General features: G+C 63.3%; 68 protein-coding genes (1 of these 68 running past the window's edge). 30 read left to right on the top strand and 38 right to left on the bottom strand.

What is annotated here, in order from left to right:
• The first annotated feature begins 448 nt into the window (after positions 1 to 448).
• Complete coding sequence (gene rhtA, locus HU748_RS08625; RefSeq protein WP_186720070.1) at positions 449 to 1,336, top strand: threonine/homoserine exporter RhtA; 888 nt, start codon at positions 449 to 451, stop codon at positions 1,334 to 1,336.
• Between the two features lie 184 nt (positions 1,337 to 1,520).
• Entirely contained in the window at positions 1,521 to 1,802 is a 282-nt protein-coding gene (locus tag HU748_RS08620) for a hypothetical protein (protein ID WP_054894309.1), read from the top strand.
• A 46-nt stretch (positions 1,803 to 1,848) separates the two neighbouring features.
• Here HU748_RS08620 and HU748_RS08615 read toward each other — a convergent pair whose 3' ends face one another.
• Both HU748_RS08615 and HU748_RS08610 read right to left on the bottom strand, forming a co-directional pair.
• On the bottom strand, positions 1,849 to 3,657 hold the full coding sequence (locus HU748_RS08615) for an aminopeptidase P family protein (RefSeq protein WP_186666135.1): 1,809 nt from the start codon (positions 3,655 to 3,657) through the stop codon (positions 1,849 to 1,851).
• 159 nt (positions 3,658 to 3,816) lie between these two features.
• Positions 3,817 to 4,197: an antibiotic biosynthesis monooxygenase gene (locus HU748_RS08610; RefSeq protein WP_186666137.1), complete on the bottom strand. Its 381-nt coding sequence runs from the start codon at positions 4,195 to 4,197 to the stop codon at positions 3,817 to 3,819.
• An 87-nt stretch (positions 4,198 to 4,284) separates the two neighbouring features.
• Between HU748_RS08610 and soxR the strand changes: the two genes are divergently transcribed.
• Positions 4,285 to 4,776: a redox-sensitive transcriptional activator SoxR gene (gene soxR, locus HU748_RS08605; protein WP_186720068.1), complete on the top strand. Its 492-nt coding sequence runs from the start codon at positions 4,285 to 4,287 to the stop codon at positions 4,774 to 4,776.
• Here soxR and HU748_RS08600 read toward each other — a convergent pair.
• Positions 4,746 to 5,729 carry a helix-turn-helix domain-containing protein gene (locus HU748_RS08600; RefSeq protein WP_186720066.1) on the bottom strand — a complete coding sequence of 328 codons (984 nt, stop codon included), beginning with the start codon at positions 5,727 to 5,729 and terminating at the stop codon, positions 4,746 to 4,748. The genes soxR and HU748_RS08600 overlap by 31 nt on opposite strands.
• Positions 5,730 to 5,814: 85 nt before the next feature.
• Between HU748_RS08600 and HU748_RS08595 the strand changes: the two genes are divergently transcribed.
• Positions 5,815 to 6,363 carry a cysteine hydrolase family protein gene (locus HU748_RS08595; protein WP_186666141.1) on the top strand — a complete coding sequence of 183 codons (549 nt, stop codon included), beginning with the start codon at positions 5,815 to 5,817 and terminating at the stop codon, positions 6,361 to 6,363.
• A gap of 9 nt (positions 6,364 to 6,372) precedes the next feature.
• Here HU748_RS08595 and HU748_RS08590 read toward each other — a convergent pair whose 3' ends face one another.
• On the bottom strand, positions 6,373 to 6,936 hold the full coding sequence (locus HU748_RS08590) for a helix-turn-helix domain-containing protein (protein ID WP_186720064.1): 564 nt from the start codon (positions 6,934 to 6,936) through the stop codon (positions 6,373 to 6,375).
• Between the two features lie 83 nt (positions 6,937 to 7,019).
• Between HU748_RS08590 and HU748_RS08585 the strand changes: the two genes are divergently transcribed.
• From HU748_RS08585 to HU748_RS08555, 7 genes are all read left to right on the top strand, one after another.
• A complete protein-coding gene (locus tag HU748_RS08585; RefSeq protein WP_186666143.1) occupies positions 7,020 to 7,970 on the top strand; it encodes a DMT family transporter in 951 nt (316 codons plus the stop codon).
• A gap of 150 nt (positions 7,971 to 8,120) precedes the next feature.
• Complete coding sequence (locus HU748_RS08580; protein ID WP_186666144.1) at positions 8,121 to 11,033, top strand: monovalent cation/H+ antiporter subunit A; 2,913 nt, start codon at positions 8,121 to 8,123, stop codon at positions 11,031 to 11,033.
• On the top strand, positions 11,033 to 11,377 hold the full coding sequence (locus HU748_RS08575; protein ID WP_186666145.1) for a Na+/H+ antiporter subunit C: 345 nt from the start codon (positions 11,033 to 11,035) through the stop codon (positions 11,375 to 11,377). Before HU748_RS08580 ends, HU748_RS08575 begins: the two co-directional genes overlap by 1 nt.
• On the top strand, positions 11,374 to 13,050 hold the full coding sequence (locus HU748_RS08570) for a monovalent cation/H+ antiporter subunit D (RefSeq protein ID WP_186666146.1): 1,677 nt from the start codon (positions 11,374 to 11,376) through the stop codon (positions 13,048 to 13,050). Before HU748_RS08575 ends, HU748_RS08570 begins: the two co-directional genes overlap by 4 nt.
• Positions 13,047 to 13,535 carry a Na+/H+ antiporter subunit E gene (locus HU748_RS08565; protein ID WP_186708040.1) on the top strand — a complete coding sequence of 163 codons (489 nt, stop codon included), beginning with the start codon at positions 13,047 to 13,049 and terminating at the stop codon, positions 13,533 to 13,535. The genes HU748_RS08570 and HU748_RS08565 overlap by 4 nt, the downstream gene beginning before the upstream one ends.
• The gene (locus HU748_RS08560) at positions 13,532 to 13,810 is read left to right on the top strand and encodes a K+/H+ antiporter subunit F (protein WP_054894322.1); all 279 of its coding nucleotides are present in this window, start codon (positions 13,532 to 13,534) and stop codon (positions 13,808 to 13,810) included. The genes HU748_RS08565 and HU748_RS08560 overlap by 4 nt, the downstream gene beginning before the upstream one ends.
• The gene (locus HU748_RS08555) at positions 13,807 to 14,172 is read left to right on the top strand and encodes a Na+/H+ antiporter subunit G (RefSeq protein WP_186720062.1); all 366 of its coding nucleotides are present in this window, start codon (positions 13,807 to 13,809) and stop codon (positions 14,170 to 14,172) included. Before HU748_RS08560 ends, HU748_RS08555 begins: the two co-directional genes overlap by 4 nt.
• A gap of 30 nt (positions 14,173 to 14,202) precedes the next feature.
• Here HU748_RS08555 and HU748_RS08550 read toward each other — a convergent pair whose 3' ends face one another.
• Together HU748_RS08550 and HU748_RS08545 are read right to left on the bottom strand one after the other, a co-directional pair.
• Positions 14,203 to 14,415: a hypothetical protein gene (locus tag HU748_RS08550; RefSeq protein ID WP_186666149.1), complete on the bottom strand. Its 213-nt coding sequence runs from the start codon at positions 14,413 to 14,415 to the stop codon at positions 14,203 to 14,205.
• Positions 14,412 to 14,882, bottom strand: coding sequence for a hypothetical protein (locus HU748_RS08545; protein ID WP_186666150.1), 471 nt, complete (start codon positions 14,880 to 14,882; stop codon positions 14,412 to 14,414). Before HU748_RS08545 ends, HU748_RS08550 begins: the two co-directional genes overlap by 4 nt.
• A 314-nt stretch (positions 14,883 to 15,196) precedes the next feature.
• On the opposite strand from HU748_RS08545, the gene HU748_RS08540 reads away from it, so the two are divergent.
• Positions 15,197 to 15,394: a hypothetical protein gene (locus tag HU748_RS08540; RefSeq protein WP_186666683.1), complete on the top strand. Its 198-nt coding sequence runs from the start codon at positions 15,197 to 15,199 to the stop codon at positions 15,392 to 15,394.
• Here HU748_RS08540 and HU748_RS08535 read toward each other — a convergent pair.
• On the bottom strand, positions 15,391 to 15,585 hold the full coding sequence (locus tag HU748_RS08535; protein ID WP_186666663.1) for a hypothetical protein: 195 nt from the start codon (positions 15,583 to 15,585) through the stop codon (positions 15,391 to 15,393). The two genes, HU748_RS08540 and HU748_RS08535, sit on opposite strands and share 4 nt — an antisense overlap.
• 187 nt (positions 15,586 to 15,772) lie before the next feature.
• Complete coding sequence (locus HU748_RS08530) at positions 15,773 to 16,177, bottom strand: TraR/DksA C4-type zinc finger protein (RefSeq protein WP_186666151.1); 405 nt, start codon at positions 16,175 to 16,177, stop codon at positions 15,773 to 15,775.
• Positions 16,178 to 16,548: 371 nt separating this feature from the next.
• On the opposite strand from HU748_RS08530, the gene HU748_RS08525 reads away from it, so the two are divergent.
• On the top strand, positions 16,549 to 21,078 hold the full coding sequence (locus HU748_RS08525; protein WP_186720060.1) for a DUF6543 domain-containing protein: 4,530 nt from the start codon (positions 16,549 to 16,551) through the stop codon (positions 21,076 to 21,078).
• A 36-nt stretch (positions 21,079 to 21,114) separates the two neighbouring features.
• Here HU748_RS08525 and HU748_RS08520 read toward each other — a convergent pair whose 3' ends face one another.
• The 10 genes from HU748_RS08520 to HU748_RS08475 form a co-directional block, all read right to left on the bottom strand.
• Complete coding sequence (locus tag HU748_RS08520) at positions 21,115 to 21,888, bottom strand: enoyl-CoA hydratase (RefSeq protein ID WP_186666154.1); 774 nt, start codon at positions 21,886 to 21,888, stop codon at positions 21,115 to 21,117.
• A 13-nt stretch (positions 21,889 to 21,901) separates the two neighbouring features.
• A complete protein-coding gene (locus HU748_RS08515; protein WP_186666155.1) occupies positions 21,902 to 23,029 on the bottom strand; it encodes an acyl-CoA dehydrogenase in 1,128 nt (375 codons plus the stop codon).
• An 8-nt stretch (positions 23,030 to 23,037) separates the two neighbouring features.
• On the bottom strand, positions 23,038 to 24,231 hold the full coding sequence (locus HU748_RS08510) for an acetyl-CoA C-acyltransferase (protein WP_186666156.1): 1,194 nt from the start codon (positions 24,229 to 24,231) through the stop codon (positions 23,038 to 23,040).
• A gap of 12 nt (positions 24,232 to 24,243) precedes the next feature.
• A complete protein-coding gene (locus tag HU748_RS08505; protein WP_186708030.1) occupies positions 24,244 to 25,011 on the bottom strand; it encodes an SDR family NAD(P)-dependent oxidoreductase in 768 nt (255 codons plus the stop codon).
• 12 nt (positions 25,012 to 25,023) lie between these two features.
• A complete protein-coding gene (locus HU748_RS08500) occupies positions 25,024 to 26,670 on the bottom strand; it encodes an AMP-binding protein (protein WP_186720058.1) in 1,647 nt (548 codons plus the stop codon).
• Between the two features lie 139 nt (positions 26,671 to 26,809).
• Positions 26,810 to 31,264: an NEL-type E3 ubiquitin ligase domain-containing protein gene (locus HU748_RS08495; protein WP_186720056.1), complete on the bottom strand. Its 4,455-nt coding sequence runs from the start codon at positions 31,262 to 31,264 to the stop codon at positions 26,810 to 26,812.
• Positions 31,265 to 31,364: 100 nt separating this feature from the next.
• The gene (locus HU748_RS08490) at positions 31,365 to 35,819 is read right to left on the bottom strand and encodes an NEL-type E3 ubiquitin ligase domain-containing protein (protein WP_186720055.1); all 4,455 of its coding nucleotides are present in this window, start codon (positions 35,817 to 35,819) and stop codon (positions 31,365 to 31,367) included.
• 54 nt (positions 35,820 to 35,873) lie between these two features.
• Positions 35,874 to 36,911 carry an AraC family transcriptional regulator gene (locus tag HU748_RS08485; RefSeq protein ID WP_186720054.1) on the bottom strand — a complete coding sequence of 346 codons (1,038 nt, stop codon included), beginning with the start codon at positions 36,909 to 36,911 and terminating at the stop codon, positions 35,874 to 35,876.
• 69 nt (positions 36,912 to 36,980) lie between these two features.
• Positions 36,981 to 41,453, bottom strand: a complete 4,473-nt coding sequence (locus HU748_RS08480) for an NEL-type E3 ubiquitin ligase domain-containing protein (protein WP_186720053.1) — start codon at positions 41,451 to 41,453, stop codon at positions 36,981 to 36,983.
• An 85-nt stretch (positions 41,454 to 41,538) separates the two neighbouring features.
• Positions 41,539 to 42,402, bottom strand: coding sequence for a LysR substrate-binding domain-containing protein (locus HU748_RS08475; protein ID WP_186708018.1), 864 nt, complete (start codon positions 42,400 to 42,402; stop codon positions 41,539 to 41,541).
• Positions 42,403 to 42,512: 110 nt separating this feature from the next.
• Between HU748_RS08475 and HU748_RS08470 the strand changes: the two genes are divergently transcribed.
• Together HU748_RS08470 and phnX are read left to right on the top strand one after the other, a co-directional pair.
• Positions 42,513 to 43,619, top strand: a complete 1,107-nt coding sequence (locus HU748_RS08470) for a 2-aminoethylphosphonate--pyruvate transaminase (protein WP_186666168.1) — start codon at positions 42,513 to 42,515, stop codon at positions 43,617 to 43,619.
• A gap of 35 nt (positions 43,620 to 43,654) precedes the next feature.
• Positions 43,655 to 44,482 (top strand): phosphonoacetaldehyde hydrolase, encoded by an 828-nt coding sequence (gene phnX / locus HU748_RS08465; protein WP_186720052.1) that lies wholly within the window; start codon positions 43,655 to 43,657, stop codon positions 44,480 to 44,482.
• An 84-nt stretch (positions 44,483 to 44,566) separates the two neighbouring features.
• Here phnX and HU748_RS08460 read toward each other — a convergent pair whose 3' ends face one another.
• Positions 44,567 to 45,127, bottom strand: a complete 561-nt coding sequence (locus HU748_RS08460) for an NADPH-dependent FMN reductase (RefSeq protein WP_186720051.1) — start codon at positions 45,125 to 45,127, stop codon at positions 44,567 to 44,569.
• A gap of 156 nt (positions 45,128 to 45,283) precedes the next feature.
• Between HU748_RS08460 and HU748_RS08455 the strand changes: the two genes are divergently transcribed.
• Positions 45,284 to 45,502, top strand: coding sequence for a hypothetical protein (locus tag HU748_RS08455; RefSeq protein WP_054894341.1), 219 nt, complete (start codon positions 45,284 to 45,286; stop codon positions 45,500 to 45,502).
• Here HU748_RS08455 and HU748_RS08450 read toward each other — a convergent pair.
• The 4 genes from HU748_RS08450 to HU748_RS08435 form a co-directional block, all read right to left on the bottom strand.
• Entirely contained in the window at positions 45,486 to 47,738 is a 2,253-nt protein-coding gene (locus tag HU748_RS08450) for an Orn/Lys/Arg decarboxylase N-terminal domain-containing protein (RefSeq protein ID WP_186720050.1), read from the bottom strand. The genes HU748_RS08455 and HU748_RS08450 overlap by 17 nt on opposite strands.
• A 72-nt stretch (positions 47,739 to 47,810) precedes the next feature.
• On the bottom strand, positions 47,811 to 48,563 hold the full coding sequence (gene dnaQ, locus HU748_RS08445; protein ID WP_346655280.1) for a DNA polymerase III subunit epsilon: 753 nt from the start codon (positions 48,561 to 48,563) through the stop codon (positions 47,811 to 47,813).
• 97 nt (positions 48,564 to 48,660) lie between these two features.
• On the bottom strand, positions 48,661 to 49,107 hold the full coding sequence (gene rnhA / locus HU748_RS08440) for a ribonuclease HI (RefSeq protein ID WP_186666174.1): 447 nt from the start codon (positions 49,105 to 49,107) through the stop codon (positions 48,661 to 48,663).
• A gap of 46 nt (positions 49,108 to 49,153) precedes the next feature.
• The gene (locus HU748_RS08435; protein WP_186666175.1) at positions 49,154 to 49,912 is read right to left on the bottom strand and encodes an SAM-dependent methyltransferase; all 759 of its coding nucleotides are present in this window, start codon (positions 49,910 to 49,912) and stop codon (positions 49,154 to 49,156) included.
• A gap of 86 nt (positions 49,913 to 49,998) precedes the next feature.
• Here HU748_RS08435 and gloB point away from each other — a divergent pair, with 86 nt between their 5' ends.
• The 7 genes from gloB (at position 49,999) to HU748_RS08400 (ending at position 59,877) form a co-directional block, all read left to right on the top strand.
• The gene (gene gloB / locus HU748_RS08430; protein WP_186708010.1) at positions 49,999 to 50,778 is read left to right on the top strand and encodes a hydroxyacylglutathione hydrolase; all 780 of its coding nucleotides are present in this window, start codon (positions 49,999 to 50,001) and stop codon (positions 50,776 to 50,778) included.
• Between the two features lie 100 nt (positions 50,779 to 50,878).
• Positions 50,879 to 52,312: a lytic transglycosylase domain-containing protein gene (locus HU748_RS08425; protein ID WP_186708008.1), complete on the top strand. Its 1,434-nt coding sequence runs from the start codon at positions 50,879 to 50,881 to the stop codon at positions 52,310 to 52,312.
• A gap of 192 nt (positions 52,313 to 52,504) precedes the next feature.
• Positions 52,505 to 54,334 (top strand): extracellular solute-binding protein, encoded by a 1,830-nt coding sequence (locus tag HU748_RS08420; protein WP_186708006.1) that lies wholly within the window; start codon positions 52,505 to 52,507, stop codon positions 54,332 to 54,334.
• A complete protein-coding gene (locus HU748_RS08415) occupies positions 54,331 to 56,172 on the top strand; it encodes an extracellular solute-binding protein (protein ID WP_186708004.1) in 1,842 nt (613 codons plus the stop codon). Before HU748_RS08420 ends, HU748_RS08415 begins: the two co-directional genes overlap by 4 nt.
• Before the next feature lies 1 nt (position 56,173).
• A complete protein-coding gene (locus HU748_RS08410) occupies positions 56,174 to 57,247 on the top strand; it encodes a microcin C ABC transporter permease YejB (RefSeq protein ID WP_186666183.1) in 1,074 nt (357 codons plus the stop codon).
• A gap of 1 nt (position 57,248) precedes the next feature.
• Positions 57,249 to 58,268 carry an ABC transporter permease gene (locus HU748_RS08405; RefSeq protein ID WP_186666185.1) on the top strand — a complete coding sequence of 340 codons (1,020 nt, stop codon included), beginning with the start codon at positions 57,249 to 57,251 and terminating at the stop codon, positions 58,266 to 58,268.
• A 1-nt stretch (position 58,269) separates the two neighbouring features.
• Positions 58,270 to 59,877: an ABC transporter ATP-binding protein gene (locus tag HU748_RS08400; protein ID WP_186720049.1), complete on the top strand. Its 1,608-nt coding sequence runs from the start codon at positions 58,270 to 58,272 to the stop codon at positions 59,875 to 59,877.
• A gap of 95 nt (positions 59,878 to 59,972) precedes the next feature.
• On the opposite strand, the gene HU748_RS08395 is transcribed toward HU748_RS08400, so the two are convergent.
• From HU748_RS08395 to HU748_RS08345, 11 genes are all read right to left on the bottom strand, one after another.
• Positions 59,973 to 61,325 (bottom strand): MFS transporter, encoded by a 1,353-nt coding sequence (locus tag HU748_RS08395; RefSeq protein ID WP_186720047.1) that lies wholly within the window; start codon positions 61,323 to 61,325, stop codon positions 59,973 to 59,975.
• Positions 61,326 to 61,464: 139 nt separating this feature from the next.
• A complete protein-coding gene (locus HU748_RS08390) occupies positions 61,465 to 62,166 on the bottom strand; it encodes a response regulator (RefSeq protein WP_186666194.1) in 702 nt (233 codons plus the stop codon).
• Positions 62,163 to 64,817 (bottom strand): sensor histidine kinase KdpD, encoded by a 2,655-nt coding sequence (locus tag HU748_RS08385; protein WP_186720046.1) that lies wholly within the window; start codon positions 64,815 to 64,817, stop codon positions 62,163 to 62,165. Before HU748_RS08385 ends, HU748_RS08390 begins: the two co-directional genes overlap by 4 nt.
• 147 nt (positions 64,818 to 64,964) lie before the next feature.
• The gene (gene kdpC, locus HU748_RS08380) at positions 64,965 to 65,528 is read right to left on the bottom strand and encodes a potassium-transporting ATPase subunit KdpC (protein ID WP_186720043.1); all 564 of its coding nucleotides are present in this window, start codon (positions 65,526 to 65,528) and stop codon (positions 64,965 to 64,967) included.
• Positions 65,529 to 65,541: 13 nt separating this feature from the next.
• Positions 65,542 to 67,593, bottom strand: coding sequence for a potassium-transporting ATPase subunit KdpB (kdpB, locus tag HU748_RS08375; protein ID WP_186720042.1), 2,052 nt, complete (start codon positions 67,591 to 67,593; stop codon positions 65,542 to 65,544).
• 10 nt (positions 67,594 to 67,603) lie between these two features.
• Complete coding sequence (kdpA, locus tag HU748_RS08370) at positions 67,604 to 69,298, bottom strand: potassium-transporting ATPase subunit KdpA (protein WP_186720041.1); 1,695 nt, start codon at positions 69,296 to 69,298, stop codon at positions 67,604 to 67,606.
• A 9-nt stretch (positions 69,299 to 69,307) separates the two neighbouring features.
• Positions 69,308 to 69,397 (bottom strand): K(+)-transporting ATPase subunit F, encoded by a 90-nt coding sequence (gene kdpF / locus HU748_RS08365; RefSeq protein WP_082421007.1) that lies wholly within the window; start codon positions 69,395 to 69,397, stop codon positions 69,308 to 69,310.
• 182 nt (positions 69,398 to 69,579) lie between these two features.
• Positions 69,580 to 70,626: an AI-2E family transporter gene (locus HU748_RS08360; protein ID WP_186666204.1), complete on the bottom strand. Its 1,047-nt coding sequence runs from the start codon at positions 70,624 to 70,626 to the stop codon at positions 69,580 to 69,582.
• A 12-nt stretch (positions 70,627 to 70,638) separates the two neighbouring features.
• Positions 70,639 to 71,433 carry a DUF4892 domain-containing protein gene (locus HU748_RS08355; RefSeq protein WP_186666206.1) on the bottom strand — a complete coding sequence of 265 codons (795 nt, stop codon included), beginning with the start codon at positions 71,431 to 71,433 and terminating at the stop codon, positions 70,639 to 70,641.
• A 107-nt stretch (positions 71,434 to 71,540) separates the two neighbouring features.
• The gene (locus HU748_RS08350; RefSeq protein WP_186720040.1) at positions 71,541 to 72,395 is read right to left on the bottom strand and encodes an alpha/beta hydrolase; all 855 of its coding nucleotides are present in this window, start codon (positions 72,393 to 72,395) and stop codon (positions 71,541 to 71,543) included.
• Positions 72,392 to 73,180, bottom strand: a complete 789-nt coding sequence (locus HU748_RS08345; RefSeq protein ID WP_186666210.1) for an alpha/beta hydrolase — start codon at positions 73,178 to 73,180, stop codon at positions 72,392 to 72,394. The genes HU748_RS08350 and HU748_RS08345 overlap by 4 nt, the downstream gene beginning before the upstream one ends.
• A 212-nt stretch (positions 73,181 to 73,392) precedes the next feature.
• Between HU748_RS08345 and HU748_RS08340 the strand changes: the two genes are divergently transcribed.
• Positions 73,393 to 75,345, top strand: coding sequence for a hypothetical protein (locus tag HU748_RS08340; RefSeq protein ID WP_186720039.1), 1,953 nt, complete (start codon positions 73,393 to 73,395; stop codon positions 75,343 to 75,345).
• Positions 75,346 to 75,436: 91 nt separating this feature from the next.
• Here the strand turns inward: HU748_RS08340 and sixA are convergent, their stop codons facing one another.
• From sixA to HU748_RS08325, 3 genes are read right to left on the bottom strand one after another with little or no spacing between them, the layout of a single operon-like run.
• Positions 75,437 to 75,895 (bottom strand): phosphohistidine phosphatase SixA, encoded by a 459-nt coding sequence (gene sixA, locus HU748_RS08335; protein WP_186720038.1) that lies wholly within the window; start codon positions 75,893 to 75,895, stop codon positions 75,437 to 75,439.
• On the bottom strand, positions 75,892 to 76,239 hold the full coding sequence (locus tag HU748_RS08330; RefSeq protein ID WP_186720036.1) for a DUF4389 domain-containing protein: 348 nt from the start codon (positions 76,237 to 76,239) through the stop codon (positions 75,892 to 75,894). Before HU748_RS08330 ends, sixA begins: the two co-directional genes overlap by 4 nt.
• A 37-nt stretch (positions 76,240 to 76,276) precedes the next feature.
• The gene (locus HU748_RS08325; protein ID WP_186720034.1) at positions 76,277 to 77,302 is read right to left on the bottom strand and encodes an NAD(P)H-dependent glycerol-3-phosphate dehydrogenase; all 1,026 of its coding nucleotides are present in this window, start codon (positions 77,300 to 77,302) and stop codon (positions 76,277 to 76,279) included.
• Between the two features lie 239 nt (positions 77,303 to 77,541).
• Between HU748_RS08325 and HU748_RS08320 the strand changes: the two genes are divergently transcribed.
• The 5 genes from HU748_RS08320 to fabB all read left to right on the top strand — a co-directional run bounded on the left by HU748_RS08320 (position 77,542) and on the right by fabB (position 84,418).
• Positions 77,542 to 79,653 (top strand): TonB-dependent receptor, encoded by a 2,112-nt coding sequence (locus HU748_RS08320; RefSeq protein ID WP_186666665.1) that lies wholly within the window; start codon positions 77,542 to 77,544, stop codon positions 79,651 to 79,653.
• Positions 79,653 to 80,543: an ABC transporter substrate-binding protein gene (locus tag HU748_RS08315; protein WP_186720032.1), complete on the top strand. Its 891-nt coding sequence runs from the start codon at positions 79,653 to 79,655 to the stop codon at positions 80,541 to 80,543. The genes HU748_RS08320 and HU748_RS08315 overlap by 1 nt, the downstream gene beginning before the upstream one ends.
• Positions 80,540 to 82,456, top strand: a complete 1,917-nt coding sequence (locus HU748_RS08310) for a response regulator (RefSeq protein WP_186666222.1) — start codon at positions 80,540 to 80,542, stop codon at positions 82,454 to 82,456. The genes HU748_RS08315 and HU748_RS08310 overlap by 4 nt, the downstream gene beginning before the upstream one ends.
• A 214-nt stretch (positions 82,457 to 82,670) precedes the next feature.
• Entirely contained in the window at positions 82,671 to 83,186 is a 516-nt protein-coding gene (gene fabA, locus HU748_RS08305) for a 3-hydroxyacyl-[acyl-carrier-protein] dehydratase FabA (protein WP_054894238.1), read from the top strand.
• Positions 83,187 to 83,197: 11 nt separating this feature from the next.
• Positions 83,198 to 84,418 (top strand): beta-ketoacyl-ACP synthase I, encoded by a 1,221-nt coding sequence (gene fabB, locus HU748_RS08300; RefSeq protein WP_028690472.1) that lies wholly within the window; start codon positions 83,198 to 83,200, stop codon positions 84,416 to 84,418.
• A gap of 78 nt (positions 84,419 to 84,496) precedes the next feature.
• Here fabB and HU748_RS08295 read toward each other — a convergent pair whose 3' ends face one another.
• Positions 84,497 to 85,501: an amidohydrolase family protein gene (locus HU748_RS08295; RefSeq protein ID WP_186666224.1), complete on the bottom strand. Its 1,005-nt coding sequence runs from the start codon at positions 85,499 to 85,501 to the stop codon at positions 84,497 to 84,499.
• A 118-nt stretch (positions 85,502 to 85,619) separates the two neighbouring features.
• On the opposite strand from HU748_RS08295, the gene HU748_RS08290 reads away from it, so the two are divergent.
• A protein-coding gene (locus tag HU748_RS08290; protein WP_186707985.1) for a pirin family protein crosses the window boundary here: on the top strand, positions 85,620 to 86,265 show its 5' portion. The gene runs 218 nt beyond the window's last position; the window shows 646 of its 864 coding nt (coding positions 1-646); its start codon is at positions 85,620 to 85,622; the stop codon falls past the right edge of the window.

Below are 86,265 nucleotides of genomic sequence, written 5' to 3'. Positions count from 1 at the left end.
AGAGCTTTTCGTCTCAACCGAGGCGCGCATTCTACGCTTTCCTCATTGCCTGTCAAGCGTTTATTTTGAAGTTTTTCGCGAGAAACTCGTTTAGCTTCAAACACTTGACTCGCTGCGATCTCTCGTAGCGGGAGGCGAATCATACAGCACTCGAAGATGCTGTCAACTGCCTTTTTCACCGCTGCCGATCAGATGATCGAAGCCCTTCACGCCGCATCGAACTCGCTTAACTCGTTGATTAACAAGGAGTTTTGCGTTCCGTTTGCTGCGGAAGTGGGGCGCATTATAAGGGGATCTGAGAGGCCGTCAACCTTTTATTTCACAAAATCTTAATCAGAATGAATGGCTTAGCCTGCGCATACCTCAAGAGCAGTTGCACCCGCCACCGGGATTTGCGCACTATATTGCGCAGATCACCCTTTCTTCTTATTAGGACAGTCTCCCCCAAATGAACACCCAGCCCCGCAGCCTGGCCGCTACGCTGTTCCCTATCGGCCTGCTGTTGATTGCCATGGCCTCCATCCAGTCCGGAGCATCACTGGCCAAGAGCATGTTTCCGGTTGTCGGCGCCCAGGGCACCACAACACTGCGCCTGATCTTTGCGAGCATCATCATGCTCGCGCTGCTGCGTCCGTGGCGCGCGAGGTTTAATGCCAGCACCCTGCGCAGCGTCATCATCTATGGGCTGGCCTTGGGCGGGATGAACTTCCTCTTCTATATGTCATTGCGCAGCGTTCCGCTAGGCATCGCCGTAGCACTGGAGTTTACCGGTCCGCTGGCAGTAGCGATCTTCGCTTCGCGCCGGGCCCTGGACTTTCTCTGGATCGCGCTCGCCATCATCGGCCTGCTACTGCTCATCCCGACAGGCCAGACGGGAGCATCCCTCGACCTGACCGGCGCGGCCTACGCCTTGGGTGCCGGCGTCTGCTGGGCGCTCTACATTCTATATGGCCAGCGAGCCGGCGCGGAAAACGGCATTCAGACTGCGGCCCTGGGCGTATTGATCGCGGCGCTGTTCGTTGCTCCCATCGGCATCGCCCATGCCGGCAGCGCCTTGCTCACCCCTGCGCTGATTCCGGTCGCACTTGCGGTGGCAATCCTTTCTACCGCCCTGCCCTACAGCCTGGAAATGGTCGCACTGACGCGGATGCCCGCGCGAACCTTCGGCACACTGATGAGTATCGAGCCCGCATTCGGCGCATTGTCGGGGCTTTTGTTCCTTGGTGAAGTTCTCAGCCTGACCCAGTGGCTGGCGATCCTGGCAATCATTACTGCCTCGGTAGGGGCCACACTCTCGATGCGCAAGGAAAGCAGCCCTCCCGTAGCGGCTGATTGATTTGAGAAATACTTTCATTTGGAACAGCTTCAGCCTTGTACCTGTCTGCCAGGCTGTTTAAGCTGTCACGGCATCATCATCTTCAGACGATCTACTGAACCGGGCACGGAAGCAGGGGAATTTCAGGAAGAACGAGTCATCACTAGAAGGGCGGACACTACTCACCGCCCAGATAAGGACAGGAATGAAACGTATTTTTCTCATCCTGGCCATCTTGGCCATTGCTGGGTGTGCCGCTACAGCCAAGACCGAGGTGAAGCGGGGGAAGAAAGGCCTGCACATCAACTGCTCCGGCCTTTCATCATCCTGGGACAAGTGCTACGCCAATGCACAGGCGTCCTGCGGCAGCAAGGGGTACAAGGTGATCGCTCGCTCCAGCGACAGCGACGAAGAACCGGGCGACTACGTGTTCGGGATCAACCCCGCCGGCTACACCAGCCGAAGCATGATCGTCATCTGCAAATAAACGAAAGGGCAGCCTCAGGCTGCCCTTTCTCGTTCGAGTCGGTCGATCAGACCGGTTGCGTACGCAGTCTCAACCAAGTCAGTGCGTCGCCTTGCAACAGGGGCGCTAATCGCTCACGCACGGTCTCGTGATAACGGTTGAGCCATAGGCGCTCCGAAACATCGAGCAGCTCGGGCAGCAAGCACCGTGTGTCGATCGGGCAAAGCGTCAGGGTTTCAAAGGCCAGGAAGTCGCCAAAAGCGCTCCTGCCCGCCTCCCGATTGACTACGAGATTCTCGATTCGCACGCCCCAGGCTCCAGGTCTGTATGTGCCCGGCTCGATCGAACTGATCATCCCGACCTGCATGGCCGTCTGCGGCGTAGTTGCCGCCTGATAAGCAATGACCTGCGGCCCCTCGTGCACATTCATGAAGTAGCCCACGCCATGCCCGGTGCCATGGCCGTAGTCGACCTGATCGGCCCAGATCGGTGCCCGGGCGATGGCATCGAGCAACGGCGAAAGAATGCCCCGCGGGAAACTCGCCCGCGACAGCGCTATCACTCCCTTGAGCACCCGCGTGCAGTCATGTCTCTGCTCCAGGCTGGGTGTACCGATGGGCACCATCCGGGTAATGTCGGTGGTCCCGCCCAGGTACTGGCCGCCCGAGTCGATCAGCAGCAGGCCATTACCCTCGATCACCGCATGCGATTGCTCGGTGGCGCGGTAATGGGGCATGGCACCATTGGCATTGAACGCCGCGATGGTCGAGAAGCTCAGCGAGACGAAGTCAGGACGCCGTGCACGTGCCGCGCTCAGTTGCTCATCGACCGTCAGTTCGGTGATGGTCTCGCGCCCAAGGTTCGCCTCGAACCAGGCGAAGAACTCGCACAAGGCTGCACCGTCCTGCTCCATCACCTGGCGAATATGAACCAGATCCGCCTCGCTCTTGCGCGACTTGCTCAGCGTGGTCGGATTGATGCCCTCGACCAGCACGACTCGCTCGTCGAGATTGTCCAGCAGGCCATGGGTGACACGCGCCGGATCGACCAGCAGGCGAGTGCCGCCAACGAGACCCGCAAGTGCCTGACCAACTTCCGCGTAGTCACGCACCTGGATACCGTCGGCAGCCAGTACTTGACGCAGATGGCTATTGATCTTGTCCTGACCGACGAAGAGCGTGGCTTGATCACGACTAATCAGGGCGAAGGAAACGAACACCGGGTTGTACGAAACATCACTGCCACGCAGATTGAACAGCCAGGCGATGTCGTCCAGAGTAGCGATGAAATGCCAGTCAGCGCCCTTGCTGTCGAGGGCCTGACGCAGCTCAACGAGCTTCTGCGCGCGACTGGCCGTAGCCTGGGGAGGCAGGTGCTGATAGACGGGGTTGCCGGGCAAGGCCGGACGATCACTCCAGACCTCACCAAGCAGGTCCCGATCGGTCAACAGCCTCACATTGCGCGCGCTCAGGCGCTCTGCCAATTGACGGGAAGAGGCCAGCGCCATGACCGCACCATCAACTGCCACAGCACCGCCGCTGGCAACCTGCTCACCCAGCCAGTCCAATGCACCTGGCTGGCCCGGTAGCAGCTTCATCAGCTCGATGCCACTGCCCGCCAACTCCTTCTCTGCCTGCTCCCAATAGCGGCTATCGACCCACAACCCGGCGAACCCCGCGGCCACCACCAGCGTGCCGACCGAGCCCTGGAAGCCAGACAGCCATTGGCGCCCTTGCCAATGGCCGGGCAGATACTCGGACAAGTGTGGGTCGGCTGAGGGCACCAACAGGGCATCGATACCCTCCCTGACCATGACCTCGCGCACACGCGCCAGGCGTGCCGGTATGGATTTTTGAAGGGGGTTCAGACTGTTCATGCGCTCTCCTGCGATCACATCTTGGACGGTTCCAGATCGGGATAATGGAACACGCCGTCAGCGCCCGCAATCGGATCGTCCGCAACAGCCTTGCGATTGCCCGGACTGCCCCCTGCCAATCCCGCGAACAACAGGATTGGCCGGTAATGGCATGCAGTACTACGCCCCTTGATGAACCTGGGCCTCACCAACCTCGCAGTGCAAGCCGCCATCGAGGCCCCGCACCAGGCTACGCAGGGTCTGGTAGGCCGTGAAGTTGACGCCGCGCGCCTGGTGACGCTGCAACAGGTCGAGGAACGGCTCTTCGACGAAACAGGACGCGGCAGCCGCCCACTCCTGGCGCGATTGCCATTGCAGGTACTGCAGCACTCGGCTGCCATCGACACTGGCCTGAATGCTGACACCCAGCAGACCATCGCAACGGCTGGCGATCTCCTCGGCCCGCAGGACCAAAGCCTCGGCCAGGGCCTGTTGCCGAATCGCCGGCACTTCGTACTCGATCATCTGGGTAAACCATAGGGAATGGGGGGTGGCCGCCATGAACAGTCTCCTTGCTCGGGGTACTTGCAGCGTGATGGCGAGCAGGGTAAAACCTCGAGTTAAGTCAAGGTCAAGGAATATTTCGACATGCCCAGCCAGATTGTGGCGGCACCGGAGCGCCTGCTCAGCGTAGGTCAGTTGGCGGCGCGCAGCGGCGTCGCGGTGACCGCGCTGCACTTTTATGAAAGCAAGGGACTGATCCACAGCACGCGCAACAACGGCAACCAGCGCCGCTTCGAACGGGCCATGCTGCGCCGGGTAGCGGTGATCAAGATGGCGCAGCGCCTCGGGGTGCCGCTGGCACACGTCGCCGAGGCGCTCAATACACTGCCCAAAGGGCACACACCGACCGCCGAAGACTGGCAGCGGTTCTCCGCGCAATGGCGAGAAGACCTGACCCACCGCATCGAAGAACTGATGATGCTGCGCGACCAGCTGGATGGTTGTATCGGCTGCGGCTGTATGTCTTTGAAGGAATGTCCGCTGCGCAACCACCACGACCGTCTCGCCCAGCAAGGTCCTGGGCCTCACCCGCTAGGCGCGGACGCTCAGGCAACCACAGCGAAACGTCGCCGGTAGTCACTGGGTGTAAGGCCAGTGATGCGCTGGAACACCTTACGGAAGGCACCGGGGTCCTGGTAGCCCACGCCCCAGGCAATCTGGTCGACGCTGCGCCGGGTGAACTCCAGCAGGCGGCAGGCACGCCCCACCCGGACCTGCTGGCAGTATTGCGTAGGACGCAGCCCAGTCGCCGCGCGAAAGCGTCGCAGAAATGTACGCTCTTCAAGCCCGGCACATCCGGCCATGCTTGCCAGATTGGCTTCTTGCGCGCCACTCCCCTGCAGCCAGTGCTGCACCTTCAGCACGGCTTCATCGCCGTGATCCAGCCTCGGCGCGAACAACGCACCGGGCAGCGGGGTCGGTACCGGATCGACCGCCAGGTAGCGGGCGGTCTCGCGCGCCAGAGTCGCACCAAGGAAACGCTCCAGCAGGCGCAGCCCAAGTTCGGTCCAGGCCATCAGGCCGGCCGACGTCATGATGTCACCGTCGTCCAGTACCGATACGCTGGCGTCGGCACGTACTTGGGGATAGCGCTCGACCAAGGTCTGGGCGTAGTTCCAGTGGGTGCTCGCCGAGCGCCCGTCCAGCAGGCCACTGGCCGCGATGAAGAACACGCCGATGCACACCGACGCGAGCACCGTGCCGCGTGCATGCCATTGGCACAAGTGCGCGCGGTGCCGCTCGAGCAGCGCAGGTGCAGGTGCCGGACCAAGACTGGGCGGCACTACCAATACCTTGAGATCATGGGGCACGCCCGGCAGGCTGTCGTAAACCTCGCAGAGTTCGCCGGCCTGATCCAGTTGCCAGTGGCTGACGCGGATCCGCAGCTGCTCCCCACCACCGAGTTCGCAGGCGACCCGACTGGCGACCGTGAACAGATCCGTCAATCCATGCACGGCGGCACGTTGCGCCTCGGGATAGACCAGCACGCCGATTTCCAGGCCTACGCCGATGTCAGTTTTTGCCGTCATTGTGTCGATCGCGCCAATCCTCATGTAGTTCGTTCAAGCCTATAACTATCGTCACACCACGACCACGCCCAAGGAGGCACGCGACATGAACAAACAGGCCCTGATTCTCATCGATATCCAGAACGATTACTTCCCCGGTGGCAAATGGACTCTCGATGGCGCCGACGCGGCGGCCGACAACGCTGCCCGCCTGCTCGCCGCTGCCCGCAAGCGCGGCGACCTGGTCGTGCATGTGCGTCACGAGTTCGAATCAGCCGATGCGCCGTTCTTCGCCCCCGGCTCGCCAGGCGCCGAGATCCACGCCAAGGTGCTGCCGGTCAGCAACGAGCCGGTGGTACTCAAGCATCAGGTCAACGCGTTTCGCGACACCGAGCTCAAATCGCTGCTCGACAAGCATGAGGTGAAAGCACTGACCATCGTCGGCGCCATGAGCCACATGTGCATCGATTCGGCCACCCGCGCCGCCTCTGACTTCGGCTACCAGGTCTCGGTGGCGCACGACGCCTGCGCTACGCTGGCCCTGGAGTTCAATGGACAGACGGTGCCCGCATCGCATGTGCACGACTCAGCCATGGCAGCGCTGGCCTTCGCCTTTGCCACTGTCGAAAGTACCGACACGCTGCTGGCCAGGTAGGCGGGGGATTCAGATCACCACATTACGCACGAAGCGCGTGGGCTGGTCGCCGTCGTTGCGGTAGGCATAGCGGCAGTCGCTGGGGAAGATGTGGAACTCCCCAGCGCGCAGGTGCAGTTCACCCCCTTCGATCAACAGCGTCAGGCAGCCCTCGGCCACATAGATCTGCTCGCTCCAACCCTCGGCGTCAGCCTCACTGGCATAGTGCTCGCCCGGTGCCAGGGTCCATTCCCAGAGCTCGACCTCGCGCCGCGCCGGGCTGCTACCCAGCAGCACTGCGCGGCTATCAGGCTGCTCGCCGGCCCAGGCCAGCTCGTTGATGCGTGTAGGATCGCGCTGCTCGGGCGCCTGGATCAGCGTACTGAACGCCACCCCCAGCGCTTCGGCGATCAGGTCGAGGGTGGTGAGGCTGACGTTCTTCTCGCCCGCCTCGATGGCGACCAGCATGCGCCGACTCACACCAGAGTGTTCGGCCAGAGCAGTCTGGCTAAGCCCTTTGTCGTTACGCAAGCGGCGAATGTTCTGACTGACGTGCTGCAGCACCGAAGCACGGTGCGAAGAATCTTTGTGCACTATATTGCTCACTGGTAGGGATTGCGCAGTATACTGCCCACTTTGCGGCGATTGTGCGCCGCCCCTTCCGAGTGCGCAAGACCATGACCCAAACCACCAGCAGCCAACGGCCGTCCGTATCCTTTCGCCTGAGCAAAGCCGAATGGGTGCTGGTGTTCATCACCATGCTCTGGGGCGGCACGTTCCTGATCGTGCACAACGTCATGGCCGTGAGCGGACCGATGTTCTTCGTCGGCCTGCGGTTTGCGGCAGCGGCATTTTTCGTCGGGTTGGTATCGGCGAGAGCGCTCTCGGGCCTGACGTTCACCGAGTTGAAAGCTGGCGTGGTGATCGGTGTATCGATCATGCTCGGCTATGGCTTGCAGACCATGGGCCTGCAAACCATCAGTAGCAGCCAATCGGCCTTCATCACGGCACTCTACGTGCCTTTTGTGCCGCTGCTGCAGTGGTTGGTGCTGGGGCGTCGGCCCGGCCTGATGCCAAGCATCGGTATTTGCCTGGCCTTCGTCGGACTGATGCTGCTGGCCGGCCCTGAGGGCGGTGCGCTGCATTTCAGCGAAGGCGAAATCGTGACCCTGGTCAGCGCCGTGGCCATCGCCGGCGAGATCATCCTGATCAGTCGTTATGCCGGCAAGGTCGACGTGCGCCGGGTCACCGTGGTGCAACTGGCAACTGCCTCGGCGCTATCATTCCTGATGATCGTTCCAACCCAGGAACGCATTCCGGACTTTTCCTGGCTGCTGTTGGCCAGTGCCCTTGGCCTGGGTGCCATGAGCGCGGTAATCCAGGTAGCGATGAACTGGGCGCAGAAATCCGTCTCGCCAACCCGCGCCACACTGATCTATGCCGGCGAACCCGTCTGGGCCGGCATCGTTGGCCGTATCGCAGGGGACCGCTTGCCAGGTGTGGCGCTTATTGGTGGCCTGCTGATCGTGATCGCCGTAGTCGTCAGCGAACTGAAGATTCGCCGCGATCGCGATTCCCTTCCAGAGCCGCAAGGCCTGACGCCAAGCGAAAGCGAGACAGGGCGTTGAACTCCTGATCAGCGGCTATGCTCTGAAAAAAACTGTTATAAAAAAACAGCTTGTCACAGCGCTTTTGTAGGATTCTGCCACAGCTTGCGTGTTGGTGATCACCAGCGTGGCACGTATGATCCATGGCAAACCTCTGTAGATTAGAACGCTATGTCTTTGATAGTGCTATTGCTTCTGCCCTTCATCGGCAGTTGCCTGGCAGCCGTGCTGCCGCACAATGCGCGTAACGCCGAGTCCATTCTCGCCGGGCTCGTGGCCTTGGTCGGCACTGTCCAGGTAGCGCTGCTGTACCCGCAGATCGCCCATGGCGGCGTGATCCGCGAAGAATTCCTCTGGCTGCCCAGCCTCGGGCTCAACCTCGTGCTGCGCATGGATGGCTTCGCCTGGCTGTTCTCGCTGCTAGTGCTGGGTATCGGTACGCTGGTGTCGCTGTATGCGCGCTACTATATGTCGCCCCAAGACCCCGTGCCCCGATTCTTCGCCTTCTTCCTGGCCTTCATGGGCGCAATGCTCGGGCTGGTGATTTCCGGCAACCTGATTCAGCTGGTGTTCTTCTGGGAGCTGACCAGCCTGTTCTCCTTCCTCCTCATCGGCTACTGGCACCACCGCAGCGATGCCCGCCGCGGTGCCTACATGGCGCTGATGGTCACGGGCGCAGGTGGCTTGTGCCTGCTGGTCGGCGCCTTGCTGCTCGGCCATGTGGTCGGCAGCTATGACCTGGACAAGGTCCTGGCCGCTGGCGAAACCGTCCGCCAGCACGCGCTCTATCCTGTGTTGCTACCGCTGATCCTGATCGGTGCCCTGAGCAAGAGTGCGCAATTTCCCTTCCAGTTCTGGCTACCGCATGCCATGGCTGCTCCCACGCCAGTCTCGGCCTATCTGCATTCGGCGACCATGGTCAAGGCCGGGGTATTCCTGCTGGCACGCCTATGGCCAACGCTGTCGGGCACCGAGGAGTGGTTCTGGATCGTCGGCGGGGCAGGCGCCTGTACCCTCCTGCTCGGTGCCTTCGCGGCGATGTTCCAGAATGACCTCAAGGGCTTGCTGGCCTATTCGACCATCAGCCACCTGGGCCTGATCACCCTGTTGCTTGGCCTGAACAGCCCTCTTGCAGCAGTTGCGGCGGTGTTCCACATTCTCAACCACGCCACGTTCAAGGCCTCGCTGTTCATGGCCGCCGGCATCATCGACCATGAAAGTGGCACCCGCGACATCCGCCGTCTCAGCGGACTGATACGCCTGGTGCCCTATACCGCCACCCTGGCCATGGTCGCCAGTGCCTCCATGGCCGGCGTGCCTCTGATGAACGGCTTCCTTTCCAAGGAAATGTTCTTCGCCGAAACCGTATTCATTACTTCCAGTGCCTGGGTCGAGGCCGCCTTGCCGGTGATCGCCACCCTCGCAGGCACGTTCAGTGTTGCCTACGCCCTACGCTTTACGGTCGACGTATTCTTCGGTCCGACCGCCCAGGACCTTCCGCATACACCGCACGAACCACCGCGCTGGATGCGCGCTCCGGTCGAGTTGCTGGTCCTGACCTGCCTTGTAGTTGGCATCTTCCCTGCCCAGTCGGTCGGCCCGCTGCTGGCTGCCGCAGCGTTGCCGGTGGTAGGCGGCACGCTGCCAGAATACAGCCTGGCCATCTGGCACGGCTGGAACGCGCCTTTGATCATGAGCCTGATCGCCATGTGCGGCGGCGTAGTGCTCTACCTGTTACTGCGCAAACAATTGCGCCTGGGCCGCTTCCCTTACCCGCCGCTGATCGAACGCTTCAATGGCAAGCGGCTGTTCGAGCATGGACTGGTACGCTTGATGCTGCTGGCCCGGCACCTAGAAGGGCTGTTGACCAGCCGCCGCCTGCAGACCCAGTTGTTCATGCTGGTCGTTGCCGCCTTCCTCGCCGGGCTGACGCCCATGCTGTACAGCGGCATCAGTTGGGGGGACCGCCCCAAGATCCCCGGGTCCGGTGTATTCGTCGCCATGTGGCTGATAGCAATTGCCTGTGCTATCGGCGCAGCCTGGCAGGCCAAGTACCACCGTCTGGCGGCGCTGATCATGGTCAGCGTCTGCGGCTTGATGACCTGCATCACCTTCGTCTGGTTCTCTGCTCCTGACCTTGCACTCACGCAGCTGGTGGTCGAAGTCGTCACCACGGTGCTGATCCTGCTGGGCCTGCGCTGGCTGCCGCGCCGAATCGAGGGTGTCTCGCCCCTGCCTGGTAGCCAGGAGCGTGCACGCCTGCGACGCCTGCGCGACCTGCTACTTGCAGTGCTGGTCGGCGGCGGTATGGCGCTGCTGTCGTACGCCATGCTGACGCGCCCCACGCCCAACGACATCTCATCGTTCTACCTGAGCCGCGCACTCCCCGAAGGCGGCGGCACCAACGTGGTCAATGTGATGTTGGTGGACTTCCGCGGCTTCGATACCTTGGGTGAAATCACTGTGCTGGTCGCAGTGGCGCTAACGGTCTTCGCCCTGCTGCGCCGCTTCCGCCCGCCGAAAGAAAGCATGCAGTTGCCGACACAGCAGCGCCAACTGGCGCCGGACGTGATCACCGACCTGGTCAACCCACGGCATGTGACCGACACCGCACTGGGTTTCATGATGGTGCCTGCAGTGCTGGTACGTCTGCTGCTGCCGATCGCCCTGCTGGTCTCGATGTACCTGTTCATGCGTGGCCACAACCAACCAGGCGGCGGCTTCGTCGCCGGGCTGGTGATGTCGGTGGCGTTCATCCTGCAGTACATGGTCGCGGGCACCCAGTGGGTCGAGGCTCAGATGAGCCTACGGCCGCTGCGCTGGATGGGCACCGGATTGCTGTGCGCCACGCTCACCGGCGCGGTCGCCATGTTGCTGGGTTATCCGTTCCTCACCACCCACACTGCGCACCTGCATCTGCCGTTGCTCGGTGACATCCATGTCGCCAGCGCCTTGTTCTTCGATATCGGCGTGTACACCGTGGTTGTCGGCTCCACGCTCTTGATCCTGACCGCCCTGGCACACCAATCGGTACGTGCCTATCGCCCAGGCCATCCTAAATCCAGCCAGACAGGAGCCGCCTGATGGAAGAAGTCATCGCAGTCGCCATCGGCGTACTGGCCGCCTCCGGAGTCTGGCTGGTACTGCGCCCACGGACCTACCAGGTCATCATGGGCCTGTGCCTGCTCTCCTACGGCGTCAATTTGTTCATCTTCAGCATGGGTAGCCTGTTCATCGGCAAGGAGCCGATCATCAAGGACGGCGTCCCACAGGACCTGCTGAACTACACCGACCCGCTACCGCAGGCACTGGTGTTGACTGCCATCGTCATCAGCTTCGCCATGACTGCCCTGTTCCTGGTGGTCCTGCTGGCCTCGCGTGGCCTGACCGGCACCGACCATGTCGATGGCCGGGAGCGTGAGGAATGAGCTGGATGAATCAACTGATTGTCGCCCCGATCCTGCTACCACTGGTAACCGCTGCGATCATGCTGCTGATCGGCGAAAAGCACCGCCAGTTCAAGGCGCGCCTGAACCTGCTGTCGAGCCTGATCGGTTTGGGTATCGCCGTGACGCTGCTGATGTGGGTACGCGGCCAGGGCCAGGCCGAGTCCATCGGCGTCTACCTGCCCGGCAACTGGCCGGCGCCGTTCGGTATCGTGCTGGTACTCGATCACCTGTCCGCACTGCTGCTTACCCTGACCGGAGTCATCGGCGTCAGCGCCCTGCTGTTCGCCCGTGCCCGCTGGGACGGTGCCGGCGCCAGCTTCCACGCACTGTTCCAGATTCAGCTGATGGGCCTTTACGGCGCGTTCCTGACCGCCGATCTCTTCAACCTGTTCGTGTTCTTCGAGGTACTGCTGGCGGCGTCCTACGGTCTGTTGCTGCACGGTTCGGGACGCGCGCGGGTCAGGGCCGGGCTGCACTACATCGCCATCAACCTGTTCGCCTCGTCGCTGTTTCTGGTCGGCGCGGCCATGCTCTATGGCGTGACGGGCACACTGAACATGGCCGACCTGGCACTTAAGATCCCGCTGGTTGCAGAGGCCGATCGCGGCTTGCTGCACGCCGGAGCGGCGATCCTGGCCATGGCATTCCTGGTCAAGGCCGGTGTCTGGCCGCTGAACTTCTGGCTGGTGCCTGCCTACTCTTCGGCCAGCGCACCGGTCGCTGCACTGTTCGCCATCATGACCAAGGTCGGCCTGTACGCAGTGCTGCGTCTGTGGACGTTACTGTTCTCGGGCCAGGCAGGCGCCTCGGCGAATTTCGGTGGGGAATGGCTGGTGTACGGCGGCCTCGTCACCCTCGCGGTGGCTGCCGTCTCGATCCTCGCCGCCCAGCGCCTGGAGCGTCTCGCCGCGCTGAGCATCCTGGTCTCGGCTGGCACGTTGCTGGCCTCGGTCGGTTTTGGTCAGGCGGCCCTCACCGGCGCGGCACTGTTCTACCTCACCAGTTCCACCCTGGCCTTGTGCGCCTTGTTCCTGCTGGCCGAATTGATCGAGCGCTCGCGCTCGGCCAACGAAGCGCCCCTGGACGACGAAGAGGACGCCATCCCGCCGCCGCTCGAGTCCCTGCACCCACCCAAGGGCATCAACCTCGACGACGAGCAGAAGGCAGTGATCGGTCAGATCATTCCCTGGACCATGGCCTTCCTAGGCTTGAGCTTCATCGCCTGCGCACTGCTGATCATTGGCATGCCGCCGCTGTCCGGCTTCATCGGCAAGCTCAACCTGATCAGCGCACTGTTCAACCCGCAAGGCCTGGGCATGCCACCCGAGCAGCCCCTGTCAGCGGCGGGTTGGTGCCTGGTAGCCCTGTTGCTGCTATCGGGCATGGCATCGCTGATCGCCTTCGGCCGCGTGGGCATCCAGCGCTTCTGGAAACCGGAGGAGCGGCCATCGCCATTGCTGCGCCGCTATGAATGCGTACCGATCGTGCTACTGCTGGGGCTGTGCATTGCCCTCAGCATCCAGGCCGAGCCGCTGCTGCGCTACACCCAGGACACCGCCGCTGGCCTGCAGGCACCCGACGCCTATATCCAAGCGGTGATGTCCACCCGCCCCGTGCCTGGGCCGACCACCATGACGCAGGTACAACCATGAACCGGCTGTTCCCCGCCCCGCTACTGTCACTGGCACTGTTCGTGCTGTGGCTGGTGCTGAACCTTTCCGTCAGCCCTGGCAATCTGCTGCTTGGCGCCGCCCTCGGCATCCTTGCACCCGTGCTGATGGCGCCATTGCGCCCGCAACACGCCCATATCCGCCGCCCGCTGGTGATTGCACGCTTGATCGGCCGTGTGGGCCTGGATGTGATCCTCTCCAACCTGCAGGTTGCCCGAGGCGTGCTGCGAGCCAGCAGCCATCCACCACGTTCTGCCTTCGTGCACATCCCCCTGTCGCTGCGCGACGCCCATGGCCTAGCCGCCCTGTCGATGATCACCACAGTGGTGCCCGGCACGGTCTGGTCAGAGCTGGCCCTGGATCGCAGCATCCTGTTGCTGCATGTGTTCGACCTGGACGACGAAGCCGCCTTCATCGAACACTTCAAGCACACCTACGAACGCCCGCTGATGGAGATCTTCGAATGACTGGCCTGCTCGCCAACGCCATTCTCGCCAGCCTGTTCATCTTCATCATCGCCATGGCCCTGGCGCTGGTCAGGGTGTTCCGCGGCCCTTCGGCGCAGGACCGGGTCCTGGCGCTGGACTACCTGTACATCCTGGCCATGCTGATGATGCTGGTACTGGGCATCCGCTATGCCAGTGATACCTACTTCGAAGGTGCGATGCTGATCGCCCTGTTCGGTTTCGTCGGCTCCTTTGCCCTGGCCAAGTTCCTGCTGCGCGGAGAGGTGATCGAATGATCCAGACTGTCGAACTACCGTTCTGGCTGGAGCTTGCCACGGCCGTACTGCTGCTTGCAGGCAGCCTGTTCGCTTTGGTCGGTGCAATCGGACTGGTGCGCCTGAAGGATTACTTCCAACGCATGCATCCCCCGGCACTGGCCTCGACCATCGGCGCCTGGTGCGTCAGCCTCGCCTCAATCCTGTACTTTTCCGGTCTCAAGCAGGGGCCGGTGCTGCATGCCTGGCTGATACCGATCCTGCTGTCGATTACCGTGCCGGTGACTACGCTGTTGCTCGCGCGGGCCGCCCTGTTCCGCAAACGCATGTCTGGAGAGCAGGTGCCGGATGAGGTCAGCAGCGGTGGCGACCGGGGCAACTGAGCGCCAGTCGGATCTGAATGGTCAACGCTGTCAGTGCTGGGTCAGGCGCTGCAGCTCGCGCCGCACCATGGCCACATAAGGAGGCGGGCCGAGCCGATAGAGCTCACCCGCTACCCAGGCCAGCCAGCCTTCTTTCAACTGTGCTCGATGGGCGATCAGGCGCTCGGCGTCCCGAATGGCTTGCGCCTTGTGACGCTGGTGAAACTCGGCGCGCCCCGCAGGCAACGCATCGTCGCCACTCATTCACTGGCCTTGAAAGTGGTCAGCTCGCCCTTGCGCCATTTGGCGACCTTGCCGGTCACCGCCTTGAGCAGTTTGCCCAGGCCTTCCGCCACCTGGGACTGGGCAGCGAACACAAGCATCACGCCCTGCCCGTCACGGAAGACAATGCCGTCGCCCTCGGGCACCGAGACGAACGCATAGTCACCCACCCCATATACATTGAACTTGATCTCGCGAAAACGCAGCTCGAGCTTGCCACCTTCGCGGCTGGGCAGGACGGCGGCACGGAAGTGATCCCCGACCTTCAGTTCCAGACGTTGCTTGTCGTCGACAACCATCGCGTTGTCGGTATCGATCTCGGCCATGTAAAGGCCATCGGGGTTCTGCTCGGTGACGTAGATGAAACGGCCCTGAAAGAGCTTGACCAACTTGGCCCGCAAGTCGCCCAAAGCGAACAGGGCGTGGGTATCCAGAGTACTGACTGCCAATGAAGTGATCCTCGAACCGGTTGTTTCCCGCCGCCACACGAAGTCGTGAAGGCGTGACGCGGCGGCCATTTCAAAGTGATGTCTGAAAGGTTAGTGACACAATGCTTGAAGCGTCTGCGGGGCTCATCGATACGGCAAGTAGGATTTTTTACACTCGCACGCCAACAAAACCCCTGGAGAACACTCGGCATAGATCCCGCATGGGGAACAGTTTTGTCTGACAACAATGCCGCCAGAAAAGATGCAATAGATAAAGCCAGGCCCCTCGGCAGAATGGGTCCGATATTCGTCCATGCATTTACAGGGGAAAGAATATGCACGAAAACACCGAAATCCGTCGAGAGGTCTCGAACATTTCTTACATCCGACCTCTACGCAACGTCGCACGTTTCGTGGTAATTCCCGCCGGCGTCGCGTTCTTCCACATCACCGAGCGTACCACTGGCCGGGTCATGGGGTTTCGCCGCAGCCACCTGGCAGCCTGCGAGCTGGCGCGAAGCCTGGACCGCTAAGCCGCATATCCCTTCGCCAGTTGCTGCAACCAGGCGGCCTGGCACTCCAACGCTTCAGCCCGGCTGGCGAAGGCAGTACCACGACGCTCGCCATCGACCAACACCACCCAGCACGCCCGTTGCCCTCGGGCCCGCAGCATCGCAGGTACGCCGGAACCTATCATCACTGCCACATTGACCCGGGATTGCATCATTTCTCTCCACTTAATTAGCAAGCTAACTACATGGGTAGAATACGATCCTCCAAAGCCGAGAAAAAGCACTCGCCCGTAGAGCTGTATTGCATCAATCGCAACAAATCGACATGTTTTCAGCCCCTACGGAAACGCGAAAGGCCCCGCGGATTGCTCCGCAGGGCCTTGCGCCGAGTGTGTCCGTTCAGATCTGCCGCTGGTGGCGGTCGAGCTGCTCGTGACGCTCCTGGGCTTCGATGCAGTATTTGGTGGTCGGGCTGATCAGCAAGCGTTGCAGCCCAATCGGCTCGCCGCTGTCATCGCACCAGCCAAAGCTCTCGTCAGCAATACGGCCCAGGGCCATCTCCAGCTGCGGCAGCAGGCGCTGATCGCGCTCGATGGCATTGACCAGCCAATGACGCTCTTCTTCGACCGAGGCCACGTCGGCCGGATCAGAAGGCGTGTCCAAGCTTTCGATGGTGGCGCGGCTCAGCTCGATGCGCTCATGGGTCTCGACTTTCATCGCTTGCAGCAGCGCGCTAAAGAACCCGAGCTGATCGGCATTCATGTAGTCATCGGCCGACATGGCCAGCAACTGTTCCTTGGTCATCGATTTCTCTATGAAAAAATGTGCATTTGGGCGATTCGGGTGCCACCGGCGATGGCTCGCAGGCAACGGAATTCTTCAAGCGCCAACCGGCACTCTTTTACAGGGGGCGGCAGTCTAAGGTGCGCGGCCCCGTGGGGCAACAGAAATGACAGAGGAATCTGCCGAATCGGACGGATTACCCCAGGATCATACCCGGGGGTGGGCACCAGCACGGATGGCAACGCACGCCCCGATAATATGCAACAACAGCGCCATGCTGTCAGCCTGCAGCTGCAACGCCGAACGCCCCGCTCCAGGTAGTGACAAGCTACCTCTACCCCACCTGTCGACGATGATCATCTGGGGTTCCCCTTCATAAAGGAACCTCGGCCATGAGCCTTTCTAGCCCCCACCCACAGGTCGGTGACCTGGATTGCGAGATTGCCAAGCACTTCCAGACAAGACCCTCGCTTCAGGATGTAGCCAGTCGTATGCTCAGGCAGCAATGGCTGGCCTGCAAACTGGATCCCTCACTCGATCCTGCGACCTTGTCCATTCGCAGCACAGGCAAGGCCGGTACAGCCCCCTACCAGCATTCCCTGACCAGCATGCTGATACAGCGCCACATCCTCAAGACGACCCTTAACCTCACACCACTGCAAGACACACTGGTCCAAACTCAGCCAGGCCTTGACGACAAGACACTGGAAACCCCACTGCACCCGATCGAGGCCCTGATCAACGAAACCGCACCGTTTCTACTAAAGGAATATCGCCAGGCGCTGACTGACTATTGGGTGGATGCAGACAAACATGACGGCAAGTCGCCCTGGCAATGGTGCAGCCAATACCTGCGTGAGCGCTACAAAAAAGCACTGGACGAGCACCGCAAGGAGCAGTGGATGGACGACAGGACGCTGGCGGTTGCCCAACAACTGCTGGACGGCACCTCGGATACTCAGGATCCCGTTCTGCACAACGTGCGCCTGGATATGCTGGACAATTGGCAACTCGACCCGGACCTTGCCAGTGCCTTGTTGATCGAAAGCCCGGCCTCTGAAGATAAAGAGGCGGTCACCTTGCTGTTCACCACCAGTGGTCGATTACTGCAGTATCAAAGCCGTAACGCGATGCTGGCCCGGGCCAGGCGGCGTCTACCCGCCGTATTACCGCCTGCACTGAAAATGATGCGCCTGATCGGAATCCCCGGTCGACCGTTCGACAACCAGGCCAGCGGCCTGTTACAGCAACAGTTGCATGGCTCACTCACTGTCACTTCGATACCCGACCGACTTCAACGCCCCAACGAACTCGCACTGGCGCTCGACCGCATCACCTCGATGCTGAGCCTATGCGGTATCGACGACACTGCAGCCCATGACCGCCTGGCCGCGGAGTTGCCGGTGTGGTTACGCAACGCACAACCGGAGCAACTGCAGCGCTATGCCCTGGTACTGACCGATATCGCACAGACCTACGAAGGCGCCGGCAGGAAGGGCTGGCTGGACGGTATTCTCGACGCACAGGCATTTGCCTATGCCAAGCTTTACCAATGCATCCTGAAAAACCATCCCGATTTCGACCTTGACCTCAAGCAACTGCGCGTCGCGAACCATCAGGTCACTGCCGTCGCAATACCCGGGGCAGGTTCCCTGGTAACCAGTGGCAGCATTCACGTCGAACGATTCGATCTCGCGCAATTGGCCATTGCCAACCTGGGCCTGCTGCAACCTGGCAAAGTGGTGGTCGAATCCATAGATGGCAGTGACGTGCCGGCATGGTTCGACGAATCCTACCTACGCGCACTGATCACCCAGGCGGACATCGCAAAGCACTACCCGCAAATGCTGCGCGCCAAGTTGCTCGAGGACCCGCAAGCCGCACAGCGTCGCACAGCGCTGCTGCGCAAACAGTTGCGCAGCCAGTTGCCGCTGCTGGTCATGGACCTGAACCTGCGCGGCCTGACGTCGGGCCCCGACCTCTCCAGAGAGATCGCCGAAGTGTTTGCCACCCCGCCGACCCAGTCGGCTCAGTGGTACCTTCGACCCTTCGCGTTGCTGTCGAGCCTCGATGCCAGCCCTGATCCTGTGAGCAATACCTGGCTGATCGAGCAGAATGCCTACAATGGTGGCCCATGCCTGCTCTATCGCCCGCTGCTGGCCACCCCCCTGTCGTACTTCCAGGACCGCATGGCGCTGTTCGAGGCGCTCGCCACACCTGGCGACCTGCAGGACGACATCCTGCAACGGCTCCCGGAACAGGCGCGCAAGGTATACGCGTACGGCGGTTTTCGCGAACCGCACCTGTTTCATCCAGGAGAGGACGATTGGGCGGTGCCGTTCGGCAAGCCCGCCCCTGCGTCGCTGTCAATCGAACCACCCTGCCCAGACCCCGCATCAGCGCTGTACAAGGCCTGCGTAGAGGAAACCATTGCGCAATTCAGCAGCCATGCGCAAAGCAGCGAACAGGCACGTTGGGCACGCTGGCAGACACTGGGTTGGCTGCTGCTCAATACGGTACTGCCTTTCGCGCCCGAATCCGTGGCTACTGCGGGCTGGATCGTGCAGATGGAAACCACTTTCCTCCAGGCAACCAGCGACCGGCCACAGGACACCAGTGACCGTGCCGCCAGCCTGGTGGAACTGTTGCTGAACCTCGCCACACTGCTGTTCGCCCATGCTCGTCGAAGGATCGACCTACAACGACCGCTGGAGCCCCCTATCGTCGACCCGCTGGCCACGCCCAACCGCGATCAGCTGCCGACGCTGGTAAACGGGAGCGCCGATCCTCTGGCCGATTTCTCCTGGAGCAATCCTTTGTTCAAGCTCGACAGTGCCCAGCGTCAGTCGCTGCTGGCGCTGCGGGCGCCCTATGAGATCGACGAACTGGGGCCTCCGATACCTCAGGGTGCATTGCAGGGCCTGTTCCTGCATGACGCACGCACCTGGGTCTCACTCGGCGGCAGTGTCTACGAGGTACAACTGGATCCTGTCGCACAGCGTCAGCGCATCATCGACACCGCCAACCCGGACAAGCTGGGCCCCTGGATTCGCCGCGAGGAGGATGGCCGCTGGGGATTGGACCTGCGTCTGCACCTCAAGGGTGGCATGCCCCTGGGCAAGCGAATCACACAGCTCAGGGCCGAAAACGCAAAGGCCCTGGCAACGCTGAACGCGACAATCATCGAGGAACGCGCGCAATCTCAAAGCCGTCAGCAGATGCTGGTCGATGCAGTGAAGGAAGTCGGGGGCAAGGAGGATGAAGCGTCGTTGCATAAGTACCTGGGGACCGCCAAGGAATGCTCGACTTTCTGGGGACAACACCTGGAGCACCTCAGACAACGCAACGAGCGCGCAGTACTGGAGAAGTACAAGATCCGCCGAGCGTTTGCCCTCAGCCAGCATGTGCGCTGCGAACAGGAGGTCTTCCGTGCACTGAATCGCTTGCATGAACCACTGCGCGCTCGAATGCTCGAAATGTACGGTCGGCAGAACAGCGGCCATGAGATAACCCCTGCAGAGGCCACCACCCTCACCGAATGCATCGAGAAGATACTGTTGCTGCTGGACCAGATGGTAGAGCACGGCTCCCTGCTCACCGAGCAAAGAGCACAACTCGAAAAGCTGCGCAGCGAACACCAGCCCGAGATCAGCAGCTACATCGAGGTGGTGGACCAAGGTGGCATCAAGCCTCCCTCGAACCTGGTGCTGCGCTGGATGCGCATCGAAGCCTGCACCAACCGCATGACCATGCTCCAGCAACTGGATGAGGACGGCTCCTTCTGGATGAAGCGCGCCTGGAACAACCTGCAGATGAGCATCACCCAGCACCTGCAACTGGCCAGGTTGAAGAGCCCGGGAGAGGAAGTTACCGCCCGGGTCCTGTACAGCATCAGCGGCCAGCTCAGAACGGCTCGACGACAACTGAACAATCTGATCAGCCATATGGACCCAGAGCGCAGCCATGATGAATTGAAGCGCATGGAACAGGATTTCGACGCGTTCACGAACGACGTGGCCAAGGAGGCCGACGAGCTCCCTGAGTTCATCCCGGTCAGCACGGTCCAGCAACTGCGAGCGCAACTGCCCGGGCTGATCGAGACACAGGAGCATGGCATCCTGCTAGGTACAGTACGTGAAGGCAATCCGAACATCGTCGACATCCCCACCCCCGCAAGTGAAACACCCTCTCGCAGCTACACACTCCAGGACGATCGCTGGGTCGAGCTGGAAGTAGCAGCGCCCGAGGCAGCACCTGTTCCGGCACAACCGCCCAACCTCAAGCGCCTGCTCAAGAGCGGCAAGTCCTGCATGGCTGCGGCACGCACGGAGCTGGTACGCCTAGGCAAGTCGTACTCGAATAACTACCTGCCGGTGGAGATAGAGGAAATTCTCACCGACCATCGCGCCAGCCTCGACAGCGCCCGCGAGGCCATAGAACGCCGTCTCACTGCGGACAATGCCACCGATGAGGCCAGCGCAGACAGCGACGCGGCGATCGTCATCAAGGAGATCGAGGACCTTGCGGCACAGCTCACGACCGAAAGCCTCAGGCTGCGTACCAAAGCGGCACTCAAGCAAAAACCGCGCATGGGTGAGCTGCAATTCCTGATCAAGCAGAACCAGGTGACGATCAGCCCTGTTGGCACGCGCAAAGCCCTGACCAAGGTCAAGGGCAGGCCTGCTGATTTCCTCGACGAATATGTCGTGCAGCACGACGAGCAGGCGATCTGGTACGCCCACTTTCACTATCGCTCGAAAACCGCCGCCAAAGTGGATTTCGTTGCCGGCCATCTGAAGCTGGCCAGTCAACGCTTTGCCCAGGGCAAGACGGTCACCAACCCGCAGACGCTGAATCAGGAAGAGGTGTACCGCAGCCCGATCTCGTTGGCCGACGCGAAACAATACTTCTTCACGGACTGAAACAGCAGGGCAGCGCCCTGGCGCTGCCCCTCGACCTCAACAGTCCTTGAACTGCGCCTCGCGCTTGGCGATGAACGCTGCCATACCTTCCTTCTGATCTTCCGTGGAAAACGCCGCGTGGAACACGCGACGTTCGAAACGCACACCCTCGCTCAGGCTCACCTCGAAAGCACGATTGACGCTTTCCTTGACCATCATGCTCACCGGGATCGACTTGCTGGCGATGGTCGCCGCCACCTTCAGCGCCTCTTCCAGCAGCTCGGCCTGGGGCACCACGCGCGCCACCAGCCCTGCCCGCTCGGCCTCCTCTGCGCCCATCAGACGGCCAGTCAGGCACAGCTCCATGGCCTTGGCCTTGCCCACGGCGCGGGTCAGGCGCTGGGTTCCGCCCATGCCCGGCAGCACGCCGAGGTTGATCTCCGGCTGGCCAAACTTGGCGTTGTCCCCGGCGAGAATGAAGTCGCACATCATCGCCAGTTCGCAGCCACCGCCCAGGGCAAAACCCGACACCGCGGCGATGATCGGTTTGCGCCGATTGGCGATGCGGTCGGCGTCGCTGAACAGGTCGTCGACATAGATCTGCGGGTACTTGAGCTCGGCCATCTCCTTGATGTCGGCGCCCGCGGCGAAGGCCTTGGCAGAACCGGTCAGGACCACGCAACCGATGTTCGGATCACGCTCGAGCTGATCCAGGGCCTGGTTGATCTCGGCCACGATCTGCGCGTTCAGGGCATTGAGCGCCTGGGGACGGTTGAGGGTGATCAGGCCGACCTTGCCGTGGATGTCCAGCAGGATTGTTTCGAATGCCATGCAAGCTGCTCCTTCAAAGATTGCGCGCAATGACCATGCGCTGAATGTCACTGGTGCCTTCGTAGATCTGGCAAACCCGCACATCGCGATAGATGCGCTCCAGCGGGAAGTCCTTCAGATAGCCATATCCGCCGAGCGTCTGCAAGGCATCCGAACAGACCTTTTCGGCCATTTCCGAGGCGAAAAGCTTGGCCATCGACGCTTCCACCAATGCCGGGCGCCCGGCATCGCGCAGGGCTGCCGCATGCAGCACCATTTGCCTGGCCACGGCGATGCGCGTGGCCATGTCGGCCAGACGGAAGGCCACGGCCTGGTGCTCGACCAGTACCTTGCCGAAGCTCTGGCGCTCCTTGGCGTAGTCACGCGCGACCTCGAACGCCGCACGGGCCATGCCGACGGCCTGCGAAGCGATGCCGATACGTCCGCCCTCGAGGTTGGCCAAAGCGATCTTGTAGCCCTGCCCCTCTTCACCCAGGCGATTGGCCACCGGCACCCGCACATCATCGAAGACGATCTGGCACGTGTCGGAGGCGTGCTGGCCGAGTTTTTCTTCAACCCGCACCACCTGATAGCCCGGCGTGTCGGTGGGCACGATGAACGCACTGATCCCGCGCTTGCCCGCCTCGGGATCGGTGACCGCGAAGACGATCACCACCCCGGCGTTCTGGCCGGAAGTGATGAACTGCTTGCTGCCATTGAGCACGTAGTGATCGCCCTCCAGGCGCGCACGCGTCTTCAGGCTGCTGGCATCGGAGCCCGCCTGGGGCTCGGTGAGGGCGAAGGCACCGAGCATCGCGCCGCTGGCCAACGGCACCAGGTAACGTTGCTTCTGCGCTTCGGTGCCGAACTTCAGGATCGGCACGCAACCCACCGAGTTGTGTACGCTCATGATGGTCGAGCAGGCCCCGTCGCCGGCGGCGATCTCTTCCAGGGCCATGGCGTAGGCGACATAGCCGGTGTCGCTGCCACCATACTGCTCCGGCACCAGCATCCCGAACAGGCCAAGCCCGGCCATCTCATCGATGGCCTCGCGCGGGAAGCGATGCGCCTTGTCCCATTGCTCGGCAAACGGCTTGAGGCGCTCCTGGGCGAAGTCCTTCACCGCATCGGCGATCTGTTGTTGCTCGTCAGTTACCAGCATGGCTCACCTCAGTACAGGCATTCGACCGCGATCGCCGTGGCTTCGCCGCCGCCGATGCAGATGGCCGCGATACCGCGGCGCAGGTTGTTCTGGCGCAGGGCCGACAGCAGCGTCACCAGGATGCGCGCGCCGGAAGCGCCGATCGGATGGCCCAGGGCACAGGCGCCGCCATGGATGTTGACCTTGTCGTGGGGCAGGTCAAAGTGCTTCATCGCGGCCAGGGTGACCACGGCAAAGGCTTCGTTGATCTCGAACAGATCCACATCCGCCAGACTCCAGCCAGTGCGTTTGACCAGCTTGTCGATGGCGCCGATCGGCGCGGTCGGGAACAGCGCAGGCGTATCGGCGAAGGCTGCGTGACCGTGGATCACCGCCAGCGGCTTGAGGCCACGCTTGTCGGCTTCACTGCGGCGCATGAGTACCAGGGCCGCGGCGCCGTCGGAGATGGAGCTGGAGTTGGCAGCGGTCACCGTGCCCCCCTCGCGGAAGGCCGGCTTGAGCTGGGGAATCTTGTCCAGACGGGCCTTGGGCGGCTGTTCGTCGTCCTTGATAACCCTTTTCTCCTTGCCCTCGGTGACCTCAACCGGCACGATCTCGGCGCTGAAGCGGCCATTCTTGATCGCGTCCTGGGCGCGGGTCAGCGAGGCAATGGCGAAGTTATCCTGGGCCTCGCGACTGAAGGCGCCGGCCTGGGCGCAATCTTCGGCGAAGGTGCCCATCAGGCGGCCTTTGTCGTAGGCATCCTCGAGGCCGTCCATGAACATGTGGTCGATGATCCTGCCATGGCCCATGCGATAGCCACCGCGAGCCTTGTCCAGCAGGTACGGGGCGTTGGTCATGCTTTCCATGCCACCTGCCACCACCACATCGGCACTGCCGGCCAGCAGCAGGTCATGGGCCATGATCGCCGCCTGCATGCCGGAACCGCACATCTTGTTCAGGGTGGTGCAGGTGGTGTGCTTGTCCAGGCCAGCACCCAGCGCCGCCTGACGCGCCGGTGCCTGGCCGAGTCCGGCGGGCAACACGCAACCGAACAGCACCTGCTCGACACTGCCGGCATCGAGGCCGGCCCGCTCGACTGCAGCACGGATCGCCACGCTGCCCAGTTGCGGTGCGGTGAGGCTTTTCAGGTCGCCCTGCAGGCCACCCATGGGCGTGCGCACGGCACTGACGATGACAATCGGATCGTTGGCGAGGGTCATGGGTATTTCTCCTTACTTGGCAGCCATGCGCAGTGCGCCGTCGAGGCGAATCACCTCGCCGTTGAGCATGCTGTTCTCGATGATGTGGCGGGCCAGCGCGGCGTACTCCTGCGGGCGCCCAAGGCGTGGTGGGAAGGGAACGCCTGCGGCGAGCGAGTCACGCACCTCCTGGGTCATGCCCGCCATCATCGGTGTTTCGAAGATGCCGGGGGCGATGGTCATCACGCGGATACCGAAGCGCGCCAGTTCACGGGCGGTCGGCAGTGTCAGGCTGGCAATCGCGCCCTTGGAGGCGGCATAGGCCGCCTGGCCGATCTGCCCGTCATAGGCGGCGATGGAGGCGGTATTGATGATCACGCCCCGCTCCCCCCCCTCGTCCGCAGGCCCTTCAGCCATGGCCGCAGCGGCCAGGCGCAGCATGTTGAAGCTGCCGACCAGGTTGACGTTGATCACCTTGGCAAAGCTTGCGAGGCCATGCGGTCCCTGTTTGCCCAAGACCTTTTCGGCGCCGACGATACCGGCGCAGTTGACCAGCCCGTGCAGGCCGCCGAAGGCGTTGACGGCAGCCTCGACCGCCGCTTGGGCGGCCTGCTCGTTGCTGATGTCGGCCACTGCGAAACGGGCGTTGTCACCCAGCTCCCGCGCCTTGGCTTCGACCGCCTCGGCGTTGAGGTCGACCAGCATCACACGGGCGCCGGCCTCGACCAGCATGTGTGCGGTAGCGGCGCCCAGCCCAGAGGCGGCGCCGGTGACGATGAAACTTTTGCGTTGAACGTTCATGGAGGTTTTCCTTCAGGCGCCAGCAGGGGTGGCCTGCGCAGCGCGTTGCTTGGCGATTTCCTGATTGCGCAGGATGAAGCGTTGCAGCTTGCCGCTCGGAGTCTTGGGCAGCTCGCCAACGAATTCGATTTCACGCGGGTAAGCGTGGGCATACAGGCGCTGGCGCACATGCTGGCGCAGGGCCTCTTCCAGCTCGGGACTGGCGCTATGGTCTGCAGCCAGCACCACGAAGGCCTTGATCAGCTCGGTACGCTGCGGGTCAGGCTTGCCCACCACCGCCGCCTCGATCACCGCCGGGTGTTCGATCAGCGCGCTCTCCACATCGAACGGGCCGACGCGATAGCCGGAGGTGGTGATCACATCGTCGCTGCGACCGACGAAGCTGATGCTGCCGTCGGTGTTGAGCTCGACGGTATCGCCGGAAAGGTAGTACTTGCCGATGAACGCCTTGGTGGGGACGCCGTGGTAACCGCCAAACCAGCACAGCGGCGATTGCTCGCGGTCGACTGCCAGTATCCCTGGCTGACCGGCCGGCAGCTCGTTGCCGGCTTCGTCCAGCACCACGATGCGATGCCCGGGGATGGCGAAACCAGCCGATCCCAAGTGCACCGGATGCACCAGGCCATGGTGGTTGCACAACACCATGCCCAACTCGGTCTGGCCATAGTGATCGTGGATGGTCACGTTCAAGGCCTCGGCGAACCAGCGGATCACCTCGGGATTGAGCGGCTCACCGGCACTGCTGACCACCCGCAGGCGCCCCTGGATCGGTGCCGAGAACGCCTCACCGGCTGCGATCAGCAGGCGATAGGCGGTAGGCGAGCCGGCCAGGTTGCTGATGCCCAGCTTGTCGATGATCCGTGCACAGCTCTCGACGCTGAACGGACCATCGTAGAAGGTGGTGGCATGTCCCAGCGCCAGTGGGCCGGTGACAGCGTAGTACAGGCCATAGGCCCAACCCGGATCGGCCAGGTTCCAGAAGGTATCGTCGGGGCGCAGGTCGATGGCATCGCGCATGTAGCCCTGAAAGGCGATAATCGCGCGCAGCGGGACCTCGAGCGGTTTGGCCGGCCCTGTGGTGCCGGACGTGAACATCAACAGGAAGGGGTCGTCGCCGCTGCGCATTACCGGCTCGCAGTGATCGCTCGCTGCCTCTAACGCCTGCTGGAAATCCAGCTCGTGCGCTGCGGCACCGACCGTGATGATCGTCGGGCATCCGCTGACATCGTCCAGCTTGGGGCGGTTGTTGCGATCAGTGACCACCACCCGGGCATGGGACTGCTCCAGGCGGTGCTCGATGGCCTTGGGGCCGAACGCGGTGAACAACGGCTGGTACACCGCCCCCAGGCGCCAGGTCGCCAGAATCGTCACCAGCAGTTCGACGGTACGTGGCATCAGGCCGGCGACCCGGTCCCCGGGCCCCACGCCCTGATCCTTCAGGACATTGCCCATGCGTGCCGCCATGGCCTGCAGTTGCTCGAAACTGTAGCGTGCGCCGTTACCCTCCTGGTCTTCACAGATCAGCGCAGGCAGGTTGCCTCCTACATGCCGGTCACAGCACTCGACACAGGCATTGAGTGCCTGCAGGTTGCCCTGCAAGGCGGCTGCGGCAACCCGGGCATATTCGAATGCTCGCGCGGCCTCGGCGTAATCACGCATCGTCGGACTCCTGGTTTCTTGTTGTTGGAGTTGAACCCTTGGTCCGACGATAGTCGCGCTGCCTGAGCTTGCGGACAATGGCAAAAGCGCTCATCAGGCATGATCGGTTTGGTCACTGTGGCGTCAGCGCCCAGAGCATTCAGCCAAGCCCTCGCTCCCTGCCCTTCAGCATTTGCCGGGTCATCTCACGGATCATCTCGAGTTCCTCGACGTCCCGCTGCCCCCCCAGCGCCTCGATCTCCAGGGCAAGGTCCTCGGCCGAAAGCTGGTCAGCCCTGGCCTGCAGCGCCACCAACCGCGCCTGATGGGCCGTTTCGACGCCGTCGAAGACCGCAGCATGGCGCTCGAGCATATAGCGTCGCCAGAACGCACGCTGGCTCAGGCTTTCACCCAAGGCTTCGATCGACTCCGCGGCCCTCACCGCCACCAACGCATCCTGAAGCTGGCTATCTGTCACCTCGGCCGCCGAGGCATAGGCCATGAACCGCGAAGTGAAAGGCAGGCTCAGGCGTTCCCGCAGGCTCACGCGGTAGTACAGGCGCACCGCAAGCTGGTCGACACTGTCACGGGCCTCGACCCGGCGACGGATGTCGGCACGGGCGAACAGGTCCAGCCGGTCCAGGCGAAACAGCCCCTGACCGAGCGTGATCAGCTCAATGCCCCGCTCATGCAAGGTGTTGGCATCGGCACGGGCAATCGCTACATAGCGCTGCAAGTCACTGAAACGGTCACTGACCGCATTCAGGCAGGTCAGGTTCTCATCGGCCAGCGCGTACAGCCGGTTGCGCAGGTCAGCGTCGGCGCTGATGGCATCGAGCACCGACCACACCCGCGTCGACAGCACCTCGGGCACCTGGGCGTAGTCCTGGGTGAGCGTCAGCCAACCCAGCAACTGGAAGAACCCGTCACTGTCGGGCATCGCCTGCAGCGTGTTCCACTGGAACAGCCGCGCGTTGTGCAACTCCGCATCGACCCTGTCCAACCACGCGGCGCGCACGGTGTCGACATTCTGCCGGGCCATTCGCTCGGGAAGGTGCAGGTGCTCCTGGATCGTGTCCAGGCCATAGAGCCCTTGCAGCTCACTGTTCGACAAAGGATTGCCGTCGACCATGAAGCCGCGGCGAAAAACATTCGGCATCTGCAGGACGGCCGCTGGCACAACACGAATCTGGTTGTCGCGCAGGTCGGCGCGCTCGAGAAACCCGCACTGCTCCAGACCGTCCGGCCAGGCGCCCAATCGACAATGGCGCACACTGACCTCGCGCAGTTGCGGCAAGTGATTGAAGCGCAGGACCAACGCCCCCAGCGGATTGTTGCTCAGGTCCAACTGGCTCAAATGTGGCAGGCCGGTCAACGCCTGGATACCCGCCTCATCGAGACGAATGGCGTTGCTTGCCAGGCGCAGGCGACGCAGCTCAACCAGACAGGCGATACCTCGCGGCACCGCCAGCAGATGATTGCCCCCCAGGTCCAGCTCGCGCAGGGCACTGAAGCAACGCAGGAAATCGGACGGTATATGGTTGAGCGAGGTGTCGCTGATCACCAGCGTGGTAACGTTGTCGAACGTAGTGGATTGGGCGAAAGCGGGCAAGGTCTGCAATTGTGCGCCACTGAGCACCAGGGTCTGCTGCCCTTCCTGAAGGCGCCAGGCCTGGCGCATGCGCTCGGCAGCCTGGGCGCGAGCGGCGTGGCTGCTGCCGCCAAGCCCGGCGCTGAGCCACCCCGTGAGTGCACTCTCCAGCCGTTCGTAATCATGCTCAAGCTCGGCCAGTCGCCGGTACACAGACCCGGACGCCTGCTGCATCTGGCTCAGCCGCGCCTCGAGTTGGGCGGGCAAGAGATCCGGGTAGATCGCTCGTAGACGATCCAGCAGCGCCTGCCAGGACGAGCCGGGCTGCCCACGCCCACTGAGCGGATACCCGACACGCCCATCGGCCATGCGCCGTGCGGGGTTGAACCACGGTTTCCCCAGGGTCCAGCCCAGCAGTTGCACACGCTCACTGCGTGTGCCCGGCAGTTGTGCACGCAACGCCGTGCGCAACAGCAAATCTGCATTTGCACCTGCCAGTCCCAGTTCGGTCCGCACCTCGACCGACAGCGCGTCGATCAGCGCCTGTCCCAGGGACATCGCAGGTTCACCCTGCTTCCGTACGTCATGGTCATAGCGTTGGAACTGGCAGTCCTTGTGCACCAATGTGACCTGGGAGGCAGCGTCGGCAACCGGTCCGATAGCCTTGACCACCCGCCCATCAAGGGCTCCTTCGCGCAGCACCAGGCGTAACGCCTGTGGCCACCCGGGTAGCCGTGCCGCCAGCGCCAGGATCAGCTCGGCGCCCTCGTCGCTGTATACATTGTCCAGGTACAGCGATTCGCAAGCGCGGTTCAGGCGGGCCAGCTGCAACAGGCCGCGGGCGTCGTTCGCCACATCCAACGGCACACGTGATTCAGCCAGGGCGATCTTGCGCAGATGGCTCGACACCCTGGCAGTTGCCTGCTGGGCATAGCGGGCAGGCAACCCGGGAAAGTCGCGCTGCAACAGCGTACACAGCGGGTCTGCAGGCAGGTTCTCGGCCACCAGATACCGGAACAGATCGTGGCGCAGCGCGGATGCCTGCGCCAGCAAGGTCGTGCGCAGCGTGGCCTTGTCCGCCTTGCGCGAACCTGGCAACGCCAGGCACCACGCCTCGATGCGCGCATCGTCCGCGGGTGCCTGATCCGCGGCCAGCGCCGTGAAGAATGCCGAGACCTGCCGGTCCGCGTCGAAGCGTCGCAACGTTTCACGCAGATTGGCCGGAAGCTCACGGTTGTCCACCAGCAAGCCACGCAGTTCTTCGACGCTCATGTCCGCCATGTCGAGAACGGCCATGGCCTCGGTGCGGGTCAACAGCGGCTCCTGGGGCCACAGGCTCTGCAGCATCCGTGCCTCGTCCGACCACTCCAGCGGTCGCTCCAGGTGCAGCCGCCAGCCACGCTCGCCAAGGGTTTCCAGTGCCGGCCCATAGGCAGCCACACGCAGCGGATGACGCACGCGCCAGCCACCTTCAGCCGAGGGTTGGTGCACTGCGAAGAAACGTTTGCCAACCCGCAGCCAGCGCGTGTCGGCACTGCTATACAGCCCATCATCCTGCAGGCGCGGCTGTTGCGGCTCGGCAACATAAGGGGCCAGCGAGTTTGACCACAGACGCATGCCGACGCCCGGCACAGCGACAGGTTCCAGGCCATCGACATGACTGGCGCGGGTGAACCCGCGCGCAACCACCGCTGCGCCTCCCGCCACCGCAGCCGTGACAGCAACGGTCTCGGCCACCCCGAACAGATGCTCAAGGGCTTCGTGTTGATGACCACGGGTCCAGTCCAACACCCCTTCGAACACCTGCGAAAGGGTCTGCACCACCAACTGGCCAAACAGCATCGCCCCGATCGCTGGAATGAACAGCCCCGCCAGATTGGCCAGGCCAAGCCCGACCGACTGCCACGCCTGCAGGCGTGACTGGGTCGCAGCATGATCAGCATCAGCAGTCGGCACCAACAGGTAACGCGCGTCGGACTTCACCCGTCGGACCTGCTGTGCCACCAGTTCCGCGAACAGCTCGCCCTGCGCTGTACTGCCTTCGATCTGCAAGTCCGGGCTGGCATCGGCCAAGCGTTTGCCCAGTGTCTGCAGGAACGCCGGGCGCTGCTCGAGCGCAATCAGGCCACTGAAGAACACCAGGTAGGTCTTGTCCCCAAGCGCAGTGATCAGGGCGGCACACAAGTCTTCCCACGAGTCGTAGCGACGCAGGGCATGCTGTGGGTCGCTGGGCAGGTACAGGATGATGCCCTTGCTCACACCGGCAGCGTCGCGCAGAGCGATAGTCAAGCCATCGACGATACGGTATCCCAACACCGTCAGCATGCCGGGATAGCCTCGCAGCAGCGTCTCGTGCTGCTCGGGTCGACCTTGGGCGATATCCTGCAGGGCGACCTGCTCAAGCGCCGATATCTCCCCCTTGAGCGCTGCAATCTCGATCACAAGGCTCAAGCTCGAGCGCTTGTCCTCGGCCAGCAGCGCGCAGTTCGACGCACTGAAAACCTTTTCCAACTGCGCCTGGTAAAGGCTGCCGACGTTTTTCTTGCGACAGTCGCGTGCCAGATCGCTTGCCGGGCCTGACAGCACAGCATCGGCCCCCGGATGCACAAGCCCGCTGCCCTCGAGTACGGCGTCATCGGCGTGGAAGTTCTGCATCAGTCGCAACAACCCTGGCTGGCGCTTGTAATCCGGTCGATAGAACGGCCAATGCACGCCCGGAACCAGGCCAAACTCGCGCCTGACATCCAGCCATTGCAACTGATCGAGCGTACTGCCCTTCGGCAACCGGCCGCCGAGCAAGGCCGTGAACTGCTCGAGTGCGAAGGTGTGCAGCGGGATCAGGTCGAGCGTTGCCGCACGTACCTTGTCCTGGCTGGCCCGGCTGCTCTTGAAGCGGTCCCGCAGGCGGTTGATCTGGGCCGGCGAGGCGCGCTTGAGCCAGTCGGGCAACCCGGTGCGGATAAAGTCATCGACTGCCTCGGCAACGCTGGGTTTGCCGACGGTCGGGGGAGAAACAGATGTCATGGGATAGGCTCCTTTCGCAAACTTCGCCATGCACTATCGCCGGCCCCCTCGAGCCACGGCAGGAGGAATGAACTCCAACCATGGCCTGCAACCGAGCGATCTAGCGACCCGCGCCCAAAGCATCGCGGGTCAAGCGCAACGCCAATGCCTGCAACTCGGCTTCACGCGACTGCTTCAACGATTTGGCCTCGGCCAGGTACTCCAGGTCGGTCAGCCCGTCCCTGCGGTCGTCGAGTGCCGACATCTGATCGTCCGAGGGTTCTTCGATGGCCGCGAACTGTGCAGGCTCGGTTGTTCGCAAGTAATCGAGCCAGAAGTCGCGTTCGCTGATGAATTGGGCCAGCTCGTCACTGGCCTCGGCTTCACGTACCCGTGCCGCCGCGGCATCGAGATTCGCGCGGGTCACGCCGGCAATCGTCTCGAACTGCAGGCTCCGAGCCTGACCGGGAAGGTCCAGGTCGCGGGCCAACCCCACCCGATAGGCCAGACTCACCTCGACCTCGTCGACCCCGGCCCCATCCGCGACTCGCTGCATCATGTCGGCACGGGCGTACTGCTCGACCCTGTCGAGACGAAACAGCCTGCGCCCCAGCATCAGTCGGGTACTTTGCGCTTGCGCTGCGGGCACATCGCGCAAACCGCTGGCAACGAACGCCCGGACCTGCAGGGCGCTGAAGCAGGAAGCCACGCTGTCGACGCAAGTGGTAGGGTTTGCTGCAAGGTTGAAGATGTCTTCACGCAGTTGCGTATCGCCCTGTATCGCGTCCAGCAGCGTCCAGACACGCTGTTCGAGGTTGGTTCGGGCCAAGCGGAAGTCGCTGCTCTGCACCAAACGCCCGAGCAACGCGAACAGTTCCTCACTGCCGTCCTCCTCGAGCAGCCGGTCCCACTGTGCCGCGCGACGCTCACGCTCGGTATCCTCGAAGTGTTCAAGCCAGAGCGTGCGAGCATCCAGAGCCGACGCCCCGGCCTGGCTCTGTGCTCCCAATAGAAGTTGGGAGTAATCGTCGGGCAAGGGGTTGCCTTCAAGCCGCAAAGCCTGGCGCAGCACAGTGGGCGCTTGCAGCACGCCATCGGGGAGTGCGCTGATTTCGTTGTCACGCAAATCGGCACTCTCCAGCAATTCGGCCTGCTCCAGCCCCGCCGGGAACACCGTCAGCTGGGTCGCACGCAGATCAAGCTCGTGAAGCCGCTGCAAGGAGCGCAGCGACAGGGCGAACGACCCTAGCGGATTACGGCTGAGGTCCAGGACGCGCAGATGCCGCAGCCCCCCCAGCGCCCCGTACGCCGACGCCCCCAACCGCAAGTTGTTGCGTGACAGGTTGAGAATGCGCAAGCTGCTCAAACGCTCCAACTCCCCCGGCAGACTGGAGAGTGAATTGTTAGCGAGGTTGAGGCTGCGCAGTCGGCCAAAATACCTGAGAAACCCTGCAGGCAATGAAGAGAGTCGCAGGTTGACCAGGTCCAACTCCTGGACATGCCGGAAATTGGTATTCACGGGTAAGGTCGGCAGCTCACCGACCGGTACTCCAACCAGACTCAAACGCATGCCTGCATCGCCCCCGTGGTGTACGACCGGGCCTTCTGTACGCCAGATCCGCAGCAGCTCATCGGCTACCACCTGTCGTGCCGCCCTCGCCGGGGCCAGCCCCGGAACTTGAATCCAGGTTCGCAAGGCTCGGTCCAAGCGTCGAAACTCCAGCTCCTCGCCAAGCAGGGTTGCGAATGCGGAACCCTGGCCCTCGAGCAGCTCGGCATAGGTTTCAACCTGCTGGTCGCTGAAGCCCGGATACAGTGCCCGTATACGGGTGCGCAAGGTTCGCGCCGCCGGCGAGCCAGCGCTGCCGCGACCACTGAGCGGATAACCAAAACGACCATCCGGCATACGTCTGCCAGGACGAAACCTGGGACGAATAGCCGTCATTCCCAACAGGGTCGCCACCTCGTCATGCGAGGCAGGCAACCAGCCGAGCAGATCGGTGCGCATGACTGTGGTCCCGGTCTCGCCAGACCACCCCAGGCGCTCGAGGTGCTCGCCGGGCAGGAAAGCCAGGAGGCTGGCAAACAGATCGCTGGGCGGCTCAGGTGCCCCGTCCGCGTCGATGCCATCCTGGTAGACACGCAGCGCCCCCTCTTTCCAGACCAGCGTCCCCAGTTCACCCGTCGCAGCGGAGGGAAACAGGCGACTGGTCAAGCGGCCGAAGGCGCTGCCCTCACGCACCTCGAAGTTGATCTGCATAGGCCACCCTGCATGGCGACGCAGCAGGCCAAACACCAGCTCAGGCAAATCATCGCTGTAGCTGTTGCCGAGCACCAGTGCCTCGATCGCCCGGGCAATACGTGCCGACTGCAAGGCTTCACGCGCCTGCTCGGCGAGAGCCAGCGGAATGCGCTTGCGGCTGTTCATCTGCTCGACGAGCGCGGCATTTTCCTGAGACAGCAGATCGAGCGCATAGGCCTCGGGCAATCCGGGAAAGTCACGTCGGATCAGGCTCAGGTCTGCACCGTCCGGCAACGCTGGCGTAGACAGGTGCGTCATCAGCGCCTGACGCAGCCGCGGCGCATCGTCGATCATCTGTCCAGCATGTTTCTCGACGTCCAGCGCCGGATCCGCCAATTGCTCCAGGCAGTAGTCGAACAACGACGCGTCCGCGCCGTGTGCGACATCTTGCTCGAGCGCATTGAAGAACGTATCGATGCGTGCACTGGCCGTGAAGCGCAGCAACGTATCGCGAAGCACAGCGGGCAGAGGGCGCCGCTCCACGGCGAACCCTCGCAAAGCGGCCTCGTCGATACCGCAGATCCGCAGAACCTGCGCGGTCTTCAGGTCATCGAGCTCCACTGCCCAAGGCCACAAGTGCGTCAGCAGGGTGCGCGCCCCCTGCCACTCTCTTGGTCGTTGCCAAGCGAGGTGCCAGGCGCCTTTGCCATTACCGAACAGCGAAGGTGCAAAACCCGCATGACCATCGATACGGCGCAGTTGCCACTCACCGAGCGTGTCGGGCTGATGCACTGAATGGAAGTATCCCTCCTGCTGCCACCAGTGATTCACCCCATCGCTGTACAGACCGTTCTCGCCCAGCACCGCCCCGGCGGGTAACGTCTGCACTCGAAAAGGAGACAGATCTTCATGCCACAGGCGGTGGGTGCCCGCCTGGGTAGACACCGGCACCAGCTCATCGACGAAAGCGCTGCGGCTGAAGGTCCGCGCGACGTAATGCCCCGCACCCGCCAGCGCGGCATTGACCGCCACGCTTTCGACCACCCCGAACAGGTGCTCCAGTGCCTCATGCTGGTGACCGCGTGTCCAGTCATCGACACCTTCGAACACCTCCTCGAGCACTTGCACCACCAGTGCGCCGATCAACACCGCATTGAGCGCCGGAACCAACAACCCCGCCAACTGCACAAAGGTTTCACCCACGCGCTCCAGGGCTCGGAGCTTGGCCCATTTGCGATCGTCATTGACGTGCTGGGTCGGAACCGCAAGATAGCGCGCATCGCTGCGCAGCCTGTTCACCTGCGCGTCGGCCAGGGCGACGAAGACATTGCCTGTCAGTAGCTCGCCCTTGGGCTCCAGGTCGGGTTTGGCATCTTTCAGACGGACACTCAGGCGTTGCTGACAACTCGCCCGATCCTTGAGGGCCATGCGTTCGATGAGCTTCGCCTGGGTCGTGGGGCTCTGCAGGCGCGTCACCAGTGCATCCTGCAATGCACGCCAAGAGTCGAATCGGCATAGCGGCTGGTCTGGCAGGTACAGCAACACAGCCTCGACGCGCAAGCTCGCCGGCACCACCCGTGGCGGCCAGACGTTGCCCAATTCGACGGTCAAGGCTCCCTCCAGCGGGTAGCCGAGCAATGCCAATTGCCGCACCTTGACGATGTCGTAGCTGACGTGAAAAACGGGCTTGCCGGCACTGACCAAGCGCAGTAGATCCAGGTCGGCTCGCACCAATGATTTTTTCAACGCGGCAATTTCGATGGCGAGGTCGAAGCGCTGGCGCTTGTCTTCGACCAACAGCGCAAGGGTGGACGGGTCGAACACCTCCGTCAGGTGGGCCTGATAGCGTTTGCCGATGTCCAAGCGGTTGCAAGCCTGAGCCACTCCCTTGGCGTCAGCGAACAACAGCGGGACATTGCGGTCGTCGGACTGCTTGGCGACGAACCCACTGCCCTCGCCAAACTCGGCATCGTCGGGAAAATTCTGCAACAAGTGGTAGAGGGCCGGGTGATGAGACTGGTAGGTATCGAACGCCTGGTTTACCGGCAACGAAAACTTGGTCCAACGCTCACGCCACAACACCGACAGCAGGTCGATCTTCAGGCCCAAATCGCGCTCCAGTGCCTGCTGCAGCAATGGCAGGGCAAACGCTTGCAGAGGCACCAGGCGCTGCAAGGCTGTTGCCAGGCCTTGCTCGGTTCGACGATGGGCGGCGAAACCCTCTCGCAGAGCCGTGATCCGCGCCGGCGGCGCCTTGCTTAGCCATTCGGGCAGGTTTTCGCCGATGAACTCATCGACAGGGTCTGCTTTGGGTGCCGCCAGAGGGGTGGTCATCGAAGGTGTCCTCATGTTGGGAACCTCCACCTTGGTGCAGGCGACACCCGGTATTCAGCCGGAATCCTTGCCTTGTACCTGCGTGCCCTCCAATACGAAGGCTCGATACCCGCCAGGATTGCAGCCAAACCATTTACGAAACGCGCGATAGAACGAACTGGCGTCGGCAAACCCCAGGCGTTCGGCAATATCGCTCATCGCCAGCAAGCCCTCGCTCAGCCAGTCGATCGCCAGCTGTCGGCGTACGCTATCCTTGAGCCCCTGATAAGTCTGCCCTTCCTCTGCCAAACGACGGCGTAAGGTCGATAACGACAGGCACAAGTCGCGGGCCATGCGTTCGGCGTCGGGCCACTGGCCGGGGTCGAGCTGGCCCAGGATGCGACGCACGCGCCGGGCGAGGCTTTCAGGGTCACGGTATTTGACCAGGATGTTGCCCGGAGCCTCGGCGAGAAACTTCTGCAATTCCTCGGGCGTGCGCCTGAGGGGCAGGTCAAGGCAATCGGCGGCAATGATCATGCGCGTGCGCGGGCGCTCGAACTGCAGGTTCTCGGAAAACATCACCCGATAGTCGTCGCAGAACGGCGGCTCGGCACAGCGCAGGTCGATGGCGAGGATGGGGATGCGGCGGCCCGCCAGCCAGCAGGCGACGCCATGGACGATCATCCAGAACGTGAAATAGGTGAAGGCACGCCGGGGCTCATCGCGCGGTTCGTTGATCGCGATCTCGGCCAGGCTCTGCTGGCGCACCAACCCCGGCTGCAGGTCTTCGAGCATCAACGAGAGAAACCCCAAGGCAGTCTCCAGCCCGGCGCCGAGCGTGGGCTGCGCCATGCTTGCCCGACAGAGGAAGGCCAGGCTGCCGCTGCGCAGGCCACGCGGGTCCATGGCGAAGAACTCATCGTTGCAGCGCCGCGCCAGCAGGCGCCACAGGCGCGCATAGGCGTCGGCACCGACCCGAGCATGAGGCTGGTCGAGTTGCTGCGGGTCGATGCCAGCACGCGCCAGCAACACAGGATCACCCCTGCCCTGCGGGCAGGTCTGCAAGAGTGCTTCGCGCACCAGTTGCATGGAGATGGTGTCTTTCTCGGTCATCAGTTGTCCCGGGCTCGCCCAGCGGCCATCTTAGGCCGCCAGGCGAAAAACGCCAGTCCCGCGCGCCACTCAGTTTGCCAGCCGGGCCAGAGCCTCGCGGGTCAGGCGCTTGGCCTCGCCGATCACGACCTGCTCACGCTCGCTCGCAAGCTTGCTGACATTCGTCAGGTACGTCTGGTCGTCCATGGTACTTCGCTGGGCATCCAGCGCTTCCATGCGCTCCCAGAACGGCGTCTCGAGCGCGTCGAAGCTATCGCTATGTTGCTGGCGCAGATAGCGGGACCAGAAGTCCCGTTCACTGATGTAGGTGATCAGCGCCTCGCCTGCCTCGGACTCCTGGACCGCCGCACGTGCAGCAGCCAGATCGCTCTCTGACACTCCAGCGACCGTTTCGAACTGCATACTGCTCGGCTGTCCCGGCAGATCCAACGCACTCGCCAGGCCAACCCGGTAGGCAAGGCTGACCTCCACCTCATCAACATCGCGCCCATCGTTGCGGCGGCGCTGCATATCTTCGCGGGCATAGGCCTCGACGCGGTCCAGACGAAACAGGCGGCGAGCCAGACTCAACAATTGCGCCTCGCCAACGTTGGTCATATCACTCACGGCCGTGGAGGACAGTGCAAGCACTTCCAAGGCCCCGAACGAGGAAATGACGCTGTCGACGCAGGAGCGCGGCAGGCTTGCCAATTCGAACAACTCCCTTCGTAGCGCTGTGTTCTGCTCCAGCGCATCGAACACCGACCAGACCCTCTCCTGCAGATTCGAGCGCGCCACGCGAAAATCACTGGTACGCGCCAAATCGTGCAGCAACTGGAAAAAATCGCCGCTGCCCGGCTCGTCGCTCAATCTGTCCCACTGTATGGCCCGAGACACACGCTCAGGCCCCAAGAGTCCATCCTGCCAGACCTGCATCGAGCCAGGCTCGCCCTCCAGGCTCGCATCGCTTTCAGAGGGGGTCTGGATTCCCAACCAACGCTGCTGGTAGTCCAGCGGCAATGGATTGCCATGCAAGGCAAGCCCACGACGCAACGAAATACGAGAGTCGCCCAGCCCTTGTGGCAAGGTATCGATCAAGTTGTCGCGTAGATCGACATAGTCTAACGAGACCCCCAGGCCCAGCGATTCGGGGATCTCAGTCAACGAGGTGTCGCGCAAGCCAAGCTGACGCAGGCGCGGCAGGCCTGCCAGGCCGAGAGAGAACGTCGACAACGGGTTGTTGCCAAGGTCCAGGACGCGCAACTGCTGCAGGCCGGCCAGCGTCGTGTAGTCATCCGCATTGAGTTGCAAGCGGTTGCCGGCCATGGTCAGTTCACGCAGTTGTCCCAGATGCGCAAGCCCGCTCGGCAAGGTCGTCAGGTTGTTGTTGTCCAGGTTCAAGGTCAATAGCTCGCCAAACGGTCGGAGGAACTCGGCAGGCACCGTCTGCAACTGCATGTTCACCAGCGTCATTTCGGTTATATGGAGAAAACCCGTCTGTGTCGCCAGCGCAGGGAGCTCCCGCACGCCGAGGCCGGTCAGCACCAGCGCCATACCTGGCTGGCCATCTGCACGGTTGCGAGCCACCACACCCTGCCTGCGCCAACAACGACGCAGTTCATCGGCAACGACGCGACGAATTGGCCTTTGCACCGCACTGCTCGCTGCCTCGGACCAGATATTCAGTGTCTGGTCGAGCTGGCGAAAGCTTTCCTCCTCACGCAGCAAAGCACTGAACGTCGAACCGGGCTGACGCTCCAGCGAGCTCAAGTGAGCCATGAGCTGTTGGGCATCGAAGCCTGGGTACAAGCTGCGCAAACGGTCCTGTAGCGTGCGCTCGACAAGACGGCTGGCATCGCCCCGGCCACTGAGCAGATAACCGAAGCGCCCCCCTGACACGCGCCGCGGCGCTGTGAAACGGGGCTTCGTGGTGCTGATACCCATCATCGCCAGCAGGTGGCCGCGGCCTTCTGGCAGGCGGGCCTGCAGATCGGCGCGCATCTTGGCGATGGCCTCGCTGCCGGTCCAGCCCAAGCGCTCGCATTCGGTTTTGGGAAGGAAGTGCAGCAAGGTCTCCAGCAGGCCGCCAGGCGCCGGCTGCCCGTCGGTGAACAGACGACGGCCACCCTCGTACACCTGCATCTGGCCAAGGTGGTGGACCAGAACCTTAGGCGGGTAGGCAGGGTCGAGGGTGTGCATGCGACTGAGCACATGCCCGCTCAGCGAGTCGCGGCGCACTTCGAAATTGGTCCGCGACGGCCATGTCGTGACACGTCGCAATAACGCGAACACCAGATCCGGCAAGTGGTCGGAATAGGCATTCTTCAGATACAGGCCCTGCAGCATTCGGCAAACACGCGACGTTACCAGCGCTTGTCGCGCCTGCTCGGACAATGCCAGCGGCAAGGCGAGCTTCAACGCCATGTGTTGCCGCTGGTCGACGCTTGCCTGCTGCACGATGTCGTGGGCATAGACATCGGGCAACCGCGGGAAATCCTTGGTCACGATCACCATCAAGGCGTCGCGCTGCAGATAATCGCCAGAAAGCTTGTCCATCACCCAGGCACGCAACTCGTGCTCCCGGTCCAGAATGGACTGCCGACGACGTGCAGCCACTCGGTCCTCGGCAGGCAGCTGATCGATACACGCCTGCATCAGCGCTTCGTCACCTGCCGGCTGATTCTTGTGCAGGGCCGCGAAGAAGGTGTCTATACGTTTATCCAGCACATAGCGCTCGAGGGTATCGCGTAGCGCCACCGGGAGCCGCTGCTGCTGCGCGACACGCTCGTACAAGCCGTCCTCGTCGATGTCGGCGATGGTCAGGACCTGTGAACACTGTTGTGCATCCAACTCCGAGGCTTGAGGCCACAGGTGCTCCAGCAGCACCCGCGCGCCCTGCCATTGCTGCGGCTTTTGCCAGGCAAGCCGCCAGCCACACTCGCCATTCCACTGCAGGCCAGGGTTGAACCTGCGGTTGCCGGCACGGTGCACCATATGCCACTGCGCGCGCTGAGGATCGTTGCGCACTTCATAATCGTGGTTCTGATACCGCCACCACGCACGGTCACCATGGCGATACAGACCGTCGTGACCGCACTTGGTGTTCGCCGGTTTGTCTGTACTGCGATAGGGCTCCAGATCCTGTACCCAAAGACGCCCACCGGCGCTGGTTTGAACAGGCACCATCGCTTCAACGAAGGCGCTGCGCTTGAAACCCTGTGCCACTGCCTTACCGCCAGCGACGAGGACGGCGTTGACCGCCACCGTCTCGGCGACCCCGAGCAAGTGCTCGAGCGCTTCGTGCTGATGCCCCCGATGCCAATCCGTGACGCCCTCATAGGTCTCCGTCAGGGTTTCGACCACCATCTGCGCCAGCAGCAATTCGTTGAGTCCAGGCACGAAGAAGCTGGCCATTTGCAGCAAGCTGCTACCCACCGACTCCAAGGTATCCAAGCGCGACCGCTTGTTGTTTTCATCTGCAGTAGCGTTCGATACCAGCAGGTACGCCGAATCGGCCCGTAACTGTGCGATATGCAATGAGGTCAGGTCGTTGAACAACCCATTGCTCAGGGCATGGCCTGTCACTTCGAGGTCGGGCTTGGGATCTTTCAGACGTTTGCGCAACAAGGTCAGGAAGGAGGCACGATCCTTCATCTGAAGGCTGTACAGTATCTGTGTCAGGCCCTGTGGGTCTGCCAGCAATTGTTGGCAGTAGGTATTGAGGTCGCCCCACGAGGCGAACCGCTGCAGGGGCCGATGGGCCAAGTACAGAATGATGCCAACGGTGCGCGTAGCATCGGCAGGCAAACTGCCCGGCGGGGTGCCTAGCAACTCGAACGTCACGCCCGTGGCCAAGCTGCAACCCAGTATCCGCAAGCGTTTCACACTTACTGAAGCGCTGTCGGGATGGGAAGGTGACACACCAGCCAGCACCTGGCGCAGCATGGCCACGTCTGCGGCGCTCAACTGTTTCTTGACGACGGCAAGCGCCACTGCAAGCGCCAACCGTTGGCGCTTTTCTTCGCGCAGTTCCAGGCTGAGCGCACCATCCACGACCTTGTCGAGGAGTGCCTGGTAGTGTTTGCCAACGTCTACGCTGCGGCAAATACCTGACAGGATCTTGCTGTCGATCAACAATGGCGCCGTGTCAAGGGGCTGACCCGGCGCGGCGTGGATCAGTCCGCTGTGGCCATCGAAGGATTGATTCTCGACGAAATTCTGCATCAGGTGATCAAGCGCCGGTTCGAAGCTGTGGTGAACGATCAGTTCCTCACCGCCCAGAAGGCTGTAGTTCTGCCAGCGCTCCCGCCACAGCGCATGGTCCAGATCTAGCGTCTTTCCGGTACTCTCCCTGATTGCATCCTGCAGCAACGTCTTGGCGAATGTATGGGGTGGCTGCACATCGGCAAAGGACTGGACCAGCAACTCTTCGCTGGCCCGGTGCTCTGCGTAGGCTGCGCGCAGCGCAGTGATCTCCTCCACAGACGCCTTGCTTAGCCAATCAGGAAGGTTTTCCGCGATGAATTCGTCGAGCATATCGACGCTCTGTTCAGCAGCAGGCATGGGCATGACTCCTTGGGTAAAGGCCATACCATCGACAAGACGCCACTCAAGGTTCAGCAGGAAAAGCTACCGCAAATGCTCGTCCTCAAATCGCTACGGCCAATCCTAGAAATGCCTGAATCAGGCGCAACTCACGGCGACGCTCCAGACAGCCGATCATGTGCCGGTTGAGCAGTCCCTCGCCAAGCATGGGCCGCGCCACCACCCGTGGATCGTGCGCCACTTCCACCGACGAAACGATACCGATGCCCAGTTCGGCCGCCACAGCCTCGGTCACAGCCTCTCGGCTGTCCAGCTCCAGCAGCACGCGCGGCTGCACCCCGGCCTGGGCACACGCCTGGTCGAAGGTTTGCCGCGTGATCGACGAAGGCTCACGCAGCACCATGATCTGCTTGTCCAGGGCACTCAGCGCCAGCTCCCCCGGCTCGGCGGCCCAGGGATGACCGACCGGCAGCAAGGCGCACAGACGCGACTCGCCCAGGCTCTGCAGATACAGGCCCTTGCGCGGCTCCACCTCGGTCAGCACCGCCACATCGGCATGCTCGGACAGCAACGCCGCCAGGGTTTCCTGGGCATTGCCCAGGCGCAGGTTGACGGTGATGCCAGGGTAGCGGTCGCGCAATAGCGCCAGCATCGGCATGACCCGGTGCGGCCCGTCTGCTGCGACCTCCAGACGCCCGGTCAGCAACTGACGATTCGCTTCGAGCATCGCCTGGGCCTCTTCGGCCAGGCCGAACATGGCCCGGGTAATGGCCGCCAGACGCGTACCCTCCTCGGTCAGCTCGACACGCCGTGCGGTGCGGCGCAGCAGGGTGATCTGGTAATGCTCCTCGAGCGCCTTGACGTGCCCGGTCACCGCCGGCTGGCTGATGAACAGGCGCGCCGCAGCACGGGTGAAGCTGCCCTCGCGGGCAACGGCATCGAAGGCACGGAGTTGGAACAGGTTCATTTATCGGCCTGACTTATGGCTGGCATAACAACAAACAATTTGATTGATGACTGAGCGAATTGCAACCTAGCCCCGTCGTTTCAGCCCACTGCCTGCGAGGAAGCCCCGCAATGACCAGCGCCCCGATTCTGCTGACCCCCGGCCCACTGACCACTTCGATCCGCACCCGCCAGGCCATGCTGGTGGACTGGGGCTCCTGGGACCGTGACTTCAACCAACTGACCGCCAGCGTCTGCGAGCAATTGCTGGCGATTCTGGACGCCAGCGCCAGCCACCACTGTGTGCCCCTGCAAGGCAGCGGCACCTTTGCCGTGGAAGCGGCCATCGGCACCCTCGTGCCGCGTGATGGCAAGGTCCTGGTACTGATCAACGGTGCGTATGGCCAGCGCCTGGCGAAGATCTGCAAGGTGCTGGGCCGCAACTACAGCACCTTCGAAACCGCCGAAGACCAACCGACCACCGCCGCCGACGTCGATCGCCTGCTCGCCGCCGACCCGGCCGTGACCCACGTGGCACTGATTCACTGTGAAACCAGCACCGGCATTCTCAATCCGCTCGACCAAATCGCCCAGGTCGTCAAGCACCACGGCAAACGCCTGATCATCGATGCCATGAGTTCCTTCGGCGCGCTACCCATCGATGCCCGTGAAGTGCCGTTCGAAGCACTGATCGCCGCCTCCGGCAAATGCCTGGAGGGTGTGCCCGGGATGGGCTTCGTCTTCGCCGAAAAAAATGCCCTGGCCGCTGCCGAAGGCAACGCCCACTCGCTGGCCATGGACCTTCACGACCAGCACACCTACATGGCCAAGACCGGCCAGTGGCGCTTCACCCCGCCGACCCACGTGGTCGCGGCACTGCACGAAGCATTGCAACAGTACGCTGAAGAAGGCGGCCTGCCAGCGCGCCATCAACGCTACGCCAACAACTGCCGGACCCTGCTCGACGGCATGGCCAGGATCGGCCTGCGCAGCTTCCTGCCCACCGACATCCAGGCACCGATCATCGTCACCTTCCACGCCCCCACGGACGCCCGTTACCAGTTCAAGGACTTCTACGAGCGGGTCAAGGCCAAGGGTTTCATTCTCTATCCCGGCAAGCTGACCCAGGTCGAGACCTTCCGCGTCGGCTGCATCGGTGTGGTCGGTGCGGCGGGCATGCAGGCCGCCGTCGATGCCGTGGCACAGGTGCTGCGGGAAATGGAAGTGCTGGATATCTGACCCCTTTGCCCACCTCATTGAAGGAAATCGCGCACATGAACTACAGCAACCCCACCCAGCTGCAAGCCGCCATCCTCGATTGGGCCGGCACCGTCGTCGACTTCGGCTCCTTCGCCCCGACCCAGATCTTCGTCGAAGCCTTTGCCGAATTCGATGTCGAGGTATCCATCGATGAGGCCCGCGGCCCGATGGGCATGGGCAAATGGGACCATATCCGCACCCTGTGCGATGTGCCGGAAATCGCCGAGCGTTACCGCAAGGCATTTGGCCGTACCCCGACCGATGATGACGTCACGGCCATCTACGAACGTTTCATGCCCCTGCAGATCGAGAAGATCGCCGTGCACTCGGCGCTGATTCCCGGTGCACTGGACACTCTCACCGGGCTGCGCAACGAGGGCCTGAAGATCGGCTCGTGTTCGGGCTACCCGAAAGTGGTGATGGACAAGGTGGTAGAGCTGGCAGCACGCAATGGCTATGTCGCCGATCACGTGGTGGCCACCGACGAAACGCCCAACGGTCGCCCATGGCCGGCCCAGGCCCTGGCCAACGTCATTGCCCTGGGCATCGACGATGTCGCCGCGTGCGTGAAGGTGGACGACACCGTACCGGGCATTCTGGAAGGCCGTCGTGCCGGGATGTGGACAGTGGCGCTGGTGTGCTCGGGCAATGCGCTGGGGCTGACTTGGGAGCAATACCAGGCGCTGAGTGCCGAGCAACTGGAGCAGGAGCGCAAGCGCATTCATACGCTGTTCGAGGGTTCGCGACCGCACTACCTGATCGACACCATCAACGAGCTGCCGGAGGTGGTTGCCGATATCAATCGGCGGCTGGCCAAGGGGGAAATGCCGCAAGGCGTGTGATGGATGGGCAATGACGCATTCGCGGGCACGTCGCAGCGGCTAACAGCCACTGCGACGTGCCCGCGAAAAGGATAACGAGCGCTATCAGACCGCCCGATTCAGCTTCACCCACGCGGCAAACCGGTCAATGAATGCCTGCAGGAACGGCCGAGTCTTGTCGCTGAGCTTGCCCGCCTCGTCGAACAGTGTCGCCGCGCTTCCGATGTAGGCTTCGGGCATCTGCATGCAGGGCATGTCGAGAAAGACCAGCGATTGGCGCAGCGCATGGTTGGCACCAAAGCCACCGATCGCCCCCGGCGACACACTGGCCACCGCCGTCGGCTTGCCGCCCCAGGCACTCTGCCCGTAAGGTCGCGAGCCAACATCGATGGCGTTCTTCAACGCCCCCGGCACCGAGCGGTTGTACTCCGGGGTGACGAACAGCACTGCATCGCTGCGGCGGATCTCGTCGCGAAAACGCTGCCAGGGTGCCGGCACGCCCGCGGCCTCGACATCCTCGTTGTACAACGGCAGATCACCGATCTCGATGATTTTCAACCTAAGGCTGGACGGCGCCAGCTCCGAAAGGGCGCGGGCCACCTTGCGGTTGTAGGAGTCCTTGCGCAAGCTGCCGACAACGACCGCTACCGAATAGACCTGGCTCATGGCGATTTGCATCCTCTGCTGGGAAAGGGGAACTGTGTAGTTATAGATGACCCTTCTTCACCCTCGAGGTTTTTTTCCGTAACAAGAAAACTTCCCGCCCCCTTCGCTGGTCTATGTCTGCAGATATTTCTCCATATTTCAGAGGTTTCAACCTACATGGCAGCAGTACTGGTCGGCCAATTCCACGCCCGCGACGCCGAAGGCCGCATCTACCCGGTGCATGAATTCCAGGAGTCGACCTTGCAGGCGGACGGCAGCACCCTTGGCGCGCCGATCACCACCTATCGCCTGGCCATCGGCGACCGGGTCAATTACCTGGGTGAAGACCGCTTCGAACTGGCCCAGAGCGGCGTCGAGATCATCCGCATTCCGTGAGGCAATCCACCGTGTAGGGCCCCTCGCCTTCATGCTGCAGGCCATGGACATCGGCAACGAAGCCGGGAAAGCCCCTGTCGAAGGCTCGGGCGAAGGCCAGGTAGTCGAGGATCGAACGGGTCGCCTCGGTGAAGCGTTCGCCCGGCATGATCAGCGGAATACCTGGCGGATAAGGCACCAGCATCACCGCCGAGATGCGCCCGAGCAATTGCTCGATCGGCACCGCTTCGACCTCCCCCTTGACCATCCGGTCGTACGCCTGCCCCGGGCTCATGGCCACTTCCGGCAAGCGGGTGAACAGGCGCTTGAGCTGCTTGGCCGTGGCATTGGCACGGTAGCAGTCGTGCAATTGCTCGCACAGGTCGCGCAGGCCCAGCCGCTGATATCGTAACGGTGCGACGGCCACGACGCTGGGCAGGCACAGCTGCAGGGCCGTATTGACGTCATAGTGGCGCTTGAATTCGAGCAATTCGGTCAGCAGCGTGCTCCACTTGCCCTTGGTGATCCCCATGGAGAACAGCACCAGGAAACTGTACAGCCCGGTCTTCTCTACCACCAACCCACGTTCCCAGAGGAACTTGCTCACCACCGCCGCTGGAATCCCATGCTCGCCGAGCACACCCTCGGCGGTCAGCCCTGGCATCACCAGGGTCACCTTGAGCGGATCGAGCAGCACATAGTCCTGTGCCACGTCGCCAAAGCCGTGCCACTGGGCGCCGGGCTCCAGCAACCAGTCCTGCGCGTCCAGGCGCTGGATACCTTCGGCCGCCGGCGGCTGCCAGATGCTGAACCACCAATCATCGGTCGCAATGTGCGCGCGCAGGTTGGCCAGCGCGCGACGGAAGCTCAGGGCCTCGTCGAACATCTCCTGCAACAGTGATCGCCCGGCCGGGCCTTCCATCATGGTCGAGGCAACATCCAGCGATGCCAGGATGCTGTACTGGGGCGAGGTCGATATATGCATCATGAACGCCTCGTTGAAGCGATCGCGGTCAAGCTGGCGAAGAGCGCCGTCCTGCACGTGGATCATCGACGCCTGGCTGAAGGCAGCCAGTAGCTTGTGGGTAGAGTGCGTGCTGAACAGCAGCGGGCTGTCGGCCTCGCGGGCGGTGCCCATGGCATAGCGCCCGCTGAAGAAATCGTGGAAAGCAGCGTAGGCGAACCAGGCCTCGTCGAAATGCAGTATTTCGACACTCGCACCCAGGGCCTGCTTGATCTGGCCGGCGTGGTAGCACAGACCGTCATAGGTGGAATTGGTCACCACCGCCAGGCGGATGCGCGGCGCACGACCACGGGTCAGGGGGTTGGCCTGAATCTTGGCCGCGATCGACTCGCGGCTGAACTCGCTGAGCGGGATCGGCCCGATGATGCCCAGTTCGTTGCGCTCCGGGCACAGGTACAACGGGATGGCATCGGTCATGATGATCGCATGCACCACCGATTTGTGGCAGTTGCGGTCCACCAGCACCAGGTCGTCACGCGCGACCATGGCGTGCCAGACGATCTTGTTGGCGGTCGAGGTGCCATTGATGACGAAGAACGTATGATCGGCACCAAAATTGCGCGCAGCCCTGGCCTCGGCTTCGGCCAGCGGCCCGGTGTGATCGAGCAACGACCCCAGCTCCGGCACCGAGACCGAGAGATCCGAACGCAGGGTGTTTTCGCCGAAGAACTGGTGAAAGGCCTGGCCCACCGGGCTTTTGCGATACGCCACGCCACCACCGTGGCCGGGCGTGTGCCAGGAATAGTTCGATTGCGCAGTGTGCTGCACCAGCGCCTTGAAGAAAGGGGGCAGCAGGCCGTCGAGGTAATTGTGCGCAGCCCGCGCCACCTGTCGGGCCAGGAACGGCACAGTGTCTTCGAACAGGTAGAGGATGCCACGCAACTGGTTCAGCTCGCTCATCGCCTCGGCAGGTGCATTTTCCAGGGTAACCTGCTCGCCCAGGGCAAAGATCGGCAGATCCGGTGCACGCAGCCGCGCCAGGTGGATCAGCTCGGCCATGTTCTGCAGCAGATGGATATTGTCACCGACGCCTTCGGCGGCGATCAGCATGCAGGCCAGGCCGTGGTGGGTGGCGGCGACCAGACGCGCTTCGGCATGGTCGGCGGCGGCGAGGATGGCGAAGCCATCCTGCTTGAGCTCCTCGGCGATACCCCGTATGCGCTCACCGGCGACACTGTCGGCCTTGATCGCACGGTGGACGATGAGGATGGGGAACTTGAGGTCCTTGTACATCAGGCTGCTACCTCCGAAGGACGCGTGTCCATTTCAGGGTAGTCGAGCCTCAGGGCAACTGTATGGGCAGTGTCAGCCTGCTGGCGTTTCGCTCAGTGCCTGCCACATGGCCGGCGCCCCCGCCGACTTGGCGATTGCTGCCAGACGCTCGGAATGTGCCTCGAGCTCCTCTTCGCTGGCCATGATCACCCGCCCCGGCTGACGCCCGACGATACGGCGGATCTCGCTACCATTGCCGCCCTGCCCTTCGTTGTCTTCAGCGCCCTGGCCGGCCAGCGACAGGCTGGTCTGGCCACCGGTCATCGCCAGGTAGACGTCGGCCAGCAGTTCCGAGTCGAGCAGCGCGCCGTGCAGGTCGCGGCCTGAGTTGTCGATGCCGTAGCGTTTGCACAGCGCATCGAGGCTGTTGCGCTGGCCCGGATGGCGCGAGCGCGCCATCATCAGGGTGTCGAGGATGGTGCAGTGCTGGGAGATGTCGGCGCGGTCTTGCCGGCCCATCAAGGCAAATTCGTTGTTGATGAAGCCAACGTCGAACGCCGCGTTGTGGATGACCAGTTGCGCGCCCTGGATGTACTCGAAGAATTCTTCGGCGACATCGGCGAAGCGCGGCTTGTCGAGCAGGAAGGCGTCGGTGATGCCGTGAACGCCAATGGCGCCCTCGTCGCTCTCGCGGTCCGGCTGCAGGTAGACGTGGAAGTTGCGCCCGGTCAGGCGCCGGCCGATGACCTCGACGCAACCGATCTCGATGATCCGGTGGCCTTCGCTGACCGGCATACCGGTGGTTTCGGTATCGAGGACGATCAGTCGGGTGTTCTGCTGCTCCACGCGGGGGCTCCAAGCGACTTCTGGGAAAGGGGACGAGTATACATCAAACGGGTTTCAGACTTTCCAGCGCGCGGGATGCGTTCAAGGTGAGGCTGCATCACCCCTGCGCGCGCAACTCATCGACCCCGCGGTTGGCCAGCTGATCGGCCCGCTCGTTACCCGGATGCCCGATATGCCCGCGCACCCACTTCCAGGTCACCTTGTGCCGGTTGACCTGTTCATCGAGCAACTTCCACAGGTCGGCATTCTTCACCGGTTCCTTCGCGGCGGTCTTCCAGCCACGTTTCTTCCAGTTGCCCATCCATTCGGTGATGCCTTTCATCACGTACTGCGAGTCGGTGGTCAACACCACGTCGCATTCGCGCTTGAGCGCCATCAGCGCGCAGATCGCGGCCATGAGCTCCATGCGATTGTTGGTGGTGTCGCGCTCGCCGCCCCACAGTTCCTTCTCGACGCCCTTATAGACGATCAGGGCGCCCCAGCCACCCAGGCCAGGATTGCCCTTGCAGGCACCATCGGTGTAGATCTCGACGCTATCGCTCATGTACCGCCTTCGTTCGCTTGCAGGTTATCGATCGCGGACGGCGCGGTCAGGGCTCGCTGTGACGACGATTGACCTTGGCCAGCGGCAGGGGCAACAGCTTGCCCATCGGCTCGCGACGCTCCATGGGCAGAGGTCGCAGGCCTACTACCATCTTGCGCGCCACCAGCAGGTAAACACCCCCGCCTGCGGTCTGCCATCCCCCGGCCATCCGCTCCCACCCCGCCAGGCGCTGTTGCCAGACAGGGGAGGAAAGCGGCGGACGATAGCACCCGAAGCGGCGTTTCTCCAGCGCGAACCCCAGCAGGTTGAGCCAGTCGCCAACCCGCGACGGCGAGATGCAGCGCGCCTTGCGCAGCGCTCCACGGCCGAAAAAGTGCCGCGCGCCCCAGGCGCTCCAAGGATTGATGCCAACGATCAACAGGTGCCCACCCGGGCGTACCGCGCTGGCAGCCTGGCGCAACAGACCGTGGGGCGAGAGGCTGAAATCCAGGCCATGCTGCAGCACCACCACATCGGCCGCATGCTCGGACAGCGGCCAGGCCTGTTCCTCGCAGACGATCTCCACTCCGGGCAATGGCGCGCCGAGGCGTACCGTGCGTTGCACCTGCGGGGCACTGGGCGGCGTCTCGGCGCTCGGCCCATAGTGCACGAGAAAACCACCGAAGAAGCGGCCCAGCTCCTCTTCGAGCAGTTTCTCTTCTTCCTTGAGCATCAGTTGCCCGATGGGCCCGGCGAACCAGTCGCGGGCCAGGCTGATCAGCTCCAACCACTCGGGGTCGGCCTGGGCAAAGGCTTGGTCGGTCATTGCATTCTCCCTCGAAGGTTTCTCCGGCCACGCCATCGCGGCTAAGATGCCTTCATGTCCCACGCCAGATGATTCGGATCCGCGCCATGATACAGATCGATGCCCTTCCCGCTTTCTCCGACAACTACATCTGGTTGTTACAGGATACTGCCAAACGCCAGTGCGCGGTGGTCGACCCCGGCGACGCCGGCCCGGTGCTGCAATGGCTCGAGGCCCATGCCGGCTGGACGCTCACCGATATCCTCATCACTCACCACCATAACGACCATGTCGGCGGCGTCGAGAAGCTCAAGCAGGCGACCGGCGCCAAAGTCTACGGGCCGGCCAACGAACGCATTCCGGCCCGTGACGTGGCGCTGGACGACGGCGACAGCGTGACGGCACTGGGCTTGACCTTCGAGGTGCTCGCCGTACCTGGCCACACCCTCGGCCACATCGCCTATTACAGCGCGCAGAATCCGACCCCGCTGCTGTTCAGCGGCGACACCCTGTTCGCCGCCGGCTGCGGGCGAATGTTCGAAGGCACACCCGAACAGATGCAACCTGCCCTGCAGCGCCTGGCCGAGCTGCCGGAGGCGACCGAGGTGTACTGCGCCCACGAATACACCCTGAGCAACCTGCGTTTTGCCAAGGCCGTAGAGCCGGAGAACCAGGATGTTCTCCAGCGTTTCAACGAGGTTACCCGCCTGCGTGCCGACAATCGCATCACCCTGCCCTCGACCATCGGCCTGGAGCGGCTGACCAATCCGTTTCTTCGCACAACTGAAACATCTGTTAAACAAAAAGCAGACGAATGGAAGGGACATTCAAACGAATCCCAACCCGCTGTTTTTGCTGCCTTGAGGTCTTGGAAAGACGGCTTCTGATAACCTCACGATATATCGCAGGAGGACATCCAAGGTTGACCCAACCGGATGCGGTTTCTAGAATCGCCGAAATTTTTTGCCCGGAAAACCGTGTCCGCCGATGTCTTCCCGTAGCCGCCGCACCGCTCATTCCGCCGCCCTGACGCGCCTGGCCCAGGTCAGCGCACTCGCTTTGGCTGCCACCCTCGTGGGCTGCCAGAGCACCCGTCAGGTCGACGAATCCGACAGCGTTCGCGCGCACAACTACCAGGCCCGGATCAAGCACAAACCGGCGCCGCTGATGATCAAGCCGGCCGAGCAGAAAGCCCCCGAGGATGTCTGGGAACGCATGCGCCAGGGCTTTGCCCTGCAAGATGGCATCGACGTCAATCCGCGCATCGAGCAACAGCGCCTGTGGTTCGCCAGCAACCCGAGCTTCCTCGAGAACGCCGGCGAGCGTGGCAGCCTCTACCTGCACTACATCGTCGAGCGCCTCGAAGAACGCGACATGCCGCTTGAGCTGGCCCTGCTGCCGGCCATTGAAAGCGCCTACAACCCGATGGCCTACTCCCGCGCCCACGCGGCGGGCATGTGGCAATTCATTCCGTCCACCGGGCGCCACTTCAACCTGCGCCAGACCAACTTCTACGACGGCCGTCGCGACATCACCGCCTCCACCAACGCCGCGCTGGACTATCTGACCCGCCTGCACGACATGTTCAATGGCGACTGGCTGCTTGCCCTGGCCGCCTACAACGCCGGTGAAGGGACCGTCAGCCGGGCGATCGAGCGCAACGAGCGCCTCGGCCTGCCGACCGACTACTGGAACCTGCCGCTGCCCCAGGAAACCCGCGACTATGTGCCCAAGCTGCTGGCGCTGTCGCAGGTGGTCCTGACGCCACAGGCCTATGGCGTCAACCTCAGCCCCATCGCCAACGAGCCCTACTTCGAAGCCGTCGCCATCAACGATCGCCTCGACCTGACCCGCGTCGCCGCCTTCGCCAACATCGACGAAGACGAACTCATCCAGCTCAACCCCGCGTTCAAGAAACGCATGACGGTCGATGGCCCGCAGCAACTGCTCGTCCCCACCGCCAAGGCGCAACTGCTGACCAGCAGCCTGTCCAATCTCAAGCCCGAGCAACTGGTCAGCCTGCAACCGAACAAGGCCGTGTTCCAGGCTGCCCTCGCCGAAGCCAAGGCACCGGCCGCGACCAGCAGTTACCGGGTCAAGCGCGGCGACAACCTGGGCGCCATCGCCAAGGCCAACCGTGTGTCGGTCAAAGACATCCAGCGCTGGAACCGTCTCTCGGGCAGCAGCCTGAAAGTCGGTCAGGTCCTGGCCCTGCGCGGTGGCAATGCCCCGAGCGCCGCGGCCAACCGTGTCGCGGCAGCCAAGCAGCGCTCTACCCAGTACAAGGTGCGCAAGGGCGACTCGTACTATCTGGTTGCCAAACGTTTCAACGTCGAGATGAAACACCTCAAGCGCTGGAACCCGCGCAGCGGCCAGGCACTCAAGCCCGGCCAGACCCTCACCGTCTACCTGACGCGCTGACTGTGTAGGCGCGGGCTTGGGAGGGCGGCGAACCGCCGCGAACACCGGCAGAGCAGGCGCCATGCATTGCGGTGTACTTTTCGCGGGCGAGCCCGCTCCCACAACCGCCCCCGCCGCACCCTTTTTCCATTCCAGACAAGCTGTTACTGTACGCCGGACCAAGCCCAACGCCGCCTTGACCGGATCCCAGACTTGATAAGACCCCTCCTCCTGTCACTGAGCCTGGCCTTGAGCTTCCCCGCAGCCGCCACCGTGACCGAAAGCCACGGTTATGCGCAGTTCGGCACGCTCAAGTACCCGGCCACGTTCACCCATTTCGACTGGGTCAATCCGCAGGCGCCCAAGGGCGGAACCTTGCGGGCCATGGCATTCGGCACCTTCGACACGCTCAACCCCTACACTTTCAAGGGCACCAGCCCTGTTTCGACGCCGAACTTCCAGCAGTACGGCGTCAACGAGCTGAACGAGACCCTGATGGTCGGCACCGGCCAGTACGATCCTTCAGGCGACGAACCGACCTCCAGCTACGGCCTGATCGCCCGCTCGGTGGAATACAGCGAAGACCGCAGTTGGGTGGTGTTCAACCTGCGTCCCGAGGCGCGTTTCCATGACGGACACCCCATCACCTCGGCCGACGTGGCCTTCTCCTACCGCACCCTGCTCAAGGAGGGTCACCCGCTGTACCGCACCAACCTGCAGGAAGTGCAGCGCGTCGACATTCTGGGGCCTCTGCGTATCCGCTTCGTCTTCAAGCGCGCCGGCAACCCGCTGCTGATCCTGCGCCTGGGCGAAATGCCAGTGCTGCCCAAGCACTACTGGCAAGACCGTGACTTCAAGGCCACCACCTTCGAGCCTCCGCTGGGCAGCGGCCCGTATCGCATCACCGAAGTGCAGCCCGGTCGGCGCCTGGTGTTCAGCCGGGTGAAGAACTACTGGGGCAAGGATTTGCCGGTCAACCGCGGCAAGTACAACTTCAACCGCGTGGAGTTCGAGTTCTACCGTGACGCTACCGTGGCCTTCGAGGCCTTCAAGGCTGGCGAGTTCGATATCTACATCGAACACCAGGCCAAGAACTGGGCCAATGGCTACAACTTCCCGGCAATCCGCCGTGGCGATGTGATCAAGGCGCAAATCCCGCACCGGATCCCGACACAGACCCAGGGTCTGTTCATGAACACCCGACGCGAGGCCTTCGCCGACCCGAAGGTGCGCCAGGCCCTGGGGCTGATGCTCGATTTCGAGTGGACCAACCGCGCCCTGTTCAGCAGCGCCTACCGTCGCTCGACCAGCTACTACCCCAACAGTGAATTCACCGCCAGCGGGCTGCCCACCGGCAAGGAATGGCTGCTGCTCTCACCGTTTCGCGAACAGTTGCCCGCCAAGCTCTTCACCGAGCCCTACCAGGTCAGCCAGACCGACGGGCGCGGCATCGACCGCCAGACCTTGCGCACAGCCCTGGGCCTGCTCGGCGAAGCCGGCTGGAAGCTCGACGGGCAGCGCCTGGTCGATGCAAAAGGCCGCCAGTTGCGCCTGGAGTTGCTGCTGGTAAACCCGAATCTGGAACGCATCCTGCAACCTTATGTCGAAAATCTGTCCAGCATCGGCATCGACGCGCGCTTGCGCACGGTAGACCGAGCCCAGTACAAACAACGGCTGGACCAATTCGACTTCGACATGATCCTGATGACCCTAAACCAGACCCTCAGCCCCGGACTCGAGCAGTGGCAGTACTTCCACTCAAGCCAGGCCACCGTCAAGGGCAGCAAGAACTACGCGGGCATCAAGGACCCTGTGGTCGATCACCTGCTCGACACGCTCATGGCCGCCCGCACCCGCGATGACCAGGTCGCCGCTGCGCGCGCGCTTGACCGGGTGCTGTCGTGGCACTACTACATGATTCCCAACTGGTACCTGGACAACCATCGCCTGGCCTACCGCAACCGGTTCGCCTTCGTCACCACGCCGCCCTACACCCTGGGCCTGAACAGCTGGTGGCTCAAGACTTCGGAGAAAGCCAAATGATGCCGACGCCTCGCCTGCGCCTGGCCTGCAGCCTGTTGCTCGCCTGCCTGAGCCTGCCCGCTCTGGCCGCCCCGCAACATGCCCTGACGCTCTACGACGAACCGCCCAAGTATCCCGCCGACTTCAAGCATTTCGACTACGTCAATCCAGATGCCCCCAAGGGCGGGACCTTCCGCCAGTCCAGCTTCGGCGGCTTCGACAGCCTCAACCCCTTCATCAACAAGGGTGTATCGGCCGACAACATCAGCATCATCTACGACACCCTGATGCGCCAGAGCCAGGACGAGCCCTTCACCGAGTACGGGCTGGTCGCCGGCAAGATCGAAAAGGCCCCCGACAACAGCTGGGTACGCTTCTACTTGCGACCTGAAGCACGCTTCCATGACGGCCATCCCATGCGCGCCGAAGATGTCGTGTTCAGCTTCAACGCCCTCACCCAGCAAGGTGCGCCGTTGTACCGCCAGTACTACGGTGATGTCTCGGAGGTGATCGTCGAGGACCCGCTGCGTGTCTTGTTCAAGTTCAAGCACAGCAACAACCGTGAGCTGCCGCTGATCCTGGGCCAATTGCCGGTGCTGCCCAAGCATTGGTACGAGACCCGCGACTTCACCCGCGGCAACCTCGAGATCCCCTTGGGCAGTGGCCCGTACAAGGTCGCCGAGGTCAAGGCCGGACGCTCGATCCGTTACGAGCGGGTCAAGGACTACTGGGCCAAGGACCTGCCGATCAACCGCGGCATGTTCAACTTCGACGCCATGACCTTCGACTCCTACCGCGACACCGCCGTCGCCCTCGAAGCACTCAAGGCCGGGCAGTTCGACTATGCCCTGGAAGTCAGCGCGAAGAACTGGGCCACCGCCTACAACGTCCCGGCGGTGCGCGACGGGCGCCTGATCAAGGAAGAGTTGCCCAACGGCAACCCGGTCGGCATGCAGGGCTTCATCTTCAACCTGCGCAAACCCGTGTTCCAGGACATCCGCGTGCGCCAGGCCCTGAGCCTGCTGCTCGATTACGAATGGACCAACAAGCAGCTGTTCAACGGCGCCTATACCCGCACCGGCAGCTACTTCGAAAACTCCGAGATGGCCGCTACGGGCCTGCCCTCCGCCGACGAGCTGAAGATCCTCGAACCGCTGCGCGGCAAGATTCCCGAGCAGGTCTTCACCGAGGTGTTCCACAACCCCGTCACCGACGGCAGTGGCATGATTCGCGAGCAGCAACGCAAGGCCTACCAGTTGCTGATGGACGCCGGCTGGAAGATCGAGAACGACAAGATGGTCGATGCCCAGGGCAAGCCGGTGTCGATCGAGTTTCTCCTGGCACAGACCGAGTTCGAGCGCATCCTGCTGCCGTTCAAGCGCAACCTGGCCGACCTGGGTATCGACCTGACCATCCGCCGCGTCGATGTCTCGCAATACATCACGCGCCTGCGCTCGCGCGACTTCGACATGATCGTCGGCGGCTTCCCGCAATCCAACTCGCCGGGCAACGAACAACGCGAATACTGGACCAGCGCCGCCGCCGACCGCTCGGGCAGCCGCAACACCATCGGCCTGCGTGACCCGGCCATCGACCAACTGGTCGAAGACCTGATCAACGCCGACTCGCGCCAGAGCCTGGTCGCCCACACGCGTGCGCTGGACCGTGTGCTGCTGTGGGGTTACTACGTCATCCCCAACTGGCACATCAAGACCTGGCGCGTCGCCTACTGGAACCATCTTGGCCATCCGAAGGTGTCACCCAAATACGATATCGGCATCGACACCTGGTGGATCAAGCCCGACGTGACCCCAGCCATCAGCGAAGCACGCGTGCCACTCGTGGACGAGGCAAACTGACATGCTTGCCTACATTCTGCGCCGCCTGCTGCTGATCATCCCGACCCTGTTCGGCATCCTCATCATCAACTTCATCATCGTCCAGGCCGCCCCCGGCGGCCCAGTCGAGCAGATGATCGCCAAGCTCGAGGGTTTCGATGGCGCCACCAGCCGCATCGCCGGTGGCGGCGCCGAAGTGTCGGTGGCCGGCTCCAACTACCGAGGGGCCCAAGGCCTGGACCCGGCGCTGGTCGCTGAAATCGAACGTATGTACGGTTTCGACAAATCAGCCCCCGAGCGGTTGTGGATCATGGTCAAGAACTACGCCCAGCTCGACTTCGGCGACAGCTTCTTCCGCGATGCCAAGGTCATCGACCTGATCGCCGAGAAGATGCCCGTGTCGATTTCGCTGGGGCTGTGGAGCACATTGATCATGTACCTGGTGTCGATCCCGCTGGGGATTGCCAAGGCAGTGCGCCACGGCAGCCACTTCGACGTCTGGACCAGCTCGGCGATCATCGTCGGCTACGCCATCCCCGCGTTCCTCTTCGCCATCCTGCTGATCGTGCTGTTCGCCGGTGGCAGCTATTTCGACTGGTTCCCGCTCCGGGGCCTGACCTCGAACAACTTCGACGAACTGTCCACCGCCGGTAAGGTGATGGACTACTTCTGGCACCTGGTGCTGCCGATCACCGCGCTGGTGATCGGAAACTTCGCCACCATGACCCTGCTGACCAAGAACAGCTTCCTCGACGAGATCAACAAGCAGTACGTGATCACCGCCAAGGCCAAGGGCCTGAGCCGTAACCGCGTGCTCTACGGCCATGTATTCCGCAACGCCATGCTGCTGGTGATTGCCGGCTTCCCCTCGGCGTTCATCGGCATCTTCTTCACCGGTTCCCTGCTGATCGAGGTCATTTTCTCCCTCGACGGCCTGGGCCTGATGAGTTTCGAAGCGGCCATCAACCGCGACTACCCGGTGGTGTTCGGCACCCTGTTCATCTTCACCCTGCTGGGGCTGGTGGTGAAACTGATCGGCGACCTCACCTACACCCTGGTCGATCCGCGCATCGACTTCGCCAGCCGGGAGCACTGACATGGCCCTCTCTCCCCTGAACCGCCGGCGCTTCGAGCGCTTCAAGGCCAACCGTCGCGGCTGGTGGTCGCTGTGGCTGTTCCTGATCCTGTTCGGCCTGAGCCTGGGTGCCGAGTTGATCGCCAACGACAAGCCCATCGCCGTGCGCTACGACGGCGAGTGGTATTTCCCGGCGTTCAAACGCTACCCGGAAACCACCTTCGGCGGCGAATTCCCGCTGGAAGCCAACTACAAGAGCCCCTATATCCGCGAACTGCTGGAAAAGAAGGACAGCTTCGTGCTGTGGGCGCCAATCCCGTTCAGCTACCAGAGCATCAACTACGACCTGAAGGTCCCTGCCCCCGCGCCGCCCTCGACCGACAACCTGCTCGGTACCGACGATCAGGGTCGCGACGTGCTCGCCCGGGTGATCTACGGATTCCGCATCTCGGTGCTGTTCGCCCTGACGCTGACCATCGCCAGCTCCATCGTCGGCGTCATCGCCGGGGCCCTGCAGGGCTTCTATGGCGGCTGGGTGGACCTGGCTGGCCAGCGTTTCCTGGAAATCTGGTCGGGCCTGCCGGTGCTCTACCTGTTGATCATCCTCGCAAGCTTCGTACAGCCAAACTTCTGGTGGTTGCTCGGCATCATGCTGCTGTTCTCGTGGATGAGCCTGGTGGACGTGGTGCGCGCCGAATTCCTGCGCGGGCGCAACCTCGAGTACGTGCGCGCCGCACGCGCACTGGGCATGCGCAACGGCCCGATCATGTTCCGGCACATCCTGCCCAATGCCATGATCTCGACCATGACCTTCATGCCATTCATCCTCACCGGCGCCATCGGCACCCTCACCGCCCTCGATTTCCTGGGCTTCGGTCTGCCTGCCGGCTCTCCGTCGCTGGGCGAACTGGTCGCCCAGGGCAAGTCCAACCTGCAGGCCCCATGGCTGGGTATCAGCGCCTTCGCCGTGCTTGCAGTGATGCTGAGCCTGCTGGTGTTCATCGGCGAGTCCGCCCGCGATGCCTTCGACCCAAGGAAATGACATGAGCCAAGACACCCTGATCGAAGTGCGCGACCTGGCGGTGGAGTTCGTCACCGGCGAACAGGTCAATCGTGTGGTTGATGGCATCAGTTTCGACATCCGCAAGGGCGAGACCCTGGCCCTGGTCGGCGAGAGCGGCTCGGGCAAATCGGTCACCGCTCACTCGATCCTGCGCCTGCTGCCCTACCCGCTCGCCCGCCACCCCGGCGGCACCATCCACTATGGCGGCAAGGATCTCCTGCACCTGGGCGAAAAGCCCATGCAGCGCATCCGCGGCAACCGCATCGCGATGATCTTCCAGGAACCGATGACCTCGCTGAACCCGCTGCATTGCATCGAGAAGCAGATCAACGAGATCCTCCTGCTGCACAAAGGCCTCACCGGCAAGCAGGCCACCGCCCGCACCCTGGAGCTGCTCGAACTGGTCGGCATTCCCGACCCGAAGAAGCGCCTCAAGGCCCTGCCCCACGAGCTCTCCGGCGGCCAGCGCCAGCGCGTGATGATCGCCATGGCCCTGGCCAACGAACCCGAACTGCTGATCGCCGACGAGCCCACCACCGCGCTCGACGTCACCGTGCAGCTCAAGATCCTCGATTTGCTCAAATCCCTGCAGGCACGCCTGGGCATGGCGCTGCTGCTGATCAGCCACGACCTCAACCTGGTGCGGCGTATCGCCCACCGCGTGTGCGTGATGCAGTGCGGCAAGATCGTCGAGCAGGCCGACTGCGAGACGCTGTTCAAGGCCCCGCAGCACCCCTATACGCAGATGCTGATCAATGCCGAGCCCAGCGGCGGCCCGGCGGCGAACGCGGTCGGCAAACCGCTGCTGGAGGTCAACGACCTGAAGGTGTGGTTCCCGATCAAGAAGGGCCTGCTGCGTCGCACTGTCGATCATGTGAAAGCCGTCGATGGGATCAATTTCAGCCTTCCGCAGGGGCAAACCCTGGGGATCGTCGGCGAGAGCGGATCCGGTAAATCAACGCTGGGGCTGGCGATCTTGCGCTTGATCGCAAGCCAGGGTGGGATTCGCTTCCACGGACAGTCGCTGGAAGGGCTGAACCAGCAGGAAGTGCGGCCGCTGCGGCGCGAGATGCAGGTGGTGTTCCAGGACCCGTTCGGCAGCCTGAGCCCGCGCATGTGCGTGGCCGATATCGTTGGCGAAGGGTTACGGATTCACAAGATCGGCACCCCCGCCGAGCAGGAAGCCGCAATCATTGCGGCGCTGGAGGAAGTGGGGCTGGATCCGCGTACACGGCACCGGTATCCACACGAGTTCTCTGGCGGGCAGCGCCAGCGGATCGCGATCGCCCGGGCGCTGGTGTTGAAGCCGGCCTTGATCCTGCTGGACGAGCCAACCTCGGCGCTGGACCGGACCGTACAGCGGCAGGTCGTGGAACTGCTGCGCAACCTGCAGTTGAAGTACAACCTGACGTACCTGTTCATCAGCCATGACCTCGCGGTGGTGAAGGCGTTGAGTCACCAGTTGATGGTGATCAAGCACGGGCACGTGGTGGAACAAGGCGATGCGCAGGAGATCTTCCATGCGCCGCAACATCCATATACCCGGCAGTTGCTGGAGGCAGCGTTTCTGGAGGCGACGAACAGTTAATGCCTTTGTGCAATGACAAAGAGCGACTAACTCGTTCAAAACCCAAGAGCCCGCTCAGCCCTGGTAGGAGTGAGCAGGCTCAAGTCGGCTAGAGCTCAGGCTTCGGCGGCGCGGGCAGTCACTGCCTCGCCTTCGAGCACCATCCCCTCGCGCATCTTCTGCGCGTCGCGCACAAAGCACCGCGACGCCGCCAGCAGAAACACCAAGGTCAACATCAGCGCCACCGGGATCAGGTACATCGCGTCATGCAGCCCCTGGGCCTTGAACGCCTCGCTCATCACCACCTGTCCCGCCGTCTCCATGGCCGACACGGCAAAATGATCCGATAGCCCGCCGACCACCACCGGGCCCAGGCCACCGCCGAGCAGGTAGAGCCCGGCGAAGTACAACGCCATGGCAGTCGCACGCAGGCGTGGTTGCACCACATCCTGGATCGCCGTGTACACGCAGGTGTAGAAGTTGTATGAGAACAGCCAGCCGACACCGAACACCGCGACGAACAGCCCCAGCTCGATACGCCCGGCGTACAGTGCCCAGGCGGTGGCAAGGGTGGCCACCAACATGCTCAGCGCGGCGAACAACAGGCGTCCATTGGCAAAGCGCTGATGCACCTTGTCGGCCACCCAGCCACCCAGCGTGAGGCCCACCAGGCCACTCAGACCGACAATCATCCCCGTTGCCACGGCCGCATCGTGCAAGGGCAAGGCGAAGTAGCGCTGCAGCATCGGCACCATGAACGAGTTGCAGGCGTACGAGGCGAAGTTGAAGGTCAACCCCGCCAGTACCAGCCAGGCGAACGTGGGTACGCTCAGCACCCGCCGCAGCGGACGATCAACCGGCGCCTGGGAGATGGCCACGGTTTCCGCAGCGCCGCGCGCAGGTTCGCGGATCATGAAGATGAACAGCGCCAGTAGCAGGCCGGGCACCGCCGCGATGAAGAACGGCGCGCGCCAGCTGTCGAACGCCTGGACCATGGCACCGATGGTGAAGAACGCCAGCAACAAGCCCAGCGGCAGGCCGAGCATGAAGATGCCCATCGCACGCGAGCGCCGCTCGGCCGGGAACAGGTCGCCGATCAGCGAGTTGGCGGCGGGTGCATAGCTGGCCTCGCCGATGCCCACGCCCATGCGCACCAGCAGAAAGCTCCAGAAGCTGCCGACCATGCCGTTGACTGCCGTCAACCCGCTCCAGGCCGCCAGGCCCCAGCCCATCAGCTTGGCGCGCGAACCGGTATCGGCCATCCGCGCCAGCGGCAAGCCGGCGATGGCGTACACCAAGGTGAAGGCCGTGCCGATCAGGCCGATCTGGAAGTCGCTCAGGTGCCACTCCAGACGGATCGGTTCGATGATGATCGCGGGGATGGTGCGGTCGAAGAAGTTGAACAGGTTGGCCAGGAACAGCAGGAACAAGATGCGCCAGGCGTTGGACGCTTGGGGAGCGGTGGTCATGGTCGGGTCCCTCGTTATCGTTATTCAGGGCTTCCAGCACGCCTGACGAAATCTAGAGGGTAAGGTGCGCGACGTCTGCCACCATTGACCGGGCTTATATCCCGCGATGGGCTGCGGCCTGACGGGTCGCCCGTAGCATTTACACCGATGGCGGCGCCACCAACCGATACCCCACCCCCGCCTCGGTGATGATGTACCGCGGGGCGGTCGGATCGTCACCCAGCTTGTGCCGCAGATGCCCCACCACGATACGCAGGTAGTGGGTGTCGTCGACATGGGTCGGGCCCCAGATATCCTTGAGCAACTGCTGCTGGGTGATCACCCGCCCCGGATGTCCGGCCAGTTGCGCCAGCAGCGCATACTCCTTGCGCGTCAATGCCACCTCGACGCCGTCGAGGGTGACCTTGCGATAGGCGAAATCGACCACCAGCGCACCGAAGCTGGCACTGGCCGCTTGCCCGGAGCCCGCCTGGGGCTTGTGCCGCAACAGCGCGCGCACCCGGGCAAGGAACTCCTGGATACCGAACGGCTTGGTCACGTAGTCGTTGGCGCCGCCATCCAATGCATCGACCTTCTGCACCTCGCTGGCACGCACCGAGAGCACCATCACCGGCACGCTGCTCCACTCGCGCAGGTCACGCAGCACCTGCTGGCCGTCCATGTCCGGCAAGCCGAGATCGAGCACCACAAGGTCAGGCTTGCTCAGTGCCGCCTGGGCCAGGCCTTCGCCACCGGTCGCAGCCTCGATCACCTTGTAGCCCTGGGACACGAGACTGATGCGCAGGAACTTGCGGATCTGCGGTTCGTCGTCGATGACCAGAAGGGTAGCGGCTTGGCTCATGGGGCTTCACTGTCGCTGTCGGGTTGAGGGGGCAATGGCAAGCATAGAGTGATGCAGGTGCCCTGGCCATCGATGCCCTCGCCGACCAGGATGCTGCCGCCATGGGCGCCGATCATGCCCTGGCAGATCGCAAGCCCCAGGCCCGTGCCCTGCCCGCCGCGGTCGCCACGGGCAGCGGTGTAGAACATGTCGAAGATCTTCTCGCGCTCGGCCACCGGGATGCCCGGGCCCTGGTCAGCAACCGAGAAGCACAGGCGCTCGTCCTGCACCGCCACCCGCAGCGCCAGGCGACCATTGGTCGGCGAGAAACGCGCCGCGTTCTCCAGGACGTTGACCAGCGCCTGCTCGATCAGCGCTGCATGCACGAACAGCAGTGGCAGCTCGGCGGGCACCTCGGTGACCACGCGCAGCGGTGCAAGCACCGCGCGCAGGCGGTTGAGGGCACTGCCGACGATATCGCCGGGCGACACCCAGTCACGCGCAAGCTTCAGGCCGCCATGGCCCAGTCGGGTCATGTCGAGCAGGTTCTGGATGTAACGATCCAGGCGCTCGGCTTCGTTGCGGGTGCCTTCGAGCAGCTCACGACGATCATCCGGCGGGATCGCATCGCCCAGCGCCAACAAGCTGTCGATGCTGCCGCGCATGGCGGTCAGCGGGGTGCGCAGGTCATGGGACACCGAGGCAAGCAAGGCGCTGCGCAACTGCTCGGTTTCGCCATGCAGGCGCGCAGCTTCGAGCTGCTCGGCCAGGCGTGCGCGGGCCAGGGCCTGGGCCAGCGGCTCGGCCAGCGCCGTCAGCAGGCGTCGACGCTGAGCGCTCAAGGGCTCGCCCGCGGCGGGCTGCACACCCAACAAGGCCATGGGAGACTCGTCGACCGCCAGCGGCCACCACCACCAGCGACCATGGGGCAAGGTATCGCTGCCATGCCCTGCCGCCTGGCCATGTTGCCAGGCCCATTCGGCAGCGGCGCGCTCGTTGTCGGTAAAAGCCTGCGGCCCGCCGCTGGCGACCTGCAACAAACCCTCGGTATCGCGTTCGAGCAGGCAGATCTGGATATCCTGCCAATCGTCCAGGTGCTGGCCAGCGGCACTGAACACCGCCTGGCGATCCGTGGCCACGGTCAGGCGGCGCGACAGGTCGAGCAGTTGCCGGGTCTCGCCCTGGGTTTCGCGCAGCGCCTGCAACTGACGGCGCTGGCGAGCGGCGAGGTTGCCGGTCAGGGCGGCCATGAGCAGGAAGAACACCAGGGTCAGCACATCCTCTTCACGCTGGATGCTGAACGAGAAGTTCGGCGGGATGAACAGGAAGTCATAGGTCAGGAACGACAGCGCCGCACAGGCCAGCGCAGGCCCCAGGCTGCTGCGCACCGCGACCAGCAGCACCGCCGCGAGGAACACCAGCGAGATGTTCGGCAATGCCAGCACGCTGGACACGGCCCAGGCCAGCCCCGCCGCCAGTACGGTCGCCAGCAGCGCCAGCCAATAGTGGCGCCAGACCCAGGCGCGCTTGACCACCGCCCGTGTCGCTGCGGGTTGAGCGTCGCGGTCGAGCACGTTGATCTCCAACCCCCGGCTGTCGCGCAGCAAGCGTGCGGCGACGCCCGCACCGAACAGGCGACGGCGCAGGCGATCGCGAGACTGGCCGACCAGCACCAGGCTCGCCCGCCGTTCCAGCGCATGCTGGATGAGCGTGCGCGCCACCTCCCCGGCCCTGAGTACCACGACTTCGCCACCCAGGCGCTCGGCCAACTGCTGCGCAGCCTGCAGGCGCTGACGCGCGCCCTCGTCACGCAGCTTGCCGTTGTCGACGTGCACCAGGCTCCACGGCAGATGCCGACGCTGGGCGACGCGGCTGGCATGGCGCACCAGGCGCTCGGCCTGCTCATCGCCATCGACCCCGACCAGCAGGCGCCCTCGCAAGGTCGGCGCCTGCTCGCCGCGCTGGCGGTAGCCATGGGCAAGGTCGGCATCGACCTGGGCCGCGGCGGTCTGCATGGCCAGCTCGCGCAAGGCAGTGAGGTTGGTCTGGGAGAAGAACGCATCGATCGCCGCCCGTGCCTGCTCAGGCACGTAGACCTTGCCTTCGCGCAAGCGCTCGAGCAGTTCACGGGGCGGCAGGTCGATCAGCACCAGCTCGAAGGCTTCCTGCAGCACCCAGTCGGGCAGGGTTTCGCGCACCTGCACGCCGGTGATGTCGCGGACCTTGTCGTTGAGGCTTTCCAGGTGCTGGACATTGACCGTGGTATACACATCGATACCGGCAGCGAGCAGTTCCTGAACATCCTGCCAGCGCTTGGCGTGGCGGCTACCTGGGGCGTTGGTATGCGCCAGCTCGTCGACCAGCGCCAGGGGCGGTGCAGCCTTGAGCAGGCCGTCGAGATCCATTTCTTCGAGGGTGACGCCACGGTACTCGCTGCGCAGCAGAGGCTGCTGCGCCAAGCCACCGAGCAGCGCCTCGGTTTCAGCACGACCATGGGTCTCCACCACCGCCGCCAGCACCTTCACCCCCTGGCGCTGCTGGGCATGGGCGGCCTGGAGCATGGCGAAGGTCTTGCCCACGCCGGGAGCGGCGCCCAGAAATACTTTAAGCCTGCCGCGACCGTTGCGGGGCAGGCTCGCCAACAGCGCATCGGCGCGGGCGGAATCACTCATGCTTGATCCTTTGGTAAGGGGCCGGGGCCTGCTTCGCAGGCCATCGCGGGACAAGCCCGCTCCCACAGGTACTGCGCCGTTCTCGTGAACACCGGTGAACCTGTAGGAGCGGGCTTGCCCCGCGATGGCCGCGACATGGTCTGGATGTCAGCGATCAGTCACAGGCGCCAACCGCTCCAGCGCCTGGTTCAAGGCCAGCACATTGACCACGGGCGGGCCGACCAATGGCCGCAGAGTGGCCTCATCCACCAGCGCTTGCAAGCGCTCGATAGGGATCTGCCGGGCCGCCGCCACACGCGGCAGCTGGTAGGCAATCGCCTCCGGCGGCAACTGCGGGTCGAGCCCGCTGCCGGAGGTGGTCAGCAGGGCCTGCGGCACCGGCCCCAGTTCAGGCTGGTACAGGGCGGCGGCATCACTCTTGACCCGCTCCGCCAGCGCCGGATTGCTCGGTGCCAGGTTGCTCGCGCTGCTGGACACCGTCGCGAAGGCGCCGGCCGAAGGGCGCGACTGGAACCAGCCGTCGCCCTTGAACTCCTGGGCGATCAACGCCGAGCCGCGCACCTGCCCCTGCTCATCGCGCACCAGGCTGCCATTGGCCTGATCGGGGAAGGCGACCTGGGCGATACCGGTCACCGCCAGCGGGTACAGCGCGCCGGTGACCAGGGTCATCAGCAGGACCAGGCTCACGGCCGGGCGTACGTAGGTGCTCATGTTCGTCTCTCCTTCAGACCAGGTGCAGGGCAGTGAGCAGCATGTCGATCAGCTTGATCCCGGCGAACGGCACCAGGATGCCACCCACGCCGTAGATCAGCAGGTTGCGTCGCAGCAGGTGCGCGGCACTTGCCGCCTGCACGCGCACGCCGCGCAAGGCCAGGGGGATCAGCACGATGATGATCAGCGCGTTGAAGACGATCGCCGAAAGGATCGCGCTTTGCGGGCTGGTCAGGCGCATCAGGTTGAGCACACCCAGTTGCGGGTAGATCGAGGCGAACAGGGCCGGCAGGATGGCGAAGTACTTGGCCACGTCGTTGGCGATGGAGAACGTGGTCAGTGCACCACGGGTCACCAGCAGTTCCTTGCCGACCTGGACCACATCCAGCAGCTTGGTCGGATCGCTGTCCAGGTCGACCATGTTGGCCGCCTCGCGCGCCGCCTGAGTACCGTCGTTCATGGCCATGCCGACATCCGCCTGGGCCAGGGCCGGAGCATCGTTGGCACCGTCGCCGCACATGGCGACCAGGCGGCCGTCATTCTGCTCCTGGCGAATGCGCGCCAGCTTCTTCTCGGGGGTGGCCTCGGCAAGCACGTCATCGACACCGGCCTCGGCGGCGATGGCTGCGGCGGTCAGTGGGTTGTCACCGGTCACCATCACGGTGCGGATACCCAGCTTGCGCAACTCGGCGAAACGCTCACGGATGCCGGGCTTGACCACGTCCTTGAGGTGGATCACCCCCAGTAGGTGGCGGTCGACACATACCAGCAAGGGCGTGCCGCCACTCTGGGCGATGCGCTCGACTTCACGGGCCAACGAAACCGGCATTTCCAGGCGTTGCAGGCCGACGAACGCCAGCACCGCGTCCACGGCACCCTTGCGGTAGTGACGCGGCCCGAAGTCGATACCCGAAAGACGCGTCTCGGCGCTGAAAGCGATGGCGCTGTACTGCGCGGCAGCGGGTTCGTCGAAATCGTGCAACTGGCGCAGGTAGTCGACGATGGACTTGCCCTCGGCCGTATCGTCGGCCAGCGAGGCAAGCAAGGCTCCCTCCCCCAGCTCCTTGGCGGTAACACCGGGCGCTGCATGCAGGGCGCTGCAGCGGCGGTTACCGAAGGTGATGGTGCCGGTCTTGTCGAGCATCAACGTGTGCACGTCGCCCGCAGCCTCCACCGCACGCCCGGAGCGGGCGATGACGTTAAGGCGCACCAGGCGATCCATACCCGCGATACCGATGGCCGACAGCAGGCCACCAATGGTCGTCGGAATCAGCGTCACCAGCAGCGCGGCGAGGAAGATCAGTGGCAGGCTGCCACCCACGAAATGGGCGAACGGCTGCAAGGTCACCACTACGATCAGGAAAATCAGGGTCAGGCCGATCAGCAGGATATCCAGGGCAATCTCGTTGGGGGTCTTCTGGCGCTTGGCGCCTTCGACCAGGGCGATCATGCGGTCCAGGGTCGACTCACCAGGGTTGCTGGTGATGCGGATCAGCAGCCAGTCGGAAACCAGCCGGGTATTGCCGGTCACGGCCGAACGGTCGCCACCGGACTCGCGGATCACCGGCGCCGACTCGCCGGTGATCGCCGCCTCGTTGACGGCGGCGATGCCTTCGAGCACCTCGCCATCACCCGGGATCAGCTCACCGGCCACCACCCGCACCACATCGTCCTTGCGCAATGCGGTGGCAGCGACGGTTTCGAAGCTGCCATTGGCCAGACGGCGCTGAGCAGTCAGGCCCTGGCTGCCGGCCTTGAGACTATCAGCACGGGCCTTGCCCCGGCCTTCCGCCAAGGCCTCGGCGAAGTTGGCGAAGAGCACGGTGAACCACAGCCACAGGGCGATCTGCACTGCCACGCCAGTGCTCACACCGCTGCCGGGCACCAGACACAGGACCGTGGTCAGCACAGCCGTCAGGGCGACCACCAGCATGACAGGCGAGCGCTTGAGCTGGCGCGGATCGAGCTTGACGAAGGCCTGCACCAGGGCCGGGCGCCAGAGCGCGGCGAAGCGGGTCTGGTCGGCGGCGCGGGTAGCTTTCACTTCAGAAATGGGCATGTTCATGTTCGGATCCTCAGAAACCCAGGCTCAACTGTTCGGCAATCGGCCCCAGGGCCAGGGTCGGCAGGAAGGTCAGCCCACCGACCAGCAGGATGGTCACCAACAGCAGGCCGGCGAACAGCGGGCCATGGGTGGGGAAGCTGTTCTGGCCCTGCGGCGCGCTTTTCTTGGCGGCCAGGCTGCCCGCCAGTGCCAGCACCGGCAGGATGTAGCCGAAGCGCCCGATCAGCATGGCCAGGCCGATCATCAGGTTGTGGAACACGGTGTTGGCACCGAAGCCGCCGAAGGCCGAACCGTTGTTGGCGGTGCCGGAGGTGTAGGCATACAGCAACTGGCTGAAACCATGCGGCCCCGGATTGCTCACCGCGCCTGCCGGCCCCTGCAGGCTGGCGGCGATGGCGCCGAGCACCAGCACGCCAACCGGCATCACCAGCAGTGTCGCGACCAACAATTGCACTTCACGGGCCTGCAACTTCTTGCCCAGGTATTCCGGTGTACGACCGATCATCAGCCCAGCCAGGAACACCGCGATCAGCACGAACAGCAGCATGCCGTAGAGGCCCGAGCCGACGCCGCCGAAGATCACCTCGCCAACCATCATGTTGACCATCGCCACCATGCTGGTCAGCGGATTGAGGCTGTCGTGCATGGCGTTGACCGAACCGTTGGAGGCGGAGGTCGTCGTCACGGTCCACAGCACGCTAGCGGTGGTACCAAAGCGGCTTTCCTTGCCTTCCATCGGCGCGCTTTGCTGCACCTGAGCGCTGTCCAGGGCCGGGTTGGGCTGGTATTCGGCCCACAGGCCGACCGCACCGCCGATCAGGAACAGGCCCAACATGCAGGCCAGGATCGCCCGGCTCTGACGCAGGTCCTTGACGTAGTGGCCGAAGGTGAACACCAGTGCCACCGGAATCAGAATGATCGAAGCCACCTCGAACAGGTTGCTCCAGGCCGTGGGGTTCTCGAACGGATGCGCCGAGTTGACGCCGAAGAAGCCGCCGCCGTTGGTGCCCAGTTGCTTGATCGCGATCTGGCTGGCGGCAGGGCCCAGCGGGATGCTCTGGTCGGCACCTTGCAGGGTGACGGCGTGGGCGTAGTCGGCGAAGGTCTGTGGCACACCCTGCCACACCAGCAGCAACGCCAGCACGATGCACAGTGGCAGCAGACCGTAGAGGGTGGCACGGGTCATGTCGACCCAGAAGTTGCCAAGGTTGTGGGTCGAGCGCCGGCCGATACCACGGCACAGGGCGACCAGCACGGCAAGGCCGGTGGCAGCGCTGACGAAGTTCTGCACGGTCAGGCCGATCATCTGGCTCAGGTAGCTGAGCGAAGCCTCACCGCTGTAGGCCTGCCAGTTGGTGTTGGTCATGAAGCTGACGGCGGTGTTGAATGCCAGCGACCATTCCTGGCCCGGCAGATGCTGCGGGTTGAGCGGCAACGAACCCTGCAGCAGGAGCACGGCGAACAGCACCAGGAAGCCCATCAGGTTGAAGGCCAGCAGCGCCAGGGTGTATTGCTTCCAGTTCTGCTCCTGTTCGGCGCGTACCCCGGACAACCGGTAACAACCCTGCTCTACCGGGCCGAGGATCGGCGACAGCCAGGTACGCTGGCCCTCCATGACCTTGTAGTAGAACCGCCCAAGCCAGGGTGCTGGCAGCAGCACCAGGGCCAGGAACGCCAGCAGCAATGCGAAGTCGTAGCTGTGCATGGCCGCTCCCTAGCTGCGATCGGCGCGCAGCAGCGCCACCAGCAGGTAAATGGACAACGCCACTGCCAGCAGCAGTGACACTCCGTCGAGCATGTTCATCTGTGAATCTCCCCGTCTTGCGGCGTCGGCCGCTTTGGAGGAATTGTCGGAGGGAGGGGCGTAAAGAGACGAGATCGGGGGGCGGGTCACAGCATAAAGAATGCGTAAAGATCAGGTTTCGGACTGCCTGTCGCGGCCTTTTCGCGGCGCCCCGGACTTGCCCGCGAAGAGACCGCAACAGCTTACGGTTTGACCTGCCCCGAATGCCGGCTCCAGTCCAGCAACAGGCTGTAACCGACGGCCAGCAAGGTCGGTCCGATGAACAAGCCGATGAAGCCAAACGCGATCAACCCGCCAAACACGCCGAGCAGCACGATCACCAGCGGCAGGTTCCCACCGCGGCTGATCAGGTACGGTTTGAGCACGTTGTCCACGCCACTGATGATGAAGGTGCCCCATATCCCGAGGAACACCGCCATCCCGTACTCGCCCTTCCACACCAGCCAGCCGGTGGCCGGAATCCAGGCCAGTGGCGGGCCCATCGGGATCAGGCTGAGCATGAAGGTCACAAGGCCCAGCACGATCGCCCCGGGCACGCCGGCGATGAGGAAGCCGATCAGAGCCAGCAGCCCTTGCGCCGCGGCGGTACCGATTACGCCGTTGACCACCCGCTGCACGGTGCCGGCCACCAGGTCGATGTAGTACTCGGCACGCTCGCCGACCAGGCGCTGCAGCAAGCGCTGCACGAACGCGGCCAGGCGTGGACCGTCGCGGTAGAAGAAGAACACGAAGACGATACTGAGCGTGAGTTCCAGCACGCCGCTGCCGATCTGCGCGCTACGCGCCAGGAACCAATTGCCAACCTGGCCGAAGTACGGTTTGGCCGACGCGATCAAGGCCGCGCCCTGCTGGTCGAGGGACTCCCACCAGTTGACCAGGCGCTCGCCGATGAAGGGAATGCCACGCACCCAGTCCGGCGCATCCGGCAAACCCTCCACCTGTACGTCACGCACGAAGTTGGTGGCGTCGCGCACATGGTCGGCCAGGTTGAAGCCCAGCCACACCAGCGGCAGCGCGACCACCAGGATCCACACCGTCGTGAGGATGCTGGCCGCGAGGGTTTCGCGCCCGCCCAGCCAACGCGTCAGCAAGCGCATCAGCGGCCAGCTGGCAAAGGCCAGGATCGCCCCCCAGAGTAACGCCGAGATGAACGGCGCCATGACCCACAGGGCGGCGCCCAACAGCGCCAGCAACAGAATCTGGATCAGCAGACGGTCATTGTTGGCCATGATGGCCCTCGTTCAACGAATCAGTTCCAGATGCAGACCATCGGTAGGCGCCGTACCCACTTCGAGACGGGCACTGCGTACACCGGCCTTGACCAGTTGCTCGCGCCAGGCTTCCGCCGCCTGGCCGCTGAGGCTGGCGCGCAGGGTGCTGTCCAGGTTCAGGCTGCGGGCCAACAGCGAAACCCAGGCAGGCTGTGGCGCGCTCAGGTCAGGGTAGTCGAGCTTGCCGGTATCGCGCATCTCGCGCAGCACCGTGGCGGCCGTCGGCAGTACTTCGCCCAGCGGGCTGTCAGCGACGAACTCTTCGACATGCAGGTAGGCGCGGCGGTTGCCGCGGGTGACGCTGTACAGGGCGACCAGCGTGTCGGCCTCTTCGGCCGAGCGGCGCAAAAGAATGAAGGCCTGCTGCTCGTCGCCGCCATTGAGGCGGGCGTTGTTGAACACATCGTTGGCCCAGATGCTGGCCTCGCCGCAGTCACGGCCCTGGCACCAGAACAGTGGATAACCACCGTCGCGCTGCAGCTCTTCACGGGCGCTGGTAAAGGCCTCGCGGGCAGTGCGCTCCACCGGCAGTTCATAGGTGACCGAACTGACCTGGCCACGGCTCTCGACCTTGCCCTCGACCCGCAGGCGGCCGCTGATCTTGCGCACCGGTCCCATCGGGTAGACCCGTTCCTGCTCAACGGCAGGGCGCTGGTCGACCACCTTGGCGTCAGCCGGCACCGGCAGGCTGCCGGCCCACAACAGCGGGCTGGCAAGTGTGAAGCAGGCGGCGATGGCGCTGCGGAGGAAAAACGGCGCGCTCATCGGCCATCCTTGCGGCGCCGGGCGCCGTGGCGAAGATCGTGAATGTCTGGCATGTATGGTTGTCTCCCTGTTCAACCCGCCAAGCCTCGACACTTGTCCGGTACAAGTCAAGCAAAGCCAAAGAAGCGATTGAAACAGTCTGCGACAAGGGCCGCGCCCTGCTCGTCATTCAAGTGCAGGTGGTGGCCACCGGGCAAGGTCACCTGCTCGAAGGGTAGCTGCTCCAGCAGGCTTGTGTGGCGCGCCAACATGCCGTCCCCCGCGACGACCAGGCAGACCGGGCAGCTCGCCCGCCGTACGAACGCCATGGCCTGGGCTTCGTTCAGGCGCACCGGCGACGGCAAGGTCAGACGGCTGTCGCTGCGCCAGCTGTAACCACCCGGCACTGGCATGAGACCACGCTGGGCCAGCAGTTCGGCAGCTTCGCGACTGACCGCAACCATGCCTTTCATTCGCGCCTGCACGCCCGCCTCCAGGGTCGGGTACACCGACTTGCGCTTGCCCTCCAGGCGCAACTGCGCCTGCAGCGCCATGCCCAGGCGCTCGGCGGCATCCTGCTCGGCGACCGTGGGCGGGATGACGCCATCGATCAACGCCAGATGGCTGATCCGTTCGGGCAGTGCGCCAGCCAACTGCACCGAGATGATCGCCCCCAGCGAATGCCCGAGCAGGCCAAAGCGCTCCCAGCCCAGTTGCTCGGCAACCCGCAGCACATCATGGGCATAATCGGCCAGGTTGTAGCTCGCCCCGGCCGGACGATGCTGTGAGTAGCCATGCCCGGCCAGGTCGAGCGCGACAATGCGCAGGCCTTTCAGGCGCGGGGCCAGGTGGGCGAAGCTGTTGGCATTGTCGAGCCAGCCGTGCAGAGCGATCACCGGCAGGCCGTCGGCAGGACCGAACAGGTGTGCGGCCAGTTCGATATGGCCCAGACTCAGACGAATCTCCTCGACCTGCGCGCTCATGCCTGGCTCCAGCGATCAAACAGGCCCTTGATCAGACTGGCAGTATCGGTGGGCCGCTCCAGTGGAAACATATGCCCGCCCGGGACGCTGTGATATTCCCCCCGTGGCATCGCCCGCACCGCCAGGGCGTGGTGCTTGCGGATCACCCGGCTGCGATCGCCACGCACCATGGCCAGCGGTACTTGCAACTGGCGCGCAGGGGCCGGACTGACATGGGGAATGCTGCGGTAGATGCGCATTTCGGTGCTGGGGTCGAAGCGCAAACGCACCCCCTCATCCACTGTTTGCAAACCGTGCTCGAGATAGGCTTCGAGGCAATCGGGATCGAACTGGCGGAACAGCGCCTTGCTGGCGAAGTAACTGCGCGCGCTGTCGCGATCAGGAAACGCCTCGCGCCGTCCTTCGGTTCGCCCGGCCGGCGTGATGCGGTCGATGAAACCGAAGCGTTTGGCAGTGCGGATCAGCCATTGGTCGGCGCGAGTGAGCACGGGCGAGTCGAGCATCACCACACCGCGGTAGAGCTCGGGTCGGCGCAGGGCGGCATGCAGGTGCAGCACACCACCGAGGGAATGACCGACACCCCAGACCGGGGCCGGCTGCTGCGCCAGATGATGCAGCAGCTCGTCGACCAGGTTCTGCCAGTTGTCATCCACCGGAAAGCGCGGGTCGTGGGCGTGCTGCTCCAGGTGGCAGACCTGGTAGTCCGGGGCCAGGGCCGCGAACAGCTTGCCGTAGGTGGCCGAAGGAAAACCGTTGGCATGGGCGAAGAAGATCTGCTGCGACATGACCGCCTGGTCCGACTGGAGAGTGATAGCCCATTGTCAGCAACCTGCCGGTTGGCGGCAACGTTCGGAAAGGTCATCGGCGAGGGCAATCAGGTCAAGGCGACGCAACACCCCGCTGAGCCAGCGCGATACCTGGTATTTCTGTCAGTTTCACTCGTTTCCTGCCTCGTTCACACTGCGCCATGAACCCCTGGAAACCTGAGGAGTCGACGATGTCAACCGCTGAGGACGAGCAGCAACTGCATGCACAAGGCCTGGTCTCGAAGCCTTTGACTTTCAAGGTCACACGCAGGGCTGAGACAGATTACCCCGCACCTTCCGTACTGCAGGCAACGGACGACAGGCTCGACCCCATCGACGCGCTCAACGGCGCTACCGTAAGAGCACAGTATCCGGCCATGCTGCCCAGCGACACTCTGGCGGCAGACTGGTCCGGGAGCACTGCTACGGACAGTTGGCAGAGCGACCAACAACCCGGAAGCCTCTTTGGTTATGTCGATTTCCAGGCGCCTGTCAGCGTGGTGGCTGCCAGCCAGGGCAAGACGGTCACCCTCCGCTACGCAGTAGCACGCAGTGGCCAGGCTGCAAGATTATCCTTGCCAATGCTGCTGGCGGTGGGAACCCTGGCGCAAAGCGATTTGCCTGCCCCTGTGATTCCCCAGGCCAACGCGACCACCAGGGTACTCGATCTCAACAATTTCACCGGCAATGCACAGGTCAAGGTTGAACCATGGCCATTGATAGCGGTGGGTCAACGGGTGTGGATCCGTGTGGACGGGACCCTCGAAAATGGCTCGACCCATACGGTCTACCTGGCCCGAGGCGCAGAGGTCGTCCCTGAACAGGTAACAGCAGGGCTGGACCTGGTCTTGCCGCGCACCGAGCTGGAGAAGCTCAGCAGCGGCTCCAGCCTCACGGCGACAGTTTCGGTAGCATTCGACGCCACCAGTAACGAGGGGCAGGCCCGAGTATTCCCGGACGCGCTCTACACGCTCGAGAAGATCATTGTGGTCAGGCCCACTATCGTTTCCGTAAAAGACGACAAGGGAACAGAGGTGCCAAACGGCAGTTCGACAACCTCGCCAAGCCTGGTGTTGAGCGGTCAGGCATCAGCCAACCAGCAGGTCGAGGTACTTGATGGCGCCAGCGTGATAAGTATCGAGCCTGTCGCAGCGAACGGCAGCTGGACGAGCACTCGGACAAACTTGAGCGTGAAAACCTACGATTTCAAAGTCCGAGGGCGCTACGCAGACAATCCTGAATCCGATGTATGGACTGTACACAGGGTCCAGGAGCTGGTCCTTGCAAAACCGGTGATTCCCCTGGCACCAGGCGATGTACTACCACCTGGAGATGTCCCGTCCACCGGCCTGCCCGTCCTGGTCGAGGTCTACGGCGGTATGGCCATCGGTGATGTGGTGTCGGTGACTTTTGCGGGAATCGCTGGCTCCCCACAGACTGTCGGCAGCGTAAGTCGGCTCACGTTTTCTGTTCCCAAGACTCAGGTAGACGCCAATGCTGGCAGAACGGTAACCGTGCAGTACCTGGTCACCCGAGGCTCGGGAGGGGCTGCGGTCCCCTCGCCTGTCGTGAACCTGCGGATCAACGCACTGACGCCGCCCCTGACCATCGATACCTCACCGGCAACACTCAATGGCGTGATCCTCCGCAACAGCAACCCGGTGACCCACCCCCCCGCCAACGCTTTCGTGCAGCGCACCGCCAGCGGCGGCCAACCGCCCTACACCTACTCGACGAGCAACGGCAACGTGATCGAGGTCAACCCTTCCACTGGGCGAGCGGTGTCTTATGGCAGCGGGACGGCCAATGTGATCGTGACCGATACCGCTGGTGCCAGTGCCAGCTATCCGGTGACCGTATCCAATGTCAGACGGATTGAAGGCATGGGCTCAGTCAATGTGTGGTATTGGTGCCGAGATCTGGCCACAGAGAGAGGCGGAGCATTACCTACGCTTGGAGAATGGGATGCAATGCGCGCTAGCTACAACAACAACCCAGGCATCGGTGATCGGGCGTGGAGTGCGGACTCGGCGGGAACAGGCAGACGCTATGCGATAGACGTTGCCAACGGCAACAGGGTTTCCTTGCGTGCAACGAATTTCGGTGGAGATACGGCTGTGGGCTGGGGAATATTCAATCGCTGAGGCTCACCAGGTCCATGCTGCATACGAAGATGGCCGAACGCATCATCGCGATCGGCCTCCCACCACGCAAGCGCAGGAACTGCAGATGAACTCAGGGGTTGAAGCTCGGGCTCAGCAATGTCATCACACCGAAAGGTGACAACTCCCCCTCGAGTTCTGCCAGGTCCGCAGTGCTCATCCGTGCCGGCTGCTGCAAATGCCCATGCTCCAGCATCCCCACCAGCGCGCCCACCAATGGCTGATGGCTGACCAGCAATACATGTTCCAGCGCCAGCCGCTCGATTTCGCCGATCACCTGCCGAACATTGCTCTCCGGGGTCAACCACGGCACGGTGCGCACCGGTTCGGCAAAGCCAAGGGTGTCGTGCACCAGGGCGGCGGTCTGCTGGGCGCGCACATAGGGGCTGGCGATGATCGCCTGCAGCGGCTGGCCCAGCAGATGTGCAGCACTGTGCAGCACTTGCTCGCGACCATGGGCCGTGAGACGACGCTCGGCATCGGTATTGGCCCGCGGCTCCGCTTCGCCGTGGCGCAGAATCCACAGCTTCACAGTTTCGGCTCCTCGTCACGCACCGGGTGCGGCGCCGCAGCCACTGTGTGGGGCACTTCGCCCTCAGGCGCGCGGGGCGTCGGCCAGTCGGCAAACGGCCAGGGCTTCTGGTCGGTGTGGAAGGTGCCGAAGCGGCCGATCTGCGCCAGGTACTGGCTGAGGCTGTCGCCGAAGCTCATCAGGCTGGCACTCGGCGCGCCATACACCAGGCGGTAGATCAGCTGCACCAGCACCAGCCCGCCAAGCAGCAGCTCGGCCAGTTGCCAGACCACCAGGAACACCAGCATCCACAGCACCCGCAGGATGATCGACTCGCGCTGGGCGCGCTCGGGCGTATCGTTCATGTGTCGCTCCTTGCTCTGATTAGAGGCCGCTTAAGGCTCAGTTGAAACCGCTGGTGGAAATGAAATCGACGTCGGTCTTGGGCTCGGCCCGCATCAGGTGCTCGATCACCTGGGCCAGGGTTCGCCCTTCGAACAGGATCGCGTGCAGCCCGGCCACCAACGGCATGTAGACCTGCACTTCCTGGGCCTTGGCCTTGAGTACTTTCAAGGTGTTCACCCCTTCGGCCACTTCGCCCAGGCGGCTGACCGCCTCTTCCAGGCTCAACCCCTGCCCCAGGGCGTGCCCGACCTGGTAGTTGCGGCTCTTGGGCGAGGAGCAGGTGACGATCAGGTCGCCCACCCCTGCCAGACCCAGGAAGGTCATGGGGTTGGCGCCCTGGCTCACGGCGAAACGGGTCATCTCGGCCAGCGCCCGGGTGATCAGCATGCTCTTGGTGTTCTCGCCCATCTCCAGCGCCACGGCCATGCCGGCGATGATCGCGTAGACGTTCTTCAGCGCGCCCCCAAGCTCCACACCGAATCGGTCGGCGCTGGCATAGACGCGGAAGGTACGCCCGTGCAAGACATCCTGCACGCGCTGGCACAGCGCCTCGTCCTCACTGGCAACCACAGTAGCGGTCAACGCATGCTCGGCGATCTCACGGGCCAGGTTCGGCCCGGACAGTACGCCGATACGCGCCTGGGGGGCGATCTCTTCGAGAATCTGGCTCATCAGCTTGAATGTCTGCGCCTCGATACCCTTGGTCAGGCTGACCAGGCACTTGCCGCGCAGCAACTCGGCATGCGGCGCCAGTACGCTGCGCAAGGCGCTCGACGGTAGCGCAACGAAGACCAGGTCGCTCGATTGCAGGGTCGCCAGCAGGTCATTGACCGGCTCGACAGCGTCATGCAGGCGAATGCCTTTGAGATAGCGAGGATTCTCGCGGTTGGTGCTCATGGCCTCGGCCTGCTCGGGATCGCGCATCCATTGACGTACTGGATTGCCGTTTTCCGCCAGCAGGTTCGCCACGGCGGTGCCGAAGCTCCCGCCTCCCAGAACTGCAACAGGTTGCTGTTCAGTCATATTCAATCCGTTAAAGCCATTAAGTTGAGTGGCGACGGGGGCATTATACGGCTCGTCTGCGACAGAACCAGTGTCAGCACCGGCCTCTTCACGGGTAAACCCGCCGGCATGGCGCACGAACGTATGCCCCGCAAGAGGGGATTCATCCGAGAAGAGGGCGGCAAATCCAGCGCAGATCACTGGAAAAACCCCCACGGTCGGTTACCATGCCTGGTTTATCCCGCAAACAAGGCCGTCACGTGTTCCCAGGCACGCCTCCTGCCCCTCGCCTGCTCTTGCTGACCGTCCTGCTCGGTGGTTCGGCCATGGCCGATGACCTGTTCATCGACAACCAGAACCTGCCGCAGGTTCTGACCGCCACACGCCTGAAACAATCCCCGGCGGCAGTGCCCGGCAGCATGACCGTGCTCGACAGCGAACTGATCCGCGCCAGCGGTGCACGAGACATCCCCGAGCTGCTGCGCCTGGTGCCCGGCATGATGATCGGCTACGGCGCCGGTAACCAGCCGACCGTCAACTACCACGGCAGTAACGTCAACGACGCCCGGCGCATGCAGGTGCTGATCGACGGCCGTTCGGTGTATCGAGCAGGCCTCGCCACCGTGGACTGGAGCGATATCCCGCTGGCGATCGAGGATATCGAACGCATCGAAGTGTTCCGCGGCCCCAATACCGTCAGCTATGGTGCCAACGCCCTGATGGCCGTGGTCAACATCCTCACCCGCAGCCCCGCCGACAGCCACGGCACGCGACTGAAGATCACCCAGGGCCAGGATGGCATCAATGATTTCTACGCCAGCCAGGGCCTCGGCTGGGAAGGCGGCGATCTGCGCCTGTCGATGTCCGGCATGCAGGACGATGGCTTCGACAAGAACCAATACGGCCAGGACTACCGCGACAGCCGTCGGCTGACGCGCTTCAACCTCAGCGCCAGCCACACCCTGGCGCCCGACCAGACCCTCGAATGGCAACTGGCGGCCAAGGAAGGCAGCAACCAACGCCCCTACACCTATACCCCGGTGTTCCCCTTCGTCACCGGGCGCGGCGACAACGCCGACCTCAACGCCAAGGATTACGCAGGCTCAGTGCGCTGGAACATCGATTTCAGCCCCGAACACAGCCTGTACGTACAGGGCTCGGCGCAACAGTTCGACCGCCAGCAAGTATGGCGTGCCTGCGATGCGACGCTGGCCTTCAGCCCCGAGCTGACCCGGCTGTGGCAGCTCAACCCGGACTACGCCGAACAGGTCGCGCGCAACGCCAACAATCCGCCCAACAACAGCGACCCAGTGCTGCAGGGCTTGCGCAACCAGATCAAGAGTCAATGGGACAGCGGCGGTAACCGTGAGGTCTGCGGTGATGTCGACCAGAGCACCCGCGAAACCCGCTACGACCTGGAAATCCAGGATACCCTCAGCCTCACCGACACCCTGCGCCTGCTCAGCGGCTTCAACTACCGCTATGACCGCGCCGACTCGCAGACCTACTTCAACGGCAGCCTCGACGACCGCACCTGGCGCCTGTTCGGGCAGCTCGAATGGCGCGCCGACGAACACTGGATCCTCCAGGGTGGGGCCATGTTCGAGGACAGCGAGCTGTCCGGCAGCTCGTTGACCCCGCGCGTGGCGGTCAACTACCTGATCACCCCGCGCCACGGCCTGCGCGCGGTGTACTCCGAGGCCGTACGTTCGCCTGACATGTTCGAGAACAACGTCAACTGGAGCTACACGGTCAAGAACCTCACGCCCAACGTGCTGGGTTTGCACAATGGTGAATACTTCGTCAAGACCCGTGGCCCGGGCAACCTCGACCAGGAGCGCATGCGTTCACGCGAGTTGGGCTACAACGGCTACTTCGCCGACCTCGACCTGAGCCTGGACGTCAAGCTGTTCTACGACGAAATCACCGGGATGATCAGCGAGCCACTGAAAAACAACCAGTACATCGCCAGCAACGCCAACAAGGCCCGCTTCAGCGGCACCGAGACGCAACTGGACTGGCGCCTGGGCATGCGCGACCGCCTGCGCCTGACCTATGCCTACGTCGACGCCTGGGCCAGCAACCCCGACGACCGCCGCCTCAGCGCTCGCAACAGTGGCTCGGCCGGGTGGATGCGCGACTGGGGCCAGGGATGGTCGAGTGCCCTCTTCTATTATGGCGACGACGCCCTCAACCAGTATCGCTACGAGCGTGTCGACCTGCGCGTGGCCAAGCGCCTGCGGGTGTATGGCAGCTCGCTGGAGCTGGCGGCGCTGTGGCAGCAACGCCTGGATGACCAGCCCACCACCGTCGAGCAGAACCGCTACGACAGCCGCCACCGCCTGAGTTTCAGCGCGGAGCTGGAGTTCTGATGTTGCGCCTGTTGCGCCTGCTGCTGCTGTGCCTGTGGCCGATGGGCGCGCTTTCGGCCAGCGAAATTCTGCTGGTGGGTGCCGAAGACCAGCCCGGTGTGCGCAGTTTCGTTGCCGCACTGGAGGCCCGTCGCCCTCACGACCATGTGCGCTTCCAGACCGTGGCGCAACTGCCCCGCCCTGCGCTGCTCAAACCCGAGACCCGACTGATCCTGCTGGACAACGCCGCACTCGACTGGCGCATGGGCGAAACCGCAGGTCCCACGGCGCTGGCCATGCGAGTCAGTCGCGTTCAGGCCGAGCAGCGCCTGGGAAAGTCGCGCCCCTCCTACCTGAGCCTGCTGTGGAGCGACCCGCCGCTACCACGGCAACTGCGCCTGACCCGCTACCTGCTGCCGCAAGCGCGACGCATTGGCGTACTGTACGGCCCCGGCAGCCGCTTTCTGATCGACGAATTGCGCCAGGCTGCGCGTGGCCTGGGCCTGGAGATCGTCGCTCAGGACTGGGCCGACCTGCGTGACAGTCGCCCGCTGCAGCACCTGCTGGGCAGCAGCGACGTCCTGTTGGGAATCGACGACCCCGACCTGTACAACTCCAAGACCGCCAAGAACGTCCTGCTCAGCAGCTATGGCCGACAGATGGCGCTGATTGGCCCCAACGCCGGCTTCGTTCGCGCTGGCGCCCTTGCCAGCACCTACAGCGATCAGGACGACTGGCTGGCGGTGCTCGACGACTTGCTCGACCAGCCGCCGACACACTGGCCCCGCAGCCTCTACCCCAAACACTACGGGGTCAGCGGCAACCAGCAGGTAGCCCGCGCCCTGGGCCTGGAACCCATCGATCCGAACGCCGCCGCCCTGGCCCTGGCCGAAGGAGAATCCACCCCATGACCAAGCGCCTGAGTTGGGATATCCACACACGCACCCAGATCATCAGCCTGGGCCCCGCGCTGCTGCTGACCCTGCTGCTGATCAGCTTCTTCACCTTCGTGCGTATCCAGGACTTGCGGCAGGAGCTCAACCACACCGGTCAACTGATCGCCAACCAACTGGCGCCAGCCTCCGAATACGGGGTGATCTCAGGCAACAACGAGGTGCTCGAAAGCTTGATGCGGGCGACCCTGAGCATCCCGCACGTGCGTTTCCTCGAGGTGCAGGACAGCCGCAACCACATCCTGGTCTACGTCGAGCAGTCGGGTGAAAGCATCAACCGCGCCCAGCGCGTCGAAGTGTTCCAGGCGCCCATTCGCCTGCAACAGATCCGCCTGGACAACGACTTCCTGCAGGAAGGCAAGACGCCACCCAGCATTGGCGACGATTACCTGGGGCGAGTGATCGTCGGCATGTCCGACGACGCCTTCAGCGAACGCCAGCAGGAGATCGTGATCAAGGCCGGCATTCTCGCCCTGTTCGCCTTGCTGTTTACCTTCCTCCTCGCCCGGCGCCTGGCCAGAAGCCTGTCCAAGCCGATCAGTGACATGGGCCATGCGGTCGAAGCCATCCAGCAGGGTGAATTCAACGCGCCATTGCCGGTGGTCGACGACAGCGAACTGGGTCACCTGGCACGGCACATCAACAACCTTGCCAGCGCCCTCGACCAGGCCAGCCACGAGCAGAAACAGGCCATCGCCCAGTTGACTCAGGCTCGTGAAGAGGCCGAGCAGGCCAACCGCGCCAAGTCGGACTTCCTGGCGATGATGAGCCACGAGCTGCGGACCCCGATGAACGGCGTACTCGGCATGCTGCAGCTGCTGGAAACCACTACACTGACCGACGAGCAGGCCGAATACACGGCGGTGGCCAGCGAGTCCACCGGCCACCTGCTCAAGGTGATCAACGACATCCTCGACTTCTCGCGCATCGAACGCACCAGCCTGGAGCTGGAGCACATCGATTTCAACCTTGGCGAGCTGATTGCCAGCAGCGTGCAGTCGTTCCAGCACAGCGCCCAACAGCGCAACCTGGCCCTGCGCCTGCACCTGCCGCCAGGCATGGACCGCCTGCAGGTGATCGGCGATCCGACACGCATTCGGCAGATCCTGTTGAACCTGGTGGGCAACGCGCTGAAGTTCACCGAGCGCGGCGAAGTGGAGATCGAGAGCCGCTGGCAAATGCTCGACCGCCAACTGCTCTGGCTGACCTGCGCGGTGCGCGATACCGGCATCGGAATCGACAGCGATCGCCTGGAAACGATGTTCGTCGCCTTCCAGCAAGCCGACAGTTCTATTTCAAGGCGTTACGGCGGCACCGGGTTGGGCTTGTCCATCGCCCGTACCCTGGCCGAGCGCATGGGCGGCAAGTTGCGCGGCGAAAGCCGCGAGGGCATGGGTTCGACCTTCACCCTGGAAGTCCCTCTGATGCTGTCGAGCAAGCCAGCAGCGCGCCTGCTCGGTCACGAGCATGACGCACTGCCGGGTGGCGAAGGCCAGCGGATCCTGCTGGTGGAAGACAACCCGGTCAATCAGAGCGTCATCGAAGCCATGCTGCGCAGTCTGGGCTTCGAGGTCAGCGTGGCACTGGACGGCGCGCAGGCGGTGGAAATGGCGGGCCAGCAAAGTTTTGCGGCAATCCTCATGGATTGTCGCCTGCCGCAGATGGACGGCTACGAAGCCACACGCCGCATCCGCCAGCACGGCGCACAACTGCCGATCATCGCCTTGACCGCCAATGCCCTGCAGGGCGATCGTGAACGCTGCCTGGCGGCAGGAATGAACGATTACCTGAGCAAACCGTTCAAACGCACCGATCTGCAACGTATTCTGCAGCGCTGGTTGCCCGGGCGGACAGCCGCGACTGGCGATTAATGATAAAGTGCGGCAGTCTTAAAGACTGGACAGGGCCGTCGTTGGCCTTGAGAATAAAACTTTCAGTGCACACCTGTACTTCTTTTGCCAGGTGCGCTGTGACTTTCACCACAACGCAATAGTCTACCTGTAGGCTGCTGCCCTGGAATCTGTAGGATTTCGGGTCGGCCGGGAAGATTCATCCCCTGCCACAGGGGGTTATTGAGGAGCTCGCATGACCAAACAACACGCCTTTACTCGGGAAGACCTGCTGCGCTGCAGTCGCGGTGAGCTGTTCGGCCCCGGTAATGCGCAACTGCCCGCCCCGAACATGCTGATGGTAGACCGCATCACCCACATCAGTGAGGAAGGCGGCAAGTTCGGCAAAGGTGAATTGGTCGCCGAGCTGGATATCACTCCAGACCTGTGGTTCTTCGCCTGCCACTTCGAAGGTGATCCGGTGATGCCGGGCTGCCTGGGCCTTGACGCCATGTGGCAGCTGGTTGGCTTTTTCCTCGGCTGGCAGGGCCTGCCGGGCCGCGGTCGCGCACTGGGTTCTGGCGAAGTGAAGTTCTTCGGCCAGGTGCTGCCTACCGCCAAGAAAGTCACCTATAACATCCACATCAAGCGCGTCCTGAAGGGCAAGCTGAACATGGCCATCGCCGATGGCTCGGTCAGCGTCGACGGTCGCGAGATCTACACCGCCGAAGGCCTGCGGGTCGGCGTGTTCACCTCCACTGACAATTTCTAAGGGTTATTCGCATGCGCCGCGTCGTTATCACTGGTCTGGGCATCGTTTCGTGCCTGGGCAATGACAAAGCTACCGTCACCGAAAACCTGCGCAACAGCCGTCCGGGTATCCGTTACAACCCGGAATACAAGGAAATGGGGCTGCGTAGCCAGGTTTCCGGCTCCATCGACCTGAACCTGGAAGAGCTGATCGACCGCAAGGTCTATCGCTTCGTCGGTCACGCCGCCGCCTACGCCTACCTGGCGATGCAGGACGCGATCAAGGACGCAGGCCTGACCGAAGAGCAGGTGTCCAACCCGCGCACCGGCCTGGTTGCAGGTTCCGGCGGCGCTTCGACCCTGAACCAGATGGAAGCACTGGACACCCTGCGCGAGAAAGGCGTCAAGCGTGTCGGCCCATACCGTGTCACCCGCACCATGGGCAGCACCGTATCGGCGTGCCTGGCCACCCCGTTCAAGATCAAGGGCATCAACTACTCGATCTCGTCGGCCTGCGCCACCTCCGCACACTGCATCGGCACCGCGCTGGAGCAGATTCAGTGGGGCAAGCAGGACATCGTCTTCGCCGGCGGCGGTGAAGAAGAGCACTGGAGCCAGTCGTTCCTGTTCGATGCCATGGGCGCCCTGTCGACCAAGCGCAACGAAACCCCTGAGCTGGCCTCGCGCGCCTACGACGCCGACCGTGATGGCTTCGTCATCGCCGGCGGTGGCGGCATGGTGGTGGTCGAGGAGCTGGAGCACGCTCTGGCCCGTGGCGCCAAGATCTACGCCGAAATCGTCGGCTACGGCGCGACTTCCGATGGTTACGACATGGTCGCTCCAAGCGGCGAAGGCGCGATCCGCTGCATGCAGCAGGCGCTGTCCACCGTCGACACCCCGATCGACTACCTGAACACCCACGGCACCTCGACGCCGGTCGGCGACGTCGCTGAAATGAAAGGCGTGCGCGAAGTGTTCGGCGACAAGGCACCCAAGATCAGCTCGACCAAGAGCCTGTCTGGCCACTCGCTGGGCGCCGCTGGCGTGCACGAAGCGATCTACTGCCTGCTGATGATGGAAAACAACTTCATCGCCGGATCCGCCAACATCGACGAACTGGACCCAGAGGTCGCTGACCTGCCGGTACTGCGTAAAACCGAAGAAAACGCCAAGATCGATACGGTCATGAGCAACAGCTTCGGCTTCGGCGGCACCAATGCCACCCTGGTGCTCAAGCGCTGGACTGGCAAGTAAGACGCTGCTGCGACAACGAAAACGCCCCGACTGGTTCGGGGCGTTTTCATTTGTGTTGCCCGCGAAAGAGCCGGTAGCTCAACGCTGCTTGGGCAGTACCGCAAGGAAATTATCCCGCGCCACCTTGCGCGCAACCGCCTCAGGCAACGCGTCCAGAAACGGCTCGAATCCGTGCATCTGCTCACCGACACTGCCGAACTTGCCGACCACATCCGAACCCAGCATGAACCGCTCCGGGAAGCGCTCGACCAACGCCAGCCACGCCTTGCGCGGGGCGCCTCGCTCATCCAGCAGGTAAGGCTGCAGCACACTCCACGAGAGGTCGATATACAGGTTCGGATAAGCTTCGAGCATGCGCTCCAGCGTTGGCAGGATGAAGTCCATCTGCGTCTGGTGACGATGAATCTCCATGCTGGTACCGGCATGGGCCCAGATGAAACGCGTATGCGGGTGATTGCGCAGCGGCTCTTCGATCTCCGCCAGGTACAGCGGGTTACGCTCGCGCTTGGAGGTGATGTTCGAATGCACCAGCACCGGCAAGTCTCGCTCGGCCGCCAGATGGTAAATGCGCGCCATTGCTTCGTTGTTGGCCCGCGGCGTGTCACCGCTGGTCAGCGCCGTGAGGTCATCATGCCGGGTGAACACCTCACCGATGCCCTGCCAGAACCCTGGGTGCAATTCGAGCATCCGCTCGATGTGGCTGACCGCGTTCTTGTCCACCGGGTTGAAACCCGACAGGAACGGATGAAAGCGTTTCTGCTGCTCGGCCGGCAACTTCTGCACCGCTGCCACTACATGGATATCGGTAGCACTGAACCAGTAGGCATCAGCGTCGTCACCCGCGTAATAGCGTGGGCGCTTGGGTTCATCCTCATGCCATTTCTTCGCCACCGGAATACCGGAAATCATCGTGTGCTCGACGCCGGCTTCATCCATGGCTTTCAGCAGTGCAGGCATGCCTTCGGTTTCCTGGAAGAAGTCGACGTAATGCAGATGGGCGTCACTGTAGCGATAGTCGCGCGCTTGCGCCGCCTGGCACAGGCACCCGGATAACACAATGCAGGCCAGCACTCTGGCAATCATGGAGCAGCTTCCTTGTTCCAGTCAGGAAGAGGGTAGACCCGCGCGCCTGCAAGACGGTTCAGCACGCCGCCGCGACCCGCTATGCTAGGCGCACCCCCTGCCCGTCCGGAGCCCGACCATGAGCAGCCCCCTGATCATCCGCCCACGCGCCGAATCGGTGGAGGGCCAACCGATCCTGCGCCCGCTACCCTCGGCTCAGTGCCGCAGCGTCGGCCCCTTCGTATTCTTCGACCACATGCTGGATACTGACTTTGCCCCCGGCAGCGGCATGGACATCCGCCAGCACCCGCATATCGGCTTGTCGACCCTGACCTACCTGTTCGAAGGCGAGATCCTGCACAAGGACAGCCTGGGCTCCGATCAGCGCGTGCTACCCGGTGACGTCAGCTGGATGACTGCTGGGCGCGGCGTGGCACATGTGGAACGTACGCCGGCACAAGCCTTCGCCAAAGGCTCGCGACTGCACGGCCTGCAGGTCTGGCTGGCATCACCCAAGACCCACGAACAGGGCGATCCCAGCTACAGCCACCACCCCGCAAGCAGCTTGCCGGTAAGTGACAACCTCGGGGTACGCATCCGCCTGATCGCCGGCACCGGATTCTGTCTGGAGTCGCCAGTACCGGTGCTCTCTCCTACCCTCTACGCCCAGGTGCAGATGCAGGCGGCAACCTCGTTGATCGTGCCGAACGAGCACGCACAACGGGCACTGTACCTGCTCGATGGCGAGCTGGTGCTCGATGGTAAGGAGGTGGAAGCGTGCAGCC

Origin of the sequence: Pseudomonas sp. RW3S2, from assembly GCF_014268955.1 — a bacterium.
In the GTDB taxonomy this organism is placed as follows: Bacteria; Pseudomonadota; Gammaproteobacteria; order Pseudomonadales; family Pseudomonadaceae; genus Aquipseudomonas; species Aquipseudomonas wayambapalatensis.
Note: the sequence above shows the minus strand (reverse complement) of the source record. Positions and strands in the feature narration are given on the sequence as shown.

Excerpts from the sequence above, each read along its gene's own strand:
- rhtA (WP_186720070.1), top strand. The coding sequence starts at position 449 with ATGAACACCCAGCCCCGCAGCCTGGCCGCTACGCTGTTCCCTATCGGC.
- HU748_RS08620 (WP_054894309.1), top strand. The coding sequence starts at position 1,521 with ATGAAACGTATTTTTCTCATCCTGGCCATCTTGGCCATTGCTGGGTGT.
- HU748_RS08615 (WP_186666135.1), bottom strand. The coding sequence starts at position 3,657 with ATGAACAGTCTGAACCCCCTTCAAAAATCCATACCGGCACGCCTGGCG.
- HU748_RS08610 (WP_186666137.1), bottom strand. The coding sequence starts at position 4,197 with ATGGCGGCCACCCCCCATTCCCTATGGTTTACCCAGATGATCGAGTAC.
- soxR (WP_186720068.1), top strand. The coding sequence starts at position 4,285 with ATGCCCAGCCAGATTGTGGCGGCACCGGAGCGCCTGCTCAGCGTAGGT.
- HU748_RS08600 (WP_186720066.1), bottom strand. The coding sequence starts at position 5,729 with ATGACGGCAAAAACTGACATCGGCGTAGGCCTGGAAATCGGCGTGCTG.
- HU748_RS08595 (WP_186666141.1), top strand. The coding sequence starts at position 5,815 with ATGAACAAACAGGCCCTGATTCTCATCGATATCCAGAACGATTACTTC.
- HU748_RS08585 (WP_186666143.1), top strand. The coding sequence starts at position 7,020 with ATGACCCAAACCACCAGCAGCCAACGGCCGTCCGTATCCTTTCGCCTG.
- HU748_RS08580 (WP_186666144.1), top strand. The coding sequence starts at position 8,121 with ATGTCTTTGATAGTGCTATTGCTTCTGCCCTTCATCGGCAGTTGCCTG.
- HU748_RS08575 (WP_186666145.1), top strand. The coding sequence starts at position 11,033 with ATGGAAGAAGTCATCGCAGTCGCCATCGGCGTACTGGCCGCCTCCGGA.
- HU748_RS08570 (WP_186666146.1), top strand. The coding sequence starts at position 11,374 with ATGAGCTGGATGAATCAACTGATTGTCGCCCCGATCCTGCTACCACTG.
- HU748_RS08565 (WP_186708040.1), top strand. The coding sequence starts at position 13,047 with ATGAACCGGCTGTTCCCCGCCCCGCTACTGTCACTGGCACTGTTCGTG.
- HU748_RS08560 (WP_054894322.1), top strand. The coding sequence starts at position 13,532 with ATGACTGGCCTGCTCGCCAACGCCATTCTCGCCAGCCTGTTCATCTTC.
- HU748_RS08555 (WP_186720062.1), top strand. The coding sequence starts at position 13,807 with ATGATCCAGACTGTCGAACTACCGTTCTGGCTGGAGCTTGCCACGGCC.
- HU748_RS08550 (WP_186666149.1), bottom strand. The coding sequence starts at position 14,415 with ATGAGTGGCGACGATGCGTTGCCTGCGGGGCGCGCCGAGTTTCACCAG.
- HU748_RS08540 (WP_186666683.1), top strand. The coding sequence starts at position 15,197 with ATGCACGAAAACACCGAAATCCGTCGAGAGGTCTCGAACATTTCTTAC.
- HU748_RS08535 (WP_186666663.1), bottom strand. The coding sequence starts at position 15,585 with ATGCAATCCCGGGTCAATGTGGCAGTGATGATAGGTTCCGGCGTACCT.
- HU748_RS08530 (WP_186666151.1), bottom strand. The coding sequence starts at position 16,177 with ATGACCAAGGAACAGTTGCTGGCCATGTCGGCCGATGACTACATGAAT.
- HU748_RS08525 (WP_186720060.1), top strand. The coding sequence starts at position 16,549 with ATGAGCCTTTCTAGCCCCCACCCACAGGTCGGTGACCTGGATTGCGAG.
- HU748_RS08520 (WP_186666154.1), bottom strand. The coding sequence starts at position 21,888 with ATGGCATTCGAAACAATCCTGCTGGACATCCACGGCAAGGTCGGCCTG.
- HU748_RS08515 (WP_186666155.1), bottom strand. The coding sequence starts at position 23,029 with ATGCTGGTAACTGACGAGCAACAACAGATCGCCGATGCGGTGAAGGAC.
- HU748_RS08510 (WP_186666156.1), bottom strand. The coding sequence starts at position 24,231 with ATGACCCTCGCCAACGATCCGATTGTCATCGTCAGTGCCGTGCGCACG.
- HU748_RS08505 (WP_186708030.1), bottom strand. The coding sequence starts at position 25,011 with ATGAACGTTCAACGCAAAAGTTTCATCGTCACCGGCGCCGCCTCTGGG.
- HU748_RS08500 (WP_186720058.1), bottom strand. The coding sequence starts at position 26,670 with ATGCGTGATTACGCCGAGGCCGCGCGAGCATTCGAATATGCCCGGGTT.
- HU748_RS08495 (WP_186720056.1), bottom strand. The coding sequence starts at position 31,264 with ATGACATCTGTTTCTCCCCCGACCGTCGGCAAACCCAGCGTTGCCGAG.
- HU748_RS08490 (WP_186720055.1), bottom strand. The coding sequence starts at position 35,819 with ATGACCACCCCTCTGGCGGCACCCAAAGCAGACCCTGTCGATGAGTTC.
- HU748_RS08485 (WP_186720054.1), bottom strand. The coding sequence starts at position 36,911 with ATGACCGAGAAAGACACCATCTCCATGCAACTGGTGCGCGAAGCACTC.
- HU748_RS08480 (WP_186720053.1), bottom strand. The coding sequence starts at position 41,453 with ATGCCTGCTGCTGAACAGAGCGTCGATATGCTCGACGAATTCATCGCG.
- HU748_RS08475 (WP_186708018.1), bottom strand. The coding sequence starts at position 42,402 with ATGAACCTGTTCCAACTCCGTGCCTTCGATGCCGTTGCCCGCGAGGGC.
- HU748_RS08470 (WP_186666168.1), top strand. The coding sequence starts at position 42,513 with ATGACCAGCGCCCCGATTCTGCTGACCCCCGGCCCACTGACCACTTCG.
- phnX (WP_186720052.1), top strand. The coding sequence starts at position 43,655 with ATGAACTACAGCAACCCCACCCAGCTGCAAGCCGCCATCCTCGATTGG.
- HU748_RS08460 (WP_186720051.1), bottom strand. The coding sequence starts at position 45,127 with ATGAGCCAGGTCTATTCGGTAGCGGTCGTTGTCGGCAGCTTGCGCAAG.
- HU748_RS08455 (WP_054894341.1), top strand. The coding sequence starts at position 45,284 with ATGGCAGCAGTACTGGTCGGCCAATTCCACGCCCGCGACGCCGAAGGC.
- HU748_RS08450 (WP_186720050.1), bottom strand. The coding sequence starts at position 47,738 with ATGTACAAGGACCTCAAGTTCCCCATCCTCATCGTCCACCGTGCGATC.
- rnhA (WP_186666174.1), bottom strand. The coding sequence starts at position 49,107 with ATGAGCGATAGCGTCGAGATCTACACCGATGGTGCCTGCAAGGGCAAT.
- HU748_RS08435 (WP_186666175.1), bottom strand. The coding sequence starts at position 49,912 with ATGACCGACCAAGCCTTTGCCCAGGCCGACCCCGAGTGGTTGGAGCTG.
- gloB (WP_186708010.1), top strand. The coding sequence starts at position 49,999 with ATGATACAGATCGATGCCCTTCCCGCTTTCTCCGACAACTACATCTGG.
- HU748_RS08425 (WP_186708008.1), top strand. The coding sequence starts at position 50,879 with ATGTCTTCCCGTAGCCGCCGCACCGCTCATTCCGCCGCCCTGACGCGC.
- HU748_RS08415 (WP_186708004.1), top strand. The coding sequence starts at position 54,331 with ATGATGCCGACGCCTCGCCTGCGCCTGGCCTGCAGCCTGTTGCTCGCC.
- HU748_RS08410 (WP_186666183.1), top strand. The coding sequence starts at position 56,174 with ATGCTTGCCTACATTCTGCGCCGCCTGCTGCTGATCATCCCGACCCTG.
- HU748_RS08405 (WP_186666185.1), top strand. The coding sequence starts at position 57,249 with ATGGCCCTCTCTCCCCTGAACCGCCGGCGCTTCGAGCGCTTCAAGGCC.
- HU748_RS08400 (WP_186720049.1), top strand. The coding sequence starts at position 58,270 with ATGAGCCAAGACACCCTGATCGAAGTGCGCGACCTGGCGGTGGAGTTC.
- HU748_RS08395 (WP_186720047.1), bottom strand. The coding sequence starts at position 61,325 with ATGACCACCGCTCCCCAAGCGTCCAACGCCTGGCGCATCTTGTTCCTG.
- HU748_RS08390 (WP_186666194.1), bottom strand. The coding sequence starts at position 62,166 with ATGAGCCAAGCCGCTACCCTTCTGGTCATCGACGACGAACCGCAGATC.
- HU748_RS08385 (WP_186720046.1), bottom strand. The coding sequence starts at position 64,817 with ATGAGTGATTCCGCCCGCGCCGATGCGCTGTTGGCGAGCCTGCCCCGC.
- kdpC (WP_186720043.1), bottom strand. The coding sequence starts at position 65,528 with ATGAGCACCTACGTACGCCCGGCCGTGAGCCTGGTCCTGCTGATGACC.
- kdpB (WP_186720042.1), bottom strand. The coding sequence starts at position 67,593 with ATGAACATGCCCATTTCTGAAGTGAAAGCTACCCGCGCCGCCGACCAG.
- kdpA (WP_186720041.1), bottom strand. The coding sequence starts at position 69,298 with ATGCACAGCTACGACTTCGCATTGCTGCTGGCGTTCCTGGCCCTGGTG.
- kdpF (WP_082421007.1), bottom strand. The coding sequence starts at position 69,397 with ATGAACATGCTCGACGGAGTGTCACTGCTGCTGGCAGTGGCGTTGTCC.
- HU748_RS08360 (WP_186666204.1), bottom strand. The coding sequence starts at position 70,626 with ATGGCCAACAATGACCGTCTGCTGATCCAGATTCTGTTGCTGGCGCTG.
- HU748_RS08355 (WP_186666206.1), bottom strand. The coding sequence starts at position 71,433 with ATGAGCGCGCCGTTTTTCCTCCGCAGCGCCATCGCCGCCTGCTTCACA.
- HU748_RS08350 (WP_186720040.1), bottom strand. The coding sequence starts at position 72,395 with ATGAGCGCGCAGGTCGAGGAGATTCGTCTGAGTCTGGGCCATATCGAA.
- HU748_RS08345 (WP_186666210.1), bottom strand. The coding sequence starts at position 73,180 with ATGTCGCAGCAGATCTTCTTCGCCCATGCCAACGGTTTTCCTTCGGCC.
- HU748_RS08340 (WP_186720039.1), top strand. The coding sequence starts at position 73,393 with ATGTCAACCGCTGAGGACGAGCAGCAACTGCATGCACAAGGCCTGGTC.
- HU748_RS08330 (WP_186720036.1), bottom strand. The coding sequence starts at position 76,239 with ATGAACGATACGCCCGAGCGCGCCCAGCGCGAGTCGATCATCCTGCGG.
- HU748_RS08325 (WP_186720034.1), bottom strand. The coding sequence starts at position 77,302 with ATGACTGAACAGCAACCTGTTGCAGTTCTGGGAGGCGGGAGCTTCGGC.
- HU748_RS08315 (WP_186720032.1), top strand. The coding sequence starts at position 79,653 with ATGTTGCGCCTGTTGCGCCTGCTGCTGCTGTGCCTGTGGCCGATGGGC.
- HU748_RS08310 (WP_186666222.1), top strand. The coding sequence starts at position 80,540 with ATGACCAAGCGCCTGAGTTGGGATATCCACACACGCACCCAGATCATC.
- fabA (WP_054894238.1), top strand. The coding sequence starts at position 82,671 with ATGACCAAACAACACGCCTTTACTCGGGAAGACCTGCTGCGCTGCAGT.
- fabB (WP_028690472.1), top strand. The coding sequence starts at position 83,198 with ATGCGCCGCGTCGTTATCACTGGTCTGGGCATCGTTTCGTGCCTGGGC.
- HU748_RS08295 (WP_186666224.1), bottom strand. The coding sequence starts at position 85,501 with ATGATTGCCAGAGTGCTGGCCTGCATTGTGTTATCCGGGTGCCTGTGC.